Here is a 115,343-nt window from a genome sequence, read left to right on the forward strand (position 1 = left end):
CTCCGTCATGATCCACAACAACTCGACCTAGAGAGAACATGATGAAATCACCCCTCTTCACCCTGTCAGGCCTCGCACTTGGGCTTCTGATTTCCACCTCAGCTCTGGCTGGAAATCCCACCCCCACTCCGCCGCCAGGCGAAGTTGAATCGGGATTCCCAGCGGTCGCAGACTTCGCCGCGACCGGCCCGTTCGCAACCACCAGCGAAAGCCAGGGCACCGGCTGCCAGGTGTATCGTCCGACCCAACTTGGCGAAAATGGCCTCGACCATCCCATCATCCTCTGGGGTAACGGTACCGGTGGCTCACCCAGTACTTACGGCGACCTGCTCAGCCATTGGGCGAGCCACGGTTTCGTTGTCGCGGCGGCCACCACTTCGAACGCAGGTAGCGGACAGGAAATGCTTGCGTGCCTGAATCGGCTCGTGACGCTGAACAACCGCAGCTATGGCGCCTACTCCGGCAATCTCAACGTGAACATGGTTGGGGTTTCTGGTCATTCCCAGGGCGGCGGTGGCGCGATCATGGCCGGTCAGGATAGCCGCGTCACAGTGACCGCCCCGTTCCAGCCGTACGTGTTGGGTCTGGGCCACGAGACTTCGTCGCAGTTCAACCAGAACGGACCGATGTTCCTCATGACCGGAAGCAATGACACCCTCGCCGGACCGGCTCTTAACGGTACTCCGGTGTTCCGCAATGCCAATGTTCCGGTGTTCTGGGGCAATCTGGAAGGTGTTGGGCACTTCGAGCCAGTCGGCGACGGCGGCGGTTATCGCGGCCCGTCTACTGCCTGGTATCGCTTTCATCTGATGGGCGATTCCAACGCTGAAGATGTGTTCTATGGCGCTACTTGCGAGCTGTGCGTTGACCCGGATTGGGAAGTTCAGAAAAAAGGCATTCAGTAAGTTTGCCAAACGACTCACGGGTCGTAGTCAGAAAGGGTCGCTGCCGTCCAGGCGCGACCCTTTTTTGTGAACAGAGCAAATACCCACCCCACCCCACCGCTCCACTCCATTTTCACACCAGCTTTCGGCGTGCGTACTCCACTGCATGCCTTGCCGCGCCCGGCAATTTGCACTACAACGAGACACTCTCGCCGAGCCTCAATAAGGAATGCCATGAATAACTCCAACAAGGTCGCTCTGATTACAGGTGCCGGAACCGGTATCGGCCGCGCCGCTGCGCTCGCCCTGCTACGCGACGGGTATCAGGTCGCATTGGCAGGCAGGCGAATCGAGGCATTGGAGGAGACCGCTCGGCTGGCCGGGGACCTGTCATCCCAATCGCTATGCGTTGCCTGTAATGTCGGCGACCCCGACTCGGTAAAGAATATGTTTGAGCAGATCGAACAGCGCTTCGGCCGTCTGGACGTCCTCTTCAACAACGCCGGCACCGGCGCCCCGCCGCTTCCGCTGGAAGACCTCTCCTACGCCCACTGGAAAACCGTCGTCGATACCAACTTGACCGGCGCGTTCCTCTGCACGCAACAGGCATTTCGCATCATGAAAAGCCAGACGCCGATGGGCGGACGGATCATCAACAACGGCTCGATCTCGGCGCACGCTCCGCGTCCCAACTCGGCTCCTTATACATCGACCAAGCACGCCATGACCGGGCTGACCAAGTCCACTTCGCTGGATGGCCGCAAGTACAACATCGCCTGTGGCCAGATCGACATTGGAAACGCCGCAACGGACATGGCCATTCCCATGCAACGCGGTGTACCACAGGCGCACGGTGCCATCGCGCCGGAACCCGTCATGGATGTGGAAGACGTGGCCAGGGCCGTGGTACACATGGCCGGCCTGCCGCTGGAGAGCAACATCCAGTTCATGACCATCATGGCAACCCAAATGCCCTTTATCGGTCGAGGCTGACGCCCAAAGGCGAGCACGAAAAAACCCGGCACCAGGCCGGGTTTTTTTGCTTTGCGGGGCCGGATTACTCAGCGTTACGCTCTATAAACGACAACAGCGGCCCGATCACGTTGTTGGTCGCGTCATCGTCGGCGGTAAGGACGTCGTTGTGGGAGTATCCCTCGCTGATGTACACCTCGAAACCACCTTCAACGCCGCCAAACTGCGGGAACGCACTGAAGTCGGTCGCTCCGCTTAGCATTCTCGGGGTACCCACCCGGCAGCTTTGCGCCGCGCAGGGTGCAATCGAGTTGGCGATGCCGCGCCACGAGCCCGGCAAAGGGGCAAGCCCATTGCTGCCACCGAAGGCAATGACGGGTACATCAATGCTTCTGGCCTGGGTCTGGTTGACGATGTCCGCCCGACCGCGCCCACCCAGCTCGACTGGTAGCGACAGCGCACTGGTGTCCAGACCGAGGTTGGCCCCGCCATTATCCGAGTTGCCCAGTAGCAAACCTGTAGACGGGTAGTACCAATCACTGAAGTTGCTTTGTCCGGCATAAAACGCAGGAGTAAGCCGCCCAAGGTTGGTCGGCTCGACTTCCTGCCCCCAGAAGCGTGGCGTGGTGAGCATCGAAGTCAGGGCGGGACCGTTATCATTAAGCGCTGCTGGCGGCAGCGGCTGATCGTTATCGAGCCATTCCAGCAGGCCCTCGGCATTCAACGAACCAGGCGCCCCAATGGAGATGGCGTAAAAAACCGGACTATCGGAATTGTCGTCATCCTGGAACGTGCCCACCGAGCTGCCTGCAGTCACCGGAACCGGGCGGTCGCTGAAGTTCGCCACCTGCTGATAGACGTTATTGGTCCGACCGTTGAGGTCCGCGCCAAAGGCCCGCTGCAACAGAGACTGACTGCCGTTGATGGTTTCCTCCACCGCCATTTGCAAACCGGATACCTCGGTCGAGGCGACCTGCCGAGGCCCGAGGCCCGGGGCGTTGATGTAGGCGGGCGCGCCAGCTACCGAGGCGGCATACAGACCCCCATCCGCTGCAGCGATGACCGCATCCAGATCCGCTTCGTCGGGCGGCGTAGACGCAACCGAGCTACCCGTCCCTTCGAACAGGATCATCCCGCGCAGCTTGGCGTAGCCGGGCTCTTCGGCACCTTCGTAACTCAGGTTGAAATCGGTGGCAGCGTAACGGGTGACGAAGCCTGCCCCGGCGGAGTGGCCACCAAGAAAAACGTTGCCGTTTCGGGCAGTCTCACGCGCACGCTCGACCACCGCGTCGATATCGAACGAGTGTACCTGGGGTGACCAAGAGGCCATGAAGGGCGCATCTGCCTGGTCATAAAACACCGCGCGCCGGTCCAGCTCCGGCGGCAGTTCGAGACCTAGCTCATCGCCATAAAGAAAATTCACCGCCAATTCCGGGCTCCCTTCTCGTTCGGCGATATCCAGGCCATCGGTATCTTCCAGCAAAGTCGAACGCCGTTCGAAGCCCCATATTTCGACAACCAGGTCCTGTTCGGCTGCGCGCGCCATCAGGTTTTCAGCCAGGCGCAGATAATTGTGCGACCCACCCAGCGTCCCAGGCACCACCACCAGAATCGCATCCGGCTGTCGATCCATCTGGCCGGCCAGGGCGTAGCGTACGTATAACGCCTTGTTAAGGTCGGCATCCGCGCCCAGGTGTGTCAGCAGCTTCGGATCGCTGACGGCTACGCCGGCGGTTCCTGGCGTGTTGGCGGCCTTGGCCTCGCTGGGCAGGACAAAGCGCTCAACGCACATTTCATTTACGGTCACAGCGTTGTCGGAACCGCCGCATCCTTGCGTGACGGCGGGCGGTGTATCGTTTGACGAGTCGCCGCCAATGCAGGCGCTTAGTCCCAGCGCGGCCGAGAGTAAGATGGACGCACGAATAGCGGTGGAGAGCGGGCTCTGTTGCATGGGTAGTCTCCTGCCCGGCTTGCCGGGCTTGTTGTTATTGTCGAAGCGATGCGAGGGCATCTGCTTCAACGTAGCAAGCGAACCCGGCCGCAACTTGAACGTGTTTGCGGTTTGCCCGTCGATCGGGCCATTATTCGGCAACCGGCTGTCAGTCCATTGACTCATGGCCCATTAACTGTCTCATAGCGAAACGAAATTGACGCCATTAGTTACCTATGTAACAGGCGCTTACAACTGCTTCGCTACGACCTTCGTCTTACACCTGAACCATCGACAAGACACTTTTCTTCTTGGTATCGCTCGGGCTACCATAGGCATCGATTATTTCTTAAAGCTCCCGAATAGGCAGTCAATATGAGCAACCAGACCCCGCTGTCCATGGCCTTGTCGCAACGCAAGTCGGACGAACGCGCCACTCCGCTTAGCGCGTTTCGCATGGCTCGCCGCTGGTGGCTCGAAGGTCGCAGACTGAACCTTTCGCTGCTCGCCGAGGAACTGGATGTGGGTCGCGCGACGCTGATGCGCTGGGTGGGCAACAAAGACCTGCTCATGGGCGAGATTCTCTGGTCGCTGTATCGCAACATCTATGACGAGGCAATCGCACGCGCCGAGGCAGATCCCAAGCTGGACGGAATCGATTTCCTGACCCAAATCTACACCGACATCAACGTCGCTCTGATCAACGCGCAACCGCTGCACGACTTCCTGCGCAACGAACCGCAATGGGGTCTGCAATTACTGACGTCGAATGTGTCGGGGCTGCAGCAGCGGCTGGTCGACACCTGGGCCAGATTGTTCGACAAGGAACTCCGTGCTGGCCGGATCAACCCGGAAATGGACGCCGATACCCTCGCGTATTTCATCATTCGGATAGGTGAAGGGACGATCTACTGTGATCTGATCTGCGGACGCACGCCTGACCCACAGCCGGCCTCGCATGCGTTCCGCCTGCTGGTGAATGGTCACTGCAGCTAAGGTCGCCGCGACGGCCAATCCAGAATAAAAGCCGCCCCGCCGAGCAGACGAGACTGTTCGGCACGGGCCCTCCCCTGATGCCAGAAGAGCACTCTGCGTACGATAGACAAGCCAAGTCCGTAGCCGCCTGATGCGCGGGTGCGGCTGTCATCCAATCGCAGGAATGGCGTAAAAATACGCTCGCGGAATGCCTCCGGAATACCCGGGCCATCGTCCTCGACTGTGACTCGGCAGCGTCCATGTTCGACGCGTGTGGTAACCAGCACCCGCTCACTCGCATGACGCATGGCATTGCTTATCAAATTGGCGATCGCGCGCTGCAGATAACGAGGCTCGGCGGCGACCTGTGTGCCCCTGCCTTGCGTCTGGTCGACATGCTCCAGAGAAATCGAGCGGCTCAACGGGGCGAGCTCCGTGATCACCTGATCAACCAGAGAGGGAACATCCGTGGCAACCAGCGTCAGAGCCGGCGCGCCCTGCTCCAGCCGCGCGTAGGTCAGGATCTCGTCGACCAGCATGTCGAGTTCGCTCAGATCGCCGTCCATCCCTTCGAGGTAGCGCTTTCGATCCTCGTCAGTAGCAGCAGTTTCGACCATTTCCAGCCCGAAGCGCAGGCGCGCGACGGGGGTGCGCAACTCGTGCGATACCGCCCCGATCATCTCCCGCTGCAGACGCATCAACCGCTGCAGGTGGCTGGCCATGTCATTGAACGCGCGCGAAAGACGGCCTACCGAATCCTGCCCCGCGGTGCTGACCCGGGTGTCCAGATTGCCTCGGGTAATGTGGCTGGCGGCTGATTCGAGGGTACGCAGTCGTTGTTCCAGCTGGCGTACCAGTAGATAGATCAGCAGACCCCCGAGCGTGAGCACCAGCAGGCCGGTGATCACCAACAGTTGAGTGGGATACGGATCCATTCGATAAAGCGGGCCGAGCCCCAGCACCCAGTTGGTGTTGGGGATCTTCACGTACAAGAGCACCGAGTCCCCTTCCGGGCCCAAAGCCATGACGGTGTCGCTTTCTTCCAGCCGCCGGCGCTGGTCCAGATCAAGATCGCCGTTATCGATCGGTGTCAGATGCAGTGGATAGCCAAATCCTTTCTCCCGGCGCAGCTGCTGGAGCCGCTTGGGCATCGCCTCCTCCGGATAGCGCACCAGTTCATCGGTGATCAGATACAGCGTGGCACGACCGAGCTGTTCGGAAATGCGCTGGATGTTTGCGGTCAGGACGATCGATTCGGACAGATCGACCAAGGCGTAGACGCGTACCTGCGGTGGCGCCTGAGGCCGTACCAGCACCCGGCCCTGGATCAACCGTGCCCAGTAGTTGGATTCCAGGTCGAGATCGTCCAGTTGCGCCAGCTCCAGCGGCACGCCGATCAAGCGCGTCCACGCCGCCAGTGCGCGCAGTCGCTCGGACTGATCCATCGGCTGCAGATTGTCCGCCATCAGACGAAAGGTGCCGCTGGCGATCCGTTCGCGATAATCCTCTACCCTCGCGACATTGACCATCTGAACGATCAACAGACCAAGCAGTGACACCGTCACGAGCACCAGCAACATGCCGCCGTAAATGCGGAAAAAGATCGAGTTCACTGATCGGACTCGGGCGCCACGAACAGATAGCCCTTGCTACGTACCGTCTTGATGATGCGCGGCATCTCCGGGTCGTCACCGATCTTCGGCCGTATCCGCGAGATGCGCACGTCGATCGAGCGATCCTGCCCGTCGTACTCGATGCCGCGCAAGGCCACGAAGGTTTCCTCTCGACTGAGAATTCGCCCGGCATTGCTGGCCAGCAGCCAGAGCAGATCGAACTCGGCACCGGTCAGGTCGATCAGTTCACCGTTTAGCCAGGCCTCGCGGCGGCCATGGTCAACCGCCAGCGCACCGAATTCGAGACGCTTCGGCGCGGCCTGCTGGTCGGCTTCGCCACGTCGACGCAGCAAGGCGCGGATGCGTGCGAGCAGCACCTGCGGGCGCACCGGCTTGTTGACGTAGTCATCCGCACCCAGCTCCAGACCCTGGATATGGTCCTGATCATCACTGCGTGCGGTCAGCATCAGAATCGGCCGGGTAAACCCCGAAGCGCGAAGGCGCTTGCAGATGCTCAGCCCATCTTCGCCGGGTAACATCAAATCGAGCACCACCAGCGATGGCGGGTCGCCGAGAATGCGATCGACCGCCGCACCGCCGTCGGCCTCGGTTTCTACAGCCAGTCCCTGGCTTTCAAGAAAGTCCCCAATCAACGCTGCCAGCTTCCGATCATCTTCGACGATCAGGATGCGCTCACGATCTGCGTCCATCACACCACCAAAGCCATGCCCAGCGAAAAGAGCCGCCGATTGTAGCAATCGGCCGGAGAAACACCTAGCGGCAGGCTGGACGATCCGCCGGGCAGCACCAAGGCGCTCAGAGCGCCTATGCTGATGACTGAAACCGTACACTGGCAAACAGGAGCCAAGCATGGGTCACTTCTCGCCCATCAAGACCATTCACAGCCATTGTCACCATCTCGGCTGGGACAATCGCATCGACCCGGTCGTCCGCGTGGAGCCGGGCAGCACGATCGAACTGCAATGTCTCGATGCCAGCAATGGTCACTTTCGGCCCGACTCGACAGCCGGTGCGGTCGATACGCTTCCGCCGGATAAAACCAACCCCGTTACTGGCCCAATCTATGTGGCAGGGGCTGAGCCGGGTGACATTCTGGCGATCACGCTGGACAGTTTTCGTCCTTCCGGCTTTGGCTGGACGGCCATCATTCCCGGCTTCGGGCTCCTCGCAGATCAGTTCCCGGCGGCCGCTCTGCACCTGTGGACCTACGATCAGCATGCGCGCCATCCGGCCGCATTCGGATCCTTCGCTCGCATCCCGTTGCGCCCCTTCGCGGGCACGCTCGGCGTAGCCCCGGTTGAACCAGGAACGCATTCGGTCATACCGCCGCGCCGGATCGGCGGCAATCTTGATACCCGGGATCTGTGTGCTGGGAGCACGCTCTACCTGCCGGTCGAGGTGACCGGCGCACTGTTCTCGATGGGGGACACCCATGCCGCTCAAGGCGATGGCGAGGTGTGCGGCACGGCGATCGAAAGCGCGATGGATGCCACGCTGAAGCTGGATCTTATCAAGCAGACACCCCTGGCCATGCCGCGCTTCAGCACCCCCGGCCCGGTCACCCGCCACCTCGACGCCTCAGGCTACGAAGTCTTTACCGGCGTTGGCTCGGACTTGCTCCAGGCCGCACGCGACGCGGTCAGCGGTGCCATCGACTGGATGTGTCGCGAGCAGCAGATGCCCGCCGAGCAGGCCTATATGCTCTGCTCGGTCTGCGCCGACCTTCGCATCAGCGAGATCGTGGACATGCCCAACGTCGTCGTATCGTTTTACCTACCGCGCGTGGTTTTCGAATAGACGTAGGGTGGACACGCGAAGCTTGTCCACCAAAACTCCCCGTAACCCGCCAAGCGGTGGATAACGCTGCGCGGTTATCCACCCGACGATTGAGCCGGATCTGGGCTGAAACACAACATATTGTGTTTGTGGATTACTTTTTTTCTATCTGTGGATAGCCACACGTAACCCGCGCGCCCTCACGCTTCCCGCGATGACCACTCCTATGGATAACTTCTCCACTCCGCAGACGCCGCTTGCGCATGGGAAATACGCACACTATGTTGTGCAAATAAATTATCGAACCACAACATGTAGTTTTCGCTCGGGTGCGCCAGGAAAAGCGAAAGGGTTACCACCCGACGCTCCGATAAGGCTCTCGACTAGAGCAATGCCCGACGCCTCACCTTACATGTTGTGTTCACGGTTATGGACAGGAGATCCCAATGCACACCGAAACCAGCACCACCGAAGCCCTAACCCCAATTGCCGCCCCGTCAGGCGACCCGTCGGATCAACACCTGGCCCCCGGCCAGCTTCGTGTAATCAAGCGAAACGGTGCGCTGGTGGGTTACACCGAGGACAAGATCCGCATCGCCATCACCAAGGCATTCCTCGCAGTTGAAGGTGGCCAGGCCGCGGCATCAAGCCGCATCCGCGCAACGGTGGACGAGCTGGCCTCAACCATCAGTGCTACCTTTCTCCGTCGCATGCCCTCGGGCGGCACCCTGCATATCGAAGACATTCAGGATCAGGTCGAGCTGGCTCTGATGCGCTCGGGCGAGCAGAAAGTCGCCCGCGCCTATGTGCTATATCGCGAAGAGCACGCGCGCCAGCGTCAGGCGCGCGGCGGGCATCAGCCGGTCGAAGCGCACCCGAGCATTCGCGTCACACTGGACGATGGCAGCCAGCAACCGCTGGACATCGGTCGCCTGCGCATTCTGATCACCGAAGCCTGCGAAGGCCTGGCTGAGGTAGAGGGTGAGCTGATCGAGCGGGAGACACTCAAGAATCTGTATGACGGCGCCACCCAGCGCGATGTAAATACCGCGCTGGTGATGACGGCACGGACGTTGGTCGAGCGCGAACCCAACTACAGCCACGTCACCGCACGCCTGTTGCTGGACACGCTTCGCGCCGAAGCGTTGAGCTTTCTCGGCGTAGCGGACAGCGCCACGCACCACCAGATGGCCGACCTCTATTCTGCCGCGCTGCCCGCCTACGTCGAGGCCGGCATACGGCACGAGCTGCTCGACCCACGCCTGGTCGAGTTCGACCTGGCGCAGCTAGGCGCTGCCATCGATCACCAGCGCGATCAGCTTTTCACCTACCTGGGCCTGCAAACGCTGTACGACCGCTACTTCATCCACAAGGACGGCGTACGCTTCGAGTTGCCTCAGGTCTTCTTCATGCGCGTGGCGATGGGTCTGGCGGTAGAGGAACCGCAGAAAAACCGGCGCGCCATCGAGTTCTATCAGTTGCTCTCAAGCTTCGACTACATGGCTTCGACGCCAACGCTGTTCAATGCCGGCACCCTGCGCCCGCAACTATCGAGCTGCTACCTGACGACGGTCCCCGACGATCTGGGCGGCATCTACAGCGCGCTGCGCGATAACGCCCTGCTGTCGAAATTTGCCGGCGGGCTGGGCAACGACTGGACCAACGTGCGCGCGCTCGGCGCCTACATCAAGGGCACCAACGGCAAGAGCCAGGGTGTGGTGCCGTTTCTCAAGGTGGTCAACGACACCGCCGTGGCGGTCAACCAGGGCGGCAAGCGTAAGGGCGCAGTGTGCGCGTATCTTGAAACCTGGCACCTGGATATCGAGGAATTCCTCGAGCTGCGCAAGAACACCGGCGACGACCGTCGCCGCACGCATGACATGAACACCGCCAACTGGATTCCGGACCTGTTCATGAAGCGCGTCTTTGATGACGGCCAGTGGACCCTGTTTTCGCCGTCGGACGTGCCCGACCTGCACGACCTCATCGGCGCCGCATTCGAAGCGCGCTACGAGCACTACGAGGCCCTCGCGGCGGGCGGTCATATCAAGCTGCACAAGACCCTTCAAGCGCGCGACTTGTGGCGCAAGATGCTGAGCATGCTCTTCGAGACCGGCCACCCCTGGCTGACGTTCAAGGACACCTGCAACCTGCGCAGCCCGCAGCAGCATGTCGGCATCGTGCATAGCTCGAATCTCTGCACCGAGATTACGCTGAACACCAGTGATGATGAGATCGCCGTCTGCAACCTCGGCTCGATCAACCTGGTTAACCATATGGTCAATGGCCAGCTGGACACCGCCAAGCTGCAACGCACCGTCAATACCGCTGTGCGCATGCTGGATAACGTCATCGACATCAATTACTACAGCGTGCCGCAGGCAAGGAACGCGAACCTCAAGCATCGCCCGGTGGGTCTGGGGATCATGGGCTTTCAGGACGCGCTGTATCTTCAGCACATGGCGTACGGCACGGACGCCGCGGTGGATTTTGCCGACCGATCCATGGAGGCGATCAGCTACATCGCCATCCAGGCTTCCTGTGATCTGGCAGACGAGCGCGGTGCCTACGCCACCTTTAACGGGTCGTTGTGGAGCAAGGGCATCCTGCCGCTGGACTCGCTCGACATCCTCGCCGAGCAGCGCGGTGCGCAATACATTGAAGTCGACCGCAGCCAGACGCTGGACTGGGACGCCGTACGCAATCGCGTAAGAAACGGCATCCGCAACTCCAACATCATGGCCATCGCCCCGACCGCGACCATCGCGAACATCACCGGTGTATCGCAGTCGATCGAGCCGACGTATCAGAACCTGTACGTCAAATCGAACCTGTCCGGCGAATTCACCGTGATCAACCCGTATCTGGTGCGCGATCTCAAAGCGCGAAAGCTATGGGACCCAGTGATGGTCAATGATCTGAAGTTCTTCGACGGCTCGGTGCAGCAGATCGATCGCATCCCGGCGGACCTGAAGGCACGCTACGCCACCGCTTTCGAAGTCGACACCAAATGGATCGTCGAAGCCGCCAGCCGCCGGCAGAAATGGCTGGATCAGGCGCAGTCGCTGAACCTGTACATAGCCGGCGCCAGCGGCAAGAAGCTCGACGTGACCTATCGCATGGCCTGGTATCGCGGCCTGAAAACCACCTATTACCTGCGCGCCCTGGCCGCGACCAGTACGGAAAAGTCGACGGTCGACACCGGCAGGCTCAACGCCGTGTCGTCATCCGGCCCCGCTCCGGTGCCCCAGGCCTGCTCCATCGACAACCCGGACTGCGAAGCCTGCCAGTGAACATCGCGATAGCCCTGTAGGAGCGCCGCCCTCGGCGCGAAGCGGACTTTCAAAACCACACAAAACCCAACCCCTTCGCGGTCATGCCCGCTCCTACAGGTTCGCTTGCAGGGGCGGACCTGGGCGCGAAAGCGGACCACGAACGAACGAGGAACCACATCCATGCTCACATGGGACGATTTCGACAACGAAGACACCATCCAAACGGCAGCACGCGACGCAGCGATGGCCGCAGGCGACAGCGAGCCGGTCGGCAGTGAAGCGCATTCCGGTCGCCGCGAGTCGCACCTCCCACAACAACCCGCTACCGCCGCGCTAGCCCGCGCCCAGGCAGCATTAACCGAACTGAACATCCAGGAGGGACTTTCCGATCTGGAAGGCTCCGCCGGCCGCGTCAGCGTCGACGCCAAACGGATGATCAACTGCCGCGCCGACCTCAACCAATTGGTGCCATTTAAGTACGACTGGGCCTGGCAGAAGTACCTCGACGGCTGTTCCAATCACTGGATGCCACAGGAGGTCAACATGACGGCCGATATCGCGCTTTGGAAGAGCGCCGACGGCCTGACCGAAGACGAGCGCCGCATTGTCAAACGCAACCTCGGCTTCTTCTCCACCGCCGACTCGCTGGTCGCCAACAACCTGGTCCTCGCCGTATACCGGCTGATCACCAATCCCGAGTGCCGCCAGTACCTGCTGCGCCAGGCCTTCGAAGAAGCCATCCATACCCATGCGTACCAATACTGTGTGGAATCGCTGAGCATGGATGAAGGCGAGATCTTCAACATGTACCGCGAGATTCCGTCCGTGGCGAAGAAGGCTGCCTGGGGTCTGAAGTATACCCGCGCCCTCTCCGACCCGAACTTCACCACCGGCACGCCGGAAACCGATCGAGAACTGCTGCGCAACCTGATCGCCTTCTATTGCGTGCTGGAAGGCGTGTTTTTCTACTGCGGGTTCAGCCAGATTCTGTCGATGGGTCGACGCAACAAGATGACCGGCGTGGCCGAGCAGTTCCAGTACATCCTGCGCGACGAGTCCATGCACCTGAACTTCGGCATCGACGTGATCAACCAGATCAAGATCGAGAACCCGCAACTGTGGGATGCGCAAATGAAAGACGAAGCAACCCAGATGATCCTGCAGGGCACGCAGCTGGAGATCGAATACGCCCGCGACACCATGCCCCGCGGCGTACTCGGCATGAATGCGGCGATGATGGAGGATTATCTGAAATACATCGCCAACCGCCGTCTGGCACAGATCGGCCTTGCCGAGCACTTCCCCGGCGCCACCAACCCTTTCCCCTGGATGAGCGAAATCATGGATCTGAAAAAGGAAAAGAACTTCTTCGAAACGCGAGTGATCGAGTATCAGACCGGGGGTGCCTTGAGCTGGGATTGATAGCTCTTTCAACCGTTCCACCGTATGCGCCTGATCTACGAATAGCCAGACAGCGCTGCGCATGGCGCGACGTACCCCGCCGTAGGGTGGACAACGCGAAGCTTGTCCACCGCAAGCTCCCTTCACGCCCCAAGCGGTGGGCAACGCTACGCGGTTATCCACCCTACGCATCGAGCCCGGTCCCGACGGAACACGGCATACCGGGGCTACAATTGTCAGTACCTCATACAATAAGAAGAACGATCCATGACTACGACACTTGCCTCCCCCCTCACCCTGCCCTGTGGCGTCACCATCCCCAACCGCATCGCCAAGGCCGCGATGACGGAAGGCCTGGCAACTCCAGACGGCGTGCCGACCGCAGAACTCGAGCGACTGTATGGTCTCTGGAGCGATGGCGGCGCAGGATTGTTGCTCTCCGGCAATATCCAGATTGATCGCGATCATCTCGAACGCCCAGGCAACGTCATCATCGACCGGGAGCCTGACGCAGCCATGCAGGCAGCGCTGAGTCGATGGGCCGACGCCGCCACGCGCAACGGCAACCAGTTCTGGGCGCAGATCAGCCACGCCGGCCGGCAAACCATGAAGATGATCAATCCACATCCCAAGGCCCCGTCAGCAGTGAAGCTGGGCCTGCCCGGCGGCCAGTTCGGCGAGCCAGTAGCGCTGGAGCGAGTGGAAATCACCGAGATCGTAAGGCGTTTTGCGCTATGCGCCGCTGCGGTAAAGGCTGCGGGCTTTACCGGCGTGCAGGTGCATGCAGCCCATGGCTATCTGCTGTCTCAATTTCTCAGCCCACGCAGCAATCGGCGCAGCGATGAATACGGCGGCTCGCTGGAGAATCGCGCCCGCCTGCTGATGGATACCGTGACAGCGATACGCGACGCAGTCGGCGCCGATTTTCCGGTGGCGGTCAAGCTCAACAGCGCCGATTTTCAGAAAGGTGGCTTTGATTTCGCCGACAGTTTGCAGGTCGTCGCATGGCTGGAGCAGGCCGGCATCGATCTGATCGAAATCTCCGGGGGCACGTATGAGCAACCCAGGCTTCTCGGCGTCGAGGGGATCGAGGCGGCCGAGCCGCAGGCGGTGGCGGAGTCCACCCAGCAGCGCGAAGCCTATTTCGTCGACTTTGCCCTGGCCATGAAAGAAAAGGTCTCGGTGCCGCTGATGGTCACCGGCGGCTTTCGCCAGAAACAGGTGATGCAGCAAGCGCTGGATAGTGGCGGTGCGGACTTGATCGGTCTGGGCCGTCCGATGTGCGTGATGACCGACGCGCCAGCGCGACTGCTGGCCGGCCTCGATGAGGTTCCGCGCTACGAAAACCGGTTGGCGCTTCTTCCCGAATGGCTGGGCTTCCTCACCAAGGTCAATGCGGTGAAGGTCATGGCCACCTTTGCCGTACAGTATTGGTACTACGCACAGATCGACCATCTCGGGCGCACCGGCAGGGCCCAGCCAACTCAGTCGGTCTTCCAGGCAAGCAAGGAAGTCGCGGCCCTGCAGAAGACGCTGGTCAAAGGCCGCAATCGAGCATCGCACCGAGCCGACTGACTGAACGACATGCACGCTGGGGAGTCGTTATTGATGAGCAACCTGCTCGTTACGCCAAGCCAGTAACGTCACACGAGGACATTCCCATGCACAACCCCGATGCGGAAGACCAACGCAATCAGAGCCCGCCCAAAGAGCAGGAGAAGACCGAGCGCGACAAGGACGATCGGACCACTACCACAGAGGAAGAGCTGGACGAAACCATCGACGAATCGTTTCCGGCCAGCGATCCGCCGGCGAACTATTGAAGCGCGACGGGGCTATTAGCCATTGATCGGTGGAGCGTGAAGAACCGGCTTGAGCTTTCACGCAATTGGCGCGAAGGCAGTCGCTGGTTTGGAAAGAATGCGCAATAGATTCGTGCACGCGCGTTCGTTGTCTGGCATGGCATAGTGTGGTCACTGCCCTGCCAGCCAACGGAGCCTTTGTGTCCACCAGCGTCCAGATGAGCGATATCTGCCTCACCTACCCCACTGAGTCAGGGAGCGTCGCGGTACTCAACAACGCCTCTCTCAACGTTCCACCCGGCGAGACGCTGGCAATTACTGGTCCTTCAGGAAGCGGCAAGACTTCGCTGCTGCTTCTGCTCTCGGGTCTCGAGCGCCCTGACAGGGGCGAGATACTGGTGGGCAGCCAGCGCCTGGGCCAGATGGATTCGAACGCGCTGGCTGACTGGCGCAGCCAGCATCTGGGTATCATTTTTCAGTCCTTTCATCTACTGCCTGGCCTCAGCGCGCTGGGTAACGTCAGCCTACCACTCGAAATTGCCGGGCAATCGAACGCCCGCGAGCGAGCGATCAATATGTTGGAAGCCGTCGGTCTAAGCCATCGACTGCAGCATTATCCAGCACAGCTTTCCGGCGGCGAGCAGCAGCGCGTAGCGATTGCGCGAGCGCTGGTGCATCAGCCCAGTCTGCTTCTGGGCGATGAGCCAACCGGCAACCTGGACAGGCAAACTGGGGAGAAGGTGCTATCGCTGCTATTCGACTTGCATAGAGACAGCAAGTCCACGCTCATACTGGTAACGCACGACGAGCGCGTCGCAGAGCGCTGCCAGCATCGGGTTCGAATGGAAGGTGGCTGCCTCCATGCCGTCTGAAAGGATCGGTCGCCTGCTGTGGATGCTGCGGTTCGCAATCACCGATCTCCGCTCCCGCATCTCGGTGCTGAAGATCTTTCTGGCCTGTCTTATCCTCGGCGTCACGCTCGTAGCGGCTACGGCGAGCCTCTATCGAGTCATCGAAGAGAGCCTGCTGGCTGATACCCGCGCAATTCTTGGCGGGGACGTAGAGCTGGAAGCCAACGAGCCGCTGCCAGACGAGGTGCTCGCATGGATACGTAGTACCGGGACCATCTCGCTGGTCCGCGAGCTCGATACCATCGTCAGCGACGCGGACGGTGAAAACTTCTTCAGCTCAGAGATACTGATTGCCGATGCCGCCTATCCACTCTACGGCGAGCTGCAGCTGACGCCAGACCAACCACGCAGTGAGCTGACGGCGCAACAGGAGGGTCTCTGGGGCGCCATCGTCGATCCCCTGCTGGCTGAACGGCTCGGCCAGACCATCGGCGATCACATCCAGATTGGCGCTGCGACCTTTCGCATCAGCGGTCTCATCCAGGCGCAGCCTGATCGCAGCCTGAATGCCAACTGGCGCGGCCTGCCGATCATGCTGTCGGACGCAGGACTGCAGGCAACCGAACTGATCAGCCCAGCCAGCCGCGTGGACTATGAGTATCGGGTGCAGACCGACCGCGATCTGAACGCCTGGCTGGACGAGTTCGAGCGGGCCTTCCCTGATACCCGCTGGGATGTCACCACCTTCGCCGAGCGCAGTGAACGCCTGGCCGAGCGGTTGAACCAGATCGCCACGGCGCTGATCCTGATCGCCTTTACCACGCTGTTTATTGGCGGCCTTGGCGTTGCCAACAGCATTCACGCGTATCTGGAAGAAAAGCTTGGCACCATCGCCACGTTGCAGACACTGGGCTTGCGGCGTAGGCCTCTGGTAGGCGTTTACCTGCTGCAAATTGGCCTACTGGGCAGCCTGGCCGGCATCATCGGCGGCGTGGTCGGCCTGGTGCTATCGGCTCTCGCGATATACCTCGCGGGCGACTCCTTCGCATTGTCCTCACCCGTCGGGGCTGCACAGTGGATGACGCTGTGGACCCTGCCGCTGCTTCTAAGCTGGCTGTTCGCGGTGCTGACCGCCTACGTTTTCGCATTGCCGGCACTGGCCAGGGCGCTGGCTGCGTCACCGGCGGGGCTTTTCCGGGGCAAGGTGCAGGCCGCCGCTCACGAGCCTCGCAGTTGGCGGCTGGCCAGTTACGTTCTGCTGGCTGTGTATATCGCGGCCTTGCTGGTCTGGTTGCCGTCTTCACAGCTAGGCTTCCTCTTTCTGCTGGCGTTGGTAGTGCTCTGGGGCCTGCTGGAAGCGCTGATCAAGGGGCTTCGAATCGCGGCCCGAGCGCTGGAGAACGGTGGCTTTGCCGACCGCCATTTCGCTCGGCGACTGGCGCTGGCCAACCTGCACCGACCGGATTCGCCGCTGCGCGCAACGCTGCTCTCGCTGGGTACGGCACTGACACTCGTCGTCGCCTGTACCCTGCTGGTAAGCACCCTGCTACGTGCGCTGGAATCGACCATACCCGCCGAAGCCCCGGCGCTGATCCTGTATGACGTGCTGCCCGATCAGATTGACGCCGTCGAAACCGGACTCGCGTCCCTTGACCCCGCCAGCCAGACAGAACTGCTGCCCTTAGTGCGCGGCCGCCTGGCAGCGATCAACGAGGAGCCGATCGCAGAGGTGCTCGCGAACGATTCGCGAGCCAGACGCGAGGCGATGGGCGACGAATACAAGCTCAGTTACCTCTCAGGCAATCCGGAAGACCTCGAACTGGTGGCGGGCGATTGGTGGGCGTCTGCTGCGCCAGCCGGTGAGCCCGCATTCATGGCCATGGAGGATCGAGAAGCCAATGAGCTCGGACTGGCCGTGGGCGATCGGATGGACTTTCTGGTGGAAGGCCAGACCGTTGCCGCTGAAATCAAAGCTATTTACCGGCAAAAAGGTCTGCAGACCCGGTTCTGGTTCGAAGGCGTATTGCAAGATGGCGCGCTGGACGCCTTGATCGGGCGTTACGTCGGCGTGGTCTATCAGCGTGACGCGGCCGCGAAACGCTCCCAGCAATGGCTGGCCAGGAACATTCCAAACGTCATCACCCTACGCACCGCAGACTGGCTCGAAACCGCTGGCGCACTGCTCAGCAAGGCCACTGCCGGCCTCGCTGCCATCGCCCTGGTCAGCCTCACTGCCAGCTTACTGGTGCTTTCCAGCGTGGTCAGCGTCAGCCGAAGACGACAACTCTACGAGGCCAATCTGCTGCACTGTCTTGGCGCCAGGCACCGAGCCATCCGGTTCGCCATGTTGCTTGAATCGGCGCTCCTGGTCTTCATTTCCACGCTCTTCGCCACACTGCTCGGAGCGCTGATCGCCCTGCCCCTGGCCGCTCTGCTGCTGAAATTGCCGGCAGGTGATCTCTGGTGGCTTGGCGCACTGGTCGCGGGAACAGTTAGTTCGCTTGCGCTGCTGGGCGGTCTGCTGCCCACCCTGAAGGCCTTACGGCAGAATCAGGCACTGTTGCTGCGTGAAGGTTGATCAGCGGTAAAAACCGAACCGTCGAACGCAGACGTCGACATCGAACGCCGTGCCGATACCGATGCCCGCAACGCTACGGATCGTTGCCGGGTCCAGTTCGGCCTCGGTGCGGTGCGGACGCAGCGCTTCGTAAGGCACGACGAAACGCGTCCACTGCGGTTCGACCGGCAAGGTGTAGCGAAAGGATTGCCAGGGCCGCTCCAACTGGCTCGTTTTGATGCTTAAATCATAGTCGTGCGCCGCACCGCACAGCTCGATGAACACCCCAGCGTAATCGCCGGGAGACCAGCTCGGCCCGATATCAAGCTTCATCTGCACGAACCCGCCGTTATTCTCCAGCCGGGTGCGACCGGACAGGCAGGTGCAGACCGAACCATGACGCTCGCCCTGCCGCAGTTCGGCAGTAGAGATGCCGCCCATGACCTGATCGGTTATCGGGACCCAGGGCGATGGGTGATCACGGCCTGCTTGATAAACGTCGATCAGCCGCTCAACCGGAATATCGGGACCTGCAATATGCAGATGGTCGTTCATAGGCTCGAACCGCTGTTCAAGCCAAACATTCGATTATCGTTGTCGGACATGCGTACTCGCTTTTGCCAGGAGGTCGGACGACCTCAGAACTTAACCATAGTCGACCCCAGCATGGCTGCGTCAGCGCATCATGTTCCGGCACTCTGCCCCACGAGCCAATCAAGGAATTGTCTGACCGGCTTTCGCCTCTCTCGACCAGGCGTACATAGCGCAAGGAAGCTCGCGCCCGGGATCGTGACATCCCCTCTATGCTGAACGAGCAGTCCTCGCTTTAGACTGTCACCTGCGAGCGTCAGGCTCGCCAGGATGTACCCCTGTCCGGCTATTGCAGCCTGCAGCGCATAATGCTCGTCGTCGTACTCGATAAAACGCGCATCTTCCAGCCAACTATCGTAGCCAGCTTTGCTGCACCACTGCGCCCAAGACGCTGGACATCCTGTCCTCCCGTACCATGCCGGATCAATTAGCTCTCGAGGCTTCTGATCTACTACATTGGCGTAATTTGGGCTAACAAACACTCCGAATTCTTCGGTCATGAGTTTTATTTGATGCAAGTCCGGATATTCTTTCACGCTAGATCTAATAGCCAAGTCGAAACTACTGTCCGTCTCTATATCTAGAACCTCGTTCGACGTTTCTATTCGGACACTGTGGTCGGGAAAAGCACTGTAGAAACTTCCCAGTTTTGGAATGAGCCATAACGCTGCAAAGGATGGAGTAGTCGTCACGCGAACAATACCTGACTCTGCATCTGGGACAAATCTATCAAGATGTGCGGACAGGTCACTAAAGGTTTGATGGACCTGTCGAGAAAGAAGTCGACCTTCATTGGTGAGCGATAAACCAGCGCGCAACCGATCGAAAAGCTTAACTCCCAGCGACACCTCAAGGTTTCTAATCTGCAGCGATACGGCTGCCGGGGTCACCGATAGCTCGTCTGCAGCGTCTCTTAGACTGCCTAGCCGAGACGCAGATTCGAAGGAACGCAAGGCGTTCAACGGCAGTTTTCTGAACATCAAAGCGTCTCTGGCAAGAAAAACTTAATGGGCTTCAGTCTAGCTAGATTGCTCAACTGCATCAATTGCTCCCAAATCGCTTTCAGTCTCGGTGACCTGTTAACGCACCGAGGCTCTTCTGCGAAATCCATACGGGGCAATATGCCCAGGAGGAGGCTGAAAGATGCAAGGTCCTAAAAGAAAGGTATTCCAAGCACTTCTATACGAAGCATTAGCGGTTTTCTTCATATCTCCAGCTTTCGCCTACAGCTACAATAGCGACCTTGCACATTCTACGACGCTTTCCATTATCATTTCGCTTATAGCCGTAGCCTGGAACATGGCATATAACTACTCGTTTGAGCGATGGGAAGACAAGCAGGAACAGCATAGGCGTACTTTCTCCAGACGGGTCGTTCACTCGGTAGGATTCGAGGGTGGCCTGACGGTTATGTTATTGCCGCTCCTGAGCTATTGGTTGCATATCTCGTTGCTAGAAGCCTTGATGGCCAACATGGCGCTGTTTGCTTTCTTCTTTCTTTATGCGTTCATATTCCAATGGGCGTTCGACAAGGTTTTCGGTGCGCCTCTCTCGGCGAAAGCCATAGAGGCAACAGACGCACCACCGGGCTGACCTCGATGATGCGCGTTGCCGCCATAGGACACGAACAGGCCGGCCAGCCTAGCTCGCCTTGGCCTTCTCCGAGGAGTCGTCAGCGAGACGCTCTAGAAACATCGCCAACGCCACCTCCTCGGCTTTCAACCCCTTTCGTACTCTCGGCTTGGGCAGCTTGGATAGCTCGCCCAGGCTGAAATGCTCCAGCACCGCCGGGTGGATGTAGCACTTGCGGCAGACTGCGGGCGTGTTGCCGAGTTGCTTGGACACGTCCTTGACCATGGCTACCACATGCCGCTTCGCGTCTGATTCTGGCTGCCACTCCAGCTCGCGCAACACTGCCAGCGCCATCGCGGTACCGGCCCAGGTGCGGTAATCCTTGGCGGTGAAATCGGCGCCGGTAATACGGTGCAAGTATTCGTTAACGTCGGACGAACTCACAGTATGCCGGGCACCGTTTTCGTCCAGGTACTGAAAGAGGTTTTGCCCCGGCAAGTCCTGGCAGCGCTTGACGACCTTTGCCAGGCGACGGTCCTTGACGCTGACCTCATGCTCGACTCCGCTCTTGCCGCGAAACTGGAATTTGATCTCGCTGCCTTTGATATCGACATGACGATCACGCAGCGTGGTCAGCCCGTAGGATTTGTTGTCCCGGGCGTATTGGGTATTACCAACACGAATCAGCGTGGCATCCAGCAGCATCACCACGGTGGCCAGAACCTTCTCACGCGTAAAGCCCGGCTCGGCGATCTGCGCTTCGAGCTGTTTGCGCAGTTTTGGCAGAGCCTTGCCGAACGCCTGCAGGCGGGTGTACTTGTCGGCGTCGCGCACCTCGCGCCAGCGCGGATGATAGCGATACTGCTTGCGGCCACGCGCATCACGGCCGGTGGCCTGCAAATGCCCGCGCGGATCGGCGCATATCCATACGTCTGTATACGCTGGCGGCACTGCAAGGGAGTTGAGGCGCTCGATCTCGTCGGCATCAGTGATGCGCTTGCCCTGGGTATCGAAATACTGAAACTTGCCTCGCACTTTCCTGCGGGTGATGCCGGGCTGGGTGTCGTCGACGTAATGTAGATCGCGAGGCAGGTCGGCTTGCGACGCGGAATCGGGCATAGGCATTTCTCTGGGTACGCAATCAGCTGGATATATCTGATTGACCGCTGCGTTGTGCGGTTGTGCCCAAAAGGCGTGCGAGCAAAGGCTTGGCTCAGCCTTTCTGCGCAAGGCACTCCTGCTTGAGCCACACCCTTGGCGACATTCCGCACTGGGACTTGAATGCGCGTGACAGCGCAGATTCACTGCCGTAACCCGCCTCCTCGGCGATCAATCTGAGCGACTGGCCGTTCTTCAGCCACTTCTGAACCAAGCCGATTCGCCAGCGCTGGAGGTAGCTGGCGGGCGTTTCACCTACCGCGATTCTGAACTGATTGGCAAACACGCTTCGCGACATACCCGCCTCGGCCGCCAATGATTCCACCGACCAGTCCTTTTCCGGCGCCTGATGCATTGCAACGATGGCGCGGCGCAGCTGATGGTGAGCAAACCCGGCGAGCAGACCAACCTGGGTGCCCCCGCTTTCCATCAGTTGCCTCAGCAGTTGAATCAATAACACTTCGAACAGCCGATCAAGCATCGTCTGGCGGCCACAGTTGCTGGCTTCCGCCTCGGCGAACAGCAAGGTGAGTATCGGAACGCTGTCCGGGAGTTCGGACAACGGCAGGCACACGCATGTGGGCAAGGCATTCGCCAGCGGATTCGCCGCAGCGCCTTCGAAGGCAATGTGTGCGCAGACGAATTCCGCGCCGTGTTCGCTATCGGTGACGAAGCGATGAGCAGTCGGCCGCGGGTAGAACAGCAAGGCCGGTCCCTCCAGGCTGTGGGCCTTGCTGTTGCCATGCCAGACCTCCGCTTTCCCTCGCTTGAGCAAATGCAGTTGGCCGTACGGGGCGACCCCATCCAGCGTGTTCACCCCACATAGCGGACCCGCCTGGAAGGTGCGGGCGCTGACAGAAAAGTGGCCGAGCAATGCAGCAAGTCGATCAACCATAAAATACGATCCGTCATTAAGTTGAGACTAATTGTGCTAATTCGTACTGCCGCCTACTAGACAATGTTTCTCGTCAACACGCAACGCCACTTACGAAACTCAACCAAAAGGTAATCAGCCATGAACACATTTACTCGCATCGCCATCGCCGCCGCTTTCGCATCCGCCGCGCTTCCCATCGCTGCGATGGCTGCCGAAGCATCCAGAGAGGCGACGCGTTCGGCCAGCACCATCATCACCCAGGATGGTGTCGAACTGTATTACAAGGATTGGGGTCCGCAGACTGGCCAGGTCGTCATGTTCAGCCACGGCTGGCCGCTGAACTCCGACAGCTGGGAAGCACAGATGCAGTTCCTCGCCGACAAAGGCTACCGCGTCATCGCCCACGATCGCCGCGGCCATGGCCGGTCCAGCCAACCGTGGGAAGGTAATGACATGGACCATTACGCCGATGACCTCGCCGCGGTGATCAACGCGCTGAACGTCAAAGACGTCACCCTGGTGGGCTTTTCCACCGGTGGTGGCGAAGTAGCCCGCTATATCGGCCGGCACGGTACCGGCCTGGTCAAGAAAGCCGCACTGATCAGCGCCGTACCGCCAATCATGCTGAAAAGCGACAGCAATCCGAACGGTGTGCCGCTCTCGGTGTTCGACGGCCTGCGCAACGCATCGAATGGAGATCGTTCGCAGCTCTATCTGGATATCGCTTCCGGTCCCTTCTTCGGCTACAACCGCCCGGGCGCCGAACCGTCGCAAGGCCGTATTCAGTCCTTCTGGAGGCAAGGCATGATGGCCGGCGCCAAGAACACCTACGACTCCATCGCCGCCTTCTCCGCGACCGATTTCAGAGAAGACCTGGCCAAATTCGACGTGCCGACGCTGGTGATTCACGGCGACGACGATCAGATCGTGCCCATCGAAACCTCAGGCAAAGCTTCCGCAGCGCTGATCAAGGATGCCAAGTTGATCGTCTACAAAGGCGCGCCACATGGACTGGCCGATACGAACAAGGAGCAGCTGAATCAGGATTTGCTGGAGTTCTTGCGCGGCGAGTGATGACAGGGCAGTAAAAACCAGGAAGGCCGACATGCGAATGTCGGCCTTCCTTTTGCCGTGCGTAGACCTGCGTTGACAGAAGATGGCGCAGAGCGCATTGCTTACCAGCGGTAGCTAAGCGTCGCCTCGATCTCCCGACCGGGGTTGTAGTAATCGGCAGTGCCAGACCCTACTACATGCTGCTCATCGAGCAGGTTCTTGACGTTTACCGCTACATCGGTGCCCTTGACGATTTCATAGCTGAACGCCGCGTCAAAGAGGGTCGCCGATTCGCTTTCGGCAGTGTTGGCCGCATCGAAGTAATACGAGCCGGTATACCGAGCGCCCAGGCCAAAGCTCATCGATGTTGCCGGCGGCGCGTAGTAAGTCCAGAGCGATGCGGAGTGCTTCGGTGCGGCAGTGAACTGGTTCCCCTCGATGGACAAACCGCTGCGCAAGGTTCCGCGTACCACTTCCGACTCCATATAGGAGTAGCCACCGGACAGGCTGATAGTCTCGGTCAGTTCTGCCCTCGCCTCTAGGTCCAGGCCCTGCACGCGCGACTCGCCTATGGTTTGCCGTTCGATGGTGCCGTTGTCCTGCACGACAGCGATGGTGACGTCATTCTTGCTCAGGTCATATACCGCAGCCGAGAACAGCGCATTCATATTGACCGGCGAATACTTGATCCCGACTTCGTATTGTTCGCCCCGCTCAGGGTTCACACCGATAGCCGGCGGAGCGACTGACTCCACCATGCTGACGTACGTCGAGATTTCATCATTGATTCGATACGTCAGGGCGCCACGATAGGACGTTTCCGAGAAGTCGTCGGAATCCCGGACGTTGGTAATGTCCTCACTGGACAGATCCATATTATCGTTACGTACGCCGGCGGTGACGATGAACCGGTCATAGAAAGCCAGGTTCTGCGTCAGAAATACCGAGCGGGTGGTGTAGTCCTGCTTATTACGGCTATAGGGCGTCAGATCGGTTGGTGCGCCGCTGTATTGCGGCGCAGCGATATCGATGGGTGTGGCGTTGCCATAAAAGGAGCTGTCTTCGGTCGATGCGTCGCGATACTCGATCCCGACCAGCGTGCTGCTGTCGATGCCGTCGAAGCGAGCGTTGTACTGACCGATAACATTGCCGATGAGCTCCTGGGCTTCGCTGTTGGTACCAAAATAATCGCGATTGACTACGGTGCCTGTCCGGGTAGCCGAATCCGACAGATACACGTACCCGAAGTCGTCGGTCAGGTCGCTGTAGCGCAGATTGCTGCGCAATACGAAGCCGTTGGCGAAGTCATGGGTGAACAGGCCGGTAATGCTGCTGCGCTCGACGTCATGGTAGTTGAAGCCGGGTTCGCCATAAAAATCGCTGCGGTCGTATTCCCTGTCCAGCGGATACCCGCCACTGTTGGGGGTGGAGTCACGATTGAGATAATCCGCAATCAGCGTGGCGGATGTATACGCGGTTGGCGCCCAGGTGAGGCCGCCCATCACGAGTGCATCGTCATCCTCGGAGTAGTCGTACTCGCGCTCGCTGTCCTGGATCTTTCCGGTCAGACGATAGGCCAGCGTCTCCTCCGTGTTCAGCGAGTCGCCGATATCGATGCCGGCTTCCTTGCGCTCATGCGAGCCGTAGCTCAGGAAGCCCTGCCCAAAGCGCTCGAACTTCGGTTGCTTGCTGACGAAGTTCACCGAGCCGCCCGGATCGGCCGGGCCAAAAAGCGTCGAGTTGGCGCCGCGCAGAACCTCGACTCGCTCGTAAGCGAAAGGCTCTTCGCGAACACCGCGCATCGAGCCAAGTGTCAGGCCGTCACGGTAGGTCGTCGCCTGAAACCCGCGGATCTGGAAGTAATCGTTGCGGTCATCCGTGCTGTAGTAATCGGTGATCACGCCCGGCGTGTATTGCAGGACTTCCTCGGTGGTCTTGGCGTTGCGCTGCTCGATTTCCTTCTCCGTGATGACAGAAACCGAAGCGGGGGTGTCGAGAATGCTGGTGGCTACCTTGCCCCCGACCCACAACTCCTGGGCCACAACCGAATTCGAGTCGTCATCCGTGTAGGCCTGCGCATTCACGATGACGGGCGAGAGGCGAAACACATCGTTCTGGCCTCCGTCGGCATCCACCGTCTGAGCATAACCACTCATTGAAACGACGATCAGGGGAAAGCAACTGACGAGCGCCTGGCTCGCACTACGTTGACGGCATGTCCGTGCCCGGCCAGGCACCGATTCGTTCTGTCTCATTTCCGTATCCTCAATGGCTTAACAGCAGCCCAGCGTCCTCGAGCGAGGGTCCTTCACCAGGGTGGATACATTCTGCGCGACGAACGGCAACGCAGTCAATAACGCGAATTGTTCGCATTACGATAAACCTCGTATCAAAACCCGGAGATGCTCCGCTCGAGTGCGGTACGGATTACTCCCCTGCCAGACGATGCCGGCCAATAGGCAACATCATCGGCTTGCCGGAGATCGGGTCGGCAATGACCAGGCTGCGCAAGCCGAAGACGGAGAAGATGACTTCTTCCCTCAGGACCTCTTCCGGTTTGCCATGAGCGAATAAGCGACCCGACTGCATGGCGACCAGTTGGTCCGAGTATCGGGCGGCCAGGTTGAGGTCGTGCAATACCATCACGATGGTTGTGCCGCGGCTTCGGTTGAGGTCGGTAAGCAGATCGAGTACTTCGACTTGATGACTCACATCGAGAAAGGTGGTGGGCTCGTCCAGAAGCAGCAGATCCGTTCCCTGCGCTAATGCCATGGCAATCCAGACGCGTTGCCGCTGCCCGCCCGACAGTTCGTCCACTTCCCTATCAGCCAGATTCGTTGTCTTGGTCACTTCCAACGCCTGGGCGACTGCCTCGTCATCCTCGCGAGTCCAGCGAGACATCAGACCGTGATGGGGGTGACGTCCGCGGCTGACCAGATCGGCCACAGTGATGCCATCCGGTGCCAACGGTGACTGCGGCAGCAGGCCAAGCGTCCGGGCAAGCTCTCGAGTGGGACTGCGATGCACTGACTTGCCATCCAGCAGCACCTGCCCTTTGCTGGGGGACAGCAACCGCGAGATCGTACGCAACAGAGTCGATTTGCCGCAGGCGTTGGCCCCGACAATCGAGGTGATACGGCCTGGCTCGATGACCAGATCCAGCTCGTCGAGAATGGTTCGCTCGCCGTATCCGGCGGACAGCTTTTCGACAACCAGGCGATGCGCAGCGGTCATAACGACCCTCCTTTGCGATTCACTCGAATGATCAGGTAGATGAGGTAGGGAGCACCCAAAGCGCCCGTGACCACACCCACCGGATAGCGACTGGGCAGCAGGAACTGACCGATATAGTCACCGACCAGCACCAGGCAAGCTCCGATCAAAGCGGAAGGAATCAGGATCGACCCGTTGGGCCCGACGATACGCGCCGCAATGGGGCCGGAGAGAAAGGCGACAAAGGCAATCGGACCGGTGACCGCCGTTGCGATGGCGATCAGGCAGACGGCGCAGACGATCACCGTGACTCGGGTCGACCCGACCTGTACGCCAAGCGCGGCGGCCGTGTCATCCCCCATACGCAGCGCGTCCAGGTCTCTTCCCCGGATGAGCAGCACACCCCCAAACAGCACCAGCGAGGCGGCGACGGGCCATGCCTGGTCCAGCTGCGCAGCGTTGAGGCTGCCAGTCAGCCAACGCATCGCCTCCTGCAGATCCCACGCCGGCGCCTGAGCCAGGGTATAGGCGATGAAGCTTTCGATCATCGCCGACGTCCCGATACCAATCAGAATCAGGCGCGTGCCGGCCACACCGTTGCTGTACGACAATCCATAGATCAACAGGGCCACACCGAGTCCTGCCACGACCGAGAAAGCCGAGACGGCAACGCCATCGAGCTGAAGCACAACGATGGCAAACACCGCTGCAGCGCTTGCACCGGAACTGACCCCGATGATGTCCGGACTGGCCAGAGAATTACGCAGCATAATCTGGAATGCCACCCCACCAAGACCGAAGCTGAGCCCTACCAACACCGCAAGCATCGCCCTGGGCAGTCGCAGCTGCCCAACCGTGAAGCTGACGCCCGGTACGTTCTCGCCCATCAATACCCGCAGCACGTCCGGCAATGGCGTAAACGACTGCCCGAGTGCCAGCGTCAAGGTCACGCCTACGACCACGATCAGAGCCAGCGCTGCCAGAACGCCCATCCAGGCCCGGGCACGTCGCTGTCGACCTTGCCTTACCGAATCGCCGATGCTGATCGGCCCGGCGCTCATAGCTCTCGCACCTTCTGCCGACGAACGATCCAGATGAAGAAAGGCGCGCCGATGAACGCCGTGACCACACCCACCGCCAGTTCACTGGGTCTTGCCACGATGCGCCCGAACACATCCGCCAGCAGCAGCAGGCTCGCCCCGCTGAGCGCCGAGAATGGCAACAGCCAGCGATGATCGACACCGACCAACAAGCGGCACAGGTGCGGCACCACGAGACCAACGAATCCGATCGGACCACAGGCTGCGGTGGTCGCACCACATAGCAGAATGGCGCCCGCCCCTGCGGAGCCGCGCGCCCACGCGACTTTCTCGCCAAGCCCGGCGGCCAGATCATCGCCCAGCGCCAGCATATTCAGCTTGCGGGCAGACAGCAGGCTGATCACGAACCCAACAAGAAGGAACGGACCAACCAGTTGCAGGGTTTCGTAGGTGGCGCCGCCTATCCCGCCGATCTGCCACGACCGGACGCCGCCGGCTATGTCGTTGCGAGGCAGCACCACGGCGATGGTGAAACAGGAAAGCGCCACAGAGGTGGCCGCACCGGCCAGCGCCAGCTTCAGGGGCGTAGCGCCGCCCCGGCCCAACGAGCCGATGATGTAAACGAAGGTGGCCGTGACCCCTGCCCCGAGGATCGCGGTCCAGACATAGGCATAGGCCATGCTCATGCCGAACCAGGCGAGCCCGATGACCACCGCCAGAGACGCTCCCATATTGACCCCGAGAAGGCCGGGATCAGCCAATGGGTTGCGGGTCACGCCCTGCATGATCGCGCCAGCCAGGCCCAGGGCGCCGCCGGCTATCACTGCCAGAAGGGTCCGGGGAATACGCATCGCCACGGCCGCTTCACCCACCGTATCTACCCGGCCTTGCAACGCAGCGACAATTTCCGGCCACGGGACCTCGCGGGTCCCCACGGCGACCGAAAGCACGCAAAGCGCTAGCAAGAGCACGATCAGCGCCAGCAGGCTCAGCGATTTGAGGACATGGCTCTGCGCCGGAGCGGTAGCCGGTGCAGAGGTATTCGCCAGCGCTGTCATTCTGCCCTGCGGGCAGCGTCGGCTAACGCTGCGACATAATCGTCAAGCACCCAGGGAATGGATAGAGGCGTCGGATTGGCCGCGGTGGCAAACGGTCCATGGCCCAACAGAACGACGGAGCCGCTTTCGATCGCTCGCATTCGCGACAGCAACGGGTTGGACTGCAGCGAACCAAGCAGCTGCTTTTCGCCATAGGTCACGAAAATGTCGACATCATCGAACAGGTCAATCCGTTCGACGCTGACCGCGCCAGAATACTGCCCTTCACCGGTGAGTCGCCTCACGCTTTCGGGCGACCGCATGCCGAGGTCATCGAAAAAGCTGACCCGGGTGTCGTTCGCGGAGTAGAAAGGCAGGATGCTCAGATCAGTGGGGTCCAGGTGCGTGATGAACATCGCTGACTTGCCCTCGAGTTCGGGATAGCCGGCTACCGCTTCATTGATCTGCGCTTCAAGGCGGCTGATGAGCGCCTTGCCCTCCTCTTCCATACCCAGCGCCGCACTGTTGATGCGGATCATTTCGCGCCAACCGGTCGACCAGGGCGAGTCGGGGTACGCGACCACCGGCGCGATCATGCTGAGCGTTTTGTAATCTGCCTGAGTGAGACCCGAGTACGCGGCGAGAATGACATCTGGCCGGGTGGCCGCCACCGCCTCGAAATCGATGCCGTCGCCTTCATCGAACAGCACCGGAACTGCCGCATCCAGTTCATCCAGCCTGGCACGCACCCAGGGCAGCAGACCGTCGCCATCGTCGTCACCAAATCCCGCTGCCGCAAAGCCGACCGGCACCACACCCAGCGCCAGCGGAACCTCATGATTCGCCCATGCGACGGTCGCCACCCGCTCCGGCTTCTCCGTTACGGTCGTCGTACCAAATGCATGATCAATGGTCACGGGAAACGCGGGCTGCTGCGTCCACCCGACGCCTGGAAACATCAACAAGGTACACAGCAGCAGCGAAACAGTGGAGATACGGGCCATGACTACCTTCTCGAATCAGGATTAGGTTCGGGCTTGCGAGTGCGGATGATAATAATTCGCTTTAAACTTTATCACCAACCCGCTAACCTTTGCATCTCTTCCGTAACCCCACTCGAATCCAGCCAAGAGTAAAGGATGACCCAACACACCCACACCAGCAGCTTCGCGGCACTTGGCCGCTTGCTACGCTATGCGCGGGGCTACCGCCGCCAGATCATCACCGCCAGCCTGTGTTCGCTGATCAACAAGCTGTTCGATATCGCTCCCGAGATATTGATCGGCGTGGCGATAGACGTCGTCGTCAATCAGGAGCAAAGTTTCGTCGCCAGGCTCGGCTTCGAGACGGCGCAGGAACAGATCGCTGTTCTGGCTGTGCTGACCTTCTTCATCTGGGCTGGTGAGTCGCTGTTCGAGTATCTATACCAGGTGCTCTGGCGAAATCTCGCCCAGCGTCTGCAGTCCGAATTGCGGCAAGACACGTACGAGCACGCACAGCGCCTGGATATGAGCTTCTTCGAAGCGCAAAGCTCAGGGCAGCTGGTCGCCACCATGAACGATGACGTGAACCAGCTGGAACGCTTCCTCGACGGCGGTGCCAACGCCGTGGTTCAGCTGGTCGTCACCGTGATCGCAGTGGGTGCCGTGTTCTTCTTCATCTCCCCGCTCATTGCCCTGCTGGCCTTCTCCCCTATTCCGCTGATCATCTGGGGCACCTTCTATTTCCAGCGCAAAGCCGGCCCTTTGTATGCCGATGTGCGTGACAAAGTGGGCGACCTGTCCACTCGCCTGACCAATAATCTGGGCGGCATCGCCACCATCAAGAGCTTCACCGCTGAACGGCGCGAGGCCGAGCGACTTAAGGCAAGCAGCGAGGCCTACCTGGAAGCCAACCGCAAAGCCATTCGCATCAGCTCCGCTTTCATTCCGGTGATTCGGATGGCCGTGCTTGCAGGCTTTCTGGCCACCTTCACCGTTGGTGGTCTCATGGCCCTGGAAGGCAGCCTGAACGTGGGCGCGTACGGCGTGCTGGTATTCCTTACCCAGCGGCTGCTCTGGCCCATGACAGGACTGGCGGCGTTGATCGACCTGTTCGAACGAGCCATGGCCAGTACGCGACGGATTCTGAACCTGCTCGAAGAACCCGTGCACGCCCACGATGAAAGCGACACCAGCTTGCTCGAGCCTGTGCGCGGTGACGTGGCGTTTCGCAATGTGAGCTTCAGCTACCCAGGCGGCACGGCGGGCGTACAGAACGTCGACTTCAGCGTCACAGCGGGCGACACCGTCGCGCTAGTCGGAGCCACGGGGTCCGGAAAGTCGACACTGATCAAACTGCTCCTGCGCTTTTACGAGCCCACCCAGGGCGACATCCTCATCGATGGGCAATCCACTCGCGAGGTCAGCCTGGAGTCGCTTCGCAGCTGCATCGGGCTGGTCAGTCAGGACGTGTACCTGTTTGAAGGTACGGTGAGGGAAAACCTGGTCTACGGCCGGCCGGATGCCACCGATAGCGACATCATCGAGGCGGCGAAGACGGCCGAGGCATGGTCATTCATAGAGGCGTTGCCGCAAGGCCTGGAAACGCTCGTGGGTGAACGCGGAGCGCGCCTGTCCGGTGGACAACGGCAGCGGCTGTCGCTGGCTCGCGCACTGTTGAAAAACTCGCCGATCCTCGTTCTGGACGAAGCCACAAGCGCCGTCGATAACGAAACCGAAGCTGCCATTCAGCGTTCGCTCAAACGCATCGGTCACAATCGCACCGTCATCGTCATCGCGCACCGCCTGTCCACCATTGTCGATGCCGACTCGATTCTGGTGATCGAAAACGGTCAGATCGTCGAACGGGGCAATCATGCCGCGTTGGTGGAAAAAGGCGGCGCCTACAGTTCGCAATGGAAAGTGCAAACGGGATACGCATGAACCGCAGCGGCCTGGGTGCGCTTGCTTCAGTCGATTCATGGCGCGGCCATTACTGGCAGCACCTGGAGCAGGATGGGCTCGACCCCGAGCTGATCCTGTCTCAGGCCTTGGCCGCTCAGCATCCGTACGACGGTCCGAGCAAGCTGTTTTCGCTCGCCGAGTGCGTGGAAACGCCCGATCTGCTGGCAGCCCAGGTACGCCAGAATTATCCAGGCGCGTGCACTGCGAAACTCCAACGGGCCTATCATTCGGTCATTCATCAGGATCTGGCGCTGAGCCTGATCGCTCCGCTCGCGTTGAAGCTGTTTCGGGATGGCCACGTCGCACTGCCCACCGCCAGCCAGATCTTTGTCGTTCGAACTCAACACGACGGGCAGACGCAATTGCACTGGTTCATGGAAACGGGACAGACCGACGTGGACGAACAGGACTTCATTGCGTGCATGAGCGAGCTGACCAGCGACTGGTATCCATTTTTCAGGCGCGGCCTCGGTGTCAGCCCCGGCAGCTACTGGAGCAGCGTCGGCCTGGCCCTCGGAGCTCCGTTCGCCGCGGTATGGAATCTGGCCCAGCCAGGCCCTACATGCCGTCTTGCGCAACGCTGGTTGGAAGCTTTCCGGAATGACGCCAATGCGTTCGTTGACTGGATTCCCGTGACTTTCGGCGAACAACAAACCGCCATCCCCCAGCGGCGAGGCTGTTGTCTGGCCTATCTGCTGCCGGACTCAGGCCATTGCGGGACCTGCGGCGTGCATCGTAAGCAGAGGATACAAGCCGCCTGCCTAAACCAACCGTATGGATGCGCCAAATAGGAAAAGATCATGCCCCAATCAAACGCCACTGTTCAGACGCTACACGGCAGCGCGTATATTTCCAGGCTGTGCAAACACTGGAGCCATCGTTTCGATGTGACATTGACTGCTGACGAAGGCCGCATCGACTTCGGCGACAGCAAGCACTGCGTGCTCCAGGCGCTGCCAGACGGAATCAGCATGGAAATCCACGCCCCTGACCAGGAATCGCTGGAATCGCTGGAACGCGTGGTGGTGGATCATCTGTTGCGGATGGCTAAGCATGACAAGCCAAGCGACGCCGTCTGGACCAGACGCTGAGGGGGTGGCTCGTTCCCGGTAACTGGAGCCAGATCCGAGCTGGCTCCGGTTACGTTGCCGCTGAATGCAAGCCAGCTTTACTCGAAGACAACCGCCCTTGCCTTCAAATGGCTGCTCAAGCTCAAGAGCCTCGCAACGTCCCTCGCGCTCGTGTAACCACCGCGGTGCCTGGCTGCACGCCTCTGCAAGCGACATGGGTCCGGGCGAGGATCGACGTTGCGGCGACTTCATCAGCTTTCCAGAGATCCGCGACGTTTCGCCTGGCCGCGTTGAATGCAGCGTTGCGGCGTGACGGGCAACCCAGCGGAGCCGAAGCATCGATGCAAGCAGCTTCCGGACTTAACCCACTTCTTGCCAGCGTGATTCCCCCCAACGAAGGCTACCCGGACGCCGACCGTAAAGAGACGCGAGCCGGTCCAGAACGTCGTGAGGCACATCTGTTGCAGTAATGATCATGGAGACGTACATGGGAAAGTCAGGATGCTCACGCCACGTACCGTCGCACATCGAACCGAAGATGGACCGGTCATACCAAGCGCGAAAGACTCCCAAATATCCAGCGACGCGACCTTCCAAGGTGGGAGCGTCCTGCGCCTGGCTCCACGAGCTATCCATCAACCGTTTCAGTTGTTCGCCAACCAAAGGCATATGGTGCAGGTAATGAAGAGCCTCTTCCAACCGTTCATGGCGCGTCACGTGCCATGCACGCTCTTCGCGCAAACGAAACGTGAAATGACAAAAGCTGCACTTCCCCACGTCACCGTCTGACTCGACGTGCTGCATGATGTCCTGCTCTCGCAACCGCCTGGCTTCAACGAAGCATGGAAGTCCGAAGTCACGCCGCGCGACCAGGCTCAACCGCTGCGCGTGCGTCAATGTGGGGTGTGTTTCGGCGCACGTCTCGGCTCGCGCTTTGAGCTCCCGCATATCGAAGAATGAAAAGCCCGACATTGTAGTTTCCTCGCTCACAGAGTATCCGTTCCCCTATGCCTTTTGATTGAGAGCGGAGTGTAGAGTCGACACTTCACTACGCAAACCCGCGAATGTTGGCGAAATGTGACAGCACCGCATGGCAACCTTGTTCTGCCTTTCTGCCAGACGGAACACCGACCCGAATTATCCAGCCGAGCCTGGCAATACCAAGGCTCAATCAGGGCTATGCGGCTTCAGTTACTACCCCTTCTCGCTAAGAGCCCCAATCGGCCAAAACAGTCGCTCGCGTACGGCGTTGCCGTTCCGGAGCGGCATTAGCGTTGATCGCGGCGCCTCGCCGAGGAACGAAAGCGAAATTGCGTTATAGTATAACGTATTGTAATCTCCCCGCCGGGCCGCACTGGCAAGCCCGCTTGACTCTTCCAACGCCTCGGAAGGCTGTTGTCACACGTATGGAGAATCACCGTGAAGCTCAAACCAACCCCCCTAGCCCTTGGCATTAGTCTCGCTCTGCTTTCGACTGGCGCTAGCGCAGAAACCGTCGAACTCGAACCCGTCACCGTCAGCGCTAGTGCTCTAGCGCGGTCAAGTCAGGACATGGTGGTACCCGCCCAAGTCATCAATGGAACGGACCTGGTGCTGACGCGCGAAGCGACGCTCGGCGAGACCCTTGATCATTTGCCGGGGCTGCGTTCGAGCAGTTTCGGTGCCGGTGCGGGCCGGCCTGTGATACGCGGCCTCGATGGTGCCCGCGTGAAAGTGCTTAGCGATGGGGTGGATGTGCTCGATGCATCCACCGTTAGCCCCGACCATGCAGTGACCAGCGAGCCTCTCCTTGCCGAACGCATCGAAGTACTCAAGGGTCCCGCCGCACTCCTGTATGGGGGCGGAGCCATCGGTGGAGTGATCAACGTGATGGACCGGAAGGTTCCGACCTATGTTCCCGAAAACGGGTACGAGGCCGACCTTGAGGTGCGCGGCAACAGCGTAGCCAATGAGCGCGCAGGCGCATTCGGCATCACCGCCGGGTCCGGTAACTTCGCCATCAGGGCAGAGGGCAGTAAACGCAAGACTGACGACTACGAAATCCCGGGGTCGGCTGATGAACAAACAGGCTCATACAACGACACCGATTCGTTCACCCTCGGCGGCAGTTTCATAGGCGAACGCGGTTTCGTCGGTCTCGCCTACGGCGAACAGAACCGCCGCTATGGCCTGCCGTTTCATGAACATGCTGACTGCCATACGCACGGTCCGCGTGACTGGCATTGCAGCGAACACGAGGAACACGGTGAACACGAAGAGGAGGAGGATCACGACGAGCACGCCGGCCATGATGATGAGCACGAACATGAGCACGAGGCGGTGCCCTACGTCGATATGAAGCGCAAGCGCTGGGACCTTCGCGCACAGGCCAGCGATCCTATGCCCGGGTTCGAGTCGGTGCGTGCGCGAGTCGGTCACAGCCAGTACGAACACGATGAGATCGAAGGTGGCGTGGTAGGCACCCGCTTCAAGAACGACGCCACCGATGCCCGTGTTGAATTCACCCACAGACCCGCGTTCGGCTGGCGGGGAGTTATCGGCGCCCAGACGCTACGCCGCGACTTCGAGACCACCGGCGAAGAGGCCTACGTCCCTCATACGCTTACGCGCAACCACGGCCTATTTCTGCTGGAGGAGTTCGAGGCTGGCGCATGGCGTTATGAAGTCGGATTGCGCCAGGAATGGCAGCACATCGACGCTGATGGCACCAACAATGCCCGCCACCAGGGGACGTCCGCCTCCGCTGGAGCCATCTGGACCTTCAGACCCAACTACTCGCTGGGCCTGGCACTTTCACGCTCCCAGCGCCTCCCAACCGCCGAAGAGCTCTACGCCAATGGCCCGCACGCGGCGACCAGCACAGTGGAACTGGGCAATCCCGAGCTCGACGAAGAGACGTCGTACAATGCCGAGCTGACCCTAAGCAAGCTGGCAGGTCCGGCCACGTTCACTGTCAGCCTGTTCCGCAACGCTATCGACGATTTCATCTACGCAGCTGATACCGGCCGGGACATTGGCGGCGACCTGCGCGAGATCGAATATCGTCAGCGCGACGCAGTATTCACCGGTATCGAGGGTGAGGTGCGCTTCGAGGCAACCGGCAGCACAGCAGTAACCGTTTTCGGCGATCACGTTCGGGGCGAACTGCGAAGCAGCGGCGAAGATCTGCCGCGCATTCCGGCCGATCGGTTGGGCGTTCGGCTGAATCAGCGCTTCACGCCTACTATCGATGGATCGCTGCAGTTCTATCGTGTACGCCAGCAGGATCGCATTGCGTCGTTCGAAAGCGAGACAGAAGGCTACAACATGCTCAGCGCCGGGCTGAGCTACAGCAGCTATTTCAGCGACACCAACTATCTGCTGTATCTCAAGGCGAACAACCTGCTGAACGAAAAGGCGCGCGAGCACACCTCTTTTATCAAGGACGAAGTATTGCTGCCGGGGCGCAACCTGACTGTCGGGGCGCGCTTCTCCTTCTAACGCTCTAGGGCTGACAAACGGGGCATCCGCATGGGTGCCCTTCGGTTGATGTCGCCGCCAAAGCCGCTTTTCTCACGCCATCCCGCTGAGCGGGATCGGCATGCGGGTCGTCGTCCCCTTGCAGTTCGCTCGGCAGCGCGGTCGCCACCTACGTTGTTGTGTCAGGGGCGGCGTCCGGCCTTACAACGACTCGAACACGCTTGCCGCTGGATCGAATCGACCGGCCATCTTTAGAAGTCGCCCTACGTCGCGCGCCCGCTCGCGCAACAAATCTGGCGCCTGCCTACAGGCTTCTTCAAGCGTCATCGGCCCCGGCGTGAGAGCAAATGCTGCAGCGATGCCGTGCGAGTAAAGCTCCTCGTAGCCCTCTCCTAAAGTCCCAGCCAGAACGATCACCGATACATCGTGCTCGCAGGCCAGGCGCCCTACCCCCAGTGGCGTCTTGCCCCGCAGGGTTTGCGCGTCGAGCCGCCCTTCCCCGGTGATCACCAGATCCGCGCCTTTCAAATGCGATGCCAGCTGAGTCATCTCCGCCACCACTTCGACGCCAGGCCGGAATGTCGCCCGCAAGAATGCGCGGGCAGCGAAGCCGAGGCCGCCAGCCGCACCGCTGCCTGCAAAGTCCCGATGACGTTCGCCGAGGATCGACTCGCAACAGTCTGCAAACCGGTTCAATGCCTGGTCCAGCGCTACCAACTGGTCAGTGGTCGCCACTTTCTGCCGGCCGAAAGTGAAGGACGCGCCCTGCGGGCCGCACAGCGGGTTGTCGACGTCAGCCGCCAGCTGGAAGTCCACCCCGGTCAGGCGCGGATCCAGATCATCAAGCTCGATGGAATGCAACGCCGCCAAGGCAAGCCCTCCGGGTGGGAGCGGGCGATGGCTGACGTCGAGAAAGCGCACGCCTAGCGCCTCCAACATACCGGCACCACCATCGTTCGTCGCGCTACCGCCCAGGGTGAGAACAACAGAGCTGGCGCCTGCATCGAGCGCCTCACGGATCAGCTCGCCGGTGCCTCGTGTGGTGCTGACGCAAGCATCCCGATGATCCATAGGCACCCGTTGCAACCCGCTGGCCTCGGCCATCTCGATGATCGCGGTCCGCGACTCGGGCAACCAGCCCCAGCAAGCCTGGACCATCTCACCCACGGGACCCGTGACTCGGGCGATACGCAGCTCACCCGGCACAGCAGAAAGAATCGCGTCCACCGTGCCCTCCCCGCCGTCAGCCATCGGACACTTGATCAGGTCAGCGTCAGGAAAGACTTCTCTCAAGCCCAATTCGATAGCATCGGCGGCTTCTGACGCGCTCAGGCTGTCCTTGAATGAATCGGGGGCGATGATGATTTTCATGACGCTTTCATACCTCGGTGGGTACAGGTGCTACCAGAAGGATAGCCTTTTACGAAGCTAAAACAGGTTGAGGGGAGTTAGCCGAGGTGCGGTTCGAGCGGCTGAGTTGGGACAAGGTTTGCCTAGGACGCGGGTTACAAACGCAGCGAAGGGAGTCACCAGTTCGCCTATGCGTGACGATGAGACGTGCAATCTGCGGATCAATTACAGATGTCTTGAAGCTCTACCGTTGCAGCGCATGCCGGCTGCACCTCCAGCAACCCATACCCATGCCAGACGGTCATTGGGGAACCGAGACTCGTTGCGCAGAATATCCGCGCCAAACGTCCAGATTACTGTGCTCGAGGGCGGTGAAGAAATCGACTACCCAGTCCACTCGGATCGGCTGCGAAACAGAGCTGACTCAGCCTTGGCGTAGGCAGGCCAAACGGCCTGCCTACAGATCCGGAGCGGATGCAGCATGTAGCGCCGGACCCGAGGTGGCTAGAGTTTGTCTTCCATCGCCATGCGGACGAAGCTGGGGTCGAAGCGCAGCTTGATGTTATTGGCGCTGCCGAGGGTAGCGCCGTCTGCGAATTGCATGCCGATTACATCAGCGCTTGGCGCGCCGTTGCCCAGCAGCCCCTTGTCGAAGGAGAACAAGCGCACCCGGTCCATGGTGTTGCGCAAGGCGTCATCCGTCGCGAACGCATGGGCGTCGGCGGGCGTGTAGAACAGCATGGTTTCGGCGAGCTGCGCATCGAAGCTTGCTAGATCGGTGCCAGCGCGCTCGGCCATGAATGTGCGAGCCTTCCTGGCCTCTTCGCCGTCGCCAGACATGATCTCCAGGGTTTCGAACCAGGCACCGACCAGCGCCTTGCCAAAGTCCGGATTCGCCTTCAACACTTCGGTATGCACTGCCACCATGTCGATGATCTCGCCAGGGATCTGGCTTGAATCAAACACCTGTACAGCATCCGGGTATTGTTGCTTGATCATGCTCAACTGCGGGTTCCAGACGGCGGCTGCGGTCACGCCCGGGGTCGTGAACGAAGCAACTGCGTCGGCATCGGAGGTGTTGATCACCTTGATATCGCGTTCGGACATGCCGTGCTCTTCCAGCGCTCGCGCGAGGAAGTAATGAGACACGGAAAGCTCGACCAGGTTGACGCTTCGCCCGCGAATATCTTCCATGCTGGTTGCATCCTTCAGCAGGATCCCGTCGTTGCCGTTGGAATAGTCCCCCAGTATCAGGGCGGTCGTATCGACACCGCCTGCGGCCGGAATGGTCAACGCATCCATATTGGTCATGGCGCCGGCATCGAATTCACCCACGGTGAACTGGTTGATCGACTCGATATAGTCATTGAACTGCACGACTTCGATGTCGATACCGTATTTGTCTGCCCACTTGTCGACGATTCCATGATCAACGGCATAGGCCCAGGGCATCCAGCCGGCGTAGATTGACCAAGCCATCTTGAAACTCTGCTTTTCCTGGGCGGACGCGCCCGTTGCAATGAACAGGCCGGTCGCGACGACACATAGGGCTTTCTTGATTGATTGTTTGAACATGCTCAATTACCTCAAGGATCAATAGACGGTTCTGTTTTGGTTCAGAAATGTGGCTCGGTATAGCGGGTCAGCGTTGGAGACTCGGATGCGTACCAGGCTTGGGCTTGTGGAGTGAAGCCAGTGGCCTGTTCATAGCCCAGCTGAGGCTCGATCGTATCGATGACAAAACGCCGCTCGCAGCGAATACCATCAACCACCAGCCGTTGGACCACCTGTCGCTGGTCTGACAAATATTCAAAACCATCGAGCGGAAGCAGCGCCTCTCCGATCCGCGCAGCATTGGTGGAAAGCGAAATCCGATAGCCGTCCTGTATTGAACCGGAGGCGACCGAGGTTTCGAAATTGAACAGTCTGTCGAGCCGCTGCGCATCCCCCGTGGCCTTCGCTACTTCTTCACGCAGCGAGGTGCCGGTCAGCTCTTCTGCTCGGCCAAGGACCAGCGCTGCGTAATCGCCGCAGACAATCAGCCCGCCGCCGGAGTGGCGAAGCTCGCCGGTCTTCACATCCCGTTCGTCGATCAGTCGCAGTCCAATGAGCGGGCCCGGTCGGGAGGGCTGGAGCCGCCAGTCCTCTACGTAGGCTCCAGTGGGTGCGAACTCAATCATGCAGTTGCCGATGCGCTGGAGCAGCGCAGGTTCAGGCCAGCGGTTATGTAATTGCAAGGAGGTATCGCTGTGCCAGCGCAGTTTCTCGCCGTCCCACTCCGACAGCGCCTCCCACCCCTCATGGTTCGCCAGTACGGCTAGCTCGTCCGCCGAATAGTCGCCCCACGTACGGGGCGGCGGCTGGCTTTGGGCAAGGGGCAGACGAAGATCGATAGTGAAGTTGCGGCTTTGGAACCAGCACACGTGAGTGGAACTGTCGGTTTCGCCATTGGCAAAGCTGATCGACCTGCGCTTGAAGAAGCCAAGCATCCAGTCCGGCACGCCTGTCTCCGTGCGCTGTGCGTGGGCAAGCAAGTCTTGTAACGTCATGCCGTCACCGCCTTGCCTGCGGCCTGGTGTCCAAAAGAAGAAAGAGCTTTCGCGCCGTCGGGCAAGGCCAGCTCGCCTGCTTCGAGCCTCCGTTTGAGATACCCGAAGGTCTGAACGGTCTGGGCATAAAGATGCTCACCGCAGACGATAGGTTCGTAACGAGCCGGGTTGGTCTCGCTCAGCAAAACCGGGACCGGTGCGATAACGGTGTCATAGTCACAGGCGCAGAACAGCGGGAAGGAGTAGCGTTCTTCCGCCACCTTGCGCACACGATGCGAGGTGGCGACGAATAGGCCGTTGCTGAGCACTTCGAGCATGTCACCAATGTTGATGACGAATGCGTCTTTCATCAGCGGCACGTCGATCCATTCGCCGGCTCCGTTGAGCACTTCCAGGCCTGGCGCGGTAGGCAGCAGGATGGTGAAGCATTCGTAGTCGGTATGCGCACCGATACCCGGCCGGTCCGCAGCATCAGGATTGAACGGATAGTGAATAAGGCGCAGCTGGCTGGGCGGCGTGGTCACGTGCTTGGTGAACGCATCTTCAGGCAGACCCAACGCCAGCGCAAATCCGCGAAACAGCTGTTGGCTCAGGGCAAGCACCGCATCGTAATAGGCTTTGATATCTTCCCTGAAGCCTGGGAGATCCGCCCACTGATTCGGCCCAAGCATTGGCCGCCTGCCTTCCTCCGAGAGAAAGTCGAAGCCGATGTCATAGGCCTCTTTATGGTCGATGGTCCCAGAATCGAACTGTTCCTCACCTTCCGGCACGTATCCACTGTGATTTGTCGAGCGCCCGATGTAGTGGCGCATCTTCTCGTCCAGCGGCTGGGCGAAATACTCGCGCGTCCGGTTCAGCAGCCTTTCGATCCGCGCAAGAGGGACGCCGTGACCGGTTATATAGAGAAAGCCTGCTTCCTCGGCTCCTTTGCCCAGTTGCCTGGCGGTTGCTTCGCGCGTTTCCCGCTCAGGTGAGAACAGGCCGGAGACATCGACTACCGGTAGGTGGGTAAACGCAGTATGCGCTGAAGTGCCGGGTTGCCTCGACGCCATAATAACCTCCAGATTGAATGATCAGGATGTCATCTGGTCGTCCAGATGCTACGCGCGCCTGACTCTCTGTCGGATGACTTCGGTCTTCCGGGTCGTCCCGGAACAGCCCACGCATCTTGCGTTGGCTTGGCGCACAGATATACAAAGCAATACACATACCAAGACATCAACAACGAGCTTTCAGGCCCGTATATGGCCGGTCGCACTGCTTGCGCTGTTCTATCTGGTGGCGATTTACATACTGCGTTTCCCGTTGGAATACGTTTTCGCACCAAACTTGTGCCTGATCGAGCACCAAAAACGAGCGTCGGCGCCATCCAGGATGTAGAAGCGGACCCGGCCGCGAAGCAGGATCCACAACCCCCTTCGCGCCCAGGTGCGCTCCTACGCATGCACGGTCCCGCCCCGGCGGAGGCGTCTTCGTGTGCCCAGTTCACCGGCCTCTGGGCCGGGAAGGCATGGCACCGTTATTGCAGGCGCTTTGGTGGAGAAGCTGCGTTCAAGGAAGAAATACATTGCTGCAAATAGCTGACTAGGGTTCCGGCTCGCAAGGTAGGCGAGTGGCTGGTCCGAGAGTTGGCGACCTCCGACGAGGTTACACGGCGGGATAAAAGCCCGGGAGAATTGCGTCCCCGCACGCAGCTCGCCGTCGTCACGCCTATCGATTGGAGATTACAAATGTTTGTATCGGCACAGAGCACCGAGCTGTTTGCATCTGGCGGCCCCATCGCCAACGCCACTGATCATGTAATTCCCGCCCCGTTAGCTATCCAGCTCAAAGATGTTGAAGGGTCGGGCGGGGGCACCGTCATATGAGCACCATCGTGCCGCAGCTGCTGCTTGTTCTAGGGGCCTCTCTATGGGGGCTGGGCTGGATACCGCTGCATTACTTCGCCGATCAAGGCTGGGTAGGCATGCCGCTTGTGGTGGTGACTTACGGGTTGCTTGCTGTGGTGGCGATTCCCGTGCTCTGGTGGGAGCGCAGAGCGTGGCGTGCGCAGCGCGGTAGCCTGCTGGTCATCACTTTCTGTGGGGGATGGGCTGCGGCCGCTCTGGTGACGGCATTGGCGATAGGCGACGTGGTGCGTGTGATGCTGCTGTTCTACCTCGCCCCTGTCTGGGGAATGCTTGGGGCTTGGCTGATCCTGGGCGAACGTCTCAACCCGTTGCGCCTGATGGCACTGCTGCTCGCAATGCTCGGGGTAGTCCTGACGCTTGATCTTGACGCTGATACCTTTTCATCGCTGGAAGCGGCCGATTGGTTAGGACTCAGCGCTGGGCTGAGTTTCGCTCTGAACAACCTGGCGACCCGTGCCGGCGACCAAATCCCTCTGGCGAGCAAGACGCTCGCATGCTATATCGGCAGCGCCATGCTGGCGGGATTTGTCTGCATACTGTTCGCCCAGCCCATCCCGCCGATTGATCTACAAATAAGCTGGCAAATTGCGCTGTTGTCGCTCGGCTGGCTCCTCGCGCTGGGGCTGGTTCAATATGGACTTACTCATGTCGAGGCCGGACGCGCTGCGGTATTGATCGTTTGCGAGTTGGTAGCGGCGGTGCTGTCTTCGGCGTGGCTAGGTGATCGTGCGATCAGTAGCGCCGAATGGGTTGGCGCCATGTTGATCACAGTCGCGGCCCTCATAGCTGGATGGCCAGAACGGGAATTGCCTGACAAACCGTTGACCTCGCCAGACCCGGCGTAGCACTACTACCTCATGCGAAACCCTCTTCTGCCGACACGACCGCTCGATTAGGGGGCTACCAGCGCTACCTTGGGTATCGTTAGCGGCGATGCCCCAGGTCCGCTTCGGGTCGAGAGCCGCCGCGATGAAACTGGCTGCTGTCGAGAAAAGCAGCCGTTCGATGACATTGCTGCCGCTCCCCAAGGGGTCAATTCGTGGAGGCAGTGCTCGAACGCAGCCGCTCGCGAAAAAATAAATCTCTCCCCTTTTCCTTCGCGGTTCAGCGTTCCGGATAGTGCGACCGCAGTCGCAGTCTTCGTGCATCAGTCAACGAGTCAGCCGCCGAAACCGAAATACCAGACGGCCACCGGGACACCCGACAACAGCACGAGTGAGGCTATGACCAGCGCACCGTCCCGCGTCAGCAGACCGGCGGCAAACAGAGCGATCACCGCCGAGGCAATGGAGCCCGAGGTGGGGATGATCTCCATGAACGGCATGAACAGCGTCAGACACAGGATCAGAATCAGCGGCAACCAGAGCCATGGGCGATGGAACAGAAAGGTCAAACGCGGCTTCAGAAATCGCTCGACGAAATGCACCGGCTTGCGCAGCCAGCCGATCCCCTTGCAGAGCTTCTCACTGGACATCCGTCTGCGAGTGATGAAGCCCGGCAACCAGAGGCAGTTGCGCCCTGCGATCATCTGCACGACCATAATGAAGACGACCACCGCGACGACCGTCGTGATGCCGGGTATGGCGCTCGCGGGAGAGGTAGAGATGAGCGAGAACACGAGCATCAGCGAGGCAAAGGAGTGCGTTCCAAGCTTCTCGATCACCTCTGTTACCGCTATGCTCTCGCCGTGGATGGAGCTCTCGAGTTGATCGAGAACGTCGCTGAGAGCGTGTGTTACTTCTGCCATAGGTTACCCTGCCGAGCTGCATTGTATTGAAAGCCGTAAGCGATCTTCCGGCGGAAGTATGCCGCTGTAAGCGTCCTTAACCGCGGCATTCTCGTTCGGCGCCCCCTCTTCCTTGACCTCGCCACGAACAAGGGCCTCCGTGACTATCTCGCTCCTTCGGCGTCTGCCGAGGCTGGTGCCAGAGGTCCGCAGGACGCAATAATCCCTGAATCACGATGACCAGATCTGCCAAGCCATTCGGAGCGGATTTCCCCTTCGATGCTCTCACAGCGCTTGGGCGCTTTCATGGAGCACCCTTTGCTGGGAAGTTTGATGCCGCAAATGGTCAGGAATTCCGGGCCGAGGGCTTCATCTCAGCGTGGGACTGAGAGAATGGGGGAATGTCCGCTTCGTCCGCGAATCCGGAATAAATAAATCTGCCGCCTTTTTTGCACAGCCACCAAACACAGGAGTGAGATTTTTTGGACAGTACGAAAGCGTTTGCGATTCGCCACATGGATCCTGAGCGGTACCGCCAGGAGACGCGCAAGAGCACGTTGATTGTGGCGGTGAGCTTTGCCGTGCTGGCGATGTCTTTTTCCGCTCTCGCTGTAGCGTTGTTCGGCAGCCCGGAGGGCGACAACTTCCGCTGGAATCTGGCCGGTGTGGTCCTCGGACTGGTTGTCGCTGTCATGCTGGTGCGCAATGTCCTCTGGGCCCAGCCGTGGATGGATTCCGCCGCCTATGGCTGGCGGCTCAAGCGCAGCCTGATGAGCATCACCAACATCATGCACCACGTTGAAACCGGCGTGAAATGTCGTTCGCCTGAGGCAATGAAGTTGCTGCGGTTCTATCATCTCGGCCAGATTGAAATGCATAGGCTCGACGGCAATACCCAAGCATTGGACGATATGAACGAGGCGATGGAAAGGCACAGGGAGGCGATGCTCGAAGAGAGCCTGGATGTGGACCAGTACCGACTTGATCCTGCCTGGCTGGACCACAAGAACTGGAAACGAGATGAGCTGGGTTAGCGTAAATTGTTCGTAGAGAGACCGTATGAGCCAGCTACTCTGTAGGACTCGGCGTCACCTGCCGAAGCTGCAGACAAGCCCAGTCGACAAAAGCTTTTACCCGGGGCGACAGCTCCAGCGAGTGCGGGTAAACCAGCTGAATAGGTATATCCGCTGGTTCGAAGTTCGAGAGCACTCGGATCAAGCGACCATCAGCCAACTCATCCGCAACCTGATAATGGAAAAACCGGGCGACCCCGATGTTCTGCGTACATGCCAGGCTGGCAGCTCTGACTTGCGTACAGGTTAGCCTGGGATCAATCGTCTCAGCCCACTCCTGATCCCCGTGACGAAAACGCCAACGCCGGCCCTGCGAAGCGAGTGTGATGCACGCATGTTCGTGCAGCGATGCCGGTGCGGCGAGAGCAGAAGCTGCTTGCAGATACTCGGGACTGGCGCAGGTGATGAGTCGAGTGCAGCCGACATGCCGAGCAACCAACGAGGAATCCGGCAGATGGCCTATCCGTATCGCCAGGTCGAGCCGCTCGTCCAACAGAGGAGCGATGGTGTCACTGAGGCTAAGCTCGGCCCTGACTTGCGGATTGTCGTTCAGAAACTCGTTCACGAGCGGAGCCACGTAGCGGTGACCAAACTCTATTGGTGCAGTGATGCGCAGCAACCCACGAATCACACCATCCCGGGCCTCCAGACGCTTTTCCATTTCATCGAAATCAGCTAGCACCTGCCTACACCAGCCCAGGTACTCCTCTCCCTCGACGGTCAAAGCCATACGTCTAGTGCTGCGGTTGAGCAGTCGCACATTCAGATGGCGCTCCAGCGCAGCGAGCGAACGCACAAGCGAAGCTACCGATTGGCCAGTGGCGTTCGCTGCCGCGCTCAAGCTGCCGCAATCGACGATCCGAACAAAGTTGGCCATTGCCTTGAGCCTATCCATTACCACCTTCCGATTTGTGCGCTGAGCGCATAAATATTGTCAGCTTTGAGCCCTAGATAGCAGGCCTGCTCCAGCAGACACTGAGAATCCGATTTCATCTGGAGCTCCATACCATGCACAACGCTAACAACCTTTCGCGGATTCTGGCGTATGACCACGTCGGAATCCGGGTAAGCGACAAACCGCGCTCGATGTCCTTTTACCAGGCGCTTGGCTTCGTCGAAACCGCCAGCTTTCCACTTCACGAGGCCAACGAAATGCTTAGCTCAAACGGCGTCCGTATCAATCTGATCTTCAATGGCGCCCGTCCACGCAGCGCCCACAACGTACTGCTCGACGCACCGATAAAACTACCCGGCATGACGCATCCGGCCTTCGTCGTTGACGACCTCGGCGCGCTTGAGTCATGGCTGGGCGTACAGAACATTCCCATCACGGAGGGGCCGCACCACATCGGCCCCCGGCGAATTGCCCTGTTTATTCGCGACCCGGATGGCAACGTCCTGGAGTTCAGTCAACTCGTTGAAGGAGAAGCGTAGTGAAACTGTATGACGTAGAAGCATCCGGCAACTGCTACAAGGTGAGGCTTCTTGCTTCGCTTGCCAACATCGAGCTTCAACTGGAGCCGGTCGACTTGGCGAATAACGAGCACAGAAAACCGCCGATGGCGGACATGAATCCTTTGGCCCAGGTGCCCGTTCTGGTAGATGGATCCTCTGTCCTCAGAGACTCGCAGGCTATCCTGGTTTACCTGGCTGGCACATATGGCGGACTGGCTTGGTGGCCGTCGCATGCTCAGGGGCAGGCAGAAATCACGCAATGGCTGAGCTTCACGGCCAATGAGATCCAGCACAGCCTATGTGCCGCCCGGTTGGTCCAGAAGTTTGCCGCGCCGCTGGACAAGGCAGCGGCGCTGGCCAAGTCACCGGCTGTTCTGCTGCTGCTCGACGAGCATCTGAGAAACAACGACTGGCTGGCGATGGCGCGGCCCACCATTGCCGAGTGTGCGGTGTATCCCTATGTTGCGCTCGCACCCGAAGGCGATGTCGACATCAGCCCCTATCAACACGTAGCGGGCTGGATGAAGCGGTTAGAGACGTTGCCAGGCTCCTTGCCCAAGCCCTGAAAGAGTAACGGGGGGCTGCTCACCGGGTGTTGAGAAGCAGCCCGATCCACGGCGTCTCGGTGAGGATTCGACATCGTCCGAAGTAGACACCACGGGCAAAGCATTCATCATCCGCAATTTCCAGGCCCGGCCTGCCAGCAAAAGCCAGTACGGCCACGGCTTCGTACTGAACAGCTCAGTGAACGAGGTGGTTCGTCATAGCGTACCGTCACGATCTCAGGTGCTTCGGCCCATAAGCGGACGTCCGAATTCGTCGGCGTACGGTCCTTGGCCGAGTTTCAGCTACGTGCCGGTCTAATTATGCCATTTGCTTATGGATTGGCATCACGTACCCAGGATGGCTGCTTGGCTCGACCGCGCGAGGCCGTTCCCCTGCTACGCTGTTATGTCACGAATCGCGGTGATTCTGATGGGCCCTTGAGTTTTGGCATTCGCTCGCGCCTGAATATGACCCGCGAGACAGATCCAACGATTCTGCGCGGCACCGTATCGTATCCACTGTGTCTATTGGCAGGGTTTGTCTAGTCGGAAAAGACTTCGATTGTTTTCAAGGCCAGCCAGGCACCGCCAGAAGCGCAATATCAGCGTGCGATTACCGCCCGCGTCTACTTATAACAACGTACCTAGAAAGGATTGTCCATGAGAGGCACCACCGCCAGAGAAGGGGGAACGCAAGGCCACTTGGTCGGCTACGGCTCCAAGGCGTACCGCAACTATGTGCTCTTCGCGCTGACACTTATTTACATCTTGAATTTCGTCGACCGCGCCCTGCTAGCGGTTGTCGGCCCCGATCTGGTGCCGGACCTCGGAATTACCGACACTCAGTTTGGGCTTCTCACTGGCTTCGGTTTCGCCCTGCTCTATACCGCCGTGGGCATTCCGCTAGCGCGCTTTGCTGATGTCGCCCATCGCGTATGGATCATGACCATCTGCGTAGCCCTGTGGTCGGTGATGACGGCGCTCTGCGGCCTTGCAACGGAAGTCACGATCGGCTCGATTACCATCGGCGCGTTCTGGATTCTGCTGATGTGTCGCGTCGGTGTGGGTATCGGCGAGGCAGGCTGTACACCGCCGGCCAACTCCCTGATCGCGGATTATTTCATTCCGCGTGAAAGGTCCCAGGCGCTGGGTTTCTACGCCATGGGCGTAACCCTAGGCACCATGTTCGCCAACCTGATCGGCGGCTGGGTTACCGACACCTTCGACTGGCGCACCGCCTTTTTCGTCGTCGGTTTGCCGGGCTTGCTGGTCGCCCTTGTTTTCAAATTGACGGTCAAGGAGCCGCCGCGCGGCTACACCGACCCGGCGCAAGCCGAGAAAAAAGAGCGAGCCAGCCTGAGCGAGGCTATCCACGAGCTGATGGGCAAGCCGGCTTTCTGGCTGATGACTGCCGGCGCCACCATTGCCGCGTTCTGCGGTTACGGTATCTCCTCATTCCAGTCGCTCTTTCTGGTCCGCACCTACGAAATCACCGCCGGTCAGGCGGCAATCTGGATCAACACGCCGGTAGCTCTGTCCGCGGCCATTGGCACCTTCGCCACCGGTTGGCTAGCGACCAGAATTTACAAGAAGCACCCGGGCGCCATCGCCTGGGTACCGGCGGTGGGCCTGACACTGTCGGTTCCCTGTTACATTTTCGCCTTCACGACCGACAATCTGCTCTACGCTGCGATCGGCCTGGTCATCGGCGGCTTCGTGAAGTACGGCTATCTAGCCGCCCAGTACACGATTGGCCAGGGTGTGGTAAGCATGCGGGTGCGCGCAATGGCCACGGCAGTGATGCTGCTTCTCGTCAACCTGGTTGGCTACGGCTTCGGCCCGCTGTTCATTGGCGCAGTCTCCGACATCTTCTTCAAGTCCGGCATCGCCGAGCTCGGGGTTGCGGCTGGCGACCTGGCGCGAAATCAGTGTCACCCTTCCGTTGTCGGTCAGCTGAACCCCGAGCTGCAGGAAGTCTGTGGACAGGTCTACGCGCAAAGCCTTCAAACCGCCATGGTCATCATGGCCTGCCTGTACCTTGCCAGCGCTCTGTGCTTCCTGTTGACCTGGCGCCGGCTAGGCAAGGATATGGTAGACAGACAGGATACAAAACCGGTTACGCCATAAGTGGCTACCCAGAGGGCGCATCGCGCCCTCTTTTTTTGCGCTTAAAAGAGTAGTTGGGGTCGATGAACTGACCCAATTTTGCGCTCCCGCGCCACCGGCTGGTCGCCGTTCGCGAGTGTACGGCTATGGCCTGTGCAAGAACCAGGGGAGCTGTAGGCAGGTTGATTCTTCGTTTCTAGCACTATCGTCTGGATGAAGATGAAGCAGCGAGAAGGTGGTGCTGTGAAAATTGGGTGTCAGTGGATGGCTGCTTTCGCTGCCGCTCGTATGCCCACTCTCGCCATAGGAAGTATCGGCTCAACGGGGAATCGAGACGATCGTCTCGGAGGAGGATGACCCCCAAGCAGGCTCTCGCAGATTTTCTTCAGCGATTGGTGAGCTAGGGGATTCGGTCGCGACCAGAAGGGTTGATATTTTGTCCAAGGTGGGGATCGCCAATCAGGTTTGTCTGGACTTAATGCTCATGTAGATGTTCCTTGCCGTCGGCATGGATGTGCGTACTCGGCTGCGCCGGGGAAGGCTGGCTTGCTTCAGCCGCGCCGTGATGGTTCTCTGCGTGGCCACCCGCTGCTTCTGTGCCGCTGTGATGATCACCGTGTGGGGCCGTTTCGCCTCCGCCATGCTGATGGCCTCCACTGGAGGCAACCAGCGTTCGATACTCCTCAGCGTTCAGCGACGGTAACTCGTCCAGAAATGCCACCATCTCCCAGATGTACTGATCAGCCATGCTTTGGCCCCAAGCGGGCATGCCGGAAGCCTTGATGCCATGTTTGATGATCCAGAATGTTCTCGCGGGGTCTCCACTGAGCCCGGTCTGAGTCAGGTCGGGAGGAGACGGATATAGCCCCTTGCTAAGCTCCGACGCGCTCTGCCCTGGCGTGAGATGGCAACTGGCACACATCGCATCGTAATTACCCGAGCCAGCCTGAATGTTGTCAGCGCCCTTGAGATCGGGAACGTCGATCGACTCCGAGCGAACCGCTATTGACCGGTTTCGAGCCACCTCAAGAAAATCGTGGACGACTGCTGAGTGTGGCTCGTCCGCTGCCACACTGATCACGCCAAAATACACAACTCCGGCGACAGCGGTCGCAAACACTGCGAACGCTACCACCAACGTGCCCACTATTTTTTTCATTATTCGATCCTAAAACCACATCCTCACGCCAGCGACGAAGCGCGCCGACTCATTTTCTTCACCTTCCTCTCGGGTAAAGTCAGCTGTTTGCCCATAGCTTCTACCCCAGCTAACGCCGACATAGGGGGCGAACTCACGGGCTATTTCATAGCGAAGGCGCAAGCCGGCTTCGGCCTCGCTCAAGCCAGAGCCAATTCCTCTACTGGAGTCATCCTTGCCATGGAAATTCAGCTCCGCCACCGGCTGCAGCACAAGACGGTTGGTTAGCAGAACGTCATATTCTGCTTCCAGCCGTGCAGCGGTCTGCCCACCTTCGCCGAGGTACGCTGTGGCCTCTACTTCCAGTCCATACAACGCCATCCCTTGCAGGCCGACTGCAGCCCAGGTCTGTGGTGAGCCTGGTTTGAAGTCCTGTCTGACACCCCCGACTAGCTCCCACCAGGGGCCGACAGCGTGTCCCCATAACACGTGCACCTCAGCTTCTTCTGTAATGCCATTGGTACGCTCACCCTCAGAACGCAACCAGACCCGGTCAATATCTCCTCCCCACCATCCGCCAAGCTCCCATGCCAGTGCGCTGCCTTCATCGGCGTTCTGATACTCAAGCTGATCGAAGAGCAGAAAAGCGTAAGGCTTCTTGTCATGGACCGTGTGTCCCTGAATGGCTGGAAACGCAGCCGCCCGGTCAGCATCGGTCAAAGCTGGGATAAACGAGGGCTGGGCTACCCCATTTACATCGCGAGCCCCGTGCGTGTTGCTTTGCATTGGCCGGCCGGAGCTTTGGTCCATATCGCCGTGCTGCATCCCACCATGGTCCATCTGGCTATGATCCATATCGCCGTGCTGCATCGAACCATGGCCCGCTTTGCTCGAGCCGTGCTGGCTGTGGCTCATGCTCGGGGACTGTTCGCTTCGCTCAATAGGAGGAGAGGCACCCTGATGTCCCGTGTGTCCTTCGGCTGCGAGCACGCTGACTGGGGAGGCCACGCTCAGCAAAGTCACCATGAATGCGCGGCCGGTAAGTTTTTGGTATCTGCAAACCGTCATCGCTGCGACTCCTTAGGCTCGTTCATCGACACGGACTTCACGGAACATGCCCATTTCCATATGGAACAGCAAATGGCAGTGATAGGCCCAGCGGCCCAACGCATCGGCCGTGACGCGATAACTGCGCCTGGAGCCCGGAGGCATATCGATCGTGTGTTTGCGTACCAGGAAATTGCCGTTTTCGTCCTCCAGATCGCTCCACATTCCATGCAAGTGAATCGGGTGGGTCATCATCGTGTCGTTGACCAGTGTGATGCGAACCCGCTCACCGTAAGTGAGACGCAGCGGCTCGGCGTCGGAAAATTCTACGCCATCGAACGACCACGAAAACCGTTCCATATGACCGGTAAGATGCAGTTCGATGGTTCTGCTCGGCTCGCGCCCATCCGGATCGGGGAAGGTGCTTCTCAGGTCGCCATAAGTCAACGTACGGCGGCCGTTGTCGCGTAACCCAAGCCCCGGGTCATCCAACTTTGGCGTCGGCGTCATGGTCTGCATATCGACCAGAGGGTTTCCCTCTTCGGTGGCAGGATGCTGCTGCATTGCACCCATCGCGCCCATGGTCCCGTGGTCCATGGCTCCCATTTGACTGTGGTCCATCGAACCGTGCCCCATCTGAGCGTGGTCCATGTCCGACATCGGCTGAGCGGAATCATGACTCATCCCGGCCATGCTTCCGTGATCCATCCCCATGTCCTGCATGCTGAGTTCGGGCCTGGGATCTGTCTCGGGAACTGGCGCGCCCAAGCCCTCACGAATGGCTAGGGTGCCACGAGCGAAGCCAGTGCGATCCATCGACTGAGCGAAGATGGTGTACGCCTGTTCCTGCTCAGGCTCTACTATTACGTCATACGTCTCGGCCACCGCGATCCGAAATTCGTCGACACTAACCGGCTCGACATGAAGCCCGTCCGCCGCCACGACGGTCATTTTCAACCCGGGGATACGAACGTCGAAGTAGCTCATAGCCGAACCGTTGATGAAGCGCAGCCGGAGCTTCTCGCCAGGCTTGAACAGTCCCGTCCAGTTGCCGTTAGGCGCTAGGCCGTTCATCAGATAGGTGTAGGTGTAGCCACTTACGTCGGCCAGGTCTGTCGGGCTCATCTTCATTTGCGCCCACATCTTGCGATCGGCCAGCGTCGCGCCCAGCCCATCCTGCTTGGCATCGCGAATGAAGTCACCGACGGTACGCTGATTGAAGTTGTAGTAGTCGGACTGTTTCTTCAGCTTGGCCATGATTTCTTCCGAGCTCTCGTCAGTCCAGTCAGTCAGCATGACGACATAATCGCGATCGTACTCGAATGGCTCTGGATCCTTCGCGTCGATGACCAACGGACCATAAACTCCGGCCTGTTCCTGGAACCCTGAGTGGCTGTGGTACCAGTAAGTGCCGTGCTGGTTCACCTGGAATTTGTACTCATACATTCCGTCCGGAGCGATGCCATGGAAACTTAGCCCCGGGACGCCATCCATATTCGCTGGGAGAATAATCCCATGCCAATGAATGGAGGTGTCTTCTTCAAGGCGATTGGCCACCCGCAAGGTGACCGTATCGCCCTCCCGCCAACGCAGCAAAGGGCCAGGAATCGTGCCATTGATGGTGAGCGCAGTCCGCGGTTTGCCCGTGATGTTCACAGGCCTCTCGCCAATGACCAGGTCAAATTCGGTTCCGGTAAGGACGGTTGGCTGCCCGGGACTGGTCACTGCCCAGACTGGAGATCTCCACAGCCCGAGCCCCCCGAACAGTCCTGTTGCGACTAATCCTTTTACAAAGGTTCGTCTCGACGTCTTGTATTGCATGGCTTGGTGCCCCGTGCTCGAGAATCAGGTCACTTGCAGCTTAGCGAAGCGATGAGCTGAATGTGCCATATCGCTAACGGGCGTGTGATTACATTTATGTCAGCTTCGTGCCGAGGGTGAGGGAGCCGCAAAAAAAAGCGCCCAGCGGGCGCGGATCTCTAAGAAGGAGTACAACGTAGCAGAGATACAAACCGGACCGTCGACCCGGCAGAACAGCAGTCTCACGAGACAATATCAAACCGAACCTGTCACTACGCTGTTTGCAAAATTACATTTCTGTCAGGTAGACGCACGGCGCAAACTTCTCCGCAGCCACAGCGGTCGACAAACGTGTGGCCTGGCTGGCCCAGGCCGCACGAACCTACCTTCACTGTGGAGAACACCAATGATGAATGCCAAATTGCAATCCTGCATCCAGGCCTGTAGCAACTGTGCGATCGTTTGCCAGACGTGCGCTGCTGCCTGCCTCGGCGAAGACGACGTGAAAATGATGGCTCGATGCATCAAGCTCGACATGGATTGCGCCGATATTTGCCAGCTCGCTGCCAATTTTATGGCTCGAGACAGCGAGTACGCCGCAGACATCTGCCGCCTCTGCGCTCAGATATGCCGCGCCTGTGGCGAAGAGTGCAAAAAACATGAGGCTGACCATTGCCAACGCTGCGCTGAAGCCTGCATGGCCTGCGCCGAAGAATGCGAACGGATGGCTGGCTAATTGCCTGGTGCGTTCGGGTCATTACCCGGACGCGCCCCGTCAGCCCACCCCGTTATGCTTTGAGCCGAATTACATTCCTGTAAGGCAATGGAATGTCCCCTCCGACAACGGCACAATGAGCTAACTGCCCCGGAGCTCAATTGTGAAAATCCTAGTTGCCGAAGACGAGCCGAAAACTGGCGTCTACCTTAAACAGGGCTTGACGGAAGCAGGGTTCAACGTGGATCTGGTAACCAACGGGACTGACGCGGCCCATCAGGCGCTCGGTGAACGGTATGATCTACTAGTGCTCGATGTGATGATGCCAGGACTAGACGGCTGGCAAGTACTCGAAAAAGTGCGTACTGCAGGAAGGGAAACCCCTGCGTTGTTTCTCACTGCCAGAGATCGGGTCGAGGACAGGGTCAAAGGCCTTGAGCTGGGCGCCGACGATTACCTCATTAAACCGTTTGCGTTTTCCGAACTTCTTGCTCGGGTCCGATCGCTGCTACGCCGAGGAAGCAGCAGCACCGCTCAGACGATGCTTACCATTGAGGATTTGCGGTTGGATCTCCTCAAGCGAAGAGTGGAGCGCGGAGGGCGGCGGATCGATCTGACTGCCAAGGAATTCAAGCTGCTCGAATTGCTGCTTCGCCGACGCGGCGAAGTATTGTCCAAATCGCTCATCGCCTCGAAAGTGTGGGACATTAATTTCGATAGCGACACCAATATCATCGAGGTGGCCATTCGCCGGCTACGGGCGAAAATTGACGATGAGTTTCCGGTCAAGTTGATCCATACCGTGCGAGGCATGGGCTATTTTATCGACGGAACGGGCACTGCTTAGGTCCCGGTCTTACGCTTGGTCTCCGCGTCTAATTGAACCGTTTTGGTTAGCTCGCGCTGATCAAGACCGGCGCGAAGCCGCCACCGGGCGTGCGAAAGTTGGTCGTCTGGCCTTGATACAGTCGCGCCGCGGCGAGTATCAGATTCCCGCGATAGGTATACAGCCGCACATCCACCTTAAGCATTTGCCGTTCACCGTCGACCATGACAACCCGCTCCGACGGCGGAACGAAGGTCTGAGCGATATAGTCGCTATCAAGGATCTGGGCATAGGTGTTTTTGGTGAGCTTGCTGCCACGGTAGGCACCCTTGCTGCCATAACCTGCCACTGGCTTGAAGAACCAGTTCTTGCGCTGTTGCCAAAGCTCCGCCTCGTTGCCCGCATTCACCGAGACAGTGCGCGGAACACCGCGGCGAAGTAGCTCAATCTTCTCACCGCTCAAGCCCCACTCTTGCAAGCTATCGAAGTCGGACCACTCGATCAGGTTGCGTTTATCAGCGAACAAGGCATGTGTAAACGGGTTTGGCGTTACAACAGCGCTCCCATCCAGCCAGGCTGAGCGCAAGACAGCGTGCTCCGGAGCCTGCAGAGAGAAGTCCACCAGACGGTTGTAGACCAGGTCGATCTTGTTATCGTCGTGATACAACGCGCCGGCGCTCGATCTCAGTTCTGACGGCGACACGATGAGCGCATCGATTCCGGCGTTTCGGAACAGCTGCTGGGCCAAGCGAAACTCAGGATACAGGTATTGCTCGGTAGGCTGGTCATCTACGATCGCTATGCGGCGCGGCCTTCCATTGCCGCGCTGTAGAAGCCACTCACTTTCGAATTGGCTTATTACCTGCCGGTGAAAATCATCGGCCCAAGCAATCCGTGCAGCGCTGCTACAACACTGCAGTTGCGCTCGGGCCAGCGTGGCATTGAGGAAAGCACCTCCAGCATTAGTGTTGACTTCAATAAGACGGGGCCCGTCTTCGCTTAGATGAAAGTCATAGCCCATGAAAGCACCCACAGGGCCGGGATTGATCTGCGCAGTCTGCGGCGCTCGGCCGAGGACCCTCTGACGAAACCCCGGCAGAGCGGCAGCTGTCTCCAAAGCCAGGACAATCTCCATCATGCAATCCAGGTCTCGTTGAGGCACGAACACCGCTACGTCTGAAAAGAACTGGTGCCAGGTCGGGCTTGAAACCAACTGCTCTTGCGCATCGCCCAACAGGCCAGCGAGATTCAGCATCACCTTAGGCCTATCAAGGGTGGCGCAGACGCAGTGCTGGTTGAGCTTCTTCGACTTGGTCTGGAATGAGGAATCATCGGTTTTCGTCATATGCATATCCTTAATGTCGTGCGCATAGTTGCAAGCCCGACGAACTCTCCGGATTGCGCCGCTGCCAGGTGAAAAGCAGCGCGGGTGCCGAGCCGCATGGAACAAAGACCGGACCTACCCAACGTCAGCCAACAGCTATCGGCAACCTCATCTGGAAAGTCGTGACTCCATTAGCCGAGTGGCAGTCAATCGAGCCTTCGTGCGCCTCGACAATTGAGCGCGTAATGGCCATGCCGAGCCCGGCGTTCAGCGTGTTGCCCTCTCGCCTGGCCGTATCGATACGGTAAAAACGATCAAACAGCTTATCGACGTGGTCTGGCGCGATCGTTGGTCCTTGATTGCTCACTTCAAGGCGCGCCCACTCGCGAGCGTTAGAAACTTTGATGTCGACGGTCGAGCCGGGCTCGCCGTAGCGGACAGCATTGGACATCACGTTCGAGATCGCTCTGCGGAGCATCAAGTTGTCTCCCTTCACCTTTGAGGTACCAGTGCTGTGCAGCGCCAGTTTTATCTCTTTCTCATCTGCGGCGTACTCGTAATATTCCAGCACTCCTGCAGCAATCGCGCTCAGGTCGTGATCCTCAAAATCAGGAGTGATCATGCCGTTGTCGGCCTTGGCTAGAAAAAGCATGTCGTCGACCATTCGCGACATGCGACGAAGCTCCTCAAGGGTCGAAAACAAGACATCTTTGTAGTCAGCACTGTCTCTTTCCTTCAAAAGAGCAACTTCTGTCTGGGTTAGCATGCTGTTGAGCGGAGTGCGTAGCTCGTGGGCAATATCAGCTGAGAAGCTCGACAGCCTCAGAAAGGACTGATCGAGGCGCTCCAACATGGCGTTGAAGTTATCCACCAGTTCGTGAAGTTCAGATGGCACCGACTCCGTTGAAATACGTGTATCCAGACAGTTTGCGGTGATGGTTGAGGATGTTCGGGACAGGCTTGAAATCGGTTCGAGGCCTCGACGAATGAAGACAAAGCCAAGCGCGCCACTAAGTGCTGCGCTGATAATCAACGTATAGAAAAACCACCGCCGAATCATCTCAAAGAAATGGGTGCGGTGCGTGACATCCATAGCCAGGTGAATGGTGCCGCCTTCTCCGTCAGCCCATCCCTCGATCCGTTCAGTCATACCACTGTAGCGGTTGGAGCCAACCTGTATCAGCCATCGCTCGCCTTGCCTGGGGCCGAGTGAAGCCGCTAGCTCTTCAGACAAGTTGTGATGTGAATAGATGACTCTGTCCCCGGCCAAGATCGCTGCGGCGAAGCCGAATGAAGTATCGACTAACTGGTGGATATCCGAAACCATTTCAGGTTCGAGGCTGCTCCCCCGCGAGAGGAGTGATTCCAGAGCTGAAACCTTGCCCTCAAGCACTGCTGCGTCCTGTTGTTGGAAGTGCAAACGGCAGAAATAATCGAAGCTGACGGCGGCCAAGCTCAGGACTGCCGTCACGACTATCACGAATAGAAGCGCCATTCTTCCACGCAGCGACAATCTGCTCATTCCGTTCCACCTTTCGTTCAAATTAAGCTTTCGGGCTCTGCTCAACTGCGCCTATCTCCGAGCATCCGACATGCTTCTCATGGCTTCTAGCGCCGCTGCGACCCACCTAGCAGTTGCCGTTTACGAACCGAAGTCGCACCAGGGGGAAAACGTTTCATTGAGGCGACTGGCGACAAGCCTAACCCAGGTAAGGGCAACAAGGGCATGGCTTCGCCGAATCCCAACGCCGCAAGGTTTCATTAGCCAGCAGCTCTTCCGATAATAGAGCGGAACGCTAGGTAGCGTGACGGTCAAGGTATGGATGTCCGCTTCATGGCCGGAAGCAGCCGGTGTCGAACGTCCGCTTCTGGCCCGATAGCAGCCGATCAATTCACCGGATTGTAAAGTTCGGCTCTCCGACACGCCTCGGTGTACTTGTGTTCGCTTCTGTAGCAGCTGTGGTTGCGCCCGTTCTTGACTGTCTTTTTATAGCGTCGACATTCGATGCTGCCATCCTTGAAGAGAAAGCAATCGGACTTGCTCTCATTCACCGTTGCGGCGCGCGCGTGCGAACACGGAGCCGATGGCACCGAACACACAAGCGAGGGGAATCAGGTATTGGCCGCCGAAAGCGAAGGTTCGCAGCAGCTGGCCGGCGACGATGCCGCCCATGTCGTTAGGCGTCACCGCACGAGGAACTGGCACGGGGCTGTTGGCGATCGGGTTGAGGATCAGCCAGGCGATAAGGCCTATCGACAGGCTTGCCCACCAGGGCAAACGGGCGAGGGTCGTTACGAAGTCTTCAAAGGGAGTCGTGCGTCTACTACGGGCCATCCATAGGCTCCTTGCGTCACCGGCTTCACTGCCATGCACGGACATTAACCCGCTCCAGCTGTAGCGGTAAAGTCCGGCTATCGGCCTGTTTGCGAAAATGTCGTTCATCGCCGCTGAGCCGCCCCGGTCTCGCTGCCGCGCTCAACGCCAGCCCACTCCAGACAATAGAAAACGCCCCGGGGCATCGCTGCCTTCGGGGCGCCGTTCCCCTCCGTTATTAGTGACCGCTGGCGTGGTCTACCGCCTCCTCGGTTTGGAAGATCTTGCTGTCGGCTTCGCCGTTGACGTGGAGGATGCCCACCAGCCCTTTCTCGGCACGAGACAGCGCTCAACCTCAGGCTACGACCGGCAGGCTGGGGTCACCTTTGACCAGAATCGATTCGACGGGCGTGGCGTATGTTCAGAGGAGTGGTTGATTGTCGCAAGCACAGCGTGGGCTGAAACGAGTGTGGATGTGCCGGAGACGCCGTGAGTGACCTGATTGGAGCATCGACCAGGCTGAAGCGGTATAAGCGCTGCGATCAGGACCGAGCTACGAGAAGCGAGGCTTTCCGGAGCTTGAACTAACTGCCCCTGCCCCGCCTATCCCGATAGCCCAAACGCCACCTGACGGTGGCGTTCTTTTGCGGTTTAAAGCTTGGTCACGAAGGTTCGCGCCTGATACAGCGCAGAGCCGCTGAGCACGATGATGACCGCGACGGCGACGATATCAGCCCCGGGAAAACCCCAGAAATCAGACATGGATGTCTCCTTGTTGGTGAGTGGTAGCGCTCGCGGTCAGGCGAGCGCAGTATCGCGCATGCGCTGACGACCGAAGTCGTTGAGGCGGAACTTGAACAACACCCGGCCCTTGCCGAAATACGCCTCATCGTCGAGCTTCTCTTCGACGCTCTCGATGATGCCGCTGGAGAAAAGGTCCGTCAGCGTGACGCGGGTATTGCCGCGCCAGTAGGGGCCGCTGAGGGCGAACTCCTTCATCAGCGCGTCAGTGACCTGCCAGTCCCAGATGCCGCTATCCTGCGTGGCATTGATGAGCTGGAGGATGCGGCCCTTCATATGCAATCTATTCATGAGTTGCTCCAGTGGTCACGAGTTGGCCGCATTGGCGGTGGCGCCAGTCGGCTTGCTATCGGTCTTCACGGCGCGCACGACTTCCAGCACCTCGTCGTTCTCCGTGTACATGACGAATCCGCCGGTCACGAACAGGGCAAGACCCGCCAGGAAGTTCCACTCAGGAAAATCGAGGGTGAACGCGGTGAGGAAGATCACCGCGAACAGCCCGTACAAGGCGGCGATGGCTTGTCCGCGCCCTACCCCGATTAGCGGGAAGGACTTGTACCAGGAGACGTAACAGAAGGCGAAGGTCACCCCAGCCAGCGTCAGCCAGCCCATGGCTGCCCAGTTGAACGTTGCCGCGACCAGTTCCACCACCGGTTGATCGGTGAACAGAAAGATCGCCGGCAGGATCAGCGCTACCCAATACAGCACTTCGGCGGTAAAACGCACGGTGATGCCAACATCCGGGTCAGCCACATCCAGCCCACGGCCAGCGATAGCACCTTCCACACCCCAGCCCAACGCTGCCATGGCGCCACCGAGATAACCCAGCCAGCCAGCGTCGCCGGTACCGGTCAGCTCGCCGATGATGCCGGGCGCATACACGGTCACACCGCCAGCCAGGATGATGAAGATACCCAGCGCGGCGCGCCGGGTGATCTTTTCCTGATACCAGAGCCTGGCGAGCGTGGCACCGATGATTGGATACATCAGCGCCGATATGGCCGCAAAGGCCCCACCGATGTAGCCCATCGCCAGATACGAGCCAAAGATCGCCATCGGGCCACCGAAGATCGCACCGATGAAGAACCACTTGGAGATGTGGCGCATCTGCTTGATGGTGCGAACGTACTCGCCCCACTTGCCGAGCACCCCGTTCCAGACGAACAGGAAGAACAGCACGGCGATGGCATTGAACGTCGTCAGTACGGCCGCGGCCAGCAGAAACTCGGCGTTGGTGTCGTAGCTCAGATCGACGTAGGGCGCCTCGAACCAGACTGCCGAGCCTGGCACATACCAGGCGCCCCACAGCACGGCGCACCACAGGGCCCACATGAACCCCCAGCGGATGCTGCTGGAGGTGAAACGCGCACGCGCCTGACTCAGGCTCGGCTGACTCATGCGCGTTCCTTGGCTGGCTGGGATTTGCCTTCGGCAAGGAAAGCTTCCAGCGAATCGTCCATCGCATCCATCCAGGGCGTATGGTGCACCGGCGCCAGCGTGCCGGTCAGCGTCGAGCGGTAGCTCTTGTTGCGATAACCGAGGATGTCCGCTTCCTTGTGGTGCTCCCACTGCTTGAAGATCTCGGCAACGGCGGTCACGTCGAACTCCGGGTAGTCGGTTGGCTCAAGCAGATCGAGTATGTACGCTGCCTGGAAATCGATCGCCTCGAACGGATCGGCCACTTGCTCCTCGCGGGCTACCCATTCGCGGGTATCGGCCTCCATGGCCTCAGCCGACGGCAGCTCGATGCGTCCTAGCATCAGGTCCCGGGCATACCAGGCCTGGGCATCGAACATGTTGAAGGTGTAGTACTGATCCTGCATGCCGAGGAACATCAGCTTGGGATTGGCCAGGGACACGATGCCCTTGTACAAGCCTTCCGGGTATAGGCGGTTGTGCGTGGTCAGCGTCAGCTCGTCCGGCAGGAACGGGAAGTGATGCTGATACCCCGTGCACAGGATGATCGCGTCGATCTCCTTGCTGGTGCCATCCTTGAAATGCGCGGTCTTGCCGACCACTTCGGTGAGCAACGGCACTTCGGCGAAGGACTCCGGCCAGTCGAAGCCCATGGGCTTGGAACGGTAGCTGAAGGTTACCGACCGGGCGCCGTACTTGTGGCACTGGGTACCGATGTCTTCGGCGGAGTAACTACTGCCGATCAGCAGCAGATCCTTGCCCTCGAACTCACGCGCATCGCGGAAGTCGTGGGCATGCAGCACGCGGCCGGGAAAACGCTCAAGGCCTTCGAAATACGGCGCGTTGGGCGTAGAGAAATGGCCGGTGGCGACGATTACATGATCGAACTCTTCGGTGCTGAGCTCGTCCTGTTTCAGATCGCGCACGGTGACTGCGAATTTGCCGGTCGCCTCGTCATGGGCTACCCAGTGCACCGCCGTGTTGAAGCGGATGTACTGACGCACGTTGCTCTTGGCGACACGCCCCATGATGTAGTCACGCAGCACGGCGCGCGGCGGGTAGGACGGGATCGGCCGGCCGAAGTGTTCTTCGAAGCTATAGTCGGCGAACTCGAGGCATTCCTTCGGGCCGTTCGACCAGAGATAGCGATACATGCTGCCGTGGACCGGCTCGCCGTAGGCATCGAGCCCGGTGCGCCAGGTGTAGTTCCACAGACCGCCCCAGTCGCTCTGCTTTTCATAGCAGACGATTTCGGGAATGTCGGCACCGTTTCGGCGGGCTGCTTCGAAAGCACGTAGTTGGGCCAGGCCGCTCGGGCCGGCGCCTAGAATGGCAACTCTAAAGCTCATAATGACTCCTGTTTACAGGCGATACATCGCGCGCCGGGCGAGAGCGGCCCACGCGGCGATTAAAAGCGGATGAGCGCTCAGCTTGAACCGGCAACGGTCCAGCCATGAGGCTCCGCAGTGAGGCGCATTGATGTCGGATAAACCGATGGCGCAAATTGATGAAGGCAGCGTCTGTCGGGTGAAACAGACGGCCAGGGGCGGACAGGCCGCCGAGCTGACATGCTAGTAATCGAAGATACGCCGGAGGGAAGCGCTCGAACTGTCCAGGCAGAAGAAAATTACCTGGTAACTCACATGCAGGAGCGGCACCTTAACACATTTGGACTCATCACGTTTTCGGTGCTGGCATACTGTCTGGATTGCGAGTGAGTCATAGCGCGTTCACCAGAGCCGCTCGCCGGCCGGATTGGTGCTGGCAAGGATGCCGGTTGGCTATTGGCGACCGCACTAACCTCGCCTATGGTGTCGAAGACGTTAATTACTGAGCACAGCATTAAGGAGACCCGCATGAACACCGCATCGAGCCGTAGCTCTGAAATCCGCAGCGCACTGCAAGTGAACCCCGACCTCAAGGGGTCTGCTGAAATCAAGCAGGAGATCGAGCGGCGTATCGAGTTCATCAAGAACACCCTTCGCAGCTCCCGCACCCGCGCGCTGGTGCTGGGGATCAGCGGCGGGGTTGATTCAACGACTGGGGGCAAGCTGTGTCAGATGGCTGTCGAGTCCCTACGTCAGGAGGGTTACGATGCCTCCTTCTATGCGATGCGCCTTCCATATGGCGTGCAGATGGATGAGCACGATGCGCAAGCGGCACTGGACTTCATCAAGCCGGATCAGGTCCGCACCGTCGACATCAAGGGCGCAGTCGATGCGCTGATGCAGGATTTTGCCAGCGAACAAGCGGACGCCGCCAAGCGCGATTTCGTCAAAGGCAACGTCAAGGCACGCACGCGGATGGTCGCGCAATATACGTTGGCCAACTTCGTCAACGGTCTGGTTGTCGGTACCGATCATGCTGCCGAAGCGGTGATGGGCTTTTTCACCAAGTTCGGCGACGGCGCCTGTGACCTCGCCCCGCTCACCGGATTGGTGAAGGATCAGGTGCGGAGTATCGCTGCAGAGTTGAATGCTCCAGCGGACCTGGTCAAGAAGGTACCTACCGCTGATCTCGAAGAGCTGGAACCCGGCCGGCCGGATGAGGACGCCCACGGCGTGGCCTATGAGCAGATCGACGCGTTTTTGCTGGGTGAGCCCGTTGATGAAGACGCCGCGCGCAAGATCGTCAAGCAATACGATGCGACGGAGCACAAGCGGCAGTTGCCGGCGGCTCCGTGAGTGACTTGGCTCGGATCGGTGGGTAACGCTTCGCGGGTTCCCACCCTACGGTAGGCCAGCCCGGGGTTCATGTAGGGTGGACAACGCGAAGCTTGTGCACCAAGCGGCACCGTAAACCACACCCAAGCGGAAGCGAGCGCGGGTTTACGTAGGGTGGACAACGCAAAGCTTGTCCACCGAAAGAATCAACCACTCAAGGATGAGTCAGCATGCCGAACTACCGCCGCGCCCGTGTCCCGGGCGCGACCTATTTCTTCACCGTCAATCTGCGCAACCGCACGAGCGATCTGCTGGTGCGCGAGGTCGCCCTGCTCCGGGAGTGTGTCCGCGCCACGCGAGCTCGCCATCCGTTTCATATCGACGCCTGAGTTGTGCTTCCCGAGCATATGCACTGCATGTGGACGATGCCCGTGGGCGACGCCGACTTCGCGCTGCGCTGGAAGATCATCAAGTTTGCCTTTTCCCGTCGCCTCCCAACCACCGAACGGCTTACCCCGACGCAGCAGCGGCGCGGTGAACGTGGAATCTGGCAGCGGCGCTATTGGGAACATCTGATTCGGGATGAGCGGGACTACCAGCGTCACTTCGATTACATCCATTACAACCCGCTGAAACACGGGCACGTTCAGCTGCTGGCAGACTGGCCCTGGTCGAGCTTTCATGGGGCGGTGGCGATGGGTGTGTATCCGGGTGGGAAGTGTCCCGATTCGGAGGTGGATGGGGAATACGGGGAGTTGGTGGAAAACGCTACGCGGTTTTCCACCCTACGGTAGCGAGCGCGGGATTTACGTAGGGTGGACGACGCGAAGCTTGTCCACCGGTCGTATTCGCCTGCCACGCTCATGCGGGGGATAAGGCTTTGCCGTTATCCACCCTACGTAGGATGGAAGCTCGGGTTTTTGGACTGCCGCCCTCACTTTGCTAGGCTAAACGGTCCAGAAAAAAAGGGGTGTGCATGGCATTCAAGCAGTCTGGTTCCGGCATTTTCAAAGGGATGAATTCCCGCGTCACGATATGGGCGACCGGCCTGATCGTGTCCTTTCTGGCGGTTGGCAGCCTGTTTACCGCACAGTTGGCCCAGACACTTGACGAAGCACGTGGTGTGCTCGACCCGTTTCTGGAGTGGTACTACGTATTCGTCTTTGCTTTTTTGCTGTTTTACATGATCTGGCTGGGCATTGGTCGCTATAAGAACGTGCGCCTGGGTCGGAATGATGAGCAGCCGGAATTCACGTTTTTCTCTTGGATTGCCATGCTGTTTGCCGCCGGTACTGGCGTCGGCATTCTGTTTTGGGCGGTGGCACAGCCGATTTTGCAGTTTGAAAACAATCCCTTCGTCAGCGACGACCTGTCCCCGGAAGCTGCACGGGTTGCAATGAGCCTCACGTACTTTCACTGGGGTTTGAATGGTTGGGCGATCTTCGCCTTCGTTGCGCTGACGCTGGCCTTTTTCGCGTACCGCCGGAGTCAGCCGCTTACCATACGATCCGGCCTGATCCCGCTGCTCGGCTGCCGCACCCGAGGCTGGATGGGTGACGCCGTGGACGTGCTGGCGACCTTCGCGACCGTGTTCGGTATCGCCACGACGCTGGGGCTTGGCGTGCAGCAGATGAATGCGGGGCTGAGTGAAGTGTTCGGCTTCGAGCAGACCGTCGCCATCCAATCCGCTGTCGCGGTGGTCATCATGGGTATCGCTACCGTCTCCGTGGTGTCCGGGTTGCAACGCGGCGTGCGGGCGCTCTCCCGGCTCAATTTCTGGCTGAGCATTGCGATTGCTCTGGCGGTGCTGTTTTTTGGCCCCACCCAATATCTGTTCGCCATTACCCTCGAGTCCACCGGGCATTACGTGCAGAACCTGTTGCAGTTGACTTTGTATACGCACGCCTCGTATGACAGCGACTGGCAGTCGGAATGGACAGTCTTTTTCTGGGGCTGGTGGCTAGCCTGGTCACCTTTCGTGGGGATGTTCATTGCGCGCATATCCAGAGGTCGTACCTTCCGCGAGTTCGTCATGGGCGTGTTGCTGGTGCCCACCGCCATTACCATCGTCTGGATTGGACTGTTCGGTGGCACTGCGCTTTATCAGGAGCTGTTCGGTAACGGTGGCATCATTGCTGCGGTGAACGCGGACGAAGCGCGCGCCCTGTTTGTAACGATGAAGACGCTGGCGCCCGATCCGGTCGGACTGGTGATCTCCGCGGCGCTGATCGTTCTGATCGCGACCTATCTGATTACCTCTGCCAACGCTGGCACGCTGGTGATCAACACTATCCTGTCGGGTGGTTACGACGACCCACCTACACTGCACCGCATTCTCTGGGGAATCATCCTGACGCTGATGACCGTCGTGCTGTTGATGGCTGGCGGGCTCGAAGCATTACAGTCTGCGGTCATCATGGCTGCCTTGCCGTTCTCGGTAATCATCCTGGCGATGGCCGTCGGCCTGACTCGTGCATTGCGCAACGAAAACTACGCAGCCCGCCAAGGCGATCGAGCCGAACCACCGCGCGAGCCGTGGCCTGAGGTGGACGATGCAGGGAGCCGTGGTACCGAGGTAACGGAAGATCAAAAGCATAAGGAAAAGGCATAACCCCACGTTGCGCGTGTAGGGTGGACAACGCGAAGCTTGTCCACCGAGCGGAATCCCCACCGCGCGTATGCGCTCGGGCTCACGCGGATTTGGCGCGGGCTGCGTGGAGCTTTTTGTAGCTGTCGATCAGACGCTGATGCCGGTCGAGCCCTTCCAGTTGCATGCTGGTGGGCGTCAGGCCGTGGAAGCGCACTTTGCCATTTACTGAGCCGATCGCAGCGTCCATGCGCTCGTTGCCGAACATGCGGCGGAAGTTGACTTCAAAGTCAGTCCGCTCGAGTTCGTCATCCATCTGCACCTCCAACACCACATTCAACGCCTGATAGAACAAACCGCGCTCGACGGTGTTGTCGTTGAATTGCAGGAAGGTTTCGACCAGCTCTTTGGCCTCGTCATACTGCTTCAGCGCGAGGTACACCAGCAGCTTGAGCTCAAGAATGGTCAGCTTGCCCCAAACCGTGTTCTCGTCGAACTCGATACCGATCAGGGTCGGGATGTCGGTGTAATCGTCCAGTTCGCTCTCTTCCAGGCGCTCGACCAACGCTTGCAGGCTGTCATCGTCGAGGCTGTGCAGATTGAGGACGTCCTCGCGGAAATACAGCGCCTTGTTGGTGTTGTCCCAGATCAGATCTTCCACCGGATACACCTCCGAATACCCCGGCACCAGGATGCGGCAGGCGGTTGCGCCCAGGTCGCCGTACACGGCCATGTAAGCTTGCTTGCCCATGCCTTCGAGGATGTCAAACAGCGTCGCTGCTTCCTCGGCGTTGGAGCTCTCGCCCTGACTGGAAAAGTCCCACTCGACGAATCCGTAGTCTGCCTTGGCGCTGAAAAAGCGCCACGACACCACGCCGCTGGAATCGATGAAATGCTCGACGAAGTTGTTCGGCTCCATCACGGCCTGGCTTTCGAAGGTCGGCTGCGGCAGGTCGTTGAGGCCCTCGAAGCTGCGGCCCTGTAGCAGTTCGGTCAGGCTGCGTTCCAGTGCAACCTCGAAGTTCGGGTGCGCGCCGAAGGAAGCAAACACCCCGCCGGTACGCGGATTCATCAGGGTGACGCACATGACCGGGTATTCGCCACCCAGTGATGCATCCTTCACCAGCACCGGAAATCCCTGCTCTTCCAGACCCTGAATGCCGGCCAAGATGCCCGGGTATTTAGCCAACACCTCCTGCGGCACATCAGGCAATGCAATTTCGCCTTCGAGGATCTCGCGTTTCACCGCACGCTCGAAGATTTCCGACAGGCACTGCACCTGCGCTTCGGCGAGTGTGTTGCCGGCGCTCATGCCGTTACTGAGGAATAGGTTTTCGATCAGGTTCGATGGGAAGTACACCACCTCGCCGTCTGACTGGCGCACGAAGGGCAGCGAGCAGATGCCGCGCTGCTCATTGCCGGAATTGGTGTCGATCAGGTGCGAGCCACGCAGCTCACCGTCGGGGTTGTAGATCGCGAGACAATAGTCATCGAGAATCTCCTTCGGCAGCGCATCCCGACGGCCGGGTTTGAACCAGCGCTCGTTCGGATAATGCACAAAAGGCGCGTTGGCGATGTCCTCGCCCCAAAACTGGTCGTTGTAGAAGAAGTTGCAGCTGATCCGCTCGATGAACTCGCCCAGCGCCGAGGCCAACGCAGCTTCCTTGGTCGCGCCCTTGCCGTTGGTAAAGCACATCGGCGACTGCGCATCGCGAATATGCAGCGACCAGACGTTCGGCACGATATTGCGCCAGGAGGCGATCTCGATTTTCATGCCCAGGTTCGCGAGAATGCCCGACATGTTGGCAATGGTCTGCTCAAGGGGCAGGTCCTTGCCGAGTACCCGGGTCTGCTCTCCTGCCTCAGCGATGGGCATCAGCAACGCCTGCGCGTCGGCAGCCAGATTCTCGACTTCCTCGATCACGAAATCAGGCCCGGTCTGCACCGCCTTTTTGACCGTGCAGCGCTCGATGGAGCGCAAAATGCCCTGGCGGTCCTTGGCGGAGATATCAGCTGGCAACTCGACCTGAATCTTGAACGTCTGCTTGTAGCGGTTTTCCGGGTCGACGATGTTGTTCTGCGACAGGCGAATGTTGTCGGTCGGGATATTGCGCGTGTTGCAGTACAGCTTTACGAAGTACGCCGCGCACAGCGCGGATGACGCCAGAAAGTAGTCGAACGGACCCGGTGCCGAGCCGTCGCCCTTGTAGCGGATGGGCTGGTCAGCGACCACCGTGAAATCATCAAACTTGGCTTCGAGCCGAAGGTTGTCGAGAAAGTTGACCTTGATTTCCATGGGGGCACCAGAATGACGAGCGAGAAGAAAGGCCCGCCATTATCCGGCTTTTGCGCTGGAAGTCATGTGTTGGCTATCGGCGCATCCGCGATTGAAACGGGTGGCATAGCCGGCTCCTTCGCATCAGGTGCGCTGGAGCCGTCCAGAGCCCCGAGAGTCAATCGTGCGGTGCGGTCGTCGGCTCAGACGCGGTCGCCTCGGCTCTGCTCGCCCAGTATTGGCGCGCAGCGATCGGCGCGAAACGCAGCAGCTCGGTAACCGAGCAATCCAGTGAGCGGGCAGACGAATGCAGGCGATCGAGCTTCAGCGTTTGCACCCAGGCAGGCGCCGGCTCTTCTTCTTCGACCAGTCGCTCCAGTGCATTGCCTACACAAAGCCCCACGCCTTCAATGCTTCCGCGATCCCGCGTCTGCATTGCGAGCAGTTCCTGGGCAGGATACGGCAGGCTGAACAGGGCAATGGGAGCCGGATGCTCGGAGATGAACTTCAGGCAGGCCTCCAGTACGTCCCGATTGTGCATGTGGGGGATCGGTGGATAGTGATGATTCAGCGTCACCGTCGGATAGCGCCGGCGCAACATTCGGACGATGCGCGGCTCGCAGCCGATAATGGTCACCGGCCAATCATGCTGCGCAGCTTTTTCGAGAAAGGTTTCGGCCAGGTCCCGCATCGGTATGACCTCGGGTAGCTCGCGCTTGCAGAGTTTGAAGACAGGAGCCAGCGCGGCGCTTTCACAAACGCAGTGGCTTGCTTTCGCATAAGCCTGCTGCAATTCAGCGTGCTGGTTCAGGCATACCAGCTGGCTCAGATTCGCGGGCAAAACATAGCTGAATCGTGCTCCGAAAGCCGCTTCGATTTCTTCCACCAAACGCTGCTGCGATTCTTTATAGAACTCTACGTTGAACGCTCTCACTGCAACTCCCTGGTCAATTCGAAAGACCGAACCAATCGGGGCGTACCCCGTTGTAATATCGACGAAATCTCCTGACCCTTAGTTCCGGATTGACATCATTCAACGAGCCCTGTCGAGGCGAACTGTGCGCCAGCGCACAGTTTTCCGATGGCAAAGAAACGAGTTGCTAGACCGTTCGGCGGAGAAGTCCACGAAAACGCCGTGCGCCACGACGAACGGTCGGGAAACAGGTGAACTGCCTTGTCGAGCCTCGGTCAGACCCGTCATGCAAACCTACTTTTATCTTTTAGATCAGAATGTTGTGCTCGAACCCGCTCGAGAGGTCCTGCCTGGGCTGTGGGTTGGCAAACATTCAGGAACGGCGCTCGAGCATCTGGCTCGCGAGCACCGCGCGCTGGTTCTGGTCGATCAGAAAGAACTTCGTGAGCTCAGTGGCGCGGCGGTGAGCCAACGGCTGATGGAGCGCCGCGACACGGCACCGACCCGCCTGGCTTCCTGACGGCGGTATACAGCACCCAGCCGGCTCACTCTTCGTTCTGCATTCAGCCACGAGAGCCCATCCAATGCGCCGTGTCCTGAAACGTAATCTGCTTCCCTTTCTGCTTCTTACGGCTGCCCTGCCCTACGCATTTGCCGATACGCAATACGACATCGAGCAAATGAAGGACAACGTGTACCGTTTTACCGCCGGCCAGTATCGCTCGGTGTTCATGGTGACCGATGCGGGCCTTTTCGCGACCGATCCCATCGACGCTGACGCCGCGACCTGGCTACGCAAGGAACTGGACAAACGTTTCGACCGCGTACCGATCCGCTATGTCGCCTACAGTCACAATCACGTCGATCACACCTACGGTGGGCGCGGGACGAATACAAGGACCTTGCGATGTATGAGGAGTGGCTGCCGCTTAACATCGAAGGGGTTTACCGCGCGCTCAACGACCAATCCTACTTCGATATGCGCAGCGATATCTGACCAGCTGGCCAATACGTTTACGCCCGGTCAGGCTTCCCGGATCTTCTCGCACAGCGCCTGCGCAGCGGGTGATAGCTGACGCCCCTGGCGGCTGACGAGACCGTATGCAGAATGGTGTCGCACTTTCGCCGACAGGCTCTTAAGTTCCACCAGCCGTCCAGCCTCAAGTGCATCACTTACCACGTCCCGGGGGGCCATGCAGACGGCGTCGCTATGCTCGACCAGCATCGCGAGCAGAGTGAAGTTGTCGCACGACACGCTCAGCGCGTGGTCGCGGCCGATGTCCTGCCGAATACCCCGAGCGACCGCGTCGGGGAGGTGCGTGCCGGCCAGAGGAAATCCGCTGATGCTTTCGAAAGTCACCTCATCACGCCGGCATAGTGGATGACCCGGTCGACAGACTGCGATGACCGTATGCACCGGTAGCGGCTCCACGCTCAGCTGCGGATCGTCGCGAAGCTCGCGAATATCCGCAACGAAAAGCTCGATGTCTTCATCCAGCAGGCGCTGGTGCAGCGCTTCCCAACTTTCCACCACCACCTCGACCTGCAGCTTCGGGTAATCGCCGAGCAACCGGGCCAGCGCGCGCGGGACCAGCGCCGCGGCTGGAAAGGGTCCTGCGCCGATCCGGATCTCTCCCGCCTCAAGATTGTCGACCTGCCTGACCGCCTGCTCCAGCGACTTGCTCGCCGCCAGCACCCGCAGCGCGTGCGAATGCAAGGTGCGACCCTGAGCAGTCAGGCTCACGCTGCGTGTATGACGGTTGACCAGCACGCATCCGAGGTTGGCTTCCAGCGCCTGAATGCTGCGACTGAGGGCTGGCTGGCTGAGATGCGCCGCACTCGCAGCACGGGCAAAGTTGCCGTGCTCGACCAGCGCTACAAAGTGCCTGAATTGACGAAGATCATACATGCGCACACCGCATCGTTTGTTGCCCGGGATTGCATTGGATTTATGAATATACCCTTGGCAGAGTGGGTCGACCAATAACAAGGGAAGCAATCCATGCCCAAGTCATCCTCCCCAAGCTTCGCCCAGGGTCTCACTCAAGGCCTCGCCCTGCTCAGCCTGACGCTGCCGCTGTCGCTGATGGCCGCACCGAATCCTGCCACCGAGGCCACGACCAAGGCGAACGATGCCGTACTGGACAGCCTCGATTTCAGCGACAAGCAATCCTTCGACGACGCACGCCGGGGGTTCATCGCGGAATTGCCTAACGCCGAGGTACTGAACGAGGACGGCAAGCCGGCCTGGTCTGCCCGCCCCTACGCTTTCCTCAAAGACGAAGAAGCGCCAGCGACGGTCAACCCGAGCCTGTGGCGCCAGGCCAGACTGAACTCGATTCACGGCCTGTTCGAAGCGGCAGACGGCATCTACCAGGTCCGCGGCATGGATCTGTCGAACATGACCATCGTCGAAGGCGACGATGGTTTGATCATCATTGACCCGCTGCTGACGCCCGGCACTGCCAAGGCGGGCCTTGCGCTGTACCGCAAGCATCGCTCCGACAAGCCGGTGGTTGCGGTGATCTACACCCACTCCCATGCCGACCATTTCGCCGGCGTGAAAGGCGTGATCAGTCAGGATGACGTCGATCAGGGCCGCGTGAAGGTCTATGCGCCAGACGGCTTTCTGGAAAACGCCGTCAGCGAGAACGTGATCGCTGGCAACGCCATGACCCGCCGCGCCGCCTATATGTACGGCGTCGCGTTGCCCATCGACCCTCGCGGCTACGTCGACACCGGCTTGGGCAAAGGACTGTCGCAGGGTGCTCGGACCCTGATCGCACCTACCGATGTCATCACCGAGAACGGCACGCGCGAGATCGCCGGGGTGCCGATCGAGTTCCATCTCGCTCCGGGCAGTGAAGCGCCCGCCGAAATGATGATGTACTTCCCTGAGCAACGTGTGTTCAACACGGCCGAAGTCACCTCTCAGCACATGCACAACGTGTACACGCTGCGCGGCACCGAGATTCGCGATGCCAGCCTGTGGTCGCGCTACATCGATGAGGTACTGGAAGACTACGGTGACCGCACCGACGTGCTCATCGCCCAGCACCACTGGCCCGTCTGGGGCACCGAAGAGAGCAAACATTTCCTCGGCGTTCAGCGTGATCTGTACAAGCATATTCACGACCAGAGCGTACGTTTGATGAACCACGGTTACCGCCCCGGCGAAATTGCCGAGAACATCACGCTGCCAGCCAGCCTGGCGAAGGAGTGGTCTGCCCGCGACTATTACGGCACCCTGCGCCACAACTCACGCGCCGTATACCAGAAGTACCTGGGCTGGTACGACGCCAACCCGGCCAACCTGAACCCGCCGACGGCAGTGGACGAAGCACGCAAGTCGATCGAGTACATGGGAGGCATCAATCAGGTCATCGAACGGGCCCGCCAGGATTATGCCGAGGGTAACTACCGCTGGGTGGCGACGGTCATGAGCAAGGCGGTGTTCGCCGAGCCGAAGAATCAGGAAGCGCGCAATCTGGCTGCCGACGCCATGGAGCAACTCGGCTATCAGGCCGAATCCGGCCCTTGGCGTGACGTGTATCTGTCTGCTGCTCAGGATCTGCGCGGTAGCGCCAAACCAGCGACCGGCACCAGCACGGGTAATGAAGACATGCTGCAAGGCCTGACTACTGGAATGGTATTCGACCTGTTCGGCGTGCGCCTCAACGGGCCGAAGGCCGAGGGCAAGCACATCGTCCTGAACTGGGCGTTTACCGACACCAACGAGCGCATCCGCACCAACCTGGAGAACGCCACCCTAACCTGGCTGCCGGACCGCCAGTCGGCCGATGCAGCAGCCACCGTCTTCCTTACCCGCAGCACGTTGAACGACATACTGCTCCGCAAGATCACCTTCCCCGAAGCGGTCAAAGGCGGGGAGATCACCGTGGATGGTGATCAGGCCAAGCTGTTCGAGCTGCTCGGTCTGCTGGATCAATTCAAGCCGGACTTCCCGCTAATCGAACCACGCGATACCGCGCAGCGCTAAAAACGAAACGGGGCCCATAGGCCCCGTTCTTGTCTGTAGGAGCGGGCATGACCGCGAAGCAGAATGCACGGACTTCGTACCGGCTCACACTCCGCTATTCGCGCCCAGGTGCGCTCCTACGTTGGAAAACTCCGCTTACTTTTTCCGCTCATCCACACTCAATGCGCCCGGCCCTACTGCGGCCAGGAACAACAACCCGCCGATCATCGAAATCTCTTTCCAGAAGCTGTTCCATTCCCCTTCCACCCAGAACGGGTGGAAGATGAACGCCGTACCCAAGGTGAACAGCACCAGCAACAGCGCCGCGATCCGCGTCTGGAAGCCGATGATGACGGCCAGCCCGGCGAACAGCTTGATGGCGAATCCGATCCATACCGCGAACGCCGGCAGGCCCTTCGAGGCGGCGTAATCGACCGGCACGTCTCCGGTGAGGAGAGCAAAGCCGCCGATGAAATAGATCAGAACAAGGAGCGTACGCCCGAGGGCCATAAGGTATTTGTTGTGCAGTGATTCAAGCATCGTGTGTCTGCCTTGGTTGATTTGCCATCACTTCAAAGCGTAGCGGTGCTGCTGGGGCCGTCAACATTTCGTTCGGCCCACCTTTCCAGGCAGACCAGGCCCCACCACCACGACGTCAAGCCGACCTGATGCGGTCAGCGGCGGACCCAGATCTCCACTCGACCATTGCGCTGGGCGCCGGCATCTCCGCCCGCCGAACCGACGGGCATGTAATGGCCGTAGCCGGTATGCCCCGCCACAATGGTCCCAAGCTCGCGCAGCGCCTTGCTGGCAGAACGTGCCCGCAGCTCGGAGACCATCTGGGCGCGCAGCTCATCGCTTCGCTTGTCCGCAAAGCCAATCAACATGAGATCGCGGCCGGTCTTGCCGGTTTGCTCGAGGTACGCCTGAACACGCAGCAAGTCCCGGTTTGCCTTGTTGTCGAGTTTGGTATGGCCTTCGGCAAAACGGATGTTCACCGACAAGCGCTGGTAGCGCTCGGTCAGGCGCTTGAAGGTATCCGGGACGCCAGCGTCGTACATCGGGTCAACCGCGAAGGGGTTTTGCGAGAAGAAGCCGGATTTCGCCACGATGTCCTGCCCTGCCTGGCTCTGAGCGTACTCAATGAACGCCTGGGCCAGGGGTTGGCCGGTCGCCCCCGGCGTGTATAGATACAGCCGGCGCGACAACGGATAGTCCTCGGTCGCCACCGACAGCTTGCTGGGTTTCAGCGCCGGAGCATCGCCGTCGGCGATCGCCAGTAGCTTGCTGTTGCCCGCCGAGGCGAAACCGGCAAAGCCGATGCCCGCCGGATCCCGGCTGACGTCCTTGGACAATTCATCATTGGACTCGTAGCGCAGGGCTTCGCCGGTCAGCGTGTACCTGCCTGCCAGAACCAGCTCCTTGAAGGTATCCCAGGTCCCTGATTGGTCGTCCCGGGCATAGACCTGAATTAGCCGATCAGGGCCGCTGACAGCTGACCAGTTGGTGATCTCCCCAGCAAAGATTCTGGCCAGCGTTTCAATGCTGAGCTGAGCGACCGGATTGGACGGATGAACCAGAATCGCCAGACCATCGATGGCTATGACGTGCTCGCTACTGGGTTCGGTCATGTCGGCCCGGCTTTTCATGGCCTCGATTTCGTTAGTCTTGACGCGTCGTGAGGCAGCCCAGATGTCGGCCTGGCTGGCAGCCATCGAGGTGAACCCGGTGCTGGTGCCATGCGCGGCAACCAGCACCGTCAGTGGCTCGCCAGCCCGCGTGGTGCCGAGCACGGCCTCGTTGGCGTTGCCCGTAGCACTAACGGTGACGGGCTCGCCGGTAAGCTGCTCGAGGAAGCCGGTCATCAACATGGGCGCCAGCGCGGCGCCAATGGTGTTCGAGCCATGAATCTCCAGATCATGGGCGGAGACCAGGCTGGGTAGAAAAAACAGGGTGAACAACAGGTGGCGGCGTAGCCGGCGGCAGACTGGATGCATCGGTCGTCTCACTGAATCGGACAGTCAGGTTTCGGGCCCGCTAGCGTGCGACAGGAAGATGTCATTCAAATTACAAAAGAGTTACCAAGTGGCGCTTGGCCTCTATGCGATGGTGGTTTGTGAACCCGTTGGCATCTGAGCAGCTTCGCAGAACATCGACCGCGACCGAGCGCAACCGAGTGCTACAGCCAACGGCGCACCTGCGCCTTGTAGGTCTCGAATTCGCCACCGAATACGTTGCCCAGGGCGCGCTCTTCCGGCCGAATCTGGAAGCGATTCATATACAAGACGAACCCGAGCACGCCGAGCAACGACACCGGAGAGAACAGGTACAGGGCCCAGGCCAACAGCGCCATGGCGAAGCCCACGTACATCGGGTTGCGCGAATATCGATAAACACCTGTACGCACCAGTGCCGAGGCCGTCTCCGGCTTCAGCGGATTGACGGTGGTTCGCGCCTGTCGGAACGACACGACGCCAGCCAGGCTGAAACCCACGCCAACAGCCAACACGACCAGCACCAGCGCCAACCGCACCGAGTGCGCCATATCCGGGCCCGGCACGTAGCGAGAGACCAGCCACATCAGCAATCCGAACAGTGCGGCCACAAGCGGCGGCGGTAGTCTGTTTTCCAGTACATGCATGGACATCCCTTTAAGCCGTCATGGCGTTCAAGCCGCCCTGTCGTGGTTTGGCGCTCAGATTCGCGGTCCACGCCGAAGCCATTCGCGCAGCGCCCAGTTCAACAGCATTGCCCTTTTCCCTTCGCAGGGGGCTGCTCGCAACAACTATCTGTTGATGCCGGGCCGCAGCAGGCTGGCTGTGCTTCAACGGCCTGGGGCTGGCAACAGCTACTGGCCGCCCTGGTTTGCGGTGCCGCCTTCGTCGAGCAACTGCTCTGCGCCGGGTTGGCCGGCTGCGCACCGCAGCAGTCACTGGAGTCATCTGCAGAGGCCGTAGCGGCTGGCACAACAGCCGCGCCCCGCCACTCCGCCCAGGATTCGGTAAGAACCTGTCGCGCGGAATGCAGAAACAATGCTGCGATGGCCAGGCCCACTATCACGTCCGGCCAAAGAGTCCCAGTAACACCCACCAGAACGGCCGCAACGATCACGCTGCTGTTGGCGATCAGGTCGTTGCGTGAGCACAGGAAAGTGGATTTCATGTTCAGGTCATCGCTGCGATGGCGATACAGCAGCATGAAACACAGGGTGTTGGCGATCAGCGCCGCGAAACCGATCAACCCCATCCATTGCGGCTCCGGCACGCCGCCGATCAGCAGCTTGCGCACGGCATCGGCAATGACCAGCAAACCGAACAACAACATCAGGCTGCCCTTGAACAGCGCCGCGCCGGCCCGGGTCCGCGCGCTGCGGTGCAGCACGTAGAGCGTCAGGGCATACACCGAGGCATCGCCGAACATATCCAGCGAGTCAGCCAGCACCGCGGTCGATCCGATAATCCAGCCGGCTACGAACTCGAGCAGAAACATTCCCGCGTTGATCGCGAGAACGATATAAAGCACCCGGCTCTGCTGGCTTCTCAACTGTGCCAGTTCGCCTGCCTTGTTTTCACAGCAGCTGTCCATGACCAATCCTCGGTAGATTCGAATACGGTCAGGATAAAGCTTGTAGCACCTACAGGGTCAAGCCTTCGTAAAGCGGAGTCGGCTACGCTGGCACGCCTATCCGTGTCTCACCGCGCAGCTTTACCACATCCGCTCGCGGCGGCGCGCCGAACATGCGGCTGTATTCGCGGCTGAAATGTGAGGGACTTTCGTAACCGACTCGATAGCTGGCCGTGGCGGCCTCCAACCCTTCGCTGAGCATCAGCCTGCGTGCCTCGTGCAACCGAAGCTTCTTTTGAAACTGCAACGGCGACATGCGCGTGACTTGCTTAAAGCTGTGATACAGCGTCGATTCGCTCATGTTCACGTCTTCGGCCAAATCACGCATTCGCAGCGGCTCGGCAAATCGATCCTTGAGTACCGAAATCACTCGGGAAACGCGATTGGACTGACTGTCCGCGGATACGAATTCGCGCATCCGGGCGCCCATCTCTCCGACCAGCGCGCGATAGATGATTTCGCGCTGAATCAAGGGGGCAAGCACGCGGGCATCCGTTGGAGAGTCAAGCAACCTCAACAGGCGGGTCATCGCATCAAGTATGCCCATATCGACCTGGGCGACGCAGAGCCCGCAGGCTGAGTACGGACAATCCGCAGGCTCCCCGGACTCGGCAGTGTCACCCAGCTGCAGCACCAGCTCCGCCACCTCCGCCGGGTCGATGTTGATCTTGACCGCCAGGAACGGGTTTTCCGGTGAGGCATCCACCACGCGACCGTTTACCGGCAGATCGACGCTGGACACCATGTAGCTCAGAGCACCATAGACGATCTCGCGGTCACCTAGCTGCACGGTTTTGCTGCCCTGCGCAATCACGCACAGCGACGGTTCGTACACCGTGGACATGCAGGGCGTAGGGGCGTCGACGCGAAACAGATCGAGCCCGGGGATGTCAGTTTCGTACACCCCTTCCTGGGTGACTCGCGCCGAAACCAGATCCGCCAGATCACGACACTTGGGCGCCGCAGGCAGTGCCGTCGGGCTGCTGACGGTATCGAAGGCTATGGCGGGGTGGGCGACGGTGTTCATGACTGACCTCCAGTGGGCATGCAAGCAGTATATACAGGATTAGGTAAGGAACATGACGCTCGCATGTCCGCTGCAGAAATAGGCAATAAACTGGCAGGATCGCGCAATCCGCCGTTGTAAGCGCTCTCTGGCGGTGTGCTCATGTGGCTGAATGACCTGTTGTGGAGCGGATGTACGTGCCGCCTGCCCGGGCCCGAACAGGATTAGGCAATCATGCTGCAGTAACGCGCTACCCGGGGGAACGGCGTCGGTCGTATCGTTCCAGCACTACCGAGACGCGCTGCGTCTTCCAGTGAGCGATCAAGATCAGTCACCCCGACGGGAAGTGAGAAGCACATGCAAACCATCACATTGAAGGAAGCCAAAGCCGCGCTGCTCGGAGCCTTGCTTCTGGCGCTCATGGCCGGCTGCGATGCCCGGGGCCAAGCCAGCGCAACCCCTCCGCCGCCGCCAGATGTCGAGGTGGCCATCGTCAAGCCTGAGGCGGTGACGCTATGGGGCGCCTTCAGCGGAAGGGTCGAAGCGCCGCAGACAGTCGAGGTTCGGCCCCGGGTGAGCGGGTATGTCGATCAGGTGCGCTTTGAAGAAGGTGCGCTGGTCAAGGAAGGCGACGTGCTCTTCGTTATTGATCCACGTCCTTATGAAGCGCAGGTGCAGATGGCAGAAGCCGAGCTGGCGCGTATGCGCAGCCAGTTGACGCTGGCCAGCAGCGAGGCGGCGCGCTCCGCGCAGTTGTGGGAGCGCAGGGCCATCGCGCGCGAGGAGTTCGAACAGCGCAACGCAGCGAAGAGCATGGCGCAGGCAGCGGTGAACGCAGCCGCGGCAACCCTGCAAAGCGCCCAGCTGGATCTGGAATACACCCGGATCAAGGCGCCGGTCAGTGGCCGCATTGGCCGCGCTCAGGTGACCAGAGGCAATCTAGCTACGGCCGACGCCACGCTGCTCTCGACGCTGGTCTCCGTCGACCCGTTATACGTGTATTTCGAAAGCGATCAGCAAACCGTGCAGAACAACCCGCATGGCGAAAGTGTGCCGGTACGCATCGGCCTGGCAGGCGGCGAAAACTTCCCGTACCAGGGCCAGCTCGATTTCATCGATAACCAGTACAACCCGCGGACGGGCACACTGCAGTACCGGGCGAAGGTAGCCAACCCCAATGGCGACCTGCGCCCGGGTCAGTTCGCCCGCGTGGAAATGCCGGTCGCCTCAGCGCAAGCAGCACTGCTGGTAGACCAGAAAGCGGTGCTGACCGATCAGGATCGTCGTTATTTGTACGTGCTGACAGACGATAACAAGGCGGAGCGTCGCGTTGTCGAAACCGGGCGCCAGGTCAACGGCTTGCTGGTCATCACCGATGGACTCGCTGCGGGTGAGCGTGTGGTGGTCAACGGGCTACAGAAGATCGCCTTCCCCGGCATCGAAGTGGCGCCGGAGCTCGTCGACATGCGCCGTGCGCCGCCGCCGGTGGTTGTCGCCACAGCTCGATAGCTCCAACTCCCCCAACCTTTCGTCTTTCCCAACTGATACGGGCGCGCTTTTTGGGGCGCGTTCCGGGAGGCTGTTGCCGTGAACTTTTCGCGCTTCTTCGTAGACAGGCCGATTTTCGCCTCGGTGCTGTCGATCATCATCTTCGTGGTCGGGCTGATCAGCATCCCGCTGCTGCCGGTCAGTGAGTACCCCGAGGTGGTGCCGCCCAGCGTGCTGGTCAGCGCAAGCTACCCGGGCGCCAACCCCAAGACGATTTCCGAGACCGTCGCCACGCCCCTGGAAGAAGCCATCAACGGCGTCGAGGACATGATCTACATGAAGTCGGTGGCCGGCAGTGACGGCAGCTTGGCGCTGACCGTGACCTTCGCGCTCGGTACCGATGCCGACCAGGCCCAGGTGCAGGTGCAGAATCGCGTATCACAGGCGTTGCCGCGCCTGCCCGAGGACGTACGCCAGCTCGGCGTGACCACCCAAAAGCAGTCACCGAATCTGATGATGGCGGTGCATCTGACCTCGCCGGACGACAGCCTGGACGCTACCTACATACGCAACTATGCCGTGCTGCATATCCGCGATGAGCTGGCGCGCATACCGGGTGTCGGCCAGGCTGGCCTGTTCGGTTCCGGCGACTACGCCATGCGGCTGTGGATCGATCCGCAGCGCGCTGCCTCGCTGGGCATCACGGCTGGCGACATCAGCTCAGCGGTGCGTGAGCAGAACATTCAGGTTTCTGCCGGGCAGATCGGCGCGCCGCCGATGCCGAGTGGCTCGGACATGCTGATTTCCATCAACGCCCAGGGTCGGCTAGAGAGCGTCGAGGAGTTCGAGAACATCGTGCTCAAGACCGGCGCACAGGGCGAAGTCACGCTGCTCAAGGATGTCGCCCGAGTTGAGCTGGCCGCCTCGCAGGACTCCTTACGCGCATTGCTGAACAACCGCCAGGCCGTGGCGCTGCCGATCTTCCAGGCGCCGGGCTCGAACTCGCTGGACGTCTCTGCGGCGGTGCGCGAGAAAATGAGCGAGCTCGAAGCCGACTTCCCCGAAGGCCTGAGCTGGGAAGTGGCCTACGACCCCACGGTCTTCGTCAGCACCTCGATCAAGGCGGTCATCGTCACCTTGCTCGAAGCGGTCGCTCTGGTGGTACTGGTGGTGATCCTGTTCCTGCAGACCTGGCGCGCGTCGCTGATTCCGCTGCTGGCAGTGCCAGTATCCATTGTCGGCACCTTTGCCGTGCTGCTGATGATGGGTTTTTCCATCAACACGCTGACGCTGTTTGCGATGGTGCTGGCGATCGGCATCGTGGTGGATGACGCGATCGTCGTGGTGGAAAACGTCGAGCGCAATATCGAGGCTGGGCTGGCACCACTGGCCGCGGCGCATCAGGCAATGCGCGAGGTGAGCGGGCCGATCGTCGCGATCAGCCTGGTGCTCTGCGCGGTGTTCGTGCCCATGGCGTTTCTGGATGGCATCACCGGGCAGTTCTACCGCCAGTTCGCCATGACCATCGCCATTGCCACGGTGATTTCCGCAATCAATTCGCTGACGCTTTCGCCCGCGCTGGCTGCTGCGTTGCTCAAGCCGCACGGTGCTGCGCCGGATCTGCCTGCGCGCATCATCAATCGCCTGTTCGGCTGGATATTCCACCCGTTCAACCGGTTCTTTCTGCGTAATGCGCAGCGGTATGAACGGCTGGTGGGGCGTAGCCTGAGCCGCCGGGGGTTGGTGTTCGGTCTTTACGTAGTGTTGCTGGGCGGTACCGCATTCATGTTCGGCCAGGTGCCCGGCGGCTTTATTCCGACTCAGGACAAGACCTATCTGATCGGCAGTATTCGGTTACCCGAAGGCGCTTCCCTGGACCGAACCGAAGAGGTTGCGCGCCGGGTCAGTGAGCTGGCGTTGAATACCGAAGGCGTCTCCGACGCGCTGGCATTCGTAGGCTTCAACGCGCTGCAGGGCACCAACACGCCGAACGTTGGAACCGTTTTCATGGTGTTCGACGATTTCGAGGATCGCGATCGCACCGCACAGGCGATTTCCGACGATATCAACGCCCAGCTCGGTGCCATCAACGAAGGCTTTGCGATTACCTTCATGCCGCCGCCGGTGTTCGGCCTCGGCGCTGGCTCGGGCTACTCGCTGTACATCCAGGACCGGCGGGGCGCCGGGTACGGCGAGCTGCAAACCGCGACCAATGAGTTGGCTGGCGCGCTGAGCCAGACGCCTGGCATGTTCTACCCGTTCAGCTCCTACCAGGCCAACGTGCCGCAGCTGGACGCGGATGTCGATCGCCGGCAGGCCAAGGCCCAGGGTGTGCAGCTCGATGATCTGTTCGGCAGTCTGCAGCTCTACTTCGGTTCGCAGTACATCAACGACTTCAACCTGTTCGGCCGGACCTATCGGGTCATGGCTCAGGCTGATTCGCAGTTCCGAGACAACCCGAGCGACATCGATCACTTGTACACGCGCAATGCCAACGGCGACATGGTGCCGCTTAATACCATGGTGACCCTGCGCGAAAGTTTCGGCCCGGACCCGGTCATCCGCTACAACGGCTATCCAGCCGCCGATCTGATCGGTCAGTCCGACCCGGCGATGCTGTCGTCCGCCGAGACGCTTGCAGCGGTGTCCGGCGTCGCCAATGACGTGTTGCCTGCCGGCATGACGCTGGAATGGACAGACCTCAGCTTCCAGCAGGTAACCCAGGGCAACGCGGCGATGGTGGTGTTTCCGTTGGCGCTGCTGTTGGTGTTTCTGGTACTCGCAGCGCTGTACGAAAGCTGGGTAATGCCGCTGGCGGTGATTCTGATCGTGCCGATGTGTCTGCTCGCGGCGCTGTTCGGGGTGTGGCTGAGCGGAGGCGACAACAACATTTTTGTTCAGGTTGGGCTGGTGGTGTTGATGGGTCTGGCGTGCAAGAACGCGATTCTTATCGTCGAGTTCGCCCGTGAGCTGGAGAGCCAGGGCCGCGACACCGTGATCGCCGCGCTGGAAGCCAGTCGCTTGCGCTTGCGCCCGATCATTATGACCTCGGTGGCCTTCATTGCTGGCGTCGTACCGCTGGTTGTGGCATCGGGTGCCGGAGCAGAAGTACGCAACGCCATGGGCATCACGGTGTTTACCGGCATGATCGGCGTGACCCTGTTCGGGCTGCTGCTGACGCCTGTTTTCTACGTTGCGCTGAGAACGCTGGCCAAGCGGGGCGAACACAAACCGCTGAAGCAGACCGCTGGGCAGCCGGGTTTGGGAGAGCATCATGCATAAGTTAGCGAGCATCGTTTCATTGACCGCGCTGCTGAGCGCGTGTGCAGTGGGTCCGAATTATCAAGCCCCCGAGCCTCTGCCGTTGACACGCTTTGAACACGATCAGGCTGGTCCGCGGTCCGCCCAGCTGGCCGCAGACAATGAACAGCGCTTCTGGCAGGGCTTTGACGATCCGCTACTGGCGCAGTTGATCGAGCAAACCTTGGACGACAACCAGAACCTGCGGGCGGCCCTGGCGCGCTATCAGCAAGCTGAAGCCCTGCTGCGCGGCGCTCGTCGCAATCAGTTGCCAAGCGTGACAGCTGGCGCGGGCGTGTCGGGGCAGCGGCTGGCCGAAGTCGAGCGTACTCAGCCTGAGCAGGAGCGAATCGAAAGCTATCAGGCCGGCGTGGCGCTGAGCTGGGAGCTGGACCTGTTCGGGCGATTGCGGCGCGCAACGGAGGCCAGCGAAGCCGAGCTGCAGGCTGCTGGGGCGGATCGGCAGACCCTGCAGGTCGCACTCGCCGGTCAGTTGGCGAGCAGCTACTTTCAACTGCGCGGCCTGCAGCAGCAGCTACGCGTGGCGCACGAGAATGTCGCGCTGCAACTGGCCTCGCTGGATATCGTCGATGCTCGTCTGGACGCTGGCCGAAGCACCTTGTTCGATCAACTTCGAGCTCAAGCCCGATTGGACTCAACCCGCGCGACCATACCCCCACTGCAGGCAGCAATCGGTGCCGCCATACACCGTATCGGCGTTTTGACCGGCCAGCCGCCTACAGCGCTCGCTCCCCTGCTCACGGTGCCTGCCGACGTGCCTGGTAAGAACCCGAGGATCACCGCTGGCAGCCCTGGGGACGTGTTGCGGCGACGGCCGGATGTTCAGGCGGCAGAGCGGCGCCTGGCGGCCGCTAGTGCGCGCATCGGCGTAGTTACTGCCGACCTGTTCCCGCGCTTTACCTTGGACGGCTTGCTCGGCTCGCTGGCCGGCAGCGGCTCGGACCTGTTCACCGGCGAGGCCCGCACCGCCCGGGTAGCCCTGGGGATTGACTGGACCTTCCTCGACCGCGCCGAGGTACAGGCGCGCATTGACGCAGCCGATGCCCAATCGGCGAGGCTCTTGGCCGAATACCGCCAGGCTGTACTGCTTGCGCTGGAAGAAACCGAAACCTGGCTGTTGCGCTACCAGCATTCCCAGAAGCGCGAGGCATTCCTGCAGAGCGCTACGAATGCCGCAAACCGTGCGGTAGAGCAGGCACGCGACAGGTATGAACAAGGCTTGATCGACTACTTCGAACTGCTTGAGGCGCAACAGGAGCTGACGAGCATCCGTAATACCCTGGTGCAGAGCAAGACCGACAAGGTGCTGGCAATGGTCAACGTGTATCGATCGTTGGCCGGCGCGCCCGAGAGCTCCAGGTGAGTGGCACCACCCATCTGGAGCGGAACCGCTGTGCTTCTATGGTGATTCGTCGCCCTTCCTCGAGAAGCGCGCCCGGGTCGTTGAAGAAGTCACGGTCGGCAAGGAGTCTTCGGACTGCGAAAAAACCATCCACGACACCGTGCGCCACACTGATGTCGATGTTCAGAACGACGCCACTCGCCGTGACGCAACCCTGGACACCACGAAGACTCCGAACGACCGCCTCAAACGCTGATAGCCGCTCGAGTTCGTTTGACCTGGGAGGCCGCTTAACCGCAGCCTTTCGGTTTCTGTGCTTCCCTCGATACATCTCGGTCGCTTCTGGCGAAACGTACCGACAGGTGATGCACACGTCGCGCTTCCGATGCCTGTCCTGCCGACCTGCCATACCGGTTATCGGCGCGCCTGCCAAAACATGGCGAAACGCGGCCGTTCCGTCGCTTTGGCGCTTGGTAGCCCCGCCCTTCTTCGCTACCATAAGGCTCAATACAAAAACGGCACGCGTAGATGGACCTACATAAACAGCTGTCGCTCTTGCTGCTCGTCCTGTTGACGTCGGTTGGCGCCTGGGCAGAACCGAACGTCTCGATCGGAACCGGCTCCATCAAGCTGACCGATTTCCCCATGGCTTATCATGTGGACGCGTCCGAAGCGCGGACATACGAACAGGTCAGAACCCTCCCCTTTCTGGACACCGGCAGCAGGACTACGCTGGGCACCGCTGCCAAGGTCACCTGGTTCCGGCTGATCATCAACAACGTCACCGACGCTGAGCGAAGGGTGTTCGTTCATCTTCCCCATGCGTATCACGTCCGGTCGGTCGACTTCTTCGAGGAGCGCAACGGGACCCTGCTGCGCCAGGAGCGACTGGATCTGAACGACGCAGGCGCGAGCGATCTGCTGTATCGCGGGACCGCCGTCTATCCTCTGACGCTGTTGCCCGACCAGCCGACTGTGCTGTACCTGCGCAGCCATTCGTTCTCCCATCAATGGTTCGCGGCGGAAATTCTCGACGAACAGACTTCCCGTCGCGCTCTGATCAGCGTAAATGCGGACATCGCGCTGATGGTCGGCATGCTGCTTGCGCTGGTGTTCTACAACGGTCTGCTTTACTTCGCCACCAGCAAGAAAGAAAACATGTTCTATTCGCTGTACCTGATTTCGGGGCTGGTCTGGATCGCGCTGTCCTACGGGCTAATAGCCAGCATGTTCGACGTGTACGGGATTCAGGCCTTCAAGCTGAACATCTCACTGATCACCATGCCGGTCTTCCTGGTGCTTTTCATGATGGCGATCTTCGATACGCGTACGGCGTATCGCACCGAGCACCGCTTTCTTCAGGGGCTGATCGTGTTGCTGACCGGCACGCTCATCTGGGGCCTCTTCGATATTTCTGCGGCGCTCAAACCATCCAGCAGCCTGGCGGCGCTGGTGATGGTGGTGACGTTCTCGGTGAGCATCTCGCTGTACCGCAAGGGCAATCCACTAGTGAAGTATTTCCTCGTTGGGCACACCTTTTTCGTCGTGTTCAATGGCATCGCGGTACTGTTCTACAAAGGACTGATTGCGCCGAACTACCTGAACAGTCACGGCGTCGGTATTGGCATCGTCCTCGAAGCGCTGACGCTCGCATTCATCATTTCCCATCGGATCAAGATTCTCGAAGACATCCGCTCGTCGCAGGAAGAACTGAAGCGTCAGGCCTCCACCGACCCGCTGACCAGGCTCTACAACCGGCGGTTCTTCTTTGCCGAAGCCGATTATCTGCTGGAGCTGGCGAAAGACATGGACACGCCCGTGTCATTACTCGTGCTCGACGTCGATCACTTCAAGAGCGTCAACGACCGGCACGGTCACGCCTGCGGCGACAAGGTTCTGGTCGCGCTGGCCCAGTCGTTGAAGCAGCACAGCCGTGCCGACGATCTGGTTGCCCGCTTTGGAGGAGAGGAGTTCGTGCTGCTACTCCCCGGTGCGGATCTGGTGGAGGCGAGCATATGTGCAGAGCGCATTCGCGCTGCCTGTGCCGCGCTCGACGTCCGGATAGGTACCGATGAGCTGATACGTATTACCGCGAGCATTGGTTGCGCGCAAATCGATGCTGGCCATGAGTCTATCGAATCAGCATTGAGTCGAGCAGACCGGGCCCTTTACGAGGCAAAGAACGCCGGCCGCAACTGCATAAGCGTCGACGTGCCGGAACCCGGCCCGTTGGGCATTCGCGTTCGTTCCGCTCCACCTGCCCCGCCCTGCCCAGTCACGCCGGTCTGACCGAACAGGGGCGCGTGGGCCTTTCTTCACCCTCCGCAGTGCGGTCACGATCTGCCTCATGCCGCTTGGCCGCGGTAACCATCGACATCCTGCTCCTGGCCGATGCAACCGGGTCACCACGCCAAACTCAACGAAATCGGCAGGCGCAGCGGCTCGATCGGACCCTGGCGCACTCCACACAGTTCATCGTGAACCACATGCTGCACCAGCACACAGGGCATCGTCGGTGCCGAGGATGGCAGGTCACGCAACAGATCACGCAGTTGAGTGGCGGAGTGCAGGTGCATCGCCTTGCCCCGGCTGTCGAGCAAAGTGCGGGCCTTGTCGTGTAGCTGCGCGCGCACTATGTAGAAACCTCCTTCCAGGGACAGTAGCTCCAGTTCACGTATCTGACCGTCGGTCGCCAGCGTGATCAGCTCTTGCAGGTTCATGAACACCTCTTCGCATCAACAGACAGGGTAGTCGTACCTCGCCGATTCCTTAGCCTTGATGGCAATTGCGTTCAGGCGGACCCGGGCCACATCGACACGATTCGTGGCACAGATAGACGAAATCACTCCCGCCCTATCGAACTAGCAAGGCGCAGTCTGTTCTGAACAATCACAAGAGTAGGCGAGGAAAAAGGGGTTACGTGACTCAAGCGAGCGTCCGGTTATGAATAGTGAGCATCTTTTTCTTGCCGGCGGCGGAGAAATGGGCGGGCGCATGCGCGAGCGTGACTGGTCCACCACGCCTCTCGGCTCGCCCGACACCTGGCCGCAGTCGCTGCGCTCGGCAGTCTCCATCTGTCTGAACTCGCCTGTGCTCGGTACAGTTCTGTGGGGACCCGACCTGTGCATGCTCTATAACGATACCTACATTCCGTCCATGGCAGAGCGTCATCCGGACGCACTGGGGCGTCCGGTAGCGGAAGTATGGAAGGAGACGTGGGACGCCGTCGCGCCGATGTTTCATCACGCCATGGCCACCGGAGAGGGATTCGCTGAGGAGCGCATCGAACTGCCGATGGTCAGGCGCGGCCAGCTCGAGATGACTTATTGGAATATCACCGCCAGTCCGATTCGCGGCGAGGACGGTAGCGTAGTCGGCCTGTTCAACCAGGGCTTCGAAATCACGTCGCAGATCGTTGCCGAGCGGGAGCGCGCGTCAGCGCAGCAACAGCTTCAGCAACTCAACGAACGACTCGCGACGGAAGTCACCGTCCGTACCGAAGAGCGCGACCTGATGTGGGACACCGCCCCGGACCTGATGGGAATCATTGACTTCGACGGCATCCTCAAGCGTGTCAACCCAGCATGGGGGAAGCTGCTGGGGTATTCCGAAGAGGAGCTGGTCGGGCATCACGTCAACGAGTTCGTCGTTTCCGACGATCACTCAGCGACCGTCAACGCGTACGAGCAAGCGGCGCGGGGTGAACAACTGCAGGTCACCAACCGGTACCGTCACAAGGATGGCTCGGTGCGATGGCTGTCGTGGACAGCCGCGCCAGCAGGCAATCTCACCTACGCGACAGGCCGCGACATCACCTGTGAAAAGGAGCGCGAGGCCGAGCTGGCGAAAGCTCAGGCGCAACTGCGCCAGTCGCAGAAGATGGAAGCGGTCGGTCAGCTTACCGGCGGGCTTGCGCATGACTTCAATAATCTGCTGATGGCTATCTCTGCCAGCCTGGATCTGATCCGCCTGCGCATTGATCAGGGTCGACCGCGGGACACGGGAAAATACATTGACGCAGCACAGGGCGCGAGCAAACGAGCCGCTTCCCTCACCCATCGGCTGCTTGCCTTTTCCCGTCGACAGACGCTCGCCCCCAGACCGGTTGACGCCAACGAGCTGATCGAAGGCATGCTGGACATGATCCGGCGGACCGTCGGGCCGGAAATCTCCGTGGAATGCTCAGGCGACGCAGAGCCCTGGATCGCCTTGGTCGATGCATCGCAGCTGGAAAACGCGCTGCTCAACCTGTGCATCAACTCTCGCGACGCCATGCCCAACGGTGGCGACATCCATATCGAAATTCACAACCGCTACGTCACCCCGGAAGAGTCCAGGCCGCATGATTTACCTGTCGGCGAATACCTGCGGCTACGCGTGAGTGATACGGGTACGGGCATGCCGCCGGATGTCATCGCTAGAGCGTTCGATCCGTTCTTCACTACCAAACCCATTGGCATGGGCACTGGGCTGGGCCTGTCGATGATCTACGGTTTCGCCAAGCAATCAGGTGGACAGGTGCGGCTCACGTCGGCCGTCGACCAGGGTACGCAGGTCTCGATCTACCTGCCCCGCCACCAGGGGGTTGCAAAGAGCAAAAGGACGGAATCGTCGCGCTCGCTCCTGCCTATCGCCAATGCCGACGAGACTGTACTGGTGGTGGACGATGATCCGACCGTGCGCATGTTGGTGATAGATGTACTGGAAGATCTCGGCTACCGCGTGATCCAGGTCGCTAACGGCCTGGCTGGTCTGGAGGTGCTGCACTCCGATGTACGTATCGATCTGATGATCACCGATGTGGGATTGCCGGGTGGCATGAACGGACGACAATTGGCCGATGCCGGCCGGGTGAAGCGACCCCACCTGCCGGTGCTGTTCATTACCGGCTACGCAGAGCAGGCGCTGTTCAACATCGCCAATGCCGAAACGGGCATGGCGGTGCTTACCAAGCCGTTTGCCGTCTCTTCGCTTGCAGCACGCATTCGGCAGTTGCTGCGTACCGAGTGAACAACATTCAAGTCGCTTATTCGCCTCCCCGCGCCCACGTCAGCGGGTATAGTCCCAGCACTTCAACCCGATTACGGAGGCGCTATGACTTCGCCCGCTAATGACATCGTCCTGGCCGAACGGCACGGCCCGACCCTCGTGCTCACATTGAACAGACCGGACAAGCGCAATGCACTGGAAACGGCAATGTACATCGAAATGGAGCGCTGCATTGACGAGGCGCTGAGCGACCCGACCGTAGCCAACTTCGTATTGCGTGGCGCCGGTGACTTCTTCTGCTCGGGCGGCGATCTGCGCTCGCTGGAAACCCGTGCGGCCGTCCCGGTCGAAGAGCGCGCCGCGCTGATCCAGCGCTTGCACGATCTGGTGCTCAAGCTCAAATACTGCCCCAGGCCGGTGATCGCCGCGATCGAAGGTGGCGCGGCAGGGGCCGGGGCTTCGCTGGCATTTGCCGCAGACCTGATCGTCGCGGCTCAAGGCGCCTACATATCCATGGCCTATACCAAGGCCGGACTAGTACCGGATGGTGGCGGCTCGGCGTTCCTGGCGCAGTCCCTCCCCCATCAGTTGGCGGCGGAAATCGCGCTCTTCGGCGGACGCCTTCCGGTCGAACGGTTTGCCGAAGCGGGCGTCATCAACCGCGTCGTGGAGCCCGGTTCGGCTTTGCAGGCAGCTTTGGAGCTGGGACAACAACTGGCCGAAGGCGCGCGCGAGTCGCAGAGCGCGATTCTGCAATTGCTCGACGGGCCGGGACGTGAGGCGTTCGAGCGCCAACTGGACCGCGAGAAGCAGCTGATGGCGATCGCCCTTGGGGGGCCGGAAGCGGCGGAAGGCATTGCGGCGTTCAAGGAAAAGCGGCCGCCGCGGTTTCCCGAACCACAGCGCTAATTTTGCCGCGGGACGAGGATGGCACGAATAATGCTGGCTATGTGATATCACGCAATTATGCGTCAACGATTCGACTATCACCGTCAGCAGGACCGTCGCCATGAACACAGCCCGTACCGAACGCCGTCAATTTCCCAACATGCGTGCCCACGTCGATGGCATGATCGCCTCGGGCGCGGTCATCCTCGGCCGTAACCCGCTGAAGATCATGTATCGCGCCAAGATCCACACGCTGTGCGGCGGAATCCTGGTAACCGAGGGACTGGAGCTCTGGCCGCTCGAGCCGGAAATCATCGAAGTCAGCTGCGAGCTCCCCGTCTCACCGGAGATGGCGTAAGTGCGCCGTTGCGCTCGCCATCTCTTCTATAGATAGCAGATCGCCTGTACCATCGATCGCCTGGCATCTCGACGAAGCGTGCCTTTTCCCTTTCCGGCCCGACAGAGCGACCACATGGCTGTTGATTCTTCCCCCGATGGGCGACAGGTGCTTGTTGGCGCGCCGTCTGGCACAGACCGCAGCAATCTGGCCGACCTGCTCGCTTCCGACGGCTACGCCGTGCGCCTCGCTTCCGACCCTGGCGAAGTCGCTCGCCAGCTTGATACGCGCACCGGTGCCGTGATCATCACCGACGAGATCATGGCGGGCGATCTGACAGCCTTGACCGCCGCGCTGAGTAGCCAACCGGAATGGTCGAATATTCCCTTCGTTCTGATCACCGCCCATCGTAGCCAGACCCGCCAGGATCTCGACACGCTGCGCACGCGCTTGCCCGCTGCGCTGAAGAAGCTCATCGTTCTCGAACAACCCTTCGGCCCGGCGTCGCTGCTCAGTACGCTCGACGTCGCCTGCCGATCGCGGCAGCGCCAATTCGAGATCCGCGATCGCTTGCAGGAGCTTGCCGATGAGCGAGCCAGACTGAACAGCCTGGTAGAGAACCTTCCTGTCGGGGTCTGCTTTATCGATCTGGACGGAAACACCGTTCTGAGCAATCCGAAGTACGACGAATACGTACCCAACCGGCTCATTCCATCCGCTCAGCCCGATGCCGCTATGCGGTGGCTCGCGCTCGATAGCGAAGGTCGCCCGCTCCCATCGGATCAGTTCGCAGGGGCCAGAGCTCTGCGCGGCGAGCATGTGCCGGCGCTGGATTGCCGTTATCTGCCGCCGGATGGCGGTGAGCGCTGGACACGGATCAGCGCAGTGCCGTTGTACGACAGCCAGCATGCGGTGATTGGCGCAGCCATGGTAATCATCGATATCGACGCCGAGAAGCAGAACGAAAGCATGCTCCGCCGATTCAATGATGAGCTGGAGATCGAGGTCAAGGTTCGTACTCAGGCGCTGGAGGACGCCCTGGCTTTGCTCACGGTCGAGAGCCAGGAGCGCGCCCGCGCCGAGGAGCAACTGCGACATTCGCTGAAAATGGATGCGGTCGGCCAGCTTACCGGCGGCATCGCCCACGACTTCAACAACATGTTGACCGGCATCATCGGGGCACTGGAATTGATGCGTGTGCGCTTGCGTAAGCAGCAGTATGACGATCTGGGTCGTTACATGGACGCGGCGCATTCCTCGGCCGGACGTGCCGCGGCGTTGACGCAGCGCTTGCTGGCGTTTTCCCGTCGTCAGTCACTTGAAAACCGGGCAGTGGCAATCAACCCGCTTGTCGAGTCGTTGTCCGACCTGCTGCAACGGACTCTTACCGAGTCCGTAGTGCTCGAGATGGATCTGGCCGAGGATGCCGGATTTGCCATGGTCGATGCCAACCAGCTGGAAAACGCCCTGTTGAACCTGAGCATCAACGCGCGCGATGCCATGCCGGAAGGCGGCACCTTGGTCATAGGGACCCAGCGCGTCGAGCGCAATGCTGCGGATGCCGGACGCTTCGGCGGCAAAGCGGGAACCTACGTCTCCATATGCGTCACCGATACTGGCGTCGGCATTCCTCAGTCGCTGCTGGAAAAGGTCTTCGAGCCGTTCTTCACCACCAAACCGCTCGGTCAGGGCACCGGACTGGGCTTGTCGATGGTCTACGGGTTCGTGCAGCAAAGTAACGGATTCGTCACTGTCGATAGCCACGAAGGCCAGGGCACTACCATTACCCTGCACCTGCCCCTGGCAGATATCGAAATAGCGGAAAACGAAACGCCTGCCGCCCCTTCACCGCGAAGCGCAGGTGCCGGACAAAGCATTCTGGTGGTCGAAGACGATGATTCGGTGCGGCTGCTGCTTCAGACGACACTTCAGGATCTTGGATACAGTGTACATCTGGCCGAAGATGGCCAGCGGGCTCTGCAGCTGCTCGACCAGCTGGATTATCTCGATTTACTGATTTCGGACGTGGGCTTGCCGGGCCTGAACGGCCGCCAGCTCGCCGAGATTTTCCAGCAGAAGCGGCCCGGACTGCCTGTGCTGTTCATGACCGGTTACGCCGAGAACGCAGCGGTTCGTTCGAAGTTTCTCGGTCCCGGCATGACCATGATCACCAAGCCTTTCAGTCTGGAATCGCTGGCCGACGCCATTGCCGGCGCGCTCCGCGTCAGGCTCGAAGAAGAAGTCTGACGCGGAGCCCAGCAACCCGTGCCTAGCCGTGTCTGGCGGTCTTGAACTGGCCTGCCAGGCGATCCAGTTCGGTAGCGGTGCGTTTGAGCTGTTCAGTGTTGCTGAGGGTGTTTTTCAATTCGCTCATTACGCGATCGCCGAGGGTCGTCATCTGCGTCAGACTGCGAGCGATCTCGTTGGAGGTATGGGACTGCTCTTCCGCAGCTGCCGCGACCTGCTGGGTCATGTCCGTTATGGTGTTGACCGAGCTGGCGATCGCTGCCAGAGCGCTGCGTGAGTGTTCCACCTGATCCTGCATCTCCTGCGACTGGCGGAAGCTGCCAGCCATCTTCTGCACGGCTCCGGCCGTACCGCTCTGCAGCGAGTCGATCATTTTCTCGATTTCCATGGTCGAGGCCTGTGTTCGGCTGGCGAGGGTACGAACCTCGTCTGCCACGACAGCGAATCCTCGCCCCTGCTCTCCTGCTCTCGCCGCTTCGATCGCCGCGTTGAGTGCGAGCAGGTTGGTCTGGTCGGCGATACCTCGTATGACGCCAAGCACCGAGCCGATCGACCTGGAGCTGGTGTCCAGATCGGCAATGGAGGAACTGGCTTGCGAGATGTCGCCGGCAAGGCGGCCCATCATCGCTGAGGTCGCCTCGGCTGTCTGATGCCCGCGTTCGCTCTGGGCCCCCGCTTCTCGTGCAGCTTCGGACGAATCGGTCATGCGCGCGGCGACCTCTTGCGCGGTCGCGCTCATTTCTTCGACGGCCGAGGCGATTGCGTCGAGTTCGTTCTTTTGCTGGTCGTAGGATTTTTCCGCCAGGCTCATCGCATTGCCGACTTCGTTGGCGATGTTCCGATTGAGCGATACGGCGCTGCGCAGATCATCGACCACCGACCCGAGCTTGTCGGTAAACGCATTGAACCCCCGGGCCAGCCCGGCCACCTCGTCGTTGCCTTGGCTGTCGAGCCTGCGGGTGAGATCGCCTTCACCGGTCGCGATATCGCTCATCGCCTGCATGGCCTGCCGCAGCGGGCCGGTGATGCTCGACCCGATCAACAGATTGATCGACAACAATAGCACCACTCCGGCAATCGCGAGCAGCAGGATCGATGTCACCTCGGCCCAGAAGGCCTGCGAAATGTCGTCAAGATAGATACCCGAGCCCAGCACCCAGCCCCAGGGCTCGAACAGCGCCACGTAGGAAATCTTTGCGACCGGATCGGTGACCCCGGGCTTGGGCCAGTGGTAGTCGACGAAACCGGCCTTGCTGGCGGTCACTACCTTGTTCATCTCGCGGAACACGTATGTACCGTTGGGGTCGGCCACCTCCGCGATGCTGTTGCCAACCAGCTTCGTGCTGAACGGGTGCATGACCATTTTCAGGTCCAGCGTATGTATCCAGTAATAGTCGTCATTGCCATAGCGCAACCCTTCGATGGTCCTGGCGGCGGCGGACTGCGCCTGTTCGAGGGTGAGTTCCCCACGCAGCTGAAGCTGGTGGTAGTGCGTCAGCACGCCATGACTCGATTCGACAAGATGCTGGGTTTTCATCGCCCGGGCATCGAGCAGTGCGGCTCGATAATCCATAGCGAAGGTGCCGACCAGGCCGGCGACGATGAGCAAAGCCAGGACCGTGACGACGGTCAGGCGCTGGGAGATGGTAAAACGGCGCAATAATGGCATAGGGCTTCCGCAAGGTGGTGGGCCAGCACGCGACCCGGTGTTATACGGTCTTCCCCAGTCTGCGTGTGTCTGAAAATATCGGCCGCGGGCTGCCTGTCATGAGACGAATTCGACGAAAGGACTACCCTCGATTTTTCTCCTCGGTCGCCGACTCGTCTTTCGCCTGCTCGGTTGCTTCGTCGTGTTCGGCGGGCTTGCCCAGCGTTTCCTTGACGTGCTCCTGCATACCGTCGAGCTCTTCGTTGAACTGGTCGACCGCGTCGCCCACCGCCTCGTCCGCTATCTTGCGGGCAGCCTCGGTGGTTCTTTCCATGGTCTTGTCCAACAGGTTCTGAGCGGATTCCTCCGCGGCCTCGCACCCGGTAAGAACCAGCGCAGCGAGAGCGAGGCCCAGCAGCGATGAATAACGCGGCATGTTCTTCATATTGTTCATTCTCCTTGTCGTTGAATGGTGCGGGAGGCCTACGGCCTCCCGGTTAATGATTCAGATGCTCCGGGTCGAGTCGACACGCTGCAGTGGCTGACCGCGGGTCTTGTACAGCGACACCAGCACGCCGCCGATCAGCAGGCCCAGCGTTACCCCCAATGAGATACTCGACGGGATCTTGCCGATGATGCCGACCAGAAAGATTTTCGATCCGATGAACACCAGCACCAGAGCCAGTGCATATTTCAGGTAGGCGAAGCGATGAATCATCGCTGCCAGGGCAAAGTACAGCGCACGGAGCCCGAGGATGGCGAAGATGTTCGACGTGTAGACGATGAACGGATCCTGGGTAATAGCGAAGATGGCCGGGACGCTGTCTACCGCGAACACCAGATCAGCGCATTCGATCAGGATCAGTGCGAGAAACAGCGGCGTGACCCAGAGCACCGTCCTGCCGCTGGCGTCCGGCTGGCGCACGAAGAAGCGCTGCTCGTACAAACGATGGGTAACCCGCAGGCGTTTGCGAAGAAACTTCACGAAGCCGTTGTTCTCGAGATTTGGATGATCATCGACCTTGGCAAACAGCATTTTCACGCCGGTAGCAGCGAGGAAGGCGCCAAACACGTAGAGAATCCAGCTGAACTCGTGGATGAGCGCAGCACCCAGGCCGATCATCAGCGCTCGCAGCACGATCACGCCCATGATTCCCCAGAACAACACCTTGTGCTGGTACTGACGCGGGATCGCCAGGAAACTGAAGATCAGCGCCATAACGAAGACGTTGTCCATCGACAGGGATTTTTCGATCAGGAAACCGGTGAGGTAATCCATGCTCGAGTCACTGCCCTTCTGGAAGAATATCCAGAGGCCGAACAACAGACCGGCACTGATGTAACCGGCAGACAACAACAGGCTTTCCCGCACGCCAATCTCGCGATTGTCGCGGTGTAGAACACCCAGATCGAAGGCAAGCAGAGAGAAAACGACAGCGAGAAATACCAGCCACAACCAGGTGGCCGTGCCGAGAAACTCGGCAAACAGAAACGGTTCCAGGGCGGTCATTGAGCCCCTCCTTACAGTCAAGTTGAACAGACTGTGATTCCGACATCGCGGTATACACCGCCAGAGGGGCCCGGCTTCACGGCGCTAAAGTATCACCGCGCGCAAGTCTCGCAAGCGGGTAGATTTTACAAATCATTTCCGACTACCTCCCGCGGCGGCCCACTGCCTTGCGAGACGAGGCGGACTGTCGTAGAGTCGCCGAATGAATCGCTGCACACGGTTGCTCCTCGCCCTGTTTTTCACCCTTGTGCTTCCCATCAACGGGATGGCGCAGAGTCTTATGCAGACCGGTTCATCCATACCCAGCGAAGCGCCAGCGCTCAAGCACGACATGCATTCAATGATGTCGGCAGACGAGATGCATGGCGCCATGGCGGCTTGCGATGATCACGAAAGCAATGGCGTCGTGTGCGACTCCGGTCAGGAGTGCAAGACCAGCGGCCTGCTGCAGCTGCACGTAGCCAAGTCGCATGCCCTGCCGCCAGGACAGCCGCCGTTGATGCTTTCTGCCAGTTTCGTACCGCTCCCTCTGCCAGAGCCGCTCTGGCACCCTCCCCGTAGCTGATTCCGTTTTTGCCTGAACGCCACCTGGCGCGCTGACGCGCCGGCTGGACGAGCGCGTGCCGCTTGGTATTGACCGGCGCGCATGGACACGACGGAATCGAACCATGACACCCCGAATCTTTACGGCACCCCGCTGCGCGGCGGCTTTGCTGTCGAGCCTGCTGCTTCTGCCGGGAGCGAGCATTGCCCTGACTCTGGAGCAGGCCTTGCAGCTCGCCGAAAGCGAAGCGCCGGCGCTTGCGGCGCAGCGCGCCAACTTCGAGGCGGCGCGCAGCGCTGCCATTCCTGCGGGCGAACTGCCCGACCCACAACTGCGCCTTGGCGTGCAGAACCTGCCCATCGAAGGCGACGCCCGCTGGCAGCTGGGCGAAGAAGCCATGACCATGCAGATGGTCGGTGTGATGCAGCAGGTGCCCAACCGCGCCAAGCGCGAGGCACGTGTCGACGCGGCCGAAGCCTCGATCGCGGTCGCGGCAATACAGCAGCGGCTCACCCGGCTGCAGGTACGTCAGCAGGCGGCGCAAGCCTGGATTGCGACGCTCGCCATTGAGCGCAAGCTCGAGCTGTTCACTCAGCTGTACAGGGAGAATGAGCTCCTGGAAAAGGCTGTCGGCGCCAGCCTGGCTGGCGGTGCCGGGCTATCTTCGGACAGCATCGCTCCACGCCAGGAGGCGCTGGAGCTGGCGAATCAGGAGGATCTTCTTCGCCGCGACGAAGCGATTGCGCGCGCCGAACTGCGGCGCTGGATTGGCGATGCTGCCGGCCAAGCACTGACCGGCGACTGGCCGCAGTGGACCGATGACCTGAGCCATTATCAGCACAACCTCGAGCGGCACCCCGAACTGCAAGTGTTCGATCCCTTGACTCGCCAGGCCGAAGCCGACATCGCCGAAGCCGTGGCGGACAAGACGCCCGACTGGGCCTGGGGCGTGGATTATCAGCGGCGGGGACGCGGCTTCGGCGACATGGTCAGCCTCAGCGTGAGCATGGACCTGCCGGTGTTTGCCGGCTCGCGGCAGGACCCAAAGATCGCTGCAGAGCGCGCCCGGCTTGCCGAAGTCCAGGCGCAGCGCGAGGAGGTGCTGCGCATGCATGACCGCGAACTGGCCGAGGATCTCGCCGAGTATCAACGTGTCGACAAGGCCCTGGAACGGATCGAGCAGACGTTGCTTCCGCTCGCCGAGGAAAAGGTTCGCCTGGCAATGGCCGACTATCGCGGCGGTAGAGGTCAGCTGAGCGTCGTGATTCAGGCGCGCCAGCAACTGGTCGAGACTCGCCTGCGCGCAGTCGACCTCGCCCGAGACCGAGCCCTGAGCAATGCCCGCCTGCACTTCGCCTTTGGAGACGCCCCATGACTTTTTCATTCAAGCGGCTGGCATTGCTGGCGGCCATGCCCATGTTTCTTCTCTCGACCCAGGCAACGGCACAGTCGGACGCCGATCCGGATCGTGAAGTGCTGTACTGGTACGATCCGATGTATCCGCAGCAGAAATTCGATGAGCCCGGCCCGTCACCCTTCATGGACATGGATCTGGTACCCCGCTATGCCGACCCGGGCAGCGACGGCGCCTCGATCAGCATCGACCCCAGCGTCACCCAGAACCTCGGCATGCGTCTGGCAACAGCACAGCAGGAAACCATCCGCCACACCGTCAATGCGGTCGGTACGTTGGAGTACAACCAGCGGACCGTGGCGCAGGTGCAGGCACGCAGCAGCGGCTTCGTGGAGCGCGTTTACGATCTCGCCCCGGAGGACGTGATCGCCAGAGGCGCGCCACTGGTGGACCTTTTCATGCCCGAATGGGCGACGGCCCAGGAAGAATATCTGGCATTGCGAGACATCGACGAGCCGCAGCTGCTCGCCGCTGCACGGCAGCGGTTGCGTCTGGCCGGGATGCCGGCCGAGCTGATTCGGCAGCTGGAACAAAGCGGGCGCGCCAGCACCGTCTGGACCATTACCAGCCCGATCGCTGGGGCACTGCAGGAGCTGGAGGTGCGCGAAGGCATGACCGTGCAGGCCGGCGCGACGCTGGCACGCATCAACGGCCTGGATACGGTCTGGCTGGAGGTGGCCGTACCTGAGGCGCAGGTTGCGGACCTGCAGGTCGGCCAGCGGGTCTCTGCGGCTTTGCCGGCCTACCCCGGCAAGCCTCTGCAAGGGAGCATTGCGGCGATTCTGCCGACCGCCAACATCGACAGCCGTACCGTGCGGATTCGGGTCGAGCTACCCAACCCGGACCAACGCCTGCGCCCCGGCATGACCGCCGAGGTCAGCCTGGCCGGCGATGAACAAACTGCCCTGATGGTGCCCACCGAGGCGGTCATCCGTACCGGCCGGCGCAACGTGGTCATGGTCGCCGAAGGCGAAGGTCGTTTTCGACCGGTAGAGGTTCGCATCGGCCGTGAAACCGGCGAGAAGACGCAGATTCTCGAAGGACTCGAACCTGGCGAGCAAGTGGTCGCCTCCGGACAGTTTCTGCTCGACTCCGAAGCCAGCCTGAGGGGCCTGGGTGCACCAGCCATGGCAGACGAGGCCGCTGCCACGCCGGCGTTGCACGAAGCTGAAGGGACGGTCATCGGCATCGAGGACGATATGCTCGGCCTTACCCATGGTCCTTTCAAGACGCTCGGCATGCCCGGCATGACCATGCCCTTCCCCGTCGCGAATATGCAGTTGCTCGAGGGCATCGAGGTGGGCGATCGGGTACGCGTGGGCGTTCGCGAGTCCGACGAAGGTTTGACCATCGAACGCATCGAAAAGCTGACCTCGTCAGACAGCGGCAACCATGACGGACACGGAGGGCACCAGCCATGATCGCGGCGATCATTCGTTGGTCGGTGGCCAACCGTTTTCTGGTCCTGCTGGCCACGCTGTTCTCGGTCGCCTGGGGCATCTGGTCGGTGCAGAACACACCGATCGACGCCCTGCCGGACCTGTCCGATGTGCAGGTGATCATCCGCACGCCCTACCCCGGCCAGGCGCCACAGATCGTCGAGAACCAGGTTACCTATCCGCTGACGACCACCATGCTGTCGGTGCCCGGCGCGAGGACCGTGCGGGGCTATTCGTTCTTTGGTGACAGCTACGTGTACGTGCTGTTCGAGGACGGCACCGATCTGTACTGGGCCCGGTCACGGGTGCTGGAGTACCTGAGCCAGGTGCAGGGCCGTTTGCCCGCCGCGGCCAAGCCGGCCCTGGGCCCGGACGCCACCGGCGTCGGCTGGATCTACCAGTACGCGCTGGTCGACCGCACCGGTTCGCACGACCTGTCGCAGCTGCGATCATTGCAGGACTGGTTCCTGCGCTACGAGCTGAAGACCCTGCCCAACGTCGCCGAGGTGGCGCCGATCGGCGGCATGGTCAAGCAATATCAGGTGGTGCTGGATCCGACCCGCATGGCCAGCCGCGGCATTACCCAGCAGCAGGTCGCCGAGGCAATCGACGCAGCCAATCGGGAAACCGGCGGCAGCGTGTTGGAACTGGCCGAAACCGAATACATGGTGCGTGCCTCGGGATACCTTCAGTCGCTGGCTGACTTCCGCGCGATTCCGCTGCGGCTGGATCAGGGCGGCGTACCGGTCACCCTGGGTGACGTCGCGCATGTTCAGTTGGGCCCGGAGATGCGCAGGGGTATTGCCGAGCTGGATGGCGAAGGAGAAGTGGTGGGTGGCGTGGTGATTCTGCGTAGCGGGAAGAATGCGCGCGAAACCATCACGGCCGTGCAGAACAAGCTCGACGAGCTGAAGAAGAGCCTGCCCGCAGGCGTTGAGATCGTCACCACCTACGACCGCAGCAAGCTGATCGACAGCGCGGTGACCAATCTAAGCCACAAGCTGATCGAAGAATTCGTCGTCGTGGCGCTGGTGTGCGCGCTGTTTCTCTGGCACCTGCGCTCGTCGCTGGTGGCGATCGTCTCGCTCCCGGTCGGCATTCTCATCGCTTTCATCATCATGCAGCGCCAGGGCGTCAACGCCAACATCATGTCGCTGGGCGGCATCGCAATCGCGATCGGGGCGATGGTCGATGCGGCCATCGTGATGATCGAAAATGCCCACAAGCACATCGAAGCCTGGCATCGAAAGCATCCCGACACGCCCTTGAAGGGTGAAGCACACTGGAAGGTGATCATCGACTCTGCGGTCGAAGTCGGGCCCGCCTTGTTCTTCTGTCTGCTGATCATCACCCTGTCGTTCATTCCGGTGTTCACGCTGGAAGCCCAGGAAGGGCGTCTGTTCGGCCCGTTGGCCTTTACCAAGACCTATGCCATGGCCGCAGCCGCGGGACTCTCGGTCACGCTGGTGCCGGTGCTGATGGGCTACTGGATTCGCGGCAAGATCCCCGATGAGCATCGCAACCCGCTCAACCGGGTGCTGATCAAGGTGTACCAGCCGCTGCTGGACGCCGTGCTGCGCTGGCCCAAGGTAACGCTGGTGGTGGCTGTGCTGGTGTTCCTCACGGGGCTCTGGCCAGCCAGCCGGTTAGGTGGAGAATTCCTGCCGCCACTCGACGAAGGTGATCTGCTGTACATGCCTACCGCCCTGCCCGGTCTGTCCGCGCAAAAGGCTTCCGAACTGCTGCAACAGACTGACCGGCTGATCAAGACAGTCCCGGAGGTCGCGCATGTATTCGGCAAGGCCGGGCGTGCAGACACGGCAACCGATCCGGCGCCGCTGGAAATGTTCGAGACGACTATCCAGTTCAAGCCGCGCGATGAGTGGCGCGAAGGCATGACGCCGGACAAGCTGGTCGAAGAGCTCGACCGCGCAGTCCAGGTTCCGGGACTGGCGAACCTGTGGATTCCGCCGATCCGCAACCGTATCGATATGCTCGCTACCGGCATCAAGAGCCCCATCGGCGTGAAGGTATACGGCACCGACCTGGCCCAGATCGACAGCGCCACCCAGGCCGTCGAGCGTATCGCCAAGACTGTCCCCGGGGTCAGCTCGGCATTGGCTGAGCGTATGACCGGCGGGCGTTATATCGATGTCAATATCAACCGCGCCGCTGCCGCCCGCTATGGCCTGAACATCGCCGATGTGCAATCGATCGTCGCCGGCGCAGTCGGTGGGGAAACCATCGGCGAGACGGTAGAAGGCCTGGCACGCTACCCGATCAGTCTGCGATACCCTCGCGAATGGCGCGACTCGTTGACCGAGCTGCAGAACCTGCCGATCTATACGCCACAGGGCAGTCAGATCACCCTTGGTACCGTGGCCGATGTGAAGATCACCGATGGTCCGCCGATGCTCAAGAGCGAGAATGCACGACTGACAGGCTGGGTGTACATCGACGTGCGCGGCCGCGACATGGCCGGTGTCGTGGGCGACCTGCGTGAGGCCATCAATGCGCAGGTGCCGCTTGCGCCGGGGATGAGCATCAGTTACTCGGGCCAGTTCGAATATCTGGAGCGTGCCAACCAGCGGCTGATGCTGGTAGTACCGGCCACGCTGCTGATCATCTTCGTGCTGCTCTACTTCATCTTTGCTCGTTTCAGCGAGGCGCTGCTGATCATGTCGACCCTGCCATTCGCCCTGACCGGTGGCGTGTGGTTCCTCTACCTGCTTGACTTCAACATGTCGGTCGCCACCGGTGTAGGCTTCATCGCGCTGGCCGGCGTCTCGGCAGAATTCGGCGTGATCATGCTCCTGTATCTGACCAACGCCTGGGCCGAACGCCTGCGCAACGGCCAGTCGGACCAGGGTGCGCTGCTCGAAGCGATCCGCGAAGGTGCAGTTCAGCGCGTGCGCCCCAAGGCCATGACGGTGGCGGTGATCATCGCCGGCCTGTTGCCGATTCTCTGGGGCAGCGGCACCGGCAGCGAAATCATGAGCCGCATTGCTGCGCCCATGGTTGGCGGCATGATCACAGCGCCCTTGCTCTCGCTGTTCGTTCTCCCTGCGGCTTATCTGTTGATGCGACGCCGCTCAACTCAACCCGCTCAATCCACCCCACCCACCCATCCAACAGTTGGAGAGACACCATGAAAACCAAACTAGCGTTCTGCCTGACCCTGACCATGGCTTCCACCGCTATAGCCCAGCAGCACGGCAACATGCAGCACGGCTCCGAGCATATGAAGAACATGCCCATGGGCGATGCAGAGACCATGCAGCAGATGCATGATCAGCATATGGGCCAGGACAGCGCCGCTGCGAAGACCATCAGCACGACCGGTACGGTGAAGAAGATCCACCAGGACAAGAACATGCTTACCATTGCCCATGACCCGGTGCCAGAGCTTGAATGGCCGGCCATGACCATGGGCTTCAAGGCGACTGAAGAACAGATCAAGCAGGTGCAGGAAGGCGACAAGATTCGCTTCGAATTCACCTCCAAGGGCATGAACAATTCGATCGTATCGATTACCAAGCAGTAACAGCCCGAGCCCGGCAATCTGTTACAGATGCCGGGCGTCACACCAAGAAGGATCGACTGAATGAATCGTAAACCACTCGTGCTGGGCCTGACGGCGCTGGTGCTCATCATTGTTGCGCTGGCCGTGTTCTACTTCGTGCGCGCGACACCGGACGTACCGCAACGCGCGGCGCACCCCACGCCAGCGGAAACCACCACACAGCGCAACAATGACACGACCGGCCAGGGACAACTGACGCGCTTCCATTCGCCCTCGATTGGCCCGCGCACTGCGCCGGTGACCATCGTCGAATTCTTCGACCCGTCCTGCGAAGCCTGCCGGGCCTTCTATCCGGAGGTAAAGCGGATCATGGCGGATTACCCGGAAAGCGTGCGCCTGGTACTGCGCTATGTGCTGTTCCATCGCGGCTCGGAAGAGGTTACGCGGATACTCGAAACAGCACGCAGGCAGGATCTGTACGAACCGGTGCTCGAAGCAGTGCTCCTTGCGCAGCCGGCATGGCACGACGATCCCCAGGTCATCGCTGCCTGGGAGGCGGCCGCGGCCGCTGGTCTCGATGTCGAACGGGCACGTGCCGAGATGATGGATTCCTCGATTGACGCTGTGCTGGAAACCGACATGAACGACGCCAAGGCCGTCGGCATTCGCGGTACGCCGACATTCTTCGTCAACGGTACTGAACTGCGTCGGCTCGGGCCGGCACCGCTGCGCGCGCTGGTCGAGGAGAAGATCGAACAGGTTGCCGAGTGACCTGGGAGGCATCCAGCCGCAGGCAAGGCATCATCACTATCCGTTAACATAAGAGGCGTAGGCTGCGAGGCGCCCTTGTTACCGGACGGACGCCTGATGCAATGATCGATTCAACCGAGCCCGACAGCAGCCCCTGGTCAGTCTTTCGCGTCTTCCTGCGCCTGGGGCTGACCTCGTTCGGCGGACCGGTCGCGCATCTTGGCTATTTCCACGAGGAGTTCGTGACCCGGCGCCGCTGGCTAAGCGCGCAGGGCTACGCCGACCTTGTCGCGCTTTGCCAGTTTCTGCCGGGCCCGGCGAGCAGCCAGGTGGGGATGGCGGTCGGTTTGTCCCGATGCGGCTATGCCGGTGCGCTAGCAGCCTGGCTCGGCTTCACGCTGCCCTCGGCTCTGGCCTTGATTCTGTTCGCGCTTGGAATCGCCCGGCATGGTGAGGTGTTACCCGCAGGGACACTCCAGGGACTGAAGATCGCTGCGGTAGCGGTCGTCGCGCAGGCTGTGTGGGACATGGCCCGCAAGCTTTGCCCGGATGGTCTGCGGGCCATGCTGATGGTAGCGGCGACCTGCACCGTGTTGCTGATTCCATACGCCTGGAGTCAGCTCGTTGTGATCGCTGTTGCAGGCGTGATCGGTCTGCTGCTGTTCAAGCCAGACGCCGCTAATGACCACGACGACATACCTTTTAGTATCGGCCGGCCTGTCGCGCTGGCATGCCTGGTCGCCTTTTTCGCGCTGTTGATTATCCTGCCTCTGCTTTCTTCGCTCGTCGCCAGCCAGTCTCTGGACATGGTCGATGCGTTTTACCGTGCCGGCGCCCTGGTATTCGGCGGCGGTCACGTGGTGCTGCCGCTTCTGCAAGCGGAAGTCGTTCCTACCGGGTGGGTCAGTGATGACGCGTTTCTCGCGGGCTACGGCGGAGCTCAGGCGGTCCCCGGACCACTGTTCACCTTTGCAGCCTTTCTGGGCGCGTCGATCAATGGCTGGTCTGGTGGCTTGCTGGGTCTGCTGGCCATCTTCGCGCCGTCATTCCTGCTGGTGGTCGGCGCACTCCCCTACTGGCAGCAGCTGCGCCAAAGCCCACGCGCCCGTGCGGCACTGACCGGCATCAACGCGGCGGTCGTCGGGCTCCTGCTTGCCGCACTGTACGACCCGGTGTTTACCAGCGCCATTCGGGAGCCGGCGGACTTTGCTCTGGCTGTGGTTGCCCTGGTTGCGCTGCTATTGTGGAAGTTGCCGGCCTGGCTGGTCGTCCTGGCGTGTGGCGCCATTGCCTCTTTGCTGGCACGTTTTTAGTCGCCCGCGGCTAAGCAACTTTCCCGAAGCAGGGCTGCCGAAAGCTGAGTATTGAACCCTCAACCGAGTCAGGAGCTGTGATGTCGTATCATCTTCGTCCCGATCGCAAGGCCCCGAAAGAGATTCTGCGTGTCACCCGCAAACGGCTTGGCAAGGCGCGTTCATCGCTCACCGTGACCGATGGAGAACGCGCGAAAGGCATTCACCAGGCGCGTAAACGCTTCAAGGAAATACGCGCCGTGCTGCGGCTGGTCCGCAAACCGCTGGGCAAAAAGGCGTTCGCCGCGGAAAACCAGCGCATCCGTGACGCTGCGAGGTTGCTCTCATCGTCCCGCGACGTCACCGCGATCGTTGAAAGTTGGGACGCCCTGGCCGCTACCGATACCGCATTATTCCAGCGCAAACCCCTGCGCGACGTCCGCAAGAAGCTGGCGGCCCGCAAACCCGACCAGGCTACTCGCTCTGAAGACGAGGCCATCGTCGAGGCACTGGCGGCAGTCGAGTCGCTCGAGCAGGACATGCAGCAATGGAAGCTGGCCACCTCAGGTTTCGATCTGTATGCCCACGGTCTTGAAAAGACCTACCGCGACGGGCGCAAGGCGCTCGCCATTGCAGAGAAAGACCCCAGCGCTCACAACCTTCACGAATGGCGCAAACGGGTGAAGGATCACTGGTACCACACCCGCCTGTTACTGCTCGGCTGGCCGGAACAATTGAAGCTGCGCTGCGCGCTGCTCAAGGAGCTGTCCGAGCTGTTGGGCGATGAACATGACCTGTCCATGCTTTGCCTGCTGATGCAGGACCAGCCAGACCTGTTTGGTGACGAGGCGCTGCGCGAGAGCATCAGCATCGCCATTGAAAAGCGCCGGGAATTCCTCCAGAACCGTGCGTTGCGGCTCGGTCGTCGGCTGTACGCCGAATCGTCGACAGCGCTGCGCAAACGCTGGGAGAAGTACTGGAAACTGACCAGACGCGAACGCCTCAGCCAGACCTCTAGCACCTGAACCCGAGTGAACCCTGTATTGCAGGGTCCGGTCGTACGCTATAACAGAGGAGGAAAGCCATGGGCATGAATCATACCTATACCGATAAGGAACCGACTCGTGATGAGGTCGACTCGCTGGACGGACCGACAGTGATCGAGTTCGGCACCGCCTGGTGCGGCTACTGCCGGGGTGCGCAGGACGATATAGCTGCTGCCTTCGAAGACCACTCGACCGTGCGGCACCTGAAAATCGAGGACGGCCCCGGCCGCCGCCTGGGCCGCTCCTTCCGCGTTAAACTCTGGCCCACGCTGGTGTTCATGCGTGACGGCCAGGAAGTCGAGCGCCTGGTTCGACCAGCCGATGCGCAGAGTATTAGCCGAGCCTTGAGCCAGATCGACAGCTAAGGGTGGCACACCCGAGCATTTGCTCTAAATTTTTCGATCCACCGCGGCTCGTCTAGCACGGGCCTGACCCGCCGGTCACCGCCTCTTCTGCCCGCGCAGGGCTGCCGGCGAGCCGGAACTTCCCACGCATCACTTCGTTCTCAAATGCAGGCTCGTAACGAGCCCTTGGCACGTGAATCACTCGCGTATCACTCCGAAAGAAGAACAACAAAGAGGTGCGAACATGACTCGCAAACCCTATCTCGGCCTCGCCCGTGGCGCAGCATTGAGCCTTGCCATCGCCAGTGCTGCATTGGCTGGTATGACTACGCTGTCCGCAGAAGCCGCGGGCAACTCCAGCAAGCCCATCGCCGGCGCGATAAGCGGCGGCGGGACTGCCACGACCCAGCAGAAATACGACGTCTCCATCACCTCGTTCGACGGCACCGAAATCGCCGTGACCATCTACCAGCCACGCCTCGAGCAGGGCCAGCCCGCGCCGCTGCTGATGTACAGCCATGGCTGGAGCGGCAGCCGCTCTACCGATCTCAGCGAAACCGACTCGCTGACCGAAGCCGCTCGCAAGGCCTGGGAATCGGGTTACTTCGTGCTGACCTTCGATCAGCGCGGTTTCGGTGACAGCGGTGGTCAGGCCAACGTACAGGACCCGGAGATCGAAGGCCGGGACATACAAGCACTGCTCGACTGGGCCGAGGCCAACCTGGCGCCTCACCTCGCTTACCTGCGCGGTGACCCACTGGTTGGCGGACTGGGCGTCAGTTATGGCGGCGGTTTCCAGCTGGTCGGTTCGAGTGTGGACGCACGCTTCGACGCCCTGGTACCCATCATCACCTGGCATGATCTGTCTTACAGCCTGACGCCCGATGGCGTGCCCAAGACCGCCTGGCTGTCCTTCCTGTCCGGCGTCGCCGCGATGGATCAGGCGCCCTGGGTCACCCAGTCGTATGTGGAATCGCTATCCGGCACCGCGAGCGAGGCGTCCTCCGCACGCCTTGCCAGTCACGGGTTGGGCGCCTATTGCCAGCCGCGTACAGACGGTGCCGGCGTCCCCGACGTCGACGCCTTGTTCATCCAGGGCGTCAACGACACCCTGTTCAATGCCAACGAAGCGACCTGGAACTACAACTGCCTTCGCCAGGCTGGGAATGATGCCTACCTGCTGATTACCAAGGGCGGCCACGTGCTGCCGGCTTTGCAGGATGGCTCCGACGGTGGACTCACCAACCTTGGCGGCCTGTATAACGACGTGCAGTGCGGCGACACCCGGTACAGCATCGCTGACTTGTCCTACAGCTTCCTCGATGCAAAATTGCGCAAACTGCAACGTGACGTGGCGATTCCGCGCGTATGCTTGACCCAAAGCGGCGGCGGAAGCGTAGTGACCGAGGAGATGCCTACCGGCGGGATGGAACTGCACGTCGACAGTGGCAACATGCTGGTCGGCCCGCCTTCGATCGATGTGGTGCTGAACCTGCTGCGCAAGCTCGATCCGGGAACGCTGGCCGATGTGCTCAGCGTACTGTCGGCCGACACCGCCAGCCTGCTTACCAGCGCACTGACCGGGTTGATCACCGTCGAGCCGGAACGTGTTACCGCCGTCCTCACGGAATTGGTCGAAACCCTGCCGCCGGCCCTACTGGCCGAGCTAGGCACCGCGCCCCGCTTCGTGCCGCTGTACCGCGTCAGCAGCGACCAGACTCTGGCGGGCTTGCCGCTCGCCGATCTGCGCATCGACGGCGAAGCCGCCCTTGATCCGCGAGTATTCGTCGGTGTCGGGGTCAAGCGACGCTTCCGCCTCAGCCCGGAGCTGCTGGGTGATCAGATACTGCCGCTACGCGGCACAGGCGAGCGGCAGACCGAGCTGGTCGGGGTCAGCACCGAGCTGCGCTATGGTGACGAGGTGGGCCTGATGCTGTACGGCTTCCACCCGCAGTACACCCTGGGTTTCTCGCACCTGCCCAGCGCAGTGAAGCTCACTGGTACAGTGCAACTGCCGCTTCACTGAGGCTGATACTGCCCACCGGCGCAACGCCGGTGGGTCTGTCACGGACCACCTGGCGATTGCCGTAAAGAAACACCTGAAGCTGCCGATACACACCGTACGCCACCTTCCAGAGATCGCCATGTTCAACCATAACCTGAAAAAGCAACTGCAGGACCAGGCAGCCGAGCTGTTCATGGCACGTCAACTGGCCGAGCAAATGGATGCCCATGCGCTGATCATCGAACTGGACCCGCAGTTCAACGTCATGACGGTCAATGACAGTTTCGCCAAGGCACTTGGTTACCGGGCCGATCAGCTGAGCAACCGGCCGTTGTCCGACCTGGTGCCTGCCTACGTCAAGAATTTGCCGTGTTTTCATAACTTTCACGCAGCGATGAGCAAAGTCGAGCCTATTGGTGACGACTACCGTTACCTTCGTAGCGATGGCAGCCTCGCCTGGCTGCACCTGGACTGGTTTCCCCTGCGCGACGAGAGCGGCAAGCTCCTGAAGATCAAAGGCTATGCCCGCGAAGTCACCAACGAGATCCAGACCGGGAAGGAAAACGAGCAATTCATCAAGGCACTGATCCGCTCGACGGCGGTCATTCAGTTCAAGCTGGACGGGACGATCATCGCCGCGAACGAGCAGTTCCTGCAGGGCATGGGCTACAAGTTGCCGCAGCTTCTCGGCAAGCACCACAGTATGTTCTGCCTGCCAGAGCTGGCGTCTTCACAGGAATACAAGTCGTTCTGGCAGACGCTGAACCGTGGGGAATACGTTTCCGGCCGCTTCCAGCGGATCGATAGCCGCGGGCGCGATGTATGGCTGGAAGCCAGCTACAACCCGGTATACGACGCTGAAGGCAACCTCTACAAAGTGGTCAAGTTCGCCAGTGTTGTAAGCGAACAAGTAGCGCGCGAAGAAGAAGTCAGAGAGGCCGCACGGATTGCCTACGATATTTCCCGGCAGACCGACACCAGCGCCGAACGCGGCGCGACGGTGGTCAAGGACACCGTGACCACCATGCAGCGCGTGGCAGCGGAGGTCGATTCGGCCACCCAAAGCATCGAGGCGCTGGGCAAGCAGTCATTGCTGATCAGCTCCATCGTGCAGACCATCAGCGGTATCGCGGCGCAGACGAACCTGCTGGCTCTGAACGCCGCTATCGAAGCAGCGCGCGCGGGTGAACAGGGTCGCGGCTTCGCTGTCGTCGCTGATGAAGTGCGCCAACTGGCGGGCCGTACCAGCGCCGCCACCGAAGAAATCGTCAGCGTCGTGGAGAAGAACCAGGCGTTGGCCGATGAAGCGGTCAAGGACATGTCCACCAGTCGCGAACAGGCCGCCCAGGGCCTGGCCCTGGCCAACCAGGCGGGGACCGTCATTCTGGAGATCCAGGAAGGAGCCAAGCAGGTCGTCAGTGCCGTCCAGCGCTTTGCCAACGAGCTTAGCTAGCCTAGCCGGGGCCAGCCGACGTTGAACTCGGACGTCGGCTGGCCCCAGCCCGCGAAGTATTCGAAAAGTGTCCCATCTCTGAACTTTTTTTCGACAGACCGGCTCTACTTGGCTTGTACTCTTCTTGCCAACGCCGTCGATAAGGATCATGGATGTCACTCGCCAATGCCCCTGCTATCCGGCTGCTACTTCTGCTGCTCCTCTGTTCCGCCGCGCTGACCGGTTGTTCGTCCGAAGAAAGCCCTGCCGAGCTTCCCCCACGCGTCGCCCTGGTTCAATCGCTCGAAGCGGCGAATTCGTCCAGCGGACCGCTACGCTTTTCCGGCGTGGTACGCAGCGCCGACTCCTCGCAGCTGGCCTTCGAGGTCCCCGGCCGGGTCGAACGCATCCTCGTAGATGAAGGGGTGCGCGTCGAACGTGGCCAGCCGCTGGCAGAGCTGGACACCTCCGACTACGAATCGCAGCTACGCGAAGCCAGTGCAAGGATGGCGCAACTGGAGGCCGATCTCGCGCGGAAACGGCTGCTCGAAGCCGAAGGCATTCTCGCCCCTGCTGCCATCGAGCGGCTCGAGGCCCAGGTGGTCTCCGCCCAGGTCGCACGCGACACGGCGCGGCGCAACCTCGGCCATGCGACGCTGGAGGCGCCGTTTGATGGTGTCGTGGCCGCCAGACTGGTGGAACCCCAGACAGTGGTGGCAGCCGGCACGCCCGTGCTGGCGATCCAGAGCGAGGGCCCGGTGGAAGTGCGCGTGGATCTTCCCGAGACCGCCGCTCTCTCGCTGCCCCTCGACGCCTCCCTGCAGGCTGAAGGCGAGCTGGTCACCGCCGGCGAGGCGCTCTCGTTGGGTTACAAGGAGCACGGCACACAGCCCAGCCCCGGCGGCCGCACCTATCAACTGGTGCTGCAGGGCGAGCCACCCGATGGCTACAACCTGCTGCCCGGAATGGCTGTACGGGTGCGCCTGAGCCGCCCCGCTTCGATGAAAGACAGCGGTCCACAAAGGTATCGGGTGCCCGTCTCCGCGCTGATGAGCTCACCTGCTGGAGAGCACTTCATCTGGCTTGCGGTCGACGGCCAGGCACAGCGCCAGGATGTCGAGGTAACGCGTCTGGAACGCGAACACGCTGTTATCACCGGTACGGCCCTGGAGGCTGGCGCGCCGGTGATCGTGGCCGGTGGCAGCCAGCTTTCGCAAGGGCTGCAGATTCGCGCGAAAGAGCGGCGCTGATCGATGGATTTCGCGCGCTACGCCATTTGCAAACCGGTCAATGTCTGGTTGCTGGTGCTGCTGTGTCTGGTCGGCGGCGTGTTCGCCTTCTTCGAAATGGGCCGCCTCGAAGACCCGGAATTCACCATCAAGCAAGCAATTGTCAACGTTCAATATCCGGGCGCGACGGCGCTGGAGGTCGAGCAGCAGGTCACCGAGCCGCTGGAAAGCGCCATCCAGCAAATGACCCAGATAAAGGAGATCCGCTCGCGTTCGATGCCGGGTCTGTCGGAAATCCAGGTCGAGATACAGGACCAGTACTCAGGCGACAGACTCCCGCAGATTTGGGACGAGCTACGCAACAAGCTCGAAGGCGCGCGGGGCGACCTGCCCCCCGATGCGCGGCCGCCGGTAGTCAACGACGATTTTGGCGATGTGTTCGGTGCTTATTACGCGCTTACCGGAGAAGGGCTTACCCTCAGGGAGTTGCACGAAACAGCCAAGTCCCTACGGCTTGCCTTGCTTACGACCGAAGGTGTCGGTCAGGTGGAGCTCGCCGGCGTGCAGGAAGAGCGCGTCCGCGTGCTGGTCGATGAAGCGCGGCTGGCAGCGCTGCGCCTGTCCCCCGAAGAAATCGTCGCAGCACTGGCGGATGCCGATGCGGTGATCGACGCAGGCGGGGTACGTTCCGGGGAGCTATTCGTGCGCGTGCGTCCCAGCGGAGATTTCGATACGCTCGACACCCTCCGCGCTTTACCGGTCGGGCGCGGCCAGGCCAGCGTCAACCTGGGTTCGATCGCCACCATCGAACGCGGTTACGCGGAGCGGCCGAGGCAGATCATTCGCTTCAACGGCGAGCCGGCCATCACCCTGGGCGTCAGCGGCATTTCCGGAAGCAATATCGTCGAGGTCGGCCGGCGGGTCGAGGCGACACTCGAGACCGAGGAGCCGAACATGCCTCTCGGCGCTGCCCTGCATCCGATCTACCAGCAGCACCAGGTGGTCGACGAATCGGTCAACAGTTTTGCACTCAATGTGTTCCTATCGGTAGCGATCGTCGTCGGTGTGCTGTGCCTGGCCATGGGCCTGCGCGCGGGGCTGGTGATAGGCGCGGTACTCTTTCTCACGGTTCTCGGCACCTTGCTGGTCATGTGGATGGGTGGCATCGAGCTGGAGCGGATTTCGCTGGGCGCACTGATCATTGCCATGGGCATGCTCGTGGACAATGCCGTGGTGGTCTGTGATGGGGTGCTGGTACAACGCCAGCGAGGCCTGAGCCTATTGCAGGCGTCGCAGAAGACACTGCAACAGACCCAGATTTCCCTGCTCGGCTCGACCATCATCGGCATCCTGGCGTTTGCCGGCATCGGGCTCTCTCAGGACACGACGGGCGAATTCCTGTTCTCGCTGTTTTACGTCATTGCCGTGTCGCTGCTACTAAGCTGGATTCTCGCGCTGCTGGTGGTTCCACTGCTCTGTCAGCTGTTGCTCAAAGACGACACGCAGCCGGACGGCGACGGCGCCTACTCCGGTCCGCTCTACGACCGCTTCCGCTCGATCGCACGTTTCGTGCTGCGCTTTCGCTGGGTGACGGTGGCTGTGCTGGTCGTGCTCACGCTTGCCAGCGGCTTGGCCTTTACCAAGCTGCCGCAGAGCTTCTTTCCGCCGTCGAGCACGCCACTGTTTTACGTGACCGGCTTCCTTCCGCAGGGCACGCATATCCGCGAGACCAGCGGTACCGCCGAAGAGCTGCGCAGCTACGTGCAAGGTCTCGATGGGGTCACCGACGTCTCGACCTTCGTCGGCGCTGGCGCCTCGCGCTTCATGCTGACCTACACACCCGAGCAGCCCAATTCCGCGCTCATTCATCTCCTCGTGCGTGTGCAGGAAGCGCCGATGATCAGCGAACTGGTTCGGCAGCTGAACCAGGAGCTACCGACTCGCTATCCGTCAATGGACATCGCCGCAACGCAGTTCCTGTTCGGCCCGAATCCCGAGGCCAAGCTCGAGGCCCGCATCAGCGGCCCGTCGATCGACACTCTGCGCGAATTGGCAGAGACAGGTATCCGGCTGCTCGAGACCGAGGGACAAGTGATCAACGTGCGCCACGACTGGCGCGAGCGCGTGCCGACCTTGCGGCCGCTACTCGATCTGGACCGCCTGGCCGAAGCAGGGCTTACTCGTCAGGCCATCGCCCGCGGCCTGGCGATGGCCAGCGAGGGCTCGCAGGTAAGCCTGTTTCGCGAGGACGACGAGCTGATCCCGATCCTGCTGCGAGCCACCAACCAGGATCGTCTACAGCCTGACGAGCTGTTGCAGCGACTGATCTGGAGCACGGCCGGAAACAACTATCTTCCGCTTGCCCAAGTGGCCGACGGGGTCGAGGTGGTTCCTCAGGACACGCTGATCAGGCGCTTCGATCGCGAGCGCACCATAGCCATCCGCGCCGAGCCGCGCGATGGGGAGAACACCAATGTCGCGTTCGAGCGGATTCGCCCGCTCATCGAGTCGATTGATCTGCCGCCCGGCTACGCGCTCGAATGGGGTGGCGATTACGAGCAGTCCAGCGAAGCGCAGGGGGCGTTGACCGGCTCCATTGCCCTGCCTTATCTCGGCATGATGCTGGTCACCGTGCTGCTGTTCGCCCGAGTGCGTCAGCCGCTGATGATCTGGCTGGTGGTGCCGATGTCGATCATCGGTGTCAGCCTCGGTCTGCATCTGGCTGGTCAGTCTTTCGGCTTCATGGCCCTGCTCGGGCTGCTCAGCCTGACCGGCATGCTGGTCAAGAATGCGGTGGTGCTTGTGGATGAGACCGACCGGCAGATCGACGAGCAGGTGCCGCGCATGACCGCGATCGTCGAAGCGTCCGCGTCCCGCCTGCGCCCGGTGGTCATGGCCGCCGGCACTACGGTGTTGGGTATGGTGCCGCTGTTGTTCGATCCGTTCTTTGCCAATATGGCCGTCACCATCATGGGTGGGCTCGGGTTTGCCACGGTGCTCACCCTGCTTGCCGTGCCCTGCCTGTACGCCCTCTTCATGCGCGTGAACGTGGAGGAAACCTAATGTTCACCCGGGCGCGCCTCAAGCCGCTGTTATACGCGCTGGGACTGGTGCTGGCAGGTTGTTCCAGCGCGCCCAGTCACGACACTCCTCAGCTGCCGCCCGACTGGTTTCATGGCAACGAACAAGCGTCGCTTGAGCCCTCTGCGCTGGCCCATTGGTGGGACCAGTTCGACGACCCCATGTTGACGGCGACGGTAACGCGCGCCATGCAGGCCAACTACGACGCGCGCCTGGCCATGCTGCGCGTTCAGGCCGCTCGCGCGCAGTTGCGCCAGGCTCGCGCCAGCCTGTTCCCGATACTGGATCTCCCGGGGTCGGCGAGCCGCCAGTGGATCGACGTCGATCCGCCGGCCAGCGCCCGCCCGCAACTCGAACAGCTCGGCCTCGATCTGGACGACGGTATCTCGATCGACATGTGGGAACTGGCGCTGCAAGCCAGCTGGGAACCAGACATATTCGGCGCCAACCGGGCTCGTACCCAGGGCGCCCGGCAACAGGTGCGCTCCGCTCAGGCGCAGGCTATCGGAGCACGCTTGAGCGTCGCCGCCGGCGCGGCCCAGGGCTACATTCGTGCGCGCACTCTCGAAGCGCAGCTGGCGTTGCTCGAAGAGGGCCAGAAAATTGCCGGCGAGTTCGCGCGCATTTCCAGCTTCATGTTCGAGGCCGGCGAGGTCACCCGTCTGGATGTCGAAGCCAGCGCAGCCGAGCACGAGGCGCTTGCGGCGCAGCATGAGCAGGTTCAGATCGCGCTGGCCGAAGCACGGCTGGCCCTCGATACGCTACTGGCAAGGCCGCCCGGCACCACCGCTGAGCAGATGCGCACTGCCCCGCCCTCTTCTGTACCGGTCGCCCGAGCAGCCATCGCGCCCGGCCAGCCCATCGATCTGCTGCGTCGCAGACCCGATCTGATTGCCGCCGCAGCCGATCTGCAGGGAGCCGAGCTGCAAAGCCTCGCCGCACGCAGGGACCTGTTTCCAAAGATCGCCGTACAGGCAGCCGCCGGACGCTCCGGTTTTGCGTTGGGCGATGCCATTTCATCAGCCTCGAATTTTGCTCGCCTCGGCGCGACATTCGCCCTGCCCCTGTTGGATTATCCGCGCCGCCAGGCGGCAATTGAGCTGGCCGACGTGTCCGGTGAGCAGGCTTTCGTTTCCTTTCAGCAAACGCTGGCCGAAGCGCTCGAAGATGTGGAGCGCGCCCTGGTTAATGTCGATGGACAACGGCGCCGCCAGATCGCCCTCGGGCGCACCCTGGCCCACCGTGAACGGGCCCACTCCATGGCCCGACGCAGCTATGAACTCGGCGAAGCGAACCTGGCCGAGGTACTCGATGCCCAGCGCAGCGTGCTCGAAACACGCGGCCAGGTAATCGAAGCACGCGCTGCGCTGGCAGGCGCCCAGGTCGCACTGTATCTCGCGCTGGGCGGCGGCTGGCAGCAACCTGCACCGCAGGCGCAGCAAGCGGATCGCTAGCTGATTCAACCCCCTGCCTAGGCCGATCGTGCAGCGCCGCCGCACAGGCTGTGCGGCCGATTGGGAGCTAAACCCAATTCGCGGCTGTCTCTGTTGACATGCCTCGCAGCCGCTTCGCCAAGCTCCGCCGGATCAGGACGCCATGTCTATGCTCAGAACTTGCACGTACCTTTTTGCCCTGCTGTTGATCGGCGCCACCTGGGTGACGGCGAGCCCGGTGGTAGCGCAGACCACCGCGCCGGAAGCAGGCGAAGAAGCCGCCCCACCCGCTTCCGTGCCCGAAGATCCGCTGGGCCGGACGACGCCGCGGGGCGCCTTCAGCGGATACATCCATGCAATGGCCGAAGAAAGCTACGACGAGGCGGCCGAATACCTCGACCTGTCGGGGCTGCCCCGGCGCATTGCCCGTCAGGGTGGAGCGGAGATTGCCCGACGCCTGCGCATTGCACTGGATCAGGGCGGCGACGTTCAGCCATCCGTGGCGTTGAGCGATCAGCCGGAAGGCAAGCTCAATGACGGGCTGGCCCCGCGCATGGAAAGGATCGGCTCGGTCACGCTGCAGGGCGAGGTGGTGCCGCTGTACCTGGAGCGCACCGAGGAAACCGACGAGCCGCTGTGGCGGGTATCGTCAGAGACCCTGAAGTACCTACCAGAAACGCTCGATGAAAATCTTCATACCACCGTGGACCAGCTGCTCCCGAGCGTGCTGATCCAACGCAAATGGCAGGGCGTGCCTATCGGTCATTGGCTGGCCATGGTGCTGCTGGCGATACTTGCGTATGTGATCAGCCGGCTGGTAGTGGCTG

92 protein-coding genes, 1 pseudogene and 1 riboswitch (1 of these 94 cut by a window edge) are annotated in these 115,343 nt (G+C 60.5%); of the genes and pseudogenes, 53 read left to right on the forward strand and 40 right to left on the reverse strand.

The annotated features are described in order from the left end of the window. Positions 1-38 precede the first annotated feature (38 nt). Positions 39-905 (forward strand): poly(ethylene terephthalate) hydrolase family protein, encoded by an 867-nt coding sequence (locus BLT85_RS08145; protein WP_093392998.1) that lies wholly within the window; start codon positions 39-41, stop codon positions 903-905. A 213-nt stretch (positions 906-1,118) separates the two neighbouring features. Then, a complete protein-coding gene (locus BLT85_RS08150; RefSeq protein ID WP_093393001.1) occupies positions 1,119-1,877 on the forward strand; it encodes an SDR family oxidoreductase in 759 nt (252 codons plus the stop codon). 64 nt (positions 1,878-1,941) lie between these two features. Here BLT85_RS08150 and BLT85_RS08155 read toward each other — a convergent pair whose 3' ends face one another. Then, complete coding sequence (locus BLT85_RS08155) at positions 1,942-3,972, reverse strand: alpha/beta hydrolase (protein WP_231701446.1); 2,031 nt, start codon at positions 3,970-3,972, stop codon at positions 1,942-1,944. Between the two features lie 189 nt (positions 3,973-4,161). On the opposite strand from BLT85_RS08155, the gene BLT85_RS08160 reads away from it, so the two are divergent. After that, entirely contained in the window at positions 4,162-4,782 is a 621-nt protein-coding gene (locus BLT85_RS08160) for a QsdR family transcriptional regulator (RefSeq protein ID WP_093393007.1), read from the forward strand. Here BLT85_RS08160 and BLT85_RS08165 read toward each other — a convergent pair. Beyond that, a complete protein-coding gene (locus BLT85_RS08165; RefSeq protein WP_093393010.1) occupies positions 4,779-6,374 on the reverse strand; it encodes an ATP-binding protein in 1,596 nt (531 codons plus the stop codon). The genes BLT85_RS08160 and BLT85_RS08165 overlap by 4 nt on opposite strands. Further along, positions 6,371-7,084 carry a response regulator transcription factor gene (locus BLT85_RS08170; protein ID WP_093393013.1) on the reverse strand — a complete coding sequence of 238 codons (714 nt, stop codon included), beginning with the start codon at positions 7,082-7,084 and terminating at the stop codon, positions 6,371-6,373. Before BLT85_RS08170 ends, BLT85_RS08165 begins: the two co-directional genes overlap by 4 nt. A 160-nt stretch (positions 7,085-7,244) precedes the next feature. On the opposite strand from BLT85_RS08170, the gene BLT85_RS08175 reads away from it, so the two are divergent. From BLT85_RS08175 to BLT85_RS08200, 7 genes are all read left to right on the forward strand, one after another. Further along, on the forward strand, positions 7,245-8,192 hold the full coding sequence (locus BLT85_RS08175) for an acetamidase/formamidase family protein (RefSeq protein ID WP_093393015.1): 948 nt from the start codon (positions 7,245-7,247) through the stop codon (positions 8,190-8,192). Between the two features lie 425 nt (positions 8,193-8,617). Continuing rightward, complete coding sequence (locus BLT85_RS08180; protein ID WP_093393019.1) at positions 8,618-11,464, forward strand: ribonucleoside-diphosphate reductase subunit alpha; 2,847 nt, start codon at positions 8,618-8,620, stop codon at positions 11,462-11,464. 162 nt (positions 11,465-11,626) lie between these two features. Then, positions 11,627-12,868 carry a ribonucleotide-diphosphate reductase subunit beta gene (locus BLT85_RS08185; protein WP_093393022.1) on the forward strand — a complete coding sequence of 414 codons (1,242 nt, stop codon included), beginning with the start codon at positions 11,627-11,629 and terminating at the stop codon, positions 12,866-12,868. A gap of 246 nt (positions 12,869-13,114) precedes the next feature. Beyond that, on the forward strand, positions 13,115-14,422 hold the full coding sequence (locus tag BLT85_RS08190) for an NADH:flavin oxidoreductase/NADH oxidase family protein (protein ID WP_093393025.1): 1,308 nt from the start codon (positions 13,115-13,117) through the stop codon (positions 14,420-14,422). An 86-nt stretch (positions 14,423-14,508) separates the two neighbouring features. Continuing rightward, positions 14,509-14,670, forward strand: coding sequence for a hypothetical protein (locus BLT85_RS16735; RefSeq protein WP_172829822.1), 162 nt, complete (start codon positions 14,509-14,511; stop codon positions 14,668-14,670). A 197-nt stretch (positions 14,671-14,867) separates the two neighbouring features. Further along, positions 14,868-15,521, forward strand: coding sequence for an ABC transporter ATP-binding protein (locus tag BLT85_RS08195; protein WP_093397541.1), 654 nt, complete (start codon positions 14,868-14,870; stop codon positions 15,519-15,521). After that, a complete protein-coding gene (locus BLT85_RS08200) occupies positions 15,511-18,078 on the forward strand; it encodes an ABC transporter permease (protein ID WP_093393028.1) in 2,568 nt (855 codons plus the stop codon). The genes BLT85_RS08195 and BLT85_RS08200 overlap by 11 nt, the downstream gene beginning before the upstream one ends. On the opposite strand, the gene BLT85_RS08205 is transcribed toward BLT85_RS08200, so the two are convergent. Both BLT85_RS08205 and BLT85_RS08210 read right to left on the reverse strand, forming a co-directional pair. Next, entirely contained in the window at positions 18,079-18,612 is a 534-nt protein-coding gene (locus BLT85_RS08205; RefSeq protein WP_093393031.1) for a CIA30 family protein, read from the reverse strand. 128 nt (positions 18,613-18,740) lie between these two features. Next, on the reverse strand, positions 18,741-19,628 hold the full coding sequence (locus BLT85_RS08210; protein ID WP_093393034.1) for a LysR substrate-binding domain-containing protein: 888 nt from the start codon (positions 19,626-19,628) through the stop codon (positions 18,741-18,743). 163 nt (positions 19,629-19,791) lie between these two features. Between BLT85_RS08210 and BLT85_RS08215 the strand changes: the two genes are divergently transcribed. Next, positions 19,792-20,241 carry a PACE efflux transporter gene (locus BLT85_RS08215; RefSeq protein WP_093393037.1) on the forward strand — a complete coding sequence of 150 codons (450 nt, stop codon included), beginning with the start codon at positions 19,792-19,794 and terminating at the stop codon, positions 20,239-20,241. A 48-nt stretch (positions 20,242-20,289) separates the two neighbouring features. Here the strand turns inward: BLT85_RS08215 and BLT85_RS08220 are convergent, their stop codons facing one another. Continuing rightward, complete coding sequence (locus BLT85_RS08220; RefSeq protein WP_093393040.1) at positions 20,290-21,339, reverse strand: DNA topoisomerase IB; 1,050 nt, start codon at positions 21,337-21,339, stop codon at positions 20,290-20,292. Positions 21,340-21,433: 94 nt separating this feature from the next. Beyond that, complete coding sequence (locus BLT85_RS08225; protein WP_093393043.1) at positions 21,434-22,273, reverse strand: helix-turn-helix transcriptional regulator; 840 nt, start codon at positions 22,271-22,273, stop codon at positions 21,434-21,436. A 120-nt stretch (positions 22,274-22,393) separates the two neighbouring features. On the opposite strand from BLT85_RS08225, the gene BLT85_RS08230 reads away from it, so the two are divergent. Beyond that, the gene (locus BLT85_RS08230; RefSeq protein ID WP_093393046.1) at positions 22,394-23,329 is read left to right on the forward strand and encodes an alpha/beta fold hydrolase; all 936 of its coding nucleotides are present in this window, start codon (positions 22,394-22,396) and stop codon (positions 23,327-23,329) included. Positions 23,330-23,430: 101 nt separating this feature from the next. Here the strand turns inward: BLT85_RS08230 and BLT85_RS08235 are convergent, their stop codons facing one another. From BLT85_RS08235 to BLT85_RS08255, 5 genes are all read right to left on the reverse strand, one after another. Then, entirely contained in the window at positions 23,431-25,464 is a 2,034-nt protein-coding gene (locus tag BLT85_RS08235; protein WP_231701588.1) for a TonB-dependent siderophore receptor, read from the reverse strand. 271 nt (positions 25,465-25,735) lie between these two features. Beyond that, positions 25,736-26,542, reverse strand: coding sequence for an ABC transporter ATP-binding protein (locus BLT85_RS08240; RefSeq protein ID WP_093393052.1), 807 nt, complete (start codon positions 26,540-26,542; stop codon positions 25,736-25,738). After that, a complete protein-coding gene (locus BLT85_RS08245; protein ID WP_093393055.1) occupies positions 26,539-27,582 on the reverse strand; it encodes a FecCD family ABC transporter permease in 1,044 nt (347 codons plus the stop codon). The genes BLT85_RS08240 and BLT85_RS08245 overlap by 4 nt, the downstream gene beginning before the upstream one ends. After that, the gene (locus tag BLT85_RS08250) at positions 27,579-28,619 is read right to left on the reverse strand and encodes a FecCD family ABC transporter permease (protein ID WP_093393058.1); all 1,041 of its coding nucleotides are present in this window, start codon (positions 28,617-28,619) and stop codon (positions 27,579-27,581) included. The genes BLT85_RS08245 and BLT85_RS08250 overlap by 4 nt, the downstream gene beginning before the upstream one ends. After that, positions 28,616-29,602: an iron-siderophore ABC transporter substrate-binding protein gene (locus BLT85_RS08255; RefSeq protein ID WP_093393060.1), complete on the reverse strand. Its 987-nt coding sequence runs from the start codon at positions 29,600-29,602 to the stop codon at positions 28,616-28,618. Before BLT85_RS08255 ends, BLT85_RS08250 begins: the two co-directional genes overlap by 4 nt. 135 nt (positions 29,603-29,737) lie before the next feature. On the opposite strand from BLT85_RS08255, the gene BLT85_RS08260 reads away from it, so the two are divergent. Genes BLT85_RS08260 through BLT85_RS08270 form a run of 3 tightly spaced genes read left to right on the forward strand, consistent with a single transcriptional unit; the run spans position 29,738 to position 32,634 of the window. Next, positions 29,738-31,522, forward strand: a complete 1,785-nt coding sequence (locus BLT85_RS08260; protein ID WP_093393063.1) for an ABC transporter ATP-binding protein — start codon at positions 29,738-29,740, stop codon at positions 31,520-31,522. Continuing rightward, positions 31,519-32,334, forward strand: a complete 816-nt coding sequence (locus tag BLT85_RS08265; protein ID WP_093393066.1) for a (2Fe-2S)-binding protein — start codon at positions 31,519-31,521, stop codon at positions 32,332-32,334. Before BLT85_RS08260 ends, BLT85_RS08265 begins: the two co-directional genes overlap by 4 nt. A gap of 9 nt (positions 32,335-32,343) precedes the next feature. Next, positions 32,344-32,634: a DUF2218 domain-containing protein gene (locus BLT85_RS08270; protein ID WP_093393069.1), complete on the forward strand. Its 291-nt coding sequence runs from the start codon at positions 32,344-32,346 to the stop codon at positions 32,632-32,634. 339 nt (positions 32,635-32,973) lie between these two features. Here the strand turns inward: BLT85_RS08270 and BLT85_RS08275 are convergent, their stop codons facing one another. Next, a complete protein-coding gene (locus tag BLT85_RS08275; protein ID WP_157718150.1) occupies positions 32,974-33,603 on the reverse strand; it encodes a hypothetical protein in 630 nt (209 codons plus the stop codon). Positions 33,604-34,032: 429 nt separating this feature from the next. On the opposite strand from BLT85_RS08275, the gene BLT85_RS08280 reads away from it, so the two are divergent. Next, positions 34,033-36,093 carry a TonB-dependent receptor gene (locus tag BLT85_RS08280; protein WP_093393075.1) on the forward strand — a complete coding sequence of 687 codons (2,061 nt, stop codon included), beginning with the start codon at positions 34,033-34,035 and terminating at the stop codon, positions 36,091-36,093. Positions 36,094-36,273: 180 nt separating this feature from the next. Here BLT85_RS08280 and BLT85_RS08285 read toward each other — a convergent pair whose 3' ends face one another. The 4 genes from BLT85_RS08285 to BLT85_RS08300 all read right to left on the reverse strand — a co-directional run bounded on the left by BLT85_RS08285 (position 36,274) and on the right by BLT85_RS08300 (position 41,023). Then, positions 36,274-37,443 carry a glycerate kinase gene (locus BLT85_RS08285; protein WP_093393078.1) on the reverse strand — a complete coding sequence of 390 codons (1,170 nt, stop codon included), beginning with the start codon at positions 37,441-37,443 and terminating at the stop codon, positions 36,274-36,276. A 483-nt stretch (positions 37,444-37,926) separates the two neighbouring features. Then, complete coding sequence (locus BLT85_RS08290) at positions 37,927-38,997, reverse strand: putative urea ABC transporter substrate-binding protein (protein WP_093393081.1); 1,071 nt, start codon at positions 38,995-38,997, stop codon at positions 37,927-37,929. A gap of 41 nt (positions 38,998-39,038) precedes the next feature. Next, positions 39,039-39,971, reverse strand: coding sequence for a hypothetical protein (locus tag BLT85_RS08295; RefSeq protein WP_093393084.1), 933 nt, complete (start codon positions 39,969-39,971; stop codon positions 39,039-39,041). Next, on the reverse strand, positions 39,968-41,023 hold the full coding sequence (locus BLT85_RS08300) for an isopenicillin N synthase family dioxygenase (RefSeq protein ID WP_093393087.1): 1,056 nt from the start codon (positions 41,021-41,023) through the stop codon (positions 39,968-39,970). The genes BLT85_RS08295 and BLT85_RS08300 overlap by 4 nt, the downstream gene beginning before the upstream one ends. Before the next feature lie 521 nt (positions 41,024-41,544). Next, positions 41,545-41,647, forward strand: a riboswitch (guanidine-I (ykkC/yxkD leader). Between the two features lie 188 nt (positions 41,648-41,835). Here BLT85_RS08300 and BLT85_RS08305 point away from each other — a divergent pair. Next, entirely contained in the window at positions 41,836-42,726 is an 891-nt protein-coding gene (locus BLT85_RS08305) for a DMT family transporter (protein WP_093393090.1), read from the forward strand. 314 nt (positions 42,727-43,040) lie between these two features. Here BLT85_RS08305 and BLT85_RS08310 read toward each other — a convergent pair whose 3' ends face one another. After that, positions 43,041-43,628, reverse strand: coding sequence for an exopolysaccharide biosynthesis protein (locus BLT85_RS08310; RefSeq protein WP_093393098.1), 588 nt, complete (start codon positions 43,626-43,628; stop codon positions 43,041-43,043). A gap of 494 nt (positions 43,629-44,122) precedes the next feature. On the opposite strand from BLT85_RS08310, the gene BLT85_RS08315 reads away from it, so the two are divergent. Further along, positions 44,123-44,641: a DUF3087 family protein gene (locus BLT85_RS08315; protein WP_093397544.1), complete on the forward strand. Its 519-nt coding sequence runs from the start codon at positions 44,123-44,125 to the stop codon at positions 44,639-44,641. 34 nt (positions 44,642-44,675) lie between these two features. On the opposite strand, the gene BLT85_RS08320 is transcribed toward BLT85_RS08315, so the two are convergent. Next, entirely contained in the window at positions 44,676-45,575 is a 900-nt protein-coding gene (locus BLT85_RS08320) for a LysR substrate-binding domain-containing protein (protein ID WP_093393102.1), read from the reverse strand. 113 nt (positions 45,576-45,688) lie between these two features. Here BLT85_RS08320 and BLT85_RS08325 point away from each other — a divergent pair, with 113 nt between their 5' ends. The 3 genes from BLT85_RS08325 (at position 45,689) to BLT85_RS08335 (ending at position 48,807) form a co-directional block, all read left to right on the forward strand. Beyond that, positions 45,689-46,114: a VOC family protein gene (locus BLT85_RS08325; protein ID WP_093393108.1), complete on the forward strand. Its 426-nt coding sequence runs from the start codon at positions 45,689-45,691 to the stop codon at positions 46,112-46,114. Further along, a complete protein-coding gene (locus tag BLT85_RS08330; protein WP_093393111.1) occupies positions 46,114-46,701 on the forward strand; it encodes a glutathione S-transferase family protein in 588 nt (195 codons plus the stop codon). The genes BLT85_RS08325 and BLT85_RS08330 overlap by 1 nt, the downstream gene beginning before the upstream one ends. Positions 46,702-47,340: 639 nt before the next feature. Further along, a complete protein-coding gene (locus BLT85_RS08335) occupies positions 47,341-48,807 on the forward strand; it encodes a spinster family MFS transporter (protein ID WP_093393114.1) in 1,467 nt (488 codons plus the stop codon). Positions 48,808-49,261: 454 nt separating this feature from the next. Here the strand turns inward: BLT85_RS08335 and BLT85_RS08340 are convergent, their stop codons facing one another. Genes BLT85_RS08340 through BLT85_RS08350 form a run of 3 tightly spaced genes read right to left on the reverse strand, consistent with a single transcriptional unit; the run spans position 49,262 to position 52,792 of the window. Then, positions 49,262-49,945 carry a c-type cytochrome gene (locus BLT85_RS08340; RefSeq protein WP_093393117.1) on the reverse strand — a complete coding sequence of 228 codons (684 nt, stop codon included), beginning with the start codon at positions 49,943-49,945 and terminating at the stop codon, positions 49,262-49,264. 9 nt (positions 49,946-49,954) lie between these two features. Next, positions 49,955-50,950 carry a copper resistance protein B gene (locus BLT85_RS08345; RefSeq protein WP_231701589.1) on the reverse strand — a complete coding sequence of 332 codons (996 nt, stop codon included), beginning with the start codon at positions 50,948-50,950 and terminating at the stop codon, positions 49,955-49,957. Positions 50,951-51,004: 54 nt separating this feature from the next. After that, positions 51,005-52,792 (reverse strand): copper resistance system multicopper oxidase, encoded by a 1,788-nt coding sequence (locus tag BLT85_RS08350; protein WP_093393120.1) that lies wholly within the window; start codon positions 52,790-52,792, stop codon positions 51,005-51,007. Positions 52,793-53,177: 385 nt separating this feature from the next. Between BLT85_RS08350 and BLT85_RS08355 the strand changes: the two genes are divergently transcribed. Both BLT85_RS08355 and BLT85_RS08360 read left to right on the forward strand, forming a co-directional pair. Then, positions 53,178-53,507 (forward strand): four-helix bundle copper-binding protein, encoded by a 330-nt coding sequence (locus tag BLT85_RS08355; protein ID WP_093393123.1) that lies wholly within the window; start codon positions 53,178-53,180, stop codon positions 53,505-53,507. Positions 53,508-53,649: 142 nt separating this feature from the next. Beyond that, complete coding sequence (locus BLT85_RS08360) at positions 53,650-54,333, forward strand: heavy metal response regulator transcription factor (protein WP_093393126.1); 684 nt, start codon at positions 53,650-53,652, stop codon at positions 54,331-54,333. 46 nt (positions 54,334-54,379) lie between these two features. On the opposite strand, the gene BLT85_RS08365 is transcribed toward BLT85_RS08360, so the two are convergent. The 6 genes from BLT85_RS08365 to BLT85_RS08390 form a co-directional block, all read right to left on the reverse strand. After that, positions 54,380-55,762: a hypothetical protein gene (locus BLT85_RS08365; RefSeq protein WP_231701447.1), complete on the reverse strand. Its 1,383-nt coding sequence runs from the start codon at positions 55,760-55,762 to the stop codon at positions 54,380-54,382. 19 nt (positions 55,763-55,781) lie between these two features. Then, the gene (locus BLT85_RS08370; RefSeq protein ID WP_093393132.1) at positions 55,782-57,158 is read right to left on the reverse strand and encodes a heavy metal sensor histidine kinase; all 1,377 of its coding nucleotides are present in this window, start codon (positions 57,156-57,158) and stop codon (positions 55,782-55,784) included. Between the two features lie 522 nt (positions 57,159-57,680). Beyond that, entirely contained in the window at positions 57,681-57,971 is a 291-nt protein-coding gene (locus BLT85_RS08375; protein WP_093393135.1) for a hypothetical protein, read from the reverse strand. Between the two features lie 777 nt (positions 57,972-58,748). After that, complete coding sequence (locus BLT85_RS08380; RefSeq protein ID WP_093393138.1) at positions 58,749-59,042, reverse strand: hypothetical protein; 294 nt, start codon at positions 59,040-59,042, stop codon at positions 58,749-58,751. A 15-nt stretch (positions 59,043-59,057) separates the two neighbouring features. Then, entirely contained in the window at positions 59,058-60,149 is a 1,092-nt protein-coding gene (locus BLT85_RS08385; RefSeq protein WP_093393141.1) for a DMT family transporter, read from the reverse strand. Beyond that, positions 60,146-61,516 (reverse strand): flavin-containing monooxygenase, encoded by a 1,371-nt coding sequence (locus BLT85_RS08390; protein WP_093393144.1) that lies wholly within the window; start codon positions 61,514-61,516, stop codon positions 60,146-60,148. The genes BLT85_RS08385 and BLT85_RS08390 overlap by 4 nt, the downstream gene beginning before the upstream one ends. A 507-nt stretch (positions 61,517-62,023) precedes the next feature. Here BLT85_RS08390 and nadE point away from each other — a divergent pair. From nadE to BLT85_RS08405, 3 genes and pseudogenes are all read left to right on the forward strand, one after another. Further along, on the forward strand, positions 62,024-62,851 hold the full coding sequence (gene nadE, locus BLT85_RS08395; protein WP_093393147.1) for an ammonia-dependent NAD(+) synthetase: 828 nt from the start codon (positions 62,024-62,026) through the stop codon (positions 62,849-62,851). 209 nt (positions 62,852-63,060) lie between these two features. Continuing rightward, positions 63,061-63,624, forward strand: a pseudogene (locus tag BLT85_RS08400) (REP-associated tyrosine transposase). A 182-nt stretch (positions 63,625-63,806) separates the two neighbouring features. Further along, positions 63,807-65,441 carry a BCCT family transporter gene (locus BLT85_RS08405; protein WP_093393150.1) on the forward strand — a complete coding sequence of 545 codons (1,635 nt, stop codon included), beginning with the start codon at positions 63,807-63,809 and terminating at the stop codon, positions 65,439-65,441. Positions 65,442-65,520: 79 nt separating this feature from the next. On the opposite strand, the gene BLT85_RS08410 is transcribed toward BLT85_RS08405, so the two are convergent. Continuing rightward, the gene (locus tag BLT85_RS08410) at positions 65,521-67,713 is read right to left on the reverse strand and encodes an OsmC domain/YcaO domain-containing protein (RefSeq protein ID WP_093393153.1); all 2,193 of its coding nucleotides are present in this window, start codon (positions 67,711-67,713) and stop codon (positions 65,521-65,523) included. Positions 67,714-67,870: 157 nt separating this feature from the next. Continuing rightward, positions 67,871-68,626 (reverse strand): WecB/TagA/CpsF family glycosyltransferase, encoded by a 756-nt coding sequence (locus BLT85_RS08415; RefSeq protein WP_157718151.1) that lies wholly within the window; start codon positions 68,624-68,626, stop codon positions 67,871-67,873. A gap of 265 nt (positions 68,627-68,891) precedes the next feature. Here BLT85_RS08415 and BLT85_RS08420 point away from each other — a divergent pair, with 265 nt between their 5' ends. Together BLT85_RS08420 and BLT85_RS08425 are read left to right on the forward strand one after the other, a co-directional pair. Further along, positions 68,892-69,125, forward strand: a complete 234-nt coding sequence (locus BLT85_RS08420) for a hypothetical protein (RefSeq protein WP_093393159.1) — start codon at positions 68,892-68,894, stop codon at positions 69,123-69,125. Between the two features lie 64 nt (positions 69,126-69,189). After that, positions 69,190-69,681 (forward strand): MBL fold metallo-hydrolase, encoded by a 492-nt coding sequence (locus tag BLT85_RS08425; protein WP_093393162.1) that lies wholly within the window; start codon positions 69,190-69,192, stop codon positions 69,679-69,681. On the opposite strand, the gene BLT85_RS08430 is transcribed toward BLT85_RS08425, so the two are convergent. Continuing rightward, complete coding sequence (locus tag BLT85_RS08430; RefSeq protein ID WP_093393165.1) at positions 69,630-70,514, reverse strand: LysR family transcriptional regulator; 885 nt, start codon at positions 70,512-70,514, stop codon at positions 69,630-69,632. The genes BLT85_RS08425 and BLT85_RS08430 overlap by 52 nt on opposite strands. Before the next feature lie 93 nt (positions 70,515-70,607). On the opposite strand from BLT85_RS08430, the gene BLT85_RS08435 reads away from it, so the two are divergent. After that, positions 70,608-72,605, forward strand: a complete 1,998-nt coding sequence (locus BLT85_RS08435) for an alkyl/aryl-sulfatase (protein WP_231701448.1) — start codon at positions 70,608-70,610, stop codon at positions 72,603-72,605. 135 nt (positions 72,606-72,740) lie between these two features. Here the strand turns inward: BLT85_RS08435 and BLT85_RS08440 are convergent, their stop codons facing one another. The 5 genes from BLT85_RS08440 to BLT85_RS08460 all read right to left on the reverse strand — a co-directional run bounded on the left by BLT85_RS08440 (position 72,741) and on the right by BLT85_RS08460 (position 77,235). Beyond that, complete coding sequence (locus tag BLT85_RS08440) at positions 72,741-73,124, reverse strand: DoxX family protein (protein WP_093393168.1); 384 nt, start codon at positions 73,122-73,124, stop codon at positions 72,741-72,743. Positions 73,125-73,258: 134 nt separating this feature from the next. Further along, positions 73,259-74,581 carry a substrate-binding domain-containing protein gene (locus BLT85_RS08445; protein ID WP_093393171.1) on the reverse strand — a complete coding sequence of 441 codons (1,323 nt, stop codon included), beginning with the start codon at positions 74,579-74,581 and terminating at the stop codon, positions 73,259-73,261. 182 nt (positions 74,582-74,763) lie between these two features. Continuing rightward, positions 74,764-75,225 (reverse strand): methyltransferase family protein, encoded by a 462-nt coding sequence (locus BLT85_RS08450; RefSeq protein WP_093393174.1) that lies wholly within the window; start codon positions 75,223-75,225, stop codon positions 74,764-74,766. A gap of 98 nt (positions 75,226-75,323) precedes the next feature. Beyond that, complete coding sequence (locus BLT85_RS08455; protein ID WP_093393177.1) at positions 75,324-76,169, reverse strand: cation transporter; 846 nt, start codon at positions 76,167-76,169, stop codon at positions 75,324-75,326. Positions 76,170-76,251: 82 nt separating this feature from the next. Then, positions 76,252-77,235, reverse strand: a complete 984-nt coding sequence (locus BLT85_RS08460) for an AraC family transcriptional regulator (protein ID WP_093393181.1) — start codon at positions 77,233-77,235, stop codon at positions 76,252-76,254. Positions 77,236-77,571: 336 nt separating this feature from the next. Between BLT85_RS08460 and BLT85_RS08465 the strand changes: the two genes are divergently transcribed. From BLT85_RS08465 to BLT85_RS08485, 5 genes are all read left to right on the forward strand, one after another. Further along, a complete protein-coding gene (locus BLT85_RS08465) occupies positions 77,572-78,723 on the forward strand; it encodes an efflux RND transporter periplasmic adaptor subunit (protein WP_093393184.1) in 1,152 nt (383 codons plus the stop codon). A gap of 78 nt (positions 78,724-78,801) precedes the next feature. Beyond that, a complete protein-coding gene (locus BLT85_RS08470) occupies positions 78,802-81,984 on the forward strand; it encodes an efflux RND transporter permease subunit (protein ID WP_093393187.1) in 3,183 nt (1,060 codons plus the stop codon). Then, positions 81,977-83,386: an efflux transporter outer membrane subunit gene (locus BLT85_RS08475; RefSeq protein ID WP_093393190.1), complete on the forward strand. Its 1,410-nt coding sequence runs from the start codon at positions 81,977-81,979 to the stop codon at positions 83,384-83,386. Before BLT85_RS08470 ends, BLT85_RS08475 begins: the two co-directional genes overlap by 8 nt. 28 nt (positions 83,387-83,414) lie before the next feature. Beyond that, the gene (locus BLT85_RS17000) at positions 83,415-83,621 is read left to right on the forward strand and encodes a DUF2382 domain-containing protein (protein ID WP_407920170.1); all 207 of its coding nucleotides are present in this window, start codon (positions 83,415-83,417) and stop codon (positions 83,619-83,621) included. A gap of 272 nt (positions 83,622-83,893) precedes the next feature. Beyond that, positions 83,894-85,654 (forward strand): sensor domain-containing diguanylate cyclase, encoded by a 1,761-nt coding sequence (locus BLT85_RS08485; protein ID WP_093393196.1) that lies wholly within the window; start codon positions 83,894-83,896, stop codon positions 85,652-85,654. Between the two features lie 113 nt (positions 85,655-85,767). On the opposite strand, the gene BLT85_RS08490 is transcribed toward BLT85_RS08485, so the two are convergent. Beyond that, positions 85,768-86,085: a DUF6482 family protein gene (locus tag BLT85_RS08490; protein ID WP_093393199.1), complete on the reverse strand. Its 318-nt coding sequence runs from the start codon at positions 86,083-86,085 to the stop codon at positions 85,768-85,770. A 223-nt stretch (positions 86,086-86,308) separates the two neighbouring features. On the opposite strand from BLT85_RS08490, the gene BLT85_RS08495 reads away from it, so the two are divergent. The 4 genes from BLT85_RS08495 to BLT85_RS08510 all read left to right on the forward strand — a co-directional run bounded on the left by BLT85_RS08495 (position 86,309) and on the right by BLT85_RS08510 (position 91,826). After that, entirely contained in the window at positions 86,309-88,375 is a 2,067-nt protein-coding gene (locus BLT85_RS08495) for a hybrid sensor histidine kinase/response regulator (protein WP_093393202.1), read from the forward strand. Positions 88,376-88,459: 84 nt separating this feature from the next. Further along, entirely contained in the window at positions 88,460-89,263 is an 804-nt protein-coding gene (locus BLT85_RS08500) for an enoyl-CoA hydratase family protein (RefSeq protein ID WP_093393205.1), read from the forward strand. Between the two features lie 100 nt (positions 89,264-89,363). Beyond that, positions 89,364-89,600, forward strand: a complete 237-nt coding sequence (locus BLT85_RS08505; RefSeq protein WP_093393208.1) for a hypothetical protein — start codon at positions 89,364-89,366, stop codon at positions 89,598-89,600. A gap of 114 nt (positions 89,601-89,714) precedes the next feature. After that, on the forward strand, positions 89,715-91,826 hold the full coding sequence (locus tag BLT85_RS08510; protein WP_093393211.1) for a hybrid sensor histidine kinase/response regulator: 2,112 nt from the start codon (positions 89,715-89,717) through the stop codon (positions 91,824-91,826). Between the two features lie 22 nt (positions 91,827-91,848). On the opposite strand, the gene BLT85_RS08515 is transcribed toward BLT85_RS08510, so the two are convergent. From BLT85_RS08515 to BLT85_RS08525, 3 genes are all read right to left on the reverse strand, one after another. Beyond that, the gene (locus BLT85_RS08515) at positions 91,849-93,495 is read right to left on the reverse strand and encodes a methyl-accepting chemotaxis protein (protein ID WP_093393215.1); all 1,647 of its coding nucleotides are present in this window, start codon (positions 93,493-93,495) and stop codon (positions 91,849-91,851) included. 121 nt (positions 93,496-93,616) lie between these two features. Beyond that, a complete protein-coding gene (locus BLT85_RS08520) occupies positions 93,617-93,919 on the reverse strand; it encodes a hypothetical protein (RefSeq protein ID WP_093393221.1) in 303 nt (100 codons plus the stop codon). A gap of 60 nt (positions 93,920-93,979) precedes the next feature. Further along, the gene (locus BLT85_RS08525; protein WP_093393224.1) at positions 93,980-94,984 is read right to left on the reverse strand and encodes a TerC family protein; all 1,005 of its coding nucleotides are present in this window, start codon (positions 94,982-94,984) and stop codon (positions 93,980-93,982) included. 202 nt (positions 94,985-95,186) lie between these two features. Between BLT85_RS08525 and BLT85_RS08530 the strand changes: the two genes are divergently transcribed. The 15 genes from BLT85_RS08530 to BLT85_RS08600 all read left to right on the forward strand — a co-directional run. Next, on the forward strand, positions 95,187-95,549 hold the full coding sequence (locus BLT85_RS08530; RefSeq protein ID WP_093393227.1) for a hypothetical protein: 363 nt from the start codon (positions 95,187-95,189) through the stop codon (positions 95,547-95,549). 103 nt (positions 95,550-95,652) lie between these two features. Next, the gene (locus BLT85_RS08535) at positions 95,653-96,903 is read left to right on the forward strand and encodes a TolC family protein (protein WP_093393230.1); all 1,251 of its coding nucleotides are present in this window, start codon (positions 95,653-95,655) and stop codon (positions 96,901-96,903) included. Continuing rightward, positions 96,900-98,363: an efflux RND transporter periplasmic adaptor subunit gene (locus BLT85_RS08540; RefSeq protein ID WP_093393233.1), complete on the forward strand. Its 1,464-nt coding sequence runs from the start codon at positions 96,900-96,902 to the stop codon at positions 98,361-98,363. Before BLT85_RS08535 ends, BLT85_RS08540 begins: the two co-directional genes overlap by 4 nt. After that, positions 98,360-101,533: an efflux RND transporter permease subunit gene (locus BLT85_RS08545; protein ID WP_093393236.1), complete on the forward strand. Its 3,174-nt coding sequence runs from the start codon at positions 98,360-98,362 to the stop codon at positions 101,531-101,533. Before BLT85_RS08540 ends, BLT85_RS08545 begins: the two co-directional genes overlap by 4 nt. Next, a complete protein-coding gene (locus BLT85_RS16850; RefSeq protein WP_231701449.1) occupies positions 101,530-101,925 on the forward strand; it encodes a copper-binding protein in 396 nt (131 codons plus the stop codon). The genes BLT85_RS08545 and BLT85_RS16850 overlap by 4 nt, the downstream gene beginning before the upstream one ends. 60 nt (positions 101,926-101,985) lie before the next feature. After that, positions 101,986-102,675 (forward strand): DsbA family protein, encoded by a 690-nt coding sequence (locus tag BLT85_RS08555; protein WP_093393239.1) that lies wholly within the window; start codon positions 101,986-101,988, stop codon positions 102,673-102,675. A 101-nt stretch (positions 102,676-102,776) separates the two neighbouring features. Continuing rightward, positions 102,777-103,967: a chromate efflux transporter gene (chrA, locus tag BLT85_RS08560; RefSeq protein ID WP_093393242.1), complete on the forward strand. Its 1,191-nt coding sequence runs from the start codon at positions 102,777-102,779 to the stop codon at positions 103,965-103,967. An 80-nt stretch (positions 103,968-104,047) separates the two neighbouring features. Then, positions 104,048-104,971 (forward strand): CHAD domain-containing protein, encoded by a 924-nt coding sequence (locus tag BLT85_RS08565; RefSeq protein WP_093393245.1) that lies wholly within the window; start codon positions 104,048-104,050, stop codon positions 104,969-104,971. Positions 104,972-105,030: 59 nt separating this feature from the next. Beyond that, entirely contained in the window at positions 105,031-105,357 is a 327-nt protein-coding gene (locus tag BLT85_RS08570) for a thioredoxin family protein (protein WP_093393248.1), read from the forward strand. A gap of 223 nt (positions 105,358-105,580) precedes the next feature. After that, positions 105,581-107,362 carry a CocE/NonD family hydrolase gene (locus BLT85_RS08575; RefSeq protein WP_093393251.1) on the forward strand — a complete coding sequence of 594 codons (1,782 nt, stop codon included), beginning with the start codon at positions 105,581-105,583 and terminating at the stop codon, positions 107,360-107,362. 118 nt (positions 107,363-107,480) lie between these two features. Then, a complete protein-coding gene (locus BLT85_RS16955) occupies positions 107,481-108,794 on the forward strand; it encodes a methyl-accepting chemotaxis protein (RefSeq protein WP_093393255.1) in 1,314 nt (437 codons plus the stop codon). 152 nt (positions 108,795-108,946) lie between these two features. Further along, a complete protein-coding gene (locus tag BLT85_RS08585; protein WP_093393257.1) occupies positions 108,947-110,023 on the forward strand; it encodes an efflux RND transporter periplasmic adaptor subunit in 1,077 nt (358 codons plus the stop codon). Between the two features lie 3 nt (positions 110,024-110,026). Next, positions 110,027-113,065: an efflux RND transporter permease subunit gene (locus BLT85_RS08590; RefSeq protein WP_093393260.1), complete on the forward strand. Its 3,039-nt coding sequence runs from the start codon at positions 110,027-110,029 to the stop codon at positions 113,063-113,065. Beyond that, entirely contained in the window at positions 113,065-114,537 is a 1,473-nt protein-coding gene (locus tag BLT85_RS08595; protein WP_093393263.1) for an efflux transporter outer membrane subunit, read from the forward strand. Before BLT85_RS08590 ends, BLT85_RS08595 begins: the two co-directional genes overlap by 1 nt. A 142-nt stretch (positions 114,538-114,679) precedes the next feature. After that, positions 114,680-115,343 carry the 5' portion of a mechanosensitive ion channel family protein gene (locus BLT85_RS08600; protein WP_197673839.1) on the forward strand. It continues 1,112 nt past the right edge of the window, so 664 of the gene's 1,776 nt are visible here — the first part of the coding sequence; the start codon lies at positions 114,680-114,682; its stop codon lies beyond the right edge, outside the window.

The sequence above is a fragment of the Halopseudomonas xinjiangensis genome, from assembly GCF_900104945.1.
GTDB lineage: Bacteria > Pseudomonadota > Gammaproteobacteria > Pseudomonadales > Pseudomonadaceae > Halopseudomonas > Halopseudomonas xinjiangensis.

What these genes read in the sequence shown, in the direction of transcription:
- BLT85_RS08350 (WP_093393120.1), bottom strand. Translation starts at nt 52,792, where the DNA reads ATGCAATACAAGACGTCGAGACGAACCTTTGTAAAAGGATTAGTCGCA.
- BLT85_RS08410 (WP_093393153.1), bottom strand. Translation starts at nt 67,713, where the DNA reads ATGGAAATCAAGGTCAACTTTCTCGACAACCTTCGGCTCGAAGCCAAG.
- BLT85_RS08455 (WP_093393177.1), bottom strand. Translation starts at nt 76,169, where the DNA reads ATGGACAGCTGCTGTGAAAACAAGGCAGGCGAACTGGCACAGTTGAGA.
- BLT85_RS08500 (WP_093393205.1), top strand. Translation starts at nt 88,460, where the DNA reads ATGACTTCGCCCGCTAATGACATCGTCCTGGCCGAACGGCACGGCCCG.
- BLT85_RS08355 (WP_093393123.1), top strand. Translation starts at nt 53,178, where the DNA reads ATGATGAATGCCAAATTGCAATCCTGCATCCAGGCCTGTAGCAACTGT.
- BLT85_RS08515 (WP_093393215.1), bottom strand. Translation starts at nt 93,495, where the DNA reads ATGCCATTATTGCGCCGTTTTACCATCTCCCAGCGCCTGACCGTCGTC.
- BLT85_RS08595 (WP_093393263.1), top strand. Translation starts at nt 113,065, where the DNA reads ATGTTCACCCGGGCGCGCCTCAAGCCGCTGTTATACGCGCTGGGACTG.
- BLT85_RS08525 (WP_093393224.1), bottom strand. Translation starts at nt 94,984, where the DNA reads ATGACCGCCCTGGAACCGTTTCTGTTTGCCGAGTTTCTCGGCACGGCC.
- BLT85_RS08235 (WP_231701588.1), bottom strand. Translation starts at nt 25,464, where the DNA reads ATGAGTGGTTATGCTCAGACGGTGGATGCCGACGGAGGCCAGAACGAT.
- BLT85_RS08585 (WP_093393257.1), top strand. Translation starts at nt 108,947, where the DNA reads ATGTCACTCGCCAATGCCCCTGCTATCCGGCTGCTACTTCTGCTGCTC.
- BLT85_RS08450 (WP_093393174.1), bottom strand. Translation starts at nt 75,225, where the DNA reads ATGCATGTACTGGAAAACAGACTACCGCCGCCGCTTGTGGCCGCACTG.
- BLT85_RS08530 (WP_093393227.1), top strand. Translation starts at nt 95,187, where the DNA reads ATGAATCGCTGCACACGGTTGCTCCTCGCCCTGTTTTTCACCCTTGTG.
- BLT85_RS08520 (WP_093393221.1), bottom strand. Translation starts at nt 93,919, where the DNA reads ATGAAGAACATGCCGCGTTATTCATCGCTGCTGGGCCTCGCTCTCGCT.
- BLT85_RS08320 (WP_093393102.1), bottom strand. Translation starts at nt 45,575, where the DNA reads ATGGATAGGCTCAAGGCAATGGCCAACTTTGTTCGGATCGTCGATTGC.
- chrA (WP_093393242.1), top strand. Translation starts at nt 102,777, where the DNA reads ATGATCGATTCAACCGAGCCCGACAGCAGCCCCTGGTCAGTCTTTCGC.
- BLT85_RS08495 (WP_093393202.1), top strand. Translation starts at nt 86,309, where the DNA reads ATGAATAGTGAGCATCTTTTTCTTGCCGGCGGCGGAGAAATGGGCGGG.
- BLT85_RS08570 (WP_093393248.1), top strand. Translation starts at nt 105,031, where the DNA reads ATGGGCATGAATCATACCTATACCGATAAGGAACCGACTCGTGATGAG.
- BLT85_RS08170 (WP_093393013.1), bottom strand. Translation starts at nt 7,084, where the DNA reads ATGGACGCAGATCGTGAGCGCATCCTGATCGTCGAAGATGATCGGAAG.
- BLT85_RS08245 (WP_093393055.1), bottom strand. Translation starts at nt 27,582, where the DNA reads ATGAGCGCCGGGCCGATCAGCATCGGCGATTCGGTAAGGCAAGGTCGA.
- BLT85_RS08545 (WP_093393236.1), top strand. Translation starts at nt 98,360, where the DNA reads ATGATCGCGGCGATCATTCGTTGGTCGGTGGCCAACCGTTTTCTGGTC.
- BLT85_RS16955 (WP_093393255.1), top strand. Translation starts at nt 107,481, where the DNA reads ATGTTCAACCATAACCTGAAAAAGCAACTGCAGGACCAGGCAGCCGAG.
- BLT85_RS08305 (WP_093393090.1), top strand. Translation starts at nt 41,836, where the DNA reads ATGAGCACCATCGTGCCGCAGCTGCTGCTTGTTCTAGGGGCCTCTCTA.
- BLT85_RS08195 (WP_093397541.1), top strand. Translation starts at nt 14,868, where the DNA reads ATGAGCGATATCTGCCTCACCTACCCCACTGAGTCAGGGAGCGTCGCG.
- BLT85_RS08300 (WP_093393087.1), bottom strand. Translation starts at nt 41,023, where the DNA reads ATGGCGTCGAGGCAACCCGGCACTTCAGCGCATACTGCGTTTACCCAC.
- BLT85_RS08200 (WP_093393028.1), top strand. Translation starts at nt 15,511, where the DNA reads ATGCCGTCTGAAAGGATCGGTCGCCTGCTGTGGATGCTGCGGTTCGCA.
- BLT85_RS08420 (WP_093393159.1), top strand. Translation starts at nt 68,892, where the DNA reads ATGCAAACCTACTTTTATCTTTTAGATCAGAATGTTGTGCTCGAACCC.
- BLT85_RS08230 (WP_093393046.1), top strand. Translation starts at nt 22,394, where the DNA reads ATGAACACATTTACTCGCATCGCCATCGCCGCCGCTTTCGCATCCGCC.
- BLT85_RS08335 (WP_093393114.1), top strand. Translation starts at nt 47,341, where the DNA reads ATGAGAGGCACCACCGCCAGAGAAGGGGGAACGCAAGGCCACTTGGTC.
- BLT85_RS08160 (WP_093393007.1), top strand. Translation starts at nt 4,162, where the DNA reads ATGAGCAACCAGACCCCGCTGTCCATGGCCTTGTCGCAACGCAAGTCG.
- BLT85_RS08185 (WP_093393022.1), top strand. Translation starts at nt 11,627, where the DNA reads ATGCTCACATGGGACGATTTCGACAACGAAGACACCATCCAAACGGCA.
- BLT85_RS08290 (WP_093393081.1), bottom strand. Translation starts at nt 38,997, where the DNA reads ATGTTCAAACAATCAATCAAGAAAGCCCTATGTGTCGTCGCGACCGGC.
- BLT85_RS08385 (WP_093393141.1), bottom strand. Translation starts at nt 60,149, where the DNA reads ATGAGTCAGCCGAGCCTGAGTCAGGCGCGTGCGCGTTTCACCTCCAGC.
- BLT85_RS08175 (WP_093393015.1), top strand. Translation starts at nt 7,245, where the DNA reads ATGGGTCACTTCTCGCCCATCAAGACCATTCACAGCCATTGTCACCAT.
- BLT85_RS08145 (WP_093392998.1), top strand. Translation starts at nt 39, where the DNA reads ATGATGAAATCACCCCTCTTCACCCTGTCAGGCCTCGCACTTGGGCTT.
- BLT85_RS08390 (WP_093393144.1), bottom strand. Translation starts at nt 61,516, where the DNA reads ATGAGCTTTAGAGTTGCCATTCTAGGCGCCGGCCCGAGCGGCCTGGCC.
- BLT85_RS08590 (WP_093393260.1), top strand. Translation starts at nt 110,027, where the DNA reads ATGGATTTCGCGCGCTACGCCATTTGCAAACCGGTCAATGTCTGGTTG.
- BLT85_RS08315 (WP_093397544.1), top strand. Translation starts at nt 44,123, where the DNA reads ATGGATCCTGAGCGGTACCGCCAGGAGACGCGCAAGAGCACGTTGATT.
- BLT85_RS08535 (WP_093393230.1), top strand. Translation starts at nt 95,653, where the DNA reads ATGACACCCCGAATCTTTACGGCACCCCGCTGCGCGGCGGCTTTGCTG.
- BLT85_RS08370 (WP_093393132.1), bottom strand. Translation starts at nt 57,158, where the DNA reads ATGAGCAGATTGTCGCTGCGTGGAAGAATGGCGCTTCTATTCGTGATA.
- BLT85_RS08220 (WP_093393040.1), bottom strand. Translation starts at nt 21,339, where the DNA reads ATGCCCGATTCCGCGTCGCAAGCCGACCTGCCTCGCGATCTACATTAC.
- BLT85_RS08250 (WP_093393058.1), bottom strand. Translation starts at nt 28,619, where the DNA reads ATGACAGCGCTGGCGAATACCTCTGCACCGGCTACCGCTCCGGCGCAG.
- BLT85_RS08240 (WP_093393052.1), bottom strand. Translation starts at nt 26,542, where the DNA reads ATGACCGCTGCGCATCGCCTGGTTGTCGAAAAGCTGTCCGCCGGATAC.
- BLT85_RS08510 (WP_093393211.1), top strand. Translation starts at nt 89,715, where the DNA reads ATGGCTGTTGATTCTTCCCCCGATGGGCGACAGGTGCTTGTTGGCGCG.
- BLT85_RS08505 (WP_093393208.1), top strand. Translation starts at nt 89,364, where the DNA reads ATGAACACAGCCCGTACCGAACGCCGTCAATTTCCCAACATGCGTGCC.
- BLT85_RS16850 (WP_231701449.1), top strand. Translation starts at nt 101,530, where the DNA reads ATGAAAACCAAACTAGCGTTCTGCCTGACCCTGACCATGGCTTCCACC.
- BLT85_RS08180 (WP_093393019.1), top strand. Translation starts at nt 8,618, where the DNA reads ATGCACACCGAAACCAGCACCACCGAAGCCCTAACCCCAATTGCCGCC.
- BLT85_RS08310 (WP_093393098.1), bottom strand. Translation starts at nt 43,628, where the DNA reads ATGGCAGAAGTAACACACGCTCTCAGCGACGTTCTCGATCAACTCGAG.
- BLT85_RS08150 (WP_093393001.1), top strand. Translation starts at nt 1,119, where the DNA reads ATGAATAACTCCAACAAGGTCGCTCTGATTACAGGTGCCGGAACCGGT.
- BLT85_RS08460 (WP_093393181.1), bottom strand. Translation starts at nt 77,235, where the DNA reads ATGAACACCGTCGCCCACCCCGCCATAGCCTTCGATACCGTCAGCAGC.
- BLT85_RS08565 (WP_093393245.1), top strand. Translation starts at nt 104,048, where the DNA reads ATGTCGTATCATCTTCGTCCCGATCGCAAGGCCCCGAAAGAGATTCTG.
- BLT85_RS08465 (WP_093393184.1), top strand. Translation starts at nt 77,572, where the DNA reads ATGCAAACCATCACATTGAAGGAAGCCAAAGCCGCGCTGCTCGGAGCC.
- BLT85_RS08575 (WP_093393251.1), top strand. Translation starts at nt 105,581, where the DNA reads ATGACTCGCAAACCCTATCTCGGCCTCGCCCGTGGCGCAGCATTGAGC.
- BLT85_RS08375 (WP_093393135.1), bottom strand. Translation starts at nt 57,971, where the DNA reads ATGGCCCGTAGTAGACGCACGACTCCCTTTGAAGACTTCGTAACGACC.
- BLT85_RS08440 (WP_093393168.1), bottom strand. Translation starts at nt 73,124, where the DNA reads ATGCTTGAATCACTGCACAACAAATACCTTATGGCCCTCGGGCGTACG.
- BLT85_RS08155 (WP_231701446.1), bottom strand. Translation starts at nt 3,972, where the DNA reads ATGAGTCAATGGACTGACAGCCGGTTGCCGAATAATGGCCCGATCGAC.
- nadE (WP_093393147.1), top strand. Translation starts at nt 62,024, where the DNA reads ATGAACACCGCATCGAGCCGTAGCTCTGAAATCCGCAGCGCACTGCAA.
- BLT85_RS08485 (WP_093393196.1), top strand. Translation starts at nt 83,894, where the DNA reads ATGGACCTACATAAACAGCTGTCGCTCTTGCTGCTCGTCCTGTTGACG.
- BLT85_RS08405 (WP_093393150.1), top strand. Translation starts at nt 63,807, where the DNA reads ATGGCATTCAAGCAGTCTGGTTCCGGCATTTTCAAAGGGATGAATTCC.
- BLT85_RS08345 (WP_231701589.1), bottom strand. Translation starts at nt 50,950, where the DNA reads ATGGTGACTTTGCTGAGCGTGGCCTCCCCAGTCAGCGTGCTCGCAGCC.
- BLT85_RS08380 (WP_093393138.1), bottom strand. Translation starts at nt 59,042, where the DNA reads ATGAATAGATTGCATATGAAGGGCCGCATCCTCCAGCTCATCAATGCC.
- BLT85_RS08260 (WP_093393063.1), top strand. Translation starts at nt 29,738, where the DNA reads ATGACCCAACACACCCACACCAGCAGCTTCGCGGCACTTGGCCGCTTG.
- BLT85_RS08325 (WP_093393108.1), top strand. Translation starts at nt 45,689, where the DNA reads ATGCACAACGCTAACAACCTTTCGCGGATTCTGGCGTATGACCACGTC.
- BLT85_RS08430 (WP_093393165.1), bottom strand. Translation starts at nt 70,514, where the DNA reads ATGTATGATCTTCGTCAATTCAGGCACTTTGTAGCGCTGGTCGAGCAC.
- BLT85_RS08540 (WP_093393233.1), top strand. Translation starts at nt 96,900, where the DNA reads ATGACTTTTTCATTCAAGCGGCTGGCATTGCTGGCGGCCATGCCCATG.
- BLT85_RS08225 (WP_093393043.1), bottom strand. Translation starts at nt 22,273, where the DNA reads ATGGTTGATCGACTTGCTGCATTGCTCGGCCACTTTTCTGTCAGCGCC.
- BLT85_RS08270 (WP_093393069.1), top strand. Translation starts at nt 32,344, where the DNA reads ATGCCCCAATCAAACGCCACTGTTCAGACGCTACACGGCAGCGCGTAT.
- BLT85_RS08255 (WP_093393060.1), bottom strand. Translation starts at nt 29,602, where the DNA reads ATGGCCCGTATCTCCACTGTTTCGCTGCTGCTGTGTACCTTGTTGATG.
- BLT85_RS08340 (WP_093393117.1), bottom strand. Translation starts at nt 49,945, where the DNA reads ATGAAAAAAATAGTGGGCACGTTGGTGGTAGCGTTCGCAGTGTTTGCG.
- BLT85_RS08210 (WP_093393034.1), bottom strand. Translation starts at nt 19,628, where the DNA reads ATGTTCAGAAAACTGCCGTTGAACGCCTTGCGTTCCTTCGAATCTGCG.
- BLT85_RS08285 (WP_093393078.1), bottom strand. Translation starts at nt 37,443, where the DNA reads ATGAAAATCATCATCGCCCCCGATTCATTCAAGGACAGCCTGAGCGCG.
- BLT85_RS08205 (WP_093393031.1), bottom strand. Translation starts at nt 18,612, where the DNA reads ATGAACGACCATCTGCATATTGCAGGTCCCGATATTCCGGTTGAGCGG.
- BLT85_RS08425 (WP_093393162.1), top strand. Translation starts at nt 69,190, where the DNA reads ATGCGCCGTGTCCTGAAACGTAATCTGCTTCCCTTTCTGCTTCTTACG.
- BLT85_RS08435 (WP_231701448.1), top strand. Translation starts at nt 70,608, where the DNA reads ATGCCCAAGTCATCCTCCCCAAGCTTCGCCCAGGGTCTCACTCAAGGC.
- BLT85_RS08265 (WP_093393066.1), top strand. Translation starts at nt 31,519, where the DNA reads ATGAACCGCAGCGGCCTGGGTGCGCTTGCTTCAGTCGATTCATGGCGC.
- BLT85_RS16735 (WP_172829822.1), top strand. Translation starts at nt 14,509, where the DNA reads ATGCACAACCCCGATGCGGAAGACCAACGCAATCAGAGCCCGCCCAAA.
- BLT85_RS08295 (WP_093393084.1), bottom strand. Translation starts at nt 39,971, where the DNA reads ATGACGTTACAAGACTTGCTTGCCCACGCACAGCGCACGGAGACAGGC.
- BLT85_RS08490 (WP_093393199.1), bottom strand. Translation starts at nt 86,085, where the DNA reads ATGAACCTGCAAGAGCTGATCACGCTGGCGACCGACGGTCAGATACGT.
- BLT85_RS08475 (WP_093393190.1), top strand. Translation starts at nt 81,977, where the DNA reads ATGCATAAGTTAGCGAGCATCGTTTCATTGACCGCGCTGCTGAGCGCG.
- BLT85_RS08215 (WP_093393037.1), top strand. Translation starts at nt 19,792, where the DNA reads ATGCAAGGTCCTAAAAGAAAGGTATTCCAAGCACTTCTATACGAAGCA.
- BLT85_RS08190 (WP_093393025.1), top strand. Translation starts at nt 13,115, where the DNA reads ATGACTACGACACTTGCCTCCCCCCTCACCCTGCCCTGTGGCGTCACC.
- BLT85_RS08445 (WP_093393171.1), bottom strand. Translation starts at nt 74,581, where the DNA reads ATGCATCCAGTCTGCCGCCGGCTACGCCGCCACCTGTTGTTCACCCTG.
- BLT85_RS08555 (WP_093393239.1), top strand. Translation starts at nt 101,986, where the DNA reads ATGAATCGTAAACCACTCGTGCTGGGCCTGACGGCGCTGGTGCTCATC.